A 115,343-nucleotide genomic window follows, 5' to 3' on the forward strand; every position below is an offset into this window, starting at 1 on the left:
GAGGACGCCGACCTCTCCGCCCTCGTGGCGGAACGGCTCAGCTCCGGGAAGGACCGGCACCGGGGGTCTCCTGTTCATGAGGATCGAATCCCGCGGACGGAATTCTGCGGACGGAATACTTCTGACGAAATGCCTGGCTCAAAGGGTGTACCTCACCGTACGCGACCGGACTGACACCGACCAGGGCCGTCCGCGCTCCCGGTGGGCGGGGCCGCCGCGGGGAAGGCGCGCCCGCCACGGGTTAAGGTCTGTTCGAGAGCACACAGGAGGCACACGAGTTGATCTACGGCGCAATGAAGTTCTCCCTCGGCAGCTCACTGAAGCTTGCCTTCCGGCCCTGGGTGGAGGGTCTGGAGAACGTACCCGCGGAGGGGCCGGCGATCCTCGCGAGCAACCACCTCTCCTTCTCGGACTCGTTCTTCCTGCCTGCCGTCCTGGACCGCAAGGTCACCTTTATCGCCAAGGCTGAGTACTTCACCACGCCCGGCGTCAAGGGCAGGCTCACCGCGGCCTTCTTCAAGGGCGTGGGCCAGCTCCCGGTGGACCGTTCCGGCGCGCGCGGCGCGGGTGAGGCGGCCATCAAGGCGGGTGTCGAGGTGATCGAGGAGGGCGGCCTGTTCGGTATCTACCCCGAGGGCACCCGCTCCCCGGACGGCCGCCTTTACCGGGGCAAGCCCGGCGGCCTCGCGCGCGTGGCGCTGGCCACGGGCGCGCCCGTCATCCCCGTCGCGATGATCGACACCGAGAAGATCCAGCCGCCGGGGAAGGTGCTGCCCAAGCTGATGCGGCCGGGCATCAGAATCGGCAAGCCGCTGGACTTCAGCCGCTACCGCGGCATGGAGGGCGACCGCTTCATCCTGCGCTCGGTGACCGACGAGGTCATGTACGAGATCATGAAGCTGTCCGGGCAGGAGTACGTCGACATCTACGCCACGGCGGCCAAGCGCCAGATCGCGGAGGCCGAGAAGGCCGCGAAGGCACAGGCCAAGGAGCAGGCGAAGGCCGAGTCCGCGACGCACGGGAAGACGCAGGAGAAGAAGGGCCGGCGACGCAAGGGCGACGGGCAGCAGGACAGGACCGCGGCCTAGGCCGTGTCGCCGAGGTTCTGTCCGTACAGTGCGTCCCGGGGTGGGGAAGATGGCCAAGCGCGAGCGCGTCGTGCGGATGTCGGTCGAACAGCCGCTGTGGCGGGCGCTCACCGCGTACCGCGTGCTGACCATGGTCTACGCGGTGCTGCTGGCCTTCTTCACCCGGGAGAAGTTCGAGCGGCCCCTCGTGGCCGCCGCCTTCCTGGCCTTCCTGGCCGTGTGGACGCTGGCCACGCTGCCCAAGGTGGCGGGTGCCGCGCACTGCACCAAGCGCTTCCTGGCCGCCGACCTGACCGTCGCCGTCACCGGCCTTCTGCTGACCCCGCTGGCCGACGCGCAGGCGCAGCAGATCGACGGGCCCACGCTGCCGACCATCTGGACCGCGGGTTCGGTGCTCGCCTACGCGATCAAGGGCGGCTGGCGCTGGGCGGCCGGCGCGTCGTCCGTCGTCGCCGTCGCCAATGTCGTCGAGCGGGGCGAGCCGAGCAGCGACACGTACCACAACGTCCTGCTGGTGTGGGTGGCGTCCATCGCCATCGGATACGTCGTCGAGGTCGCCCGGGCCTCCGAGCGCACCCTCGCCCGCGCCCTGGAGATCGAGGCCGCGACCCGGGAGCGGGAGCGGCTCGCCCGGGACATCCATGACAGCGTGCTGCAGGTGCTGGCGATGGTGCAGCGGCGCGGCACGGCCCTCGGCGGCGAGGCGGCCGAGCTGGGCCGGCTTGCGGGGGAACAGGAGATCGCCCTGCGGACCCTGGTCGCCGGCGGCATGGTGCCCCCGTCCCGGGTCTCGGAGGACGCCTCGCAGGGCGCGGTCGTGCGACTCGTCGAAGAGCCCGCAGAGCCCGGCCCGGAGCCCACGGAGACGTCTGGCCCATCGCCCTGCGATCTGCGGACCCTGCTGGGCCCGTACGCGGGCACGCGGGTGACGATCTCGGAACCGGGCGCGCCGGTGCTGCTGCCCGCGCCCGCCGCACGGGAGTTGACGGCGGCTGTCAGTGCCGCCCTGGACAATGTCCGCAGACACGCGGGGGAGCAGGCGCGCGCCTGGATTCTGGTCGAGGACTGGCCGGACGAGGTGGTCGTGACCGTGCGGGACGACGGCCCCGGCATCCCGGAAGGGCGGCTGGAGCAGGCCGAAGGCGAGGGGCGGATGGGCGTCGCCCTGTCCATCCGCGGGCGGCTGCGGGATCTGGGCGGCAGCGCCGAGGTGATCTCGGCGCCGGGGCAGGGCACGGAAGTTGAATTGAAGGTTCCACGGGGGAAGGCGGGACAGGACGGATGACGGACCGGCGACAGCGTTCGGACGAGCAGGAGACCGGGCAGGAGACGGGGCAGCAGACCGGGCAGGAGACCGGGCGGGCGATCAGGGTCATGGTGGTCGACGACCACCCCATGTGGCGTGACGCGGTCGCCCGCGATCTCGAAGCCGCGGGCTTCGAGGTGGTCGCCACGGCAGGCGACGGCGAGCAGGCGGTGCGCCGCGCGCGTGCGGCGAGCCCGGACGTCCTCGTCCTCGATCTCAATCTGCCCGCCAAGCCGGGCGTCCAGGTGTGCAAGGAGCTCGTCGGCTCCCTGGAAGGGCTGCGCGTGCTGGTGCTCTCCGCGAGCGGTGAGCACGCTGACGTGCTGGAGGCGGTCAAGTCCGGAGCCACCGGCTATCTGCTCAAGTCGGCCAGCGCCGGGGAGCTGACCGACGCGGTGCGCCGCACGGCCGCCGGGGACCCGGTCTTCACACCGGGCCTCGCGGGCCTGGTCCTGGGCGAGTACCGCAGGCTGGCCGCCGAGCCCGCCCCCGCCCCAGACGCCGGGGAGCCCCATGCGCCCCGGCTCACCGAGCGGGAGACGGAGGTGCTGCGGCTGGTCGCCAAGGGGCTGTCGTACAAGCAGATAGCCGAGCGTCTGGTCATCTCCCACCGCACCGTGCAGAACCACGTCCAGAACACCCTCGGCAAGCTCCAGCTGCACAACAGGGTCGAGCTGGTGCGGTACGCGATAGAGCGCGGCCTCGACGACGCCTGACGCCCCTACTCGTACGGGTGAAAGCCATGGGCCCAACCGCCCCGGCCTGTAACGGAATTGACGATCCTTCCCATCTCTGAGTGAGCTGGCTCACCATTAGCGTGGCGGTCATAAGGCTCACCATGCGAAGGAGAGATTCCATGCGCGTCGGAGTACTGACCGGGGGCGGCGACTGCCCCGGGCTCAATGCGGTCATCCGTGGCATCGTCCGCAAGGGCGTGCAGGAGTACGGATACGAGTTCCTCGGCTACCGCGACGGCTGGCGCGGACCGCTTGAGGGCGACACGATGCCCCTCGACATCCCCGCCGTACGCGGCATCCTGCCCCGTGGCGGCACCATCCTCGGCTCGTCGCGCACCAACCCCTTCCGGGAAGAGGACGGCGTCCGCCGCATCAAGGAGAGCCTCGCCAAGAACGAGGTCGAGGCGCTCATCGCGATCGGCGGCGAGGACACGCTGGGCGTCGCCGCCCGGCTGTCCAACGAGTACGGCGTCAAGTGCGTCGGCGTCCCCAAGACCATCGACAACGACCTCTCCGCCACCGACTACACCTTCGGCTTCGACACCGCGGTCGGCATCGCCACCGAGGCGATCGACCGCCTCCACACCACGGCCGAGTCCCATATGAGGGTCCTCGTCGTGGAGGTGATGGGGCGTCACGCCGGCTGGATCGCGCTCCACTCCGGCCTCGCCGGCGGGGCGAACGTCATCCTCATCCCCGAGCAGCGCTTCGACCTCGACCAGGTCTGCGCCTGGGTGACATCCCGGTTCAGGGCGAGCTACGCCCCGATCGTGGTCGTCGCCGAGGGCGCCATGCCCACGGGCGGCGACGCGGTCCTCAAGGACGGCTCCGTGGACTCCTTCGGCCATGTCCGCCTCTCCGGAGTGGGGGAGTGGCTGGCCAAGGAAATCGAGCGGCGCACCGGCAAGGAGGCCCGCACCACGGTGCTCGGCCATGTCCAGCGCGGCGGCACGCCCAGCGCCTTCGACCGCTGGCTGGCCACCCGCTTCGGCCTGCACGCCATCGAGGCCGTGCGGGACGGCGACTTCGGCTCGATGGTCGCGCTGCGCGGCACGGACATCGTGCGCGTCCCGATCGCCGAGGCGACAGCGAAGCTGAAGACGGTCGACCCGAAGCTGTACGAGGAGGTCGGCGTCTTCTTCGGCTGAGGGCGAGGGCCGTTCGGCCCCGGGCGCAGGCGGGGCGTGGGCCGTATATTCACGGTACGGACACATACCGGCAAAGGCGGTATCCGGCCCATTGCCCGCCTTCGAGAGGTGCGTCGTGGAAGTCCTGGCATTCGGTGTGCAGGCGGACGAGAAGCCGCTGATCGAGAGGGCCTTCGCGGACGGCCATGACATCCGCTGCCTGGGCGTCTTCCTCAGCGAGGACACCGCGCCGCTGGCCGCCGGCCATGAGGCGGTCTCCACCAGCGTCAACGCCGATCTGGGCGCACGGGTGCTGCGGATCCTGGCCGGCGGCGGCACCCGGATGATCGCCCAGCGTTCCACGGGCTTCAACAACATCGACCTGCCCGTCGCCGAGCGGCTCGGCCTGACCGTCGCCCGGGTCTCGTACTACTCCCCGTACTCCGTCGCCGAATTCGCCTGGACCCTGGCGATGGCGGTCAACCGCCATGTCGTCCGCGCCGCGAGCCGCACCCGGGACTTCGACTTCCGCCTCGACGGGCTCATGGGCCGCGATCTGCGCGGCCGCACGGTCGGCGTGCTCGGCACCGGGAAGATCGGTGAGGCATTCACCCGGATCGCCCACGGCTTCGGCGTCCAGCTGCTCGGCTGGGACATCGTGCACAACCCCGCGTGCGTGGAGCTCGGCATGGAGTACGTCGAGAAGGAGGAGCTGCTCGCCTCCAGCGACCTGGTCAGCCTGCATGTCCCCCTGCTGCCCGCCACCCACCACCTCCTGGACGCCGAGGCCCTGCGCATGATGAAGGACGACGCGATCCTGGTGAACACCAGCCGCGGCGGCCTCATCGACACGGATGCGCTGGTCGCCGCGTTGCGCCGGGGCCGTTTCACCGGTGTGGGCCTGGATGTGTACGAGGCGGAGGCCGGGCTGTTCTTCCTCGACAAGTCCCTCGAACCGATCGAGGACGACACCCTGGCCAGGCTGATGACCCTCCCGAACGTGCTGGTCACCTCGCATCAGGCGTACTACACGCGGGACGCGGTGACACAGATCGTCGAGACGACGCGGCGCAACGTCGACGACTATGCGGCGGGGCGGCGCAGCGGCAATACGCTGACCCCCCGCGCCTAGGGGCCCCGGGGGGTCTTTCCCCACCCCTCCCCCCTCACGCCCTGGGGGCAAGCCCCAGACCCCGTTTTGCGGGGGCTCCGCCCCCGTACCCCCGCGCCTCAAACTCCCTCAGCTGCCTCCCCCAGACGGCGTCTGGGGGAGGCAGCTGAGGGAGGAGTCCGGGGGAGTTTGAGGACATGGCCGAAGGCCGTACAGGGGTCTGGGGGCTTGCCCCCAGTTTCGGGAAGGGGTGGGGTGGGGGAAAGCCCCCCGAGGCCCGCCCCCCGGCTTCAGGACACCAGCACCCCCGCCAGCAGCGACGCCGTCAGCTCCGCGCCCGACGTGGTCAGGACGGACTCCGGGTGGAACTGGACGCCCGCGAAGCCCGGCCCGCGCAGGGCGTGGACATCACCCGTCGCGGCGTCGCGGCTCAGTTCGATGCGGTGCATCGCCAGCTCGGCCGCCGTCGCCTCGTCGCAGCGGGCGGTGAAGCTGTTGTAGAAGCCCACCGTCTCGGGCCGGCCGAAGAAGTCGATCCGCTCCTGTGCCCCCTGATAGGGGGCGTCCTTGCGGACGATGTCCAGGCCGAGCTCCGCCGCGAGCAGCTCATGGCCGAGGCAGACGCCCAGCAGTCCCTGGCGGTGGCCGTGCAGCAGCTCCCCGGCGAGCAGGCGCAGCAGCCGCATCTTGGGATCGGCGGGGTCCGTCGGATCCCCCGGGCCGGGGCCCAGCACCACAGGGCCCCGATGGGAGAGGACGTCCGCCCGCAGGCCCGGCTCGTCGAAGCGGCGGACCGCCACCTCAAGGCCGGTGGCTCGCAGCAGATGCGCCAGCATCGAGGTGAAGGTGTCCTCTCCGTCCACCACCAGCGCCCGCCCGGTCAGCCGCGCGGACCGGGCCTGCATCCGCAGCCAGAAGGGCGCCAGCTGGGCCCGCCGGCCGTCCAGCGCCGCCCGCACCCGCGGATCGTCGGCCAGCCGGGGCCGTACGGACTCCTCCCGCGGCCGCTCCGGCCGCACCCCGAGCGCCGCCAGCACCCCGGCCGCCTTGGCGTGCGTCTCGGCGACCTCGCCCGCCGGGTCCGAGTGCCTCACCAGCGTCGCGCCCACCGGCACCCGCACCCCGCCCTGCGCGTCGATGTCCGCCGTGCGGATCAGGATCGGCGAGTCCAGCCGCTGCGCTCCTCCGGCGTCCCTGCCGAGGAGGGCCAGCGCGCCCGCGTAGTAGCCGCGGCCCCCGGTCTCGTGCCGGGCGATCACCCGGCAGGCGTTCTGCACCGGCGACCCGGTGACCGTCGCCGCGAACATGGTCTCCTTCAGCACCTGGCGCACATCGAGCGACGAGCGCCCCCGCAGCTCGTACTCGGTGTGCGCGAGGTGCGACATCTCCTTCAGCCGGGGCCCGATCACCACCCCGCCCATGTCGCCGACGGTGCACATCATCTTCAGCTCCTCGTCGACGACCATGGAGAGCTCCTCGCGCTCCTTGCGGTCGCCGAGGAAGGCCAGCAGACCCTCCGCCGTCGCCCCGCCCTCCGGGTAGCGGTAGGTGCCGCTGATCGGGTTCATCACGACCGTGCCCCCGGCCATCCGCACATGCACCTCGGGGCTGGCGCCGATCAGCGTCCGCTCCCCGGTGTGCACGGCGAACGTCCAGTAGGCGCCCCGCTCGCTCTGAAGCAGCCGCCGCAGCAGGGCGAGCGCGTCGGCGCGGCCGAAGCCGGGGATGCGCCCCGTGTAGGTCCGCCGTACGACGAAGTTCGCGCCCTCGCCGCTGCCGATCTCGTCCCGGACGACCCGGCGGACCACCTCCGCGTACGCCGCGTCGTCGGTGTCAAAACCACCGTCCCGCACCCGCACCTCATGGGCGGGCAGGTCGGCGAGCACCTCGGCCAGCGGCAGCTCATGCACCTCGTCGGCGACGAGCACGGCCAGCGGCGTGCCGTCGTCGGTGACTTCGAAGCCGCGCTCCCGGATCTGCCGGAAGGGCACGAGCGCCAGGGACGGCAGCTCGCCCACCGGGATGTCCGCGAGGCGCTCGGCCTCGTGCACGGAGCCGATCAGCAGCTCCACCGTGTCATGGTCACGGCCGGGGGTGCGGCGGCGCAGCAGGGCGAACGGAGGACAGTCGTCCGCGAGCAGCCTTTCGAGGATCATGCGGAAGTTCCTTCCGGGAGAGAGGAACGGCCGCTTCTCTCCCAGAAACCCCGGGAAACAGTGAAGGCCGCCCCTCGGGCGGCCTTGGCGAGAATGTCGCGCGCTCAGTCAGTGGGCCGCCGGGTCTGCGGTCCACCACCAGTTCTGATTGAGATACGTCAGCGGCGCGAACATGCCGCCGACCCTAGCGCATCCGCCGCCGCGCCCCGTGGGCCGTCCCGGAGAGTGGGACGGCCCACGGGGCATCGGACGGAAGCCCAGGGACATCGGATGGAAGACCGGAGGCGTCGGACGGAAGAAGCGACCGGTGGGCAGCGACCGGTCAGATCAGCAGATCGAACATGTTCCAGCCGCTGCCGATCCTGGTTCTCGCCTCATAGGGGGCGGAGGGGTTTCCGGTGCCCCGGTAGAGCCAGAGGACGCCGGACTTGTCCCGGCCCACGAAGTCGGCCTCGCCGTCCCGGTCGTAGTCCCCGTTGCCCTGGATGGCGTCGTAGATGTGCCAGCCAGTGCCGATCTTGCGCATCGGTGTGAACGGCCTGGCGGCGTCTCCCGTGCCCTGGTAGAGCCAGAGGGCGCCGTCGGGCTGGCGGGCGAGCATATCGCCCAGACCGTCGCCGTCGAGGTCGGTCACGCCGGACAGCAGGTCGAACATGTTCCAGCCGCCGCCGATCCTTGTTCTCGCCTCATAGGGGGCGGAGGGGTTTCCGGTGCCCCGGTAGAGCCAGAGGACGCCGGACTTGTCCCGGCCCACGAAGTCGGCCTCGCCGTCCCCGGTCACATCAAAGACGCCGATCAGCCGGTCGTAGATCTGGAAGCCGTACCCGACCTTGATGCGCGGCCTGAACGGGTGATCCGGATCGCCGCTCGCCGCGTAGTAGTACAGATCGCCGTCCGGCTCGCGGGCCATCATGTCGCCCACGGCGTCGGCGCGCAGCGTGTCCATGGCCGTCACCGTGTCGTACGTCTGCCAGCCGCCGCCGATGCGGTAGCGGTGGAAGAACGGCGCGGACGCGCTGCCGGTGCCCTGGTACTGCCACAGCCCGCCGTATGCGTCCCTGCCGAGCAGGTTGAAGCGGTCGTCGCCCTGGTCGGGCAGGGTGCTGGGGACCTGCTGGACATCGCTCGCCCGGACCCAGGCGATGCGGTGGTTGTAGCGGATCGGGTAGAAGACGTTGCTGCCCTCGACCCGGGTGCGGGAGCCGGCGCCGGTGCCGTCGAAGGTGCCGCCGTAGTAGTAGTCGCCCTTCACCGCCCCGCCGGCCCGGGTGTACTTCTGCCCGGCCGGAACGCTGTACTCGGTCAGCGATGCGGAGTTGTCGTCCTGGACCGGCACGCCGGTGCCCGCGTACGCCGCCTCGTCGGGGTAGGCGCGTCCGTACACCGGGATCGAGGAGAGTCCGTCTCTGGGGGTCAGCAGGGGCTGGGCGGTCGTACCGGCGGGCGCGGTGTACTGGCCGCCGGGGTTGTGGAACCAGGCCTTCTTCCCGCCGTACCAGATCGCCGTCCAGTTGTGGGTGGCATCGGCCACCACGTACTCGCCGCCGGCCCGGACCTTGTTGGACCAGTTGGAGCCCTCGCTCCACAGCACGGTCGGGAAGTACGGGTCGGTGATCTTCGGCGCACCCGTCGACGGCGAGGTGTAGAGGTAGCCGAAGTTCGACGGGCGCGGCTTGACCGAAGTGCCGCCCTTGGTCAGCGGCGGCTGGTTCGCCGTGCTGAACGGGGGCACGATCCGCACCAGCTGGCCCGCCTTGACCGGGCCGCCCGCCCCGCTGTCCCCGGTGGGCGCACCCAGCAGGGACATGTAGTGGTTCCAGTCCCAGTAGGGGCCCGGGTCCCAGTGCTGCGCGCGGACCTTGTGGTCCAGCACGCCCGGGATCTCGTCATGGCCGATGATGTGCTCGCGGTCCAGCGGGATGTCGTACTTCGCGGCGAGATGCTTCACCAGGGCGGCGGAGGACTCGTACTGGGGCTCGGTGTACCAGCTGCCCTCCTTCATGGCGTAACCCTCGTGCTCGATCCCGATCGAGTGCATGTTGAGGGTCTTGTTGCCCGCGTGCCACGCCTCGTTCTTGTTCTCCACCATCTGGGTGACCAGGCCGTCGGAGGCGCGGATCAGATAGTGGGCGCTGGCGTACATCCTGGAGTTCTGGAAGACGTTCAGCGCCGAGGCGTAGTCGCCCTCCGTGTCGTGGAGGGCGATATAGCGGATGTCGTAGCCCGCCTCGGGGCGATTGGCGACGTTGTAATTGCCCCAGTCGGTCTCGTCGCTGTTCTGCTGGTACGCGGCCGGGCGGAAGTCGCAGTTCAGGCTGGACGGGCAGTCGGGCGCCGGGGCCGCGCGGGTGTCCGCGGGCGTGGCGGCCAGCGGCGGCTTCGCCGGCTTGTCGGGTGTGACCGAGGGGTCGGGGGGCAGGGTGACCTGCTGCCCTTCCGCCGTGATCCGCCGCTCGCCCGTCCTGATCGACTCATAGACGCGCTCCGCGAACTGCTCGGCGCCCTCGACATCGGGTGACTGGCTGTAGCGGGCGACCGCCGGATACCAGTCGCCCGGGTCGTCGGAGAGCTCCCCCGTGGCCTGGCGCTGGTACTCGGCGAGCAGCGCCGCGCCGGCGCGGACGCTGTCGCCGGTGTCTTCCTTGAGCGACTCGGCGGACTCGTCGATCAGCTCGGCGGCCTCGTCCAGCGTGTGCAGCCGGGGGTCGTCGGTGTCGACTGTCTCCTCGGGCAGCTCCGCGAGGGCCTCCCCGGCGTCGAAGTGCTTCTCGACACTCGGATCGCCGCTGCGGTTGACGTGCTCGAGCCGGGGATCGTCCGCCGTGCCGTGGCCGCCGCCGTTGGAGTGGTCGGCGTGGTCCTCTTCGAGGTCGTCGGGGTTCACCTGAGTGAGCCCCATGACGTTGTACGCGCCGGTGGTGCTCGGCTCCCCGTTGTGGCTCTCCCAGCGCGTCTGCCGGTACGCCACGGCCATCAGCACGTTCTTGGGGACGTCGAACTCCTTCGCGGCCTTGTCGAACTGGCTCTGGAGTACGGCGCCGGCCGGAACCGGCCTGTCGCCGTTCCGGCCTGCCAGGAGTCCGGGGGTCGCCACGGCCATCGTGCCGATCGTGGCGCTGGCGACCACACCCGCCGCGACACCGTAGACAAGACGTTTCTTCTTGCGGTCTTTGCGATGTCTTCGGCTCACGTCCACCCCTGTTTTGAATTTGACCGAAAGTGGCCTGAGGTTAGCAGGTGCAAGATCCAGAGCGTGGGGCAGACGGCCGGAGCCTCAGATTCCGGGGCGACGGCGCGGACCGGCGGCGCGGACCCGCGGCCGGGACTCGCGGCCCGGACCGGCGGTGAGGAGAGGAGCGGCGATGGACTTCTCGTCTCATTTGCTGGGCGTTCGACGGGACCTCGTCCAGGACCCCGTAATCTTGACGTCGTGACCGTGAACGCTAAGACCACCGCTGCCGGTGGCAACACCTGGCGAGACCTGCCCGCGGCGCAGCAGCCCGACTACCCGGACGCCGAGGCTCTGCGCGATGTGATCGCGGACCTCGAGTCGTATCCGCCGCTCGTCTTCGCCGGCGAGTGCGACCAGCTGCGCGCCCGGATGGGAGCCGTCGCCAAGGGCGAGGCGTTCCTGCTCCAGGGCGGCGACTGCGCCGAGGCCTTCGACGCCGTCTCCGCGGACCACATCCGCAACAAGCTCAAGACCCTCCTCCAGATGGGCGCGGTGCTCACCTACGCCGCCTCCGTGCCGGTGGTCAAGGTCGGCCGGATCGCAGGGCAGTATTCCAAGCCCCGCTCCAAGCCGACCGAGACCCGCGACGGTGTGACGCTGCCCACCTACCGGGGCGACTCCGTCAACGGCTTCGAATTCACCGAGGCGGCCCGCGTCCCGGACCCCGAGCGGCTCAAGCGGATGTACAACGCGTCCGCCTCCACGCTGAACCTGGTGCGCGCCTTCACCACCGGCGGCTACGCCGACCTGCGGCAGGTGCACGCCTGGAACCAGGACTTCGTGAAGTCGTCTCCCTCGGGCCAGCGCTATGAGCAGCTCGCCCGCGAGATCGACAACGCGCTGAACTTTATGAAGGCATGCGGCACCGACCCCGCCGAGTTCCGCACGGTGGAGTTCTACGCCTCGCATGAGGCGCTGCTGCTGGACTACGAGTCGGCGCTGACCCGGGTGGACTCCCGCACCGGCCAGCTGTACGACGTCTCCGGCCATATGCTCTGGATCGGTGAGCGCACCCGGCAGCTCGACGGGGCGCACATCGAGTTCGCGTCCCGCGTCCGCAATCCGATCGGCGTCAAGCTGGGCCCGACGACGACGGTCGACGAGGCGCTGACGTACATCGACAGGCTGGACCCCGAGCGTGAGCCCGGCCGGCTGACCTTCATCGTCCGCATGGGCGCCGACAAGGTCCGCGACAAGCTCCCCGAGCTGGTCGAGAAGGTCACCGCCTCCGGCGCCACCGTGGCCTGGGTGACCGACCCGATGCACGGCAACACCTTCGAGGCCGCCTCCGGCCACAAGACGCGCCGCTTCGACGACGTCCTGGACGAGGTCAAGGGCTTCTTCGAGGTCCACAAGGCGCTGGGCACCCACCCCGGCGGCATCCATGTGGAGCTGACCGGCGACGATGTCACGGAGTGCGTGGGCGGCGGCGACGAGATCTTCGTCGACGATCTGCACCAGCGCTATGAGACGGCCTGCGACCCGCGGCTCAACCGCAGCCAGTCGCTCGACCTGGCGTTCCTGGTGGCGGAGATGTACCGCGACCAGTGAGTCTATGAGCGCGCGCACTGTCGTCTGTGGGGCGTGGATCCATGTGATCCACGCCCCACAGGCATATCCCGGGCTTTTGCGGGCTGCCCCCGGCGGGTAAGGTTAGGTTAGCCTTATTGATCAGCGGCCCGGCCGGTTCAGCGGCCGGACCAGTCGCATCGGCCCATCGGACGGGAGGTGGACCCGCGTGTACGTCTGCTCGTGCTTCGGCATCACCGAGAAGCAGGTCAAGGAGCACGCCGACGCGGGCGCATGCACCCCCCGGCAGATCGCCTCCGCCTGCAAGGCGGGCACCGACTGCGGCTCATGCGTCCGCAAGATCCAGTCCCTGCTCGGCCGCGGCAGCTGCCCGCGCCGTGAGCTGCTCGACCAGGGCATGCCCGCGCTCACCGCCGGCGCAGACGCCGGATCGCGGGACGAGGCCCCGCTGCTCGAAGAAGCGGCCTGACAGCGAAGGCCGGGGTCTAGCTGTCCGGCTGCTCGATCAGCTGGGCGATGTACAGCGGCTCGCCGAGCTTCTCGACCAGCTCCAGCTGGGTGTCGAGATAGTCGATGTGATGCTCCTCGTCCGCCAGGATCGACTCGAAGATATTCGCCGAGGTGATGTCGCCCTTGCTGCGCATCAGCTCGATGCCGCGCTTGAGCCGGTCGATCGCCTCCACCTCGATCTGCCGGTCGGCCTGGAACATCTCGGTGACCGTCTGGCCGACGCGGACATGGAAGAGGCGCTGATAGTTCGGCAGGGCGTCGAGGAAGAGAATGCGGTCGGTGAGCACCTCCGCATGCTTCATCTCGTCGAACGACTCCGCGCGCGTGTATTTGGCGAGCTTCGTCCAGCCGAGGTTCTCCTGCATCTTCGCATGCAGGAAGTACTGGTTGATCGCGGTCAATTCGGCAGTCAGCTGCTCGTTGAGGAACTCGATGACCTCGGGGTCGCCCTGCATCGCAGAGGCTCCTTCCACGTGTGACTGGCAGGTGCGCGCATCCTTGCACCGCGAACGGGGGCCGTCCAGTAAGTGCATGCTTAGTAGGAGTTGCCCGAATCGGCGCAGACCCGGTCATGACCACCCCTCCCTGTCTGTCACCATTGAGGACATGGGTCAGCCGGAGAGCCGGGAATACCGCGCACCAGAGGAGTCCGTGCTTCCGCCGGGGCAGCGGCTGCAGCGGGGCTGGCCGGTCACTCACTACGGCCCCGTCCCCAAGTTCAGGCCGGACCGCTGGGAGTTCCGTGTCTTCGGCGTCACGGCGGACGGCGACAAGCGCTGCTGGAACCACGAGGAGTTCTCGGCGCTGCCCTTCTCCACCGTCGTCGCCGATCTCCACTGCGTGACGAAGTTCAGCATGCTGGGGGCCGAATGGGGCGGGGTGCCCGCCCGTACCATCGTGGAACTCGCCCCTCCCGCGGACGACGTCACCCATGTGATGGTGTGGGCGGAGTACGGCTTCAGCGCCAATATGCGGCTGTCGGACTTCACCTCCGAACGCACGATTTTCGCCACCCACAAGGACGGCGAACTGCTCACCGCCGAGCATGGCTTCCCACTGCGGCTGATCGTCCCGCATCTGTACGCCTGGAAGGGCCCCAAATGGGTCCGGGGCGTCGAGTACATGACCGCCGACCGGCGGGGCTTCTGGGAGGAACGGGGCTATCACAACCTCGGCGACCCCTGGCGGGAGCAGCGCTACTCCTACCAGGAGGAGCCCGGAGACGGCCCCGAGCTGTAGGACCACTCCGCGGCTCCCGGCGCCTTTCCGCAGGTCAGCGAAGGTTCAGCGGGACAGCCTCAGCGGAGTTTCTTCAGCAGCGCCACATCCGCCGCATGGCCCTCCTTGCGGCCCGGCGTCTCGATGATCAGCGGCACGCCCTCGGTCGCCGGGCAGCGCATCAGTTCCCGGTACGGCTCCTCGCCGATATGGCCCGCGCCGATGTTCGCATGCCGGTCCTTGTGGGCCCCGACGACATCCTGGGAGTCATTGGCGTGGATGAGTTTCAGCCGCCCCTCGCCGACGGTCGCCACCAGCAGATCCAGGGCCAGCGCCATCCCCTGCGGGGCGGCGAGATCGTGACCCGCCGCGAAGGCGTGGCAGGTGTCCAGACACACGCCGAGCTTCGGATGGAAGTCCAGCGCCTCGAAGTACGGACCCAAGTCCTCCATCCGGGAGCAGAGCGAGAAGCCCTGGCCCGCCGTCGACTCCAGCAGCAGAAAGGGGTCGCCGTCATCCGTCAGCTCGTCCAGCAGCGGCAGCATCCGCTCCCGGACCTGCGCCAGGGCCTCGCCATGCGGCCGGCCCCCGGTCGCGGAGCCGGTGTGCACCACCACCCCCAGCGCCCCGATCTCCCGGCCCCGGCGCAGTGAGTGCCGCAGCGACTCGACCGACCGCTCCACGGTGGCCTCCGTGTGCGAGCCGAAGTTGATCAGATACGGGGCGTGCACCCAGGCCGATATCCCCTCGGCCGCACACTCCGCACGGAACTGCTCGTCCTGCGCGGGGCTCCCCGCGGGCGTCGCCCAGCCCCGCGGATTGGCGACGAACACCTGGACGGCCTCCGCGCCCAGCTCACGGGCGTAGCTCAGACCGGTCCTGGCCAGGCCGCCGGCCACGGGGACATGGCTGCCCACAGGGTTGCGCATAGCTTCCACGGGTTCCACGGTTCCTTGCTCGCTGCTGCGGGTCCCTGCTGGCACAGGCCGCTACAGGCCCTTGATCCGGATGGTGACGGTGCTGCCCTCGGGGGCCTGCTCGCCGCCGTCGACGGACTGGCTCTCCACCTCGTCGCCGAGGAAGGGGAAGTTCTTCTCCACCTTCACCTTGAAGCCTCCCTGCTTCAGCTTCCGCTCGGCGTCGTCGGCCTTGTCGCCCACCACATCCGGGACCTCGATCATCCGCGGGCCCTTGGAGAGCGTCAGCGTCACCGTGTCGCCGCGCGCCGCCTCCGTGCCCTTGCCGGGCGACTGCCGGGCGACCGCTCCGGCCTCCTCGGCCGAGTTGATCCGCTCCGGGGCCACCTTCACCTCAAGGCCGGCGTCCTCCAGCTCACGGGTCGCGTCCTGTGCCGACTCGCCGACCACGTCCGGGACGTCGACCGGTGCGCCCTTGCTGACTCTCAGCGCGATGGCCGTGTCGGGGCTGCGCTTGGCGCCCGCACCCGGCTCCGTGCCGATCACCGAACCCCGCTCGACGTCCTCGCTGAACTCCTCGGTGACGACCCCCGGCGCGAGACCGGTCTTCTTGAGCTCCCGCTCGGCCTCGGCGAGCGGCTTGCCCCTGAGGTCCGGGACCTTCACGATCTCCGGGCCGCGCGAGACGACGATGGTCACCGAGCCATTGCCCCGGATGCGCTCACCGGTGCCCGGTTCGCTGCTGATGACCGTGCCCCGCTCAACCGTCTCGCTGAAGTCCCGGCGCACCTCCTTGACGCCGAGACCGGCGTCTTCAAGCCGCTGCCGCGCCTCCTGCTCGGTCTTGCCGATCAGCGCGGGGACCCGCGTGAACTGCCCGGAGCCGATGTACCAGACGCCCGCGCCGACCCCCAGGACCGCCAGCACCCCGATCAGCGCGGCGAGCACCCCGCGCCGGGGCACGGGGACCCGGCCGCGCTGCCGGGGCCGGCCCGGAGGGTGCGGGGGAGGCGGCAGGGGCACGTCGAGTCTGCTGGTGTGGCCGGATTCCGCGGCGGACGCCCCCGCCGACGGCTTCTCGGGCGGCGTACGGGGGATCACACTGGTCCTGGCCTCGGGGGAGACGGAGTCCGCTTCCCCCGCCCTGTCCCTGTCCCGTCCCTGGTCCCGGGCCTGCGGCGGCACGGCGTCCAGCTGCTCGTCGCCGAGCGCCGCACGGGCCTCGCGCACCCGGGAGAGCAGTGCCACGGCGTCATCCGGACGGACGTCGGCGCGCCGGGCGGTCGCGCTCGCCACCAGCTCGTCCAGCTCGACCGCCAGCCCGGGGACGAGGGCGGACGGAGCCGGCACATCCTCGTTCAGATGCCGGTAGAGCACCTGGGCCGGGGTGTCCCCGGCGTATGGCTTGGCCCCGGTCAGCATCTCGTACAGCACGACCCCGCACGCGTACACATCGGCGCGGGTGTCCGCGGTGCCGTACTCGATCTGCTCCGGCGCGAGATACGACACGGTGCCGAGCACCGCCCCGGTGGTGCTGGTCACCGACCCCACGGCCCGCACCAGACCGAAGTCGGCGACCTTGACCCGGCCGTCGTTCCCTATCAGGACGTTCTCCGGCTTCATGTCCCGGTGGACGAACCCCGCCCGGTGCGCGGCCCCCAGCGCGGCCAGCACCGGCTCCAGAATGTCGAGCGCCGCCCGCGGCTGGAGCGCCCCGCGCTCGCGCAGCACATCGCGCAGCGTGCAGCCGGCCACGTACTCCATGGCGAGATAGACATACGCACCCTCGGCGCCCTGGTCGAAGACCCCCACCACATTCGGGTGGTCGAGCCGCGCCGCGGACTTGGCCTCGCGGATGAACCGCTCCACGAAGGAGGCGTCGGCGGCGAGGGCGGGATGCATGACCTTGAGAGCCAGCACCCGGTCCAGCCGGGTGTCGACGGCCCGGTAGACCGTGGCCATGCCGCCGACGGCGATCCGCTCGTCGACTCGGTAGCGGCCGTCGAGCAACTGCCCGACGAGCGGGTCCTGAAGGGTCGTATCCACGCCGTTGAGTGTACGAGCCGGGCTTACGCCTCCCGAACGCCTCCGGTGGCACAGACCCCGCACTGCGACCAACCTGTGGCCTATGGCCTCACATCCACGCCGCCGCAGCCGAGCGTCCGCCCGCACCCGTGCCTCCTGCCGCGCCCTCGCGGCCGTCGCCGTCACCGGCGTCCTGCTGACCGCGGCCGGCTGCGATGCGGCGACCGGCGCCCGGCCGGCCCGGGCCGACGCCACGGCCTCACCCACCCTCTCCGAGGCGCCGCCGCCGCAGCCGCCCCCGCTGATGACGCGGCAGCAGGTCGAGGACGCGGCCGGCCGGCTGGACCCGATGGTCGAGGACCTGATGCGCCGCACGGGGGTGCCCGGCGTAGCCGTCGCCGTCGTCCACGACGGCAAGGTGATCCATGAGAAGGGCTACGGCGTCCGGCGCGCGGGCGACCCCGAGAAGGTCGACCCCGGCACCGTCTTCCAGCTCGCCTCGGTCTCCAAGCCGCTGGCGTCCACGGTCGTCGCGGGCGCCGTCGGCGGGGCCGGCGGCGCCGCGGAGGTGGCCTGGGACGACCCGGTCGCCGAGCACGACCCTGGCTTCGCGCTGCGCGACCCGTGGGTGAGCGAGCACGTCACGATCGCCGACCTCTTCTCCCACCGCAGCGGGCTGCCCGACCACGCAGGCGATCTGCTGGAGGACCTCGGCTACGACCAGGAGTACATCCTCGGCCATCTGCGCGACCAGCCGCTGTCGCCGTTCCGGGCCAGCTACGCCTACACGAACATGGGGCTGACCGAGGCCGCCGTCGCCGTGGCCGAGGCGAAGGGCGCCACATGGGAGGAGCTGTCCGAGGAGGTGCTGTACGAGCCGCTCGGCATGGACTCCACCAGCTCCCGCTTCGCCGACTACGAACAGGCCGCCAACAAGGCCGCGGCCCATGTCCGGGTGGACGGCGAGTGGCGGGCGGACCATACCCGCAACGCGGACGCCCAGTCGCCCGCGGGGGGAGCCAGCTCGAACCTCCGCGACCTGACGAAGTGGACCAGGCTGCAGCTCGCAGGCGGCAAGGACGGGGACGAGCAGCTCATCGACGCCGCCGCCCTCGACGAGACCTGGCTCCCGCACAGCGTCTCCCGCCCGGCCGCCGCCCCGGCCGGCCGTGCCGGCTTCTACGGGCTCGGCTGGAACGTCGACTACGACGAGCACGGCAGACTCCGGCTCAGCCACTCCGGCGCCTTCAACCTCGGGGCTGCCACGGCCGTGGCGCTTCTGCCGTCCGAGCGGCTCGGCATCGTCGTCCTGACGAACGGTCAGCCGATCGGCGTGCCCGAGACGGTGACCTCGGCCTTTCTGGACATCGCGCAGAACGGCCGGCAGACGGTCGACTGGTGGCAGCTCGCCAGCAGCTCCTTCGCCGCGCTGGAGGAGAGCGAGCGCTCCGACACCGACTACGGCAAGCCGCCGGAGGACCCCGCCGAGGCGAGGTCCGACGACGCGTACACGGGGACGTACGCCAACGGCTACTACGGACCGCTGACCGTACGGGCCGAGAGCGGCGGCCTGGTGATGGAACTCGGCCCGCGCACTATGCGCTTCCCCCTCACGCACTACGACGGCGACACCTTCAGCTACGAGTCGACGGGCGAGAACGCGGCGGGCCGCTTCGGAGTCACCTTCACCGTCGGCGAGGGGGCGGGGGCGCGGGCGTCGAAGGCAGTGGTGGAGAACCTCGACGCCACCGGTCTTGGCACCTTTACCCGCAGCTGACCGGGCCGTGGGCGGACCGTGCTCGGAGCGGGCTCAGAACGGGCTCAGAACGCGGGCCGCTCCGGGTCGAGCGCCGCGCGGCCCTCCGCCGGGGACGACGCCTCCGCGAAGTGGCGGCGCGGAATGCGGCCCGCCCGGTACGCCAGCCGCCCGGCCTCCACCGCGTGCCGCATCGCCTCCGCCATCAGCGTCGGCTCCTGTGCCCGCGTCACCGCCGATGCCAGCATCACCGCCGAACAGCCCAGCTCCATCGCCAGCGCCGCGTCGGACGCCGTGCCCGCGCCCGCGTCGAGCACCACCGGCACCCCGGCCTGCTCGGTGATCAGCTGGAAGTTGTGCGGATTGCGGATGCCGAGGCCCGAGCCGATGGGCGAGCCCAGCGGCATGACCGCCGCACAGCCCACGTCCTCCAGCTTCCGCGCGAGCACCGGATCGTCATTGGTGTACGGCAGGACGGTGAAGCCGTCGTCGACGAGGGTCTCGGCGGCGTCCAGCAGCTCGACCGGGTCCGGCAGCAGCGTCCGCTCGTCCGCCACCACCTCCAGCTTCACCCAGTCGGCGCCGAGGGCCTCGCGCGCCAGACGTGCCGTCAGCACCGCCTCGCCCGCAGTGAAGCAGCCCGCCGTGTTCGGCAGCACCCGGATGCCCAGCTTGTCCAGCACGGACAGCACGGACCCCTGGACGGTGGGATCGAGGCGGCGCATCGCCACCGTCGTCAGCTCCGTGCCGCTTGCGACGAGGGAGCGCTCCAGCACATCGAGGCTCGGCGCCCCGCCCGTACCCATGATCAGCCGGGAGGAGAACTCCACACCGCCCAGCAGGAAACGGTCGTCGGACATGGCCGCTCAGCCTCCCTGCACCGCGGTGAGGACCTCGACCCGGTCGCCCTCGGCGAGCACCGTGGCGGGCCACGCGCTGCGCGGCACGACGGTCTCGTTCACGGCGGCTGCCACTCCGGAAGGGGCCGTCGTCAGGGTGGCCACCAGGGCGTCCAGGGTGGTGGGCCGGTCGAGCCGGCGCGGCTCGCCGTTCACGGAGACGGACAGGGCGACGGATTCGGAGGCGGATTCGGAGGCGGTCATGCGGGCTGCTCCTGACGTACGGAGGACTGGAGGAGGGCGTGCGGGGGAGAGAACCGGCTCGGGGCGAAGTCACGGGCCATGGCGGGAAGTTCGCCCGAGACGAGGACCTCGGCCATGACATCGCCGGTGACCGGGGTCAGCAACACCCCGTTGCGGTAGTGGCCGGTGGCCAGCGACAGGCCGTCAAGGGCCGTCGGGCCGAGCAGCGGAGCGTTGTCCGGGGAGCAGGGCCGCAGCCCGGCGCATGTCTCCGTCAGCGGCAGCTCCGTGATGCCTGGCACCAGCTCATGGGCGTCCCGCAGCAGTTCGTACACCCCGCCCGCGGTGACCGTGGTGTCCCAGCCGAGCTCCTCGCTCGTCGCGCCCACCACCAGCTCCCCGCCGGCGCGCGGCACCAGATACACCTGGCTGCCGCGCACCACGGCGCGCACGGTCCGGGAGAGAAACGGCGCATAAGAGGGGGGCACGGTCAGCCGGAGCACCTGCCCCTTCACCGGCCGCACCGGAGGCAGCACCTCGTCCGGCACCCCCGCGAGCCTGCCGCTCAGGGAGCCGCCCGCCAGCACCACCTGGCCCGCGGCCAGCGTCACGCCGTCCGTCAGCACGGCCCCGGCCGCCCGGTCCCGTACGACCGTCAGCCGCTCCGCCCAGCCGCGGCGCAGATCCACCCCGGCCCGCTCGCAGGCCGTCACCAGGGCGGCCGCGAGCCGTCGCGGATCGATCTGGTGATCGCCGTCGACCCGCAGCCCGCCGCGCACCCCCGGCGCGAGCATCGGCTCCAGCCGGCGGCACTCGCGTCCCGTGAGCCACACCGACTCAAGCCCGGACCGCTGCTGCAGCGTATGCAGCTCCCGCAGATGGGCCCGGTCGTCGGCGTCGAGCGCCACGGCGAGCGTGCCGCAGGCCCGGTAGTCCACGGTCTGCCCGCTCGCCTCCTCCAGCTCCCCGACGAACGCCGGATAGCGGCGCGCGGACTCCAGATTGAGCCCGAGCAGCTTCTGCTCTCCGTAGTGCAGCTCGGTGACGGCGGCCAGCATGCCTGCCGCGACCTGCGCGGCGCCACCGCCCGGGTGCGGATCGACGACCCGCACCCGCAGGCCCCGCTGTGCGGCCCGCCACGCGGTGACCAGGCCGATGATCCCGCCCCCGATGACCAGAACGTCCGAGACGTCCTTCGGCATACGCGACACATACGACACATGCGACATGGGCGTTCAGCCCCTCCCTTCGCCGGCATGACCCGGATCAGGTTCGTACGGTCGGAGGCCGCCCAGCCTCCCTCTCAGCCCGGTGCGTCCGGGCTCCCGCGAGTGCTTTACGGTGGCCACCCTAACCCCAGCTCGCGACGCGCTGTAAGGCGCAGCAAGGGAGCAGCCGCTGTGGCACGCTCGCTCGACGGTCTGGTCCTCGCCCCCGTGGCCGACCAGGCCCCAGGTCAGGTGGGGACCGGCACCCGGTTCACCTATCACGAGCAGGACGGTCGGATCTGGGCCGAATACGCGGGCGGCGACGTGATCCGCGGGCATCTGGTGGGGACCAGGGAGGGCGACCGGCTGGACTTCCGTTACGTCCAGCTCAGAACGGACGGCAGCACGGCCTCCGGGCGCTGCGCCTCGACGGTCGTGGAACTCGCCGACGGCCGGGTGCGGCTGGAGGAGACCTGGGAGTGGGAGTCGCAGCCGGGCCGCGGGACCAGCGTGGTGGAGCAGCTTTCCGAGGCGTCTTCCTGACGTCTTGTCAGCTGCGTAAGGTGATCGGGTGAGCGAGCAGAGACAGCGGCCGGAGCGGAGCCCGGAGGGGGCGGCGCGGCGGGTCGTCGTGGCCGGGGCGGGCATGGCGGGGGTGCAGACCGCGGTCGCCCTGCGGGAGCGGGGGTTCACCGGACCGGTCACGCTGATCGGCGCGGAACCCCACCAGCCGTACGACAGGCCCCCGCTGTCCAAGGCCATTCTCCTCGGCAAAGCCGAAGGCTCCGCCTTTGACGTGGACTTCGAGGCGCTCGGCATCGAGCTGCGGCTCGGCTGCGAGGTGACCGGGGTGCGCCCCGGCGCGCATGAGCTGGACACCGAGGCCGGGCCCGTCCCGTACGACGTCCTGGTCATCGCCACCGGCGCGGAGCCGGTCACCCTGCCCGGCGCCGAGGGCGTGCCCGGCGTGCATCTGCTGCGCACCCTCGACGACGCGGCGCGGCTGCGGCCCGTGCTCGAACAGCGGCATGACATCGTGGTGGTCGGCGCGGGCTGGATCGGCGCGGAGTTCACCACGGCCGCCCGCGAGGCGGGCTGCGCCGTCACCGTCGTGGAAGCCGCGGACCGGCCCCTGGCCGGCGCCCTCCCCGCGGAGGTCACCGCACCCATGGCCGCCTGGTACGCCGAGTACGGGGCGGAGCTGATCACCGGCGCACGGGTGGCGTCCGTGGAACCGGGCGCGGTCCTCCTCGCCGCGGACGGCCCCGGCGCGGGGCGCAGGATCGCCGCCGACGCCGTGGTCGTCGGGATCGGGGCGCGGCCCGCCACGTCCTGGCTGGCGGGGTCCGGCATCGCACGCGACCCGGACGGCGCGATCACCGCCGACGACCGGCTGCGCACCTCGGCGCCCGATGTGTACGCCGTCGGGGACTGCGCCTCCTTCCCCTCCGCCCGCTACGGGGCGCGGCTGCTCGTCCACCACTGGGACAACGCCCTCCAGGGGCCGCGCACCGTCGCCGCCGCCATCGTGGGCGGCGGCGACGGCGCGCCCGGCGAGGTGTACGACCCGGTGCCCTACTTCTGGTCCGAGCAGTTCGGGCGGTTCGTCCAGTACGCGGGGCATCACGCGGCCGCCGACACACTGCTGTGGCGCGGCGACCCGGCCGAGGCGGGGGACGCGGGCTGGACCGTGCTCTGGCTGCGGGACGGCGTACTCGTCGCGCTGCTCGCCGTCGGCCGCCCCCGCGATCTCGCGCAGGGCCGCAAGCTCATCCAGTCCGGCGCCCGGCTCGCCCCGGACCGGGCCGCGGACCCGTCCGTCCCCCTGAAGGCGGCCGTCGCGTAGGGGTGTGCGGGGGCCTTTCCCTTGCCCCTCCCCCTACGCCCTGGGGGCGTGGGGCACCCCCCCACTTCCCGCAACTGGGGGCAAGCCCCAGCCCCTCTCGGGGCCCTTCCCCGGAGGCCCCCTCCAGGGCCCGCTCCGGCCCCGCCCGCCCTGCTCCGGGCCCGTCGCCCCCGTGCTCCGGGCCCGTCCGGGGAAGGGGCCGTGGGGTGGCAGCTTCGCGCAGCCCGCTCCCGGGTACGGCCTTCGGCCGTGTCCAGGCTCCTCCCCCAGCTACCTCCCCCAGACTCCGTCCGGGGGTACCCCCACGGAGGTGCCCCCCAACGGGCTGAATTTGACTGCGCCAGTCAAGCCCCGCCGGCGACTGAGGCGCAGGGGCGCCGCACATGGTGCTCGGCCGGCCCGTCCGAAGCTCCGCGCCACCGCGCGAGCCGGTCGGGGCGGCGGAGGCCGCCCAGGCTTCCGGCCGAACCTGCCGCCACCTGCGAAGCCGCCAGGGCCGACCGGCTACACCACTTGGCGGAACACCACCGCAGGGACCGAACTCCACCCCGCGGCGACTGAAGCGCGAGGGTCAGCACAATCAAGCCCCGCCGGCGATTGAGGCGGGAGGGGCTGCGCAATCAAGCCCCGTCGGCGTTTGAGGCGCGGGGGTTCGGGGGCGGAGCCCCCGCACGGGGGCTGGGGCGGAGCCCCAGTTGCTGAGGCCCGGCTACCGACTGTCAGTCCCAGATGGCACGCTTGTGATGTGACCGAGATTGACGCGAAGACCGATGCTCTCGTCCCCGCCTGGCTCCACCTGCCCGACATCGCGGAAATGCTGGACGTCGAGGTGACGCGCGTGCGGCAGCTGGTGAAGGAGGGCCAGCTGATCGCCGTGCGCCGAGGTGAGAACCGCACACTGCAGGTGCCGGCCGCCTTCATTGACGGCGACCGGGTGGTCAAGGGCCTCTCCGGCACCCTGACCCTGCTGAGGGACGACGGCTTCACCGACGAAGAGATGCTGGAGTGGCTCTTCACCCCCGACCCGACCCTGCCCGGCACCCCCGCGCAGGCGCTCAGGGAGAATCGCGGCACGGAGGTGAAGCGCCGGGCCCAGGCGCTCGCCGTCTGACGTCCGGCACACTCCGGCGTCATCCTGCCGCTCGCATGCGCGTGCGGTGACCGTACAACCTGCCAACCAGTCGCGGTGTGCGGGCCCTGAGCCTTGTGCTCCGGGCCCGCGCGCCGCCCGCCCTACGGGGGATCGTGCCCATGTCCACGGCCCATGCGCTGCTGTCCGACGCCCGGCTCTATCTGTGCACGGACGCGCGCAAGGAGCGCGGCGACCTCGCCCCGTTCCTTGATGAGGTGCTGTCCTCCGGCGTCGACATCGTGCAGCTGCGCGACAAGGGGATGGAGGCGGCCGAGGAGCTCGACCATCTCCAGGTCGTCGCCGACGCCTGCCGCCGCCACGGCAAGCTGCTCGCGGTGAACGACCGCGCGGACGTCGCCCATGCGATCGGCGCCGATGTGCTGCATCTGGGTCAGGGGGATCTGCCGGTGCCCGCGGCCCGCGCGATCCTCGGCGACGAGGTCCTGATAGGCCGCTCCACCCACGCCGGCTCCGAGGCCGACGCGGCCGCGGCGCAGCCGGGCGTGGACTACTACTGCACCGGCCCCTGCTGGCCGACCCCCACCAAGCCGGGGCGGCATGCGCCGGGCCTGGATCTGGTGCGCCATGCCGCGGCCCGGGGCGGCGGCCGGCCCTGGTTCGCCATCGGCGGCATCGACGCCGGCAATCTCGACCAGGTGCTGGACGCCGGGGCGCGCCGGATCGTCGTCGTACGGGCGATCACCGAGGCGGACGACCCGGGTGCCGCGGCCGCCGATCTCGCGAAGAGGGTCCGTGAGCGCCTCGCCTCGTAGCCCTCGGGACGGCGCTCGGGACCGTCATCGGCCCGCAGCCCGAAGCGAGCGTCTCGTATGGTGGGCATCTGACGGCCCGTAGACCTGAAATGGCCCGCCAGCAGGGGCTTGGTGGCGAAAAAGTGTCCGATGGGTGGACAGAGGTCGGACAAAAGCCGCATTTTTCCATGGTCCGGTTGGGGGACCGCCGCGGCCTGGATAACCTGCGGGTATGGCCCTCGGCACAGCTTCGACCAGGACGGATCGCGCACGCACCGTGCGTGAGCTGCTCGCGCCCGGAAAACCCTCGTACTCGTTCGAGTTCTGGGCGCCCAAAACCGAGAAGGGCGAGCGGAACCTCTGGAACGCGCTGCGCAGAGTCGAAGCGGTGGCCCCGAACTTCGTCTCCGTGACCTATGGAGCCGGCGGTTCGACCAGGGCCGGCACCGTCAAGGCGACCCAGCAGATCGCCGCCGACACCACCCTCACCCCCGTCGCGCACCTCACCGCGGTGAACCACTCCATCGCCGAGCTGCGCAATATGATCGGACAGTACGCCGACGCCGGGATCCGCAACATCCTCGCCGTGCGGGGCGATCCGCCCGGCGACCCGATGGGGGAGTGGATCAAGCACCCCGACGGAGTGCGATACGCGGCGGAACTCGTCCGGCTGATCAAGGAGTCGGGGGACTTCTGCGTCGGCGTCGCCGCCTTCCCCGAAATGCATCCGCGCTCCACGGACTGGGACACGGACATCCGGCACTTTGTGGATAAGTGCCGGGCGGGCGCGGACTATGCGATCACACAGATGTTCTTCCGGCCCGAGGACTATCTGCGGCTGCGGGACCGGGTGGCGGCCGCGGGTTGTGAAACGCCCATCATCCCCGAGATCATGCCGGTCACCAGCGTCAGACAGCTTGAGAGATTTCCGGAGCTGAGCAACGCCACCTTCCCCGACGGTCTGAAAGAGCGGATCCTCGCGTCCAAGGACGATCCCGCCGCTGTACGCTCCATCGGTATCGAGTTCGCGACGGAGTTCTGCGAGCGTCTGCTGTCCGAGGGCGTCCCCGGACTGCACTTCATCACGCTGAACAATTCCACGGCGACACTCGAGATCTACGAGAATCTCGGACTGCACGAGCAGTCTTGACCGGCCGCACCCACCCCGACCCGGGACTGCGGCCGCAGGAGAGGGGCGGGGATGGGCTGGACGGTCCTGTACATCGCGTTCGGCATCGTCGCGCTGTGGCTGCTCGGTGAGGTGCTGCTGCAGTACAAAGCCCGGCTGCGATGGCGTGTTCTCGCCTTCGTCGGCTTCCTGGTCGTGGTCTTCGGCGTGCTCACGGCCAACCGCCTGGTGATCGTGGCCGGCGCCCTCGCCTTCGCCGCCGGCCAGACCTGTGTCACGCTCTCCTTCCGCCGCGGCTTCTCCACGGGGTGGGCGCTCGGCGGCAGTCCGGGCGTCAGCCGTCGGCGCAAGGTCGGCCCGGGCGGCGCGGCCAGGCGTGAGCCCACGCTGGAGGTATCGGATCTGGCGTGTGAAGAGGCCCGTGCAGATGCCTCTGACGACACCCGCCGGGACCCGGACCACGACCATACGGACGGCCCCGCGGGAGCCTCCGACAGCGACAGCCCGCGCAGCGCCGCCCCTGACCCGGCCCATGACCCCTACGGCTCCGGTTCCGTGACCACCCTGAACGCCTCCGGTGAGGGGGCGTCCTCCGTCTACGAACCGCAGCCGCTGCCGGAGGACACCGGCCGGTACGGCATCTACACCGCCAATCCGGCCTATGCGGCGGAGCCGGACCACAGCCACAGTTATGCGGCCTACGAGGGCGGATACGGCTTCCCCGACTACGGCCAGCAGCACACCGGCCAGTCGGGGCAGACCGGTCAGGACTCCTATGCCGACGCATACGACTACGACGCCGGGCGGCAGCAGTACCCCGCGTACTCCGACCCCTATGTGGGCGGTCAGCATGTGGGCGGCCAGCAGTTCCAGACCTACGACCACTACGACAGCTTCGGCGGTCAGCAGCAGTTCGCGGCGGACGCCTACGCCCAGCAGCCGTACAGCGAGACCCCGCCGGGCGGGGTCTGGGTCCCGCTCCAGCGCGACGACGAGCAGCAGACCCCGCCCATGCCGTCGAACCCGCCCGAGTCCCCCTCCCCCTACGGCTACGACCCCGGGCACAACGAGCAGCAGTACCGCTACTGATACTGAGCCATTGGCCGGCGGATCCGCCGGCCCCGGGCCCTCACTGGGACCCGCGGCGTGTCAGGGCCCCGCGGCGTGTCACTGGGACCCGCGGAAGTCCGGGCCCTCCACGATCAGCCCCGCGACCAGCGCGCCGGACATCCCCGCATGTGGCAGCCCGCCGCCCGGATGGGACCAGCCGCCCGCGAGATACAGCCCCGGCAGCCGGGTCGCGTTCCCCTGGTGCAGCCAGCGGCAGCCGCCCCCGGCGAGGGCGGGAGCGGGCACCGCCCCCGTCTCCGCGGGCGTCAGGATCTCGTGCCACAGCAGCCGCTCAGATATCTCCGGCACCGCCGCGGCCGCGGCGTCGATCAGCGTCCGGGCACAGCTCTCCCGCAGTGCCGGATCCGTCCAGTCGACCCCTTCCCCGCCCATGGCGTCGTGAGCCGCCACGGTGGCGGTGAGGGTGACCGCCTCATGTGCGTCGTCCGGGCGGCACCGCGGGTCGTCCGGCCGCAGCACCGTGACCGTGGGCCGCTCCGCCGTCCGCCCGCCGAAGACGGCCGACGCCTCGGCGTGGGCATCAGGGGAGTGGATCACCGTGCGGTGCGGGGCGGACCCGGACCGCGCCCCGCGCAGCGCGGCCAGCACGGTGAACCGTCCGGTCGCGGGGCGCTGCGGCGGCACATCGCCGTCCTGCCACGGGCGCCCGTCCAGCAGCCCGGGCACCGGGGCCCCGGCCACCACATGCGCGGCCTCGGCGAACGAGCCGTCAGCCAGCTCCACCCCTGCCGCCCTGCCGTCCTTCTCGACGACGCGGGTCACCTCCGCGCCGAAGACGAACTCCACCCTTCTGGCCAGACACCGCTCATACACGGCCCGCGCCAGCTCCCGCAGGCCGCCCTCGACATACCAGCTGCCGAAGGTCTGCTCCATATACGGCAGCAGCGCGGCGCTGGCCGGGGCATGCCGCGGATCGAGGCCGTAGGACAGCACACATCCGTCGAGCAGCGCGGCCAGCCGCGGGTCCGCCAGCTCCCACCGGCCGATCTCCCGGACCGTCGCGGCCTGCCGGGTCCGCAGCAGTCTGCGCTGCCGCAGGGACGGATAGGGGTTGCGGCCCAGCACCTCCCAGTTGGGCCACAGCGGCTCCTCCAGCAATGGGCGGCGGGAACGGTCCCAGGCGTCCCTGGCCCGCACGAGGAACGCTCCCCAGCGCTCCCCGGCCCCCGCACTCAGCGCCTCCTCCAGGGCGGACACGACCCCGGCGCGTGTGGCGTTCGGCAGGGTGGCCGCGGTGCCGTCGGCGAACAGATGGCGGCTCGCCGGATCGACCTGGACCAGCCCGACGCGGCTCTCCAGCGGCTCCTTGCCGGTCTTGAGGAACAGATCGCGCCAGACGGCCGGCAGATGCAGCAGACCGGGACCGGTGTCAAACGCGAAACCGTCGCGCTCGAACCGGCCCACCGACCCGCCGTAGGTCGCCGAGCGCTCGTACACCGTCACCCGGTGGCCTGCCACGGCCAGCCGGGCGGCCGCCGCCATGGCGCCCGCTCCGGCGCCGATCACCGCAATCCGTGCCATGTCCGCGACTTTATCGACCGCCACTGACAGCTCCGCCGCGCGCACCCGTGACGTACGGATTCTCCGCACTGAGCCGCTCATGCGGCAGGTGAGCGCACCAGGCTTGAGTATCCGTACCTAGTCGCCGAGATGAGTACGGATGCGGATGGGAGCCGACCGGGGCAGACGGAAGAGTGGGAGGCACGGAAGGGGCGCGACGCCGGCACCGCCGACACGGGGCGGCGGAACGGCGCAGCTCCCCGGACGCAACGGGGGGACACGGGGGATACGCCGGTCCGGCGGGGCTCGGGGGGATCGAGCCTCGCCGGACCTGCGCTTGTGTGCCCGGCGCTTGTCCCGTGTGACCTGCGCTTGTGTGCGCCGTCCCCTCAGCGCCGCCCGCTGACACGTCCGTGCAGCAGCAGCGAGAGCGCCGAGTGCACATCGTCGAGCGAGCGCTCCCGCTGGAACGCCTGCCAGTCCAGCGCCGCCACCAGCACCATCCCGACCAGCGCGGCGGCCGTGAGCGGAATGTCGATGTCCTGGCTCAGCTCGCCGCTCTCCACGCCCTCCCGCAGCACCGTCTCCACCACGGCCACGGCCTGCTGCCGTACCACCAGCAGCGTCGACTGCCACGCCCGGTTGGTGCGCCACAGCTCGGCGACGTACAGCTGGGTGAACGCCGGATAGCGGTCGATGAAGCCCAGACCGGCCCGGATCATGGCGTCCAGCGCCTCGACGCGCGTCCCGCCGCGTTCTGCCGTCTCGTCCGCGGCGGCCTGGAGCGAGGCGGTCAGCAGGCCCACGCCGTACCGCAGCAGCTCTTCGAACAGCTCGGTCTTGCTCTTGAAGTTGTAGTAGACGGTGCCTTTCGCGACTCCGGCCCGTTCGGCGATCTCGTCCACCGTCGTGGCGGAGAAGCCCTGCTCCGCTATGAGGGTGACGGCCGCCTCGTAGAGCTTGGCCCGGGTCGCCCGCCGTCTGGTGCTGCTGCCGTCCATGGCGTCGATTCTCACAGGTCCGGCCCGCATCACAGGCTCAGTTCTGGATGCAGTCGGTCCAGCGTCCACACCTGCTTGCGCCGTGCCGTGACCGCGGTGAGCGCCACCGCTCCGGCGGTGAAGGCGGCGAGCACCGCGCACGCCTGCCACACCGGGCCGAGCCCGCCGCCCGTGATCAGCCTGCGCAGCGCCTCGACGACATACGTCATCGGCAGATACGGGTGGATCGCGTTGAAGAATCCAGGGCTGGTCTGCACGGGGTAGGTGCCGCCGGCCGAGGTGAGCTGGAGCATCAGCACCGCGAGGACGAGGATCCGGCCCGCCGCGCCGAAGCGGGCGTTCAGCCACTGGATGATCGAGGCGAAACAGCAGGTCGTCAGGGCGAGGAAGGCGAGCGTCCCGGCCGTGTGCGCGGGCTGCAGATCGAGCCCGAAGCGCAGCACCGACATCAGGGCCGCCACCTGGAGCAGGCCGATCGCGGCCACCGGAAGCAAGCCGGCCAGCGCGATCCGCCAGGCGGACGCCCCGACGGCGAGCGCGCGCCGGTTCATCGGCTGGATGATCATGTATGCCACCATCGAGCCCACCCAGAGGGAGAGCGGGATGAAGTAGGGGGCGAAGCCGGTGCCGTAGTTGGGCGCCTTGTGCAGGGACTGGCTGGCCAGCTGCACGGGGTCGGCCATCACCTCGGTACGGCGGTCACGGTCCTTCTCGTCGTAGTCGGGGATCTTCTCCACGCCCTCGTTCAGCCCGCCCGCCAGCTGGATCGAGCCGTCCTTGAGGCTGATCAGACCGCCGTCCAGCTCCTTGGCGCCCTTCTTCAGCCTGCCGACGCCGCTGTCCAGCTCGGCGGACCCGGACTGCGCGCCGGCGATCCCGGTGTGCAGCTCGTCGGCGCCCTTGGCGACCTTCTTGGCGCCTTCGTTGAGCCGCTTGATGTCGGCGATGGACGACTCCAGGTCCTCGTCCAGACGGGGGGCGCGCTTGGCGAGGGCGTTCGCCCGCTGCTGGACCTTGGCGAGTTCGGCGTCCAGCTCCTCGAACTGGCCGCTGTTGCTCTGCACGAGCTGCTGTACGCCATCGGCGGTCTTGGCCACACCGGCCGCCGCCGTCTTCGCCCCTTCCAGCGTGGTGCAGAGCGCGGGGTCGGCCGGCGGCTTGTCCGCGCCGCACTGCTCCTGGTGCAGGGCCGTCAGCTTGCCGGCCTCTTCATGGGCCTTCGCGCGGGCGTCCGGCGCCTCCTGCTGAATGGTCTTGAGGCCCTCGCGGATCGCCCCCGAGCCGGCTGCGACGGCCCGCGCGGAGAGCTCGATCACTTTGCCGTTGTCCTTGAGGTACGGGCGTACGTCCTTGGCGAGCCCGTCGACCTTGTCCGCGAGCTCCTGGGTGCCGGCGGCGACCTGGCCTGTGCCGGTCTCCACCTTCCCGGCGCCCTTGTTGAGCTCGACCATGCCCCCGGCCAGCTTGCCGCTGCCGTCCTTGGCGTCCTTCAGCCCGTCGGCGAGCTTCTTGGAGCCCTCCTTGGCCTTGCCGACGCCGTCCTTGAGCTGGTCGGCGCCCTTCGCGGCCTCCTCGGTGCGGTCATGGATGTCGGAGAAGGAGATGAAGATCTTGTCGAGGAAGGAGCGGGAGGCGTCGGTCGAGGCGGCGGTGCGGACCTCCGCGAAGACCGTCCGGGAGATCGACCCGACGATGTAGTTGTTGGCGTCGTTCGTGTGGACCTGCAGCGCTCCGGTCTCCGGGGAGTCGCCGGAGCTGGAGGCGATGCGCTCGCTGAAGTCCGCCGGCATGGTCAGCGACAGATAGTACGTGCCGTCCTCCACGCCCTTGCGGGCGTCGGCCGCGCTCACCTCGTGCCACTCGAAGATCCGGCTGTCGAGCAGGTTCTCGGTGATCTCGTCGCCCGCCGAGATCTTCTTGCCGTCTGCGGTCGCCCCCTTGTCGTCGTTGACGAGCGCCACGGGCAGCCGGTCGAGCTTGCCGTAGGGGTCCCAGAAGGACCACAGGTAGAGCGCGCCGTACAGCAGCGGCAGCAGCAGGATCGCGACGAGCGCGGCGCGCGGCAGCTTCCCCCTGCCGAAACGCTTCAGCTCAAGCGCGGCCAGTTTCGGCGAGCGCATCGGCCGCCCCCTCCTTGTTCTTGTCGTCCTTCTCGGCGTGGGCGTCGGCGGCGTCGGCGTCGGCGTCGGGGCGCTCGTCGGCTCGCTCGCTCTCGTGGGGCTGCTCGGGCTGCTCGGTCTCCGCCGGGGCGTCCGTGCGCACGACCGTCGCTTCCTCGGGCGGCTGGCTGCACACGGCGAGCACGGTCGTGCCGCTCTCGGCGACCGAGGACAGCAGCCGCCAGGCCGCTGCCCGGTCCGCGTCGGAGAGTTTGAGGTCGGCGTCGTCGACGGCCAGCAGACGGGGGCGGCCCATCAGCGCGAGGGCCGCCGAAAGCCGCAGCTCCTCCAGCCGCTCCAGATCGCGCACGGCGGTGCGCTCTCCTTTGGGGAGCGCGGAGAGGTCGAGCTCCACGGCCTTGAGCGCCTCGTCGACGAGGTGCTGTGCGGTGCCGGCCCGCTCGGCGCGGGGGCGCAGCAGGGCGCGCAGAGAGCCGTCGAAGCGGCGCTGCAGCAGCGCCCGCTCGCGCAGATGCTCGGCGACGGTCAGCGCGGGATCGAGGTCGCTGACGCCCGGCACCGGGCCCAGAGCGGTGAATCCGCGTACGGCGGCCATCCTGCGCGGCAGCTGCTCCCCGCCGACCTCGGCGCGGCCCTCAGTGGGCCGCATCCGGCCGGTGAGCGCGAGCAGCAGGCATGTGCGCCCGGAGCCCGAAGGGCCCGTCAGCGCGATGAGTGAGCCGGGTGCGGCGTCGATGTCCACCGAGCGGAACGCCCAGCCGCGCGGGCCCTTGAGCCCGAAGTCCTCGGCGACGACCGCCGCCCCGTGCGGGCTGTCCACGTGGCCCCTCCCTTTTAAACTGACCAGTCAGTGCAAAAGCTACCCCGAACCAGTGAGCGAAGCAAAAACGCAGGTCAGGGCGGATTGTCAGTGGCAGCCACCACGATGGACACATACGGCCACAGCGCCGTCACACGACGACAGGAGGTTCGTCATGGCCAGCCATCACGCAGCAGCCGCACACCGGCGCCGCGGCACCGGCCCTGCCCCCTCACTGACCGGACCGGCGCACGACGTCCATCCCGTGCTGCGGCGGTCCGCCGCGCCGCCCGCGGCCCTCGATCTGCTCGCCCAGGCCCGCAGCGGGCTGGACGAGGCCGCCGCCCTCGAAACGTCCAACGAGCGGTACGCCACCGCGCATCTCGCCGCCCTGCGCACCGCGGCGGCCGTCCTCGCCGCCCGCGGCCGGCCGGAGGCCGACCCCAGGAAGCGCCGGCGCATACGCAGCGCGTGGGAGGTGCTGCCGGAGGTCGCGCCCGAGCTGACCGAGTGGAGCGCGCTGTTCGCCTCCGGCGCGCAGCGGCGGGCCCGGGCCGAGGCCGGCATCCGCGGTGCGGCGAGCAGCCGGGACGCCGACGATCTGCTGCGGGACACGGCCATGTTCCTGCGGCTGGTCGAGCGGATGCTGGTGCTCCAGCCGGTGCTGCCCCAGCCCAGGCCGGAGCAGCTCATGCCGCCGGGGCGGGACCGGGAGCCCGGGGCGGGGGACGCCGCAGGCTGAGCCGGTCTGGCGGCACGGTCCGGGGGCCCGAGGCAATAGGGTGGGCTGCAGCTGCACCCGTCCATGCCGAGGAGTCATCGCCGTGCCGGACCCGTCCCCTGTCACCGGTGGGGAGAACCCATCGCGCCCTTCACGCGCCTCCGTTCGCATGGCCGTGGTCTGGGATGTGCTCAAGGACGCCCTCGACAGCCGGGCCAAGGCCAAGGGCACGGACACCCTCGACGTCCTCGACACCGGCGGCGGCAGCGGAAACTTCGCCGTGCTCGTGGCCGGGCTCGGTCACCGCGTCACCGTCGTCGACCCCAGCCCGAACGCCCTCTTCGCGCTGGAGCGCCGGGTGGCCGAGGCGGGCGTGGCCGACCGGGTCCACGGTGTCCAGGGCGATGTGCACGGCCTGTTCGACGTGGTCGAGCGCGGCGGCTATGACGCGGTGCTGTGCCATGGCGTCCTGGAGTATGTGGACGACCCCGCGGAGGGCGTGCGCAACGCGGCCGAGGCGCTGCGGCCGTCCGGCGCGCTCAGCCTGCTCGCCGCGGGCCTCGGCGGGGCGGTCCTCGCCAGGGCGCTGGCCGGGCACTTCAGCGAGGCCCGGCAGGCGCTGAGCGACCCCGCGGGCCGCTGGGGCGAGGGGGACCCCGTGCCCCGCCGCTTCACCGCGGAGCAGCTCACCGATCTCGTCTCCGCGGCCGGGGTCGAGGTGGGCGCGGTCCACGGCGTGCGGGTCTTCGCGGACCTGGTCCCCGGAGCCCTGGTCGACGCCGAGCCGGGCGCCCTGGACGCACTCCTCCAGCTGGAGGCCGCCGCCGCCGAGCTTCCCGCCTTCCAGTCGGTGGCCACCCAGCTCCACGTACTGGGCGAGAAGCGGCGCTGATCAGCGGCGCAGCCGCAGATGGAGTACGCCACAGGACCCCCGCGCCACGGCGCGGCCCCGTATGATCGGGGGACATCATCCGGCATGACGGATCGGAGGTTGGGGAATCAACGCCTCAGCAGCCGTGCCGGCATAGCGGCCCGGACGGCGAATTGGCATCAAGGGCGGGTTTCACGGGGGCGAAACCCTGCCTATCCTGAAAGGGCCGCATACCGGTCGCCCCCGCGACCGACAACGAGGAGGACTCCGTGCCGCTCTCGGAGCACGAGCAGCGAATGCTCGAGCAGATGGAGCGAGCGCTGTACGCTGAAGATCCCAAGTTCGCTACAGCGCTTGAGGGAAGCGGGCTGCGTACGTACACCCGGCGACGGGTATACCAGGCAGTCGCGGGCTTCCTGGTGGGTATCGCGCTCCTCATGGCCGGAATGGTCGCGCAGCAGATCTGGATCAGCGTGGTGGGATTCCTCGTCATGCTCGGCTGCGCGGTTCTCGCGGTCACCGGTTGGCGCAAAGCGCCCAAGCCGGGTGAGCAGGCCCCTGGGGACTCGGCCGGGCGCCGACAGCCCCGTCAGCGTAAGTCGATGATGAACAGAATCGAAGAGCGGTGGCAGCGCCGCCGCGACGAACAGGGCGGCCACGGCCACTGACCGGGGCTCCGCCCCGGGACCCGGGGGCGAGTGAGGCTTGCGGCTGCCTCCAAGCCGCGGCACACAATCCAAGATGGCACGGCGGGCGATGCGGACGGCGTCGCCCGCCGTCGCATGGCCGCACCTGTCTCCGCTCGGGTCCCAGCCCGGCGCCGTACCCGACCCCGCATACGGCCCGTGACCGCCCGCACCCAGGTGGCGGCGGTGCGGGTGCTGGCCGACCGCCTGCGGTCCGTGTGGCTGGCAGCCGTTCCGTGCTTGGGCCGGCCCGCGCCCTGGGCAAGGCGGCGGGCCGCCGCTTGGCCGCCTTGGTGTGTGTGGCGGTGCTGGAGCCGAACCTGGGCCCGGCGGGGTGCTGCGGCGCGAAGCTGCCGCCTTCGGGGGTGCGGGGCGGCAGCCCCGCAGCCGCCTCCCCCCCGAAGGGGGGCTGGGGGCTTGCCCCCAGTTTCGGGAAGGGGAGGGGCAGGGGAAAGACCCCTCCGGCCCCCCGGTCAGCCCCGCTGGCGGGACGGGCGGCGCAGGGCCGTGGCCCAGCGGTGCGGGCGCAGCCGGTGCAGGCGCAGGTCCCAGCGGTCCGTGAGCGCCCGCCAGCGGTCCAGGAGGGACCACAGCGCGCGGACGGACGAGCGCGGCAGCAGCAGGGCCCGCAGCCGGGTCCAGCGGTCCGCGTTCTCCAGCAGTCCGGCGCGGACGCGGTGCGCGTCCTCGGCCAGGCCCGCGCCCGGCCGGGGCTCGGGAGCGTAGAGCACCTGCTCCACCGCGCTCGCCACCCGGTGCACCGCCTCCGCGGACTCCTGCTCCAGCTTGCCCATCCGGACGATGCGGGCCGCGGCCTTCCGGGGCGTCTGTGACTCATCGGGCGGAATGCCCAGGTCCCATGCGGAGTCGGTGATCTCCTGCCAGGCCGCAAGCGTGCCAGCCTTTGTCCGGGCGGTTTCGACGCCGCCGGCGTCGAGCAGCCGGCCGTCCGCGCCGTCACCCGGCCCCGAAGCGCCAAGAGGACCCAAAGCGCCTGGAACATCCGAAGCGCCCGGGGAGCCGGGACCGCCCGGTGCGGCCAGCCGCCGCGCACGGGTCCTGACCCGCCACAGCAGCGGGAGCAGCGGCAGCAGCACCGCGGCCGCGACCGCAGGCACGGCCCACAGCACAGTCCCCAGCGGGAACCCCCCGTCCGACGGCGGTGCGATCTCGGCTGGCGCGGCCGCGCCGCACTCACCGAGCCGCCGCTCGTACTCCGGGCACCGGTCGCTCTCCGTCGGCGCCGCGGAGGGCGCTGCGGAGGTGTCGGGGGCGGGCTGCGCCGGGGTGGACGGCCCGCCGGAGGGGGCCTGCTCCCGGGTGTACTCCGGGACATTGCCCCGGTCCGGAGTCGGCTCGAACCGCGTCCACCCCACACCCTCGAAGTACAGCTCGGGCCAGGCGTGCGCATCGCGCAGCCCGACCGACATCGTGCCGTCGGACTGCAGGGACCCCGGGGTGAAGCCCACCGCGACCCGCGCCGGAATCCCCAGCGTCCTCGCCATGGCCGCCATCGAGAACGAGAAGTGAACGCAGAAGCCTTCCTTCTGCTTCAGAAAGCGGCTGATCGCCGTGACGCCGGTGCCGGAGTCCACGTCGGTGTCATAGGTGAAGCCGCCGTCGGCGGCGAACCACCGCTGGAGCTTGACCGCCCGCTCATAGTCGTTCGCCGCGCCCTGTGTGACCTCCCGCGCCGTCTGCGCGACCACGTCGGGCAGCACATCGGGCACCTTCGTGTACTCGCGCTGCACCCCGGCCGGCGGCCTGGGCGCGCGTATCAGCTGCTCACGGGTCGGCTCGACGATCAGGCTGCTCACCGAGTACTGCGCGCCCTTGGTGGTCTGCCCGCGGTCGCCGACCAGCGTCCGTCCCTCGGGCTCGAACCGCCAGCGCCCGTCGATCTTCACTGACATCGCCGGATAGGGCAGCGGCAGCCAGTTCTGCCGGTAGGAGTCCGCCGCCGAGAGGTTGGTGATGACCTCGGTGACCCGTACGTCCGGGCTCAGCCCGTCCGGCTGGGGCAGCCGCCCTGGCACATCCGTGACCTTGCGCTCCGACGACTTCCAGGCCGTGCCGTCGAACTGGTCGAGGGCCACGATCCGCAGATACAGGTTCCGGGTGTTCTCCGCGTTGGTGCGATAGCGGAGGACCTCGCGGTCCTCGGGCTGATTGAGGCTGTCCTGGAGCGAGACCAGCGGATTGACCGCCGAGATGGTGCCGCCCCCGCCGATTCCGGACCCCGAGCCGCCGCCCGTGCCGAGGAGCAGCCCGCCGTCCAGCGCGGGCAGCGCCGCGGGGACGGCCAGCGCCACGCCCAGCGCGAGCGCCCCGATCCGGCGGCCGGTGCGCACCGGCGCCAGCGCACGGCCGCCGGCCGCGTCCAGCCCGGACGACATGCGCCCGCGTGCCGGGGGCGCCCCGCCGAAGACCCGGCCCCACTGGGACAGCCGCTCACGGCCCTCCGCCAGCAGCAGCACCAGGTAGCCCGCGCCTGCCAGCAGGAAGTACAGCCAGCCCGCGCTGCCGCCGGCCAGGCTCGCGGCCACCGAGTAGAGCGCGAGCAGCGGCAGCCCCGCCGGCGCCGCACTGCGAAACGTCACTGCAAGGGCGTCCACCGTGAGGCCGATCAGCAGCACTCCGCCGATCACCATCAGTCTGATGCCGTCGGTCGCCGGGGCCGGGGACGCATACCGCGCCACGTCTTCCGCGCCCGACGTCAGCAGCTCGCCGAACCTTGCCAGGGACGCGGGCGTGGGAACCAGCGCGCCGAACGCCTCCCGTCTGGTGAAGACGGCGGTCAGCAGCACCAGCGCGAGAAGCGCCTGCACCGCGATGGTCAGCGTGCGGGCCAGCGGCACGCGCCGCGCGAGCGCCCCCGCCCCGGTCACCAGCGCCAGCAGAAAGGCCGCCTGCACGATCCAGGTGGCCGGATCGACCAGCGGCAGCAGCGCGGACGCCGCCAGCAGCGTCGCCGCGTAGGCGCACAGGGCGATCCGTTCGCGACCGCTCATGACCACACCCCGCTCATGACCAACCCCCAGAGAATGCGTTCGACGGCCCGCCGGACTCGGCGCGCTGCCGCCCCGCCAGCTGCCACAGCTCGGCGAGCGAGGCCCCGGCCGGCACGGCCAGCGCGGTCCAGCCCGACTCGCGCAGCAGCCGCAGCCGCTCCTCGACCGCCCCGGCCACCGCGCCGCCGGTCAGCCATGACCCGCTGTCCAGCACAAAGGCTATGGCCGCGGCGGAACGCTGCCGCATCCGGGCGGCCAGCGCGGCCTGTTCCTCGTCCAGATCGCCGAAGAAGGCGATCAGCAGTCCTTCCCGGCCCCCGCGCAGCGCCTCGTGCGCGCGGGACAGCCCGGCCCCGTCCGAGTGGTCGGCCACCGCGAGCGTGTCCATCATCAGCCCCGCCGCGTCCGCCGACTCCTGGGACGACCCCGCGAAGCCGTCGCCGCTCTCGCCCGGCGCCGTGCTCCCGGTGTCCGTCAGCAGCCGGACGGCGAATCCGCGCCCCAGCATGTGCATCAGCGTCGAGGCTGCCCCCGACACGGCCCATTCGAACGCCGAGTCCGGGCCTGCGCCCTCATAGGCGATCCGCCGGGTGTCGAGCAGGACCGTGCACCGGGCCCGCTGCGGCTGCTCCTCGCGGCGCACCATCAGCTCCCCGTAGCGGGCGGTGGAGCGCCAGTGCACCCGGCGCAGATCGTCTCCGTGCCGGTAGGCGCGCGGAATGATGTCGTCGTCGCCCGCCAGGGCGAGGGAGCGCTGCCGCCCGTCCCCGTGCCCCGAGGCCTCGCCCGCGAGGCGCACCGGCGGCAGCGTCTCGGTCCGCGGTATCACCGTGAGCGTGTCGTACGCGCTGAAGGAGCGGGTCAGCTCGCACATCCCGAACGGGTCGCTCAGCCGCAGCTGCAGCGGCCCGAGCGGATAGCGCCCGCGCAGATCGGAGCGCACCCGGTAGGACACCTCGCGGCGGCCGCCCGCCTCCACACGGTCGAGCACGAAGCGCGGCCGGGGGCCCAGCACATACGGCACATGGTCCTGGAGCATCAGCAGCCCGGTCGGCAGCCGGGAGACATTGTCCAGCCGCAGATGCACACGCGCCTCGGAGCCCGCCGCCACCCGCGAGGGGGAGAGCCGTCTGCTGCCCGCGACCCGGTAGCGGGTGCGGTAGAGCACGGTGACGCACACGAGCGGGAGCACGGCGAGCAGCAGCCCCACCCGTACGAGATAGTCCTGGCCCAGGATGTAGGCGCACCCCGCGGCGGCCAGCCCGGCCGCCAGGAACGACCGGCCGCGGGTGGTCAGCCCGCTCAGCGCGGCCCGCACCCCGCCTGCCTCCCCGCCTCCGGCGCCGGGCCCCTCGCCCCGCGCGCCGCCCGGCACGGAGGGCATCACAGCCGCCGGCTGCCGGGCTGCTGGCCGTAGAACGACGGCTGGGCGGCCCTGGTCTGGGCGTAGGCGCCGTCCGCGCTCCCGGTCGTGGGCACGGGGACGCGCTGCAGTATCTCCAGCACGACCTGCTCGGCCGTGCGCCGGTTCAGCTGGGCCTGTGCCGTCGGCAGCAGCCGGTGGGCGAGCACCGGGGAGGCGAGCGACTGCACATCGTCCGGCAGCGCGTAGTCCCGTCCGGCGAGCGCGGCCGACGCCTTCGCCGCCCGCAGCAGATGCAGCGTCGCGCGCGGCGAGGCGCCCAGTCTGAGGTCCGGGTGACTGCGGGTGGCCGAGACCAGCTCCACCGCGTATCTGCGCACGGAGTCGGCGACATGGACCGACCGCACCGCGTCGATCAGCTTGACGATGTCATGCGCGTGCGCCACCGGCTGGAGGTCGTCCAGCGGGGAGACCGAACCATGGACGTCAAGCATCTGGAACTCGGCCTCCGCGCTCGGATAGCCGATGGAGACCCGCGCCATGAAGCGGTCGCGCTGGGCCTCGGGCAGCGGATAGGTGCCCTCCATCTCGACCGGGTTCTGCGTGGCCACCACCATGAAGGGACTGGGCAGTTCATAGGTCTGCCCGTCCACGGTGACCTGGCGCTCCTCCATCGACTCCAGCAGCGCGGACTGCGTCTTGGGCGAGGCGCGGTTGATCTCGTCGCCGATCACGATCTGGGCGAAGATCGCACCCGGCTTGAACTCGAAGTCGCCCCGCTGCTGGTCGTAGATCGACACGCCTGTGACATCGGACGGCAGCAGATCCGGAGTGAACTGGATCCGCCGCACCGAACAGTCGATGGACCGCGCCAGCGCCTTGGCCAGCATCGTCTTGCCCACGCCCGGAACGTCTTCGATGAGCAGATGCCCCTCGGCGAGGAGCACGGTCAGCGAAAGCCGTACGACCTCAGGCTTGCCCTCGATCACATCCTCGACCGACCTGCGGATCTGCTCCGCTGTGGACGTCAGATCTGTGAGGCTCGCTCGATCGTCATAGGTCGTCACCCGGCCCTCCTCGGCCCATCCCCACGCTCCTGACGAGCAGGGGCCCTTACCGGGCCGAGACGCGTCCTGCCGCCCGGCCCACCCCGACACACGGACACCCGCCCCGGAAGGTTCCCGAAGGGCATCCGCGGGGTGTCACACATGCATTCTTGTTGCCGGTAGTCCGCGCTGTCACTCGCCTGTGGATAACTCCGGGCGATTTGTCGGCGTTGCCGTGAATTCCCGCCCGCTGAGCTGGCCATTTCGCCTCGCCATGACGGCCGGGCCGGGTCACTGGGCGGGGTCGATCTCCCGCAGTGCGCCCTTGGTGACGTCGAAGACAAAGCCGCGCACATCGTCCGTGTGCAGCAGGAAGGGCGAGGTGCGCACCCGCTGCATCGACTGCCGCACATCCTGGTCGACGTCCCGGAACGACTCGACCGCCCATGTGGGCCGCTGGCCGACCTCTTCCTCCAGCTCGCTGCGGAAGTCCTCCGTGAGGGACTCCAGGCCGCAGCCGGTGTGGTGGATGAGGATGACGCTGCGCGTGCCCAGCGCCCGCTGGCTGATGGTGAGCGAGCGGATCACATCGTCCGTGACCACCCCGCCCGCGTTGCGGATGGTGTGGCAGTCGCCCAGCTCCAGGCCGAGCGCCGCGTGCAGGTCGAGCCGGGCGTCCATGCACGCGACCACGGCGACCTTCAGCACCGGCCGGGCGTCCATCCCGGGGTCCTGGAAGCCGTCGGCGTAGCGCCGGTTCGCCTCGACCAGCCGGTCGATGACCGCGGCGGAGCCCCGGCCGGCCGTGGCCTCGGAGCCGCCGGAACCCACGGGGCGGGCGGCGTCATCGGTGTGCTGCGCGGAAGCGGAAGCGGAAGCGGAAGTCGACATGGGAATGACGTTAGCGGGCACACCCCTTTAAAGCTCGCTGTGAGAGCGGACAAAGAACGTCAATGACGCTTGTTGTGAGACAGCCCACAGACGGCCGCGGACGGCCCGCAGGGGTGTACGGGGCGGGATGCGGACGGACATGGGGGGACCCTCGCGACGCGCCGCCCGATGCCCGGCCGGTTGATTGACCGCAAAGAACCGTGGACTAAAGTGACGCGCAGTTCACGGACACAACCTGCGCATCCCGCAGATTTTCCACGATTTTCCGCGAGTGCGCATGTCCGCGCCGTTCATGGAGAGGGCGCATGAGCCAGACCCGACACGTCCCGGTGATGCTCCAGCGGTGCCTGGACCTGTTGGCCCCGGCGCTGCGGCAGCCGGGCGCGGTCGTCGTCGACTGCACCCTCGGCCTCGGCGGGCACAGCGAGGCCCTGCTCAAGGCGTTCCCCGAGGCCCGGCTGATCGCCCTCGACCGGGACAAGGAGGCACTGCGGCTCTCCGGCGAGCGACTGGCCCCCTACGGCGAGCGCGCCACCCTGGTGCACGCCGTCTACGACGAGCTGCCCGAGGTGCTCGACCGGCTCGGCGTTCCGCGCGTCCAGGGCGTCCTGTTCGACCTCGGCGTCTCCTCCATGCAGCTCGACGAGGCCGACCGCGGCTTCGCCTACGCCCAGGACGCGCCGCTGGACATGCGCATGGACCAGACGGCAGGCATCAGCGCCGCCGAGGTCCTCAACACCTACCCGCCTGGCGAGCTGGTGCGGATCCTGCGCACCTACGGCGAGGAGAAGCAGGCCAAGCGCATCGTCTCCGCCGTCGTACGCGAGCGGGAGAAGGAGCCCTTCACCACCAGCGCCCGTCTGGTCCAGCTGATCCGCGATGCGCTGCCGCAGGCCGCCAAGCGCACCGGGGGCAACCCCGCCAAGCGGACCTTCCAGGCGCTGCGCATCGAGGTCAACGGCGAGCTGTCGGTGCTGGAGCGTGCCGTGCCGGGTGCCGTGGCGGCCCTGGCCGTCGGCGGGCGCATCGCCGTCCTGTCGTACCACTCGCTTGAGGACCGGCTGGTCAAGCAGGTCTTCGCGGCCGGCGCCGCCAGCACCGCGCCCGCCGGCCTGCCCGTCGTCCCGGAGCAGTACCAGCCGCGGCTGAAGCTGCTGACGCGCGGCGCGGAACTCCCCACGGAGGAGGAGGTCGCCGCCAACCGCCGCGCCGCGCCCGCCCGGCTCAGGGCGGCGCAGCGCATCCGGGAGGACATGTGAGCGGAGCGGGCAGGCAGCTGCGGGGGCGGGCCGTCCGGCTCGCCCGGCTGCTGCCGTCGGGGCCGAACACCGCGGCCCGCACCCCCTTCGTGCTGCTGGTCGTCCTTCTCCTGGGCGGCGGGCTGATCACCCTGCTGCTGCTGAACTCCGCCCTCAATCAGGGCTCGTTCGAGCTGAGCGAGCTGAAGAAGAAGACCACCGAGCTGACCGACGAACAGCAGGCCCTCCAGCGGGACGTGGACAGCCGCTCCGCGCCTGACGCGCTGGAGCGCCGGGCCCGTGAGCTGGGCATGGTGCCCGGCGGCAACCCGGCCTTCCTCGACCCGGACGGCAAGGTCAGGGGCGTCCCCCGCAAGGCTGCCGCCCCGCCCCCGGAGCCCACGCCGACGCCCAGCGCCAGCCCCGCGCCGGACCCGACGCCCGCAGCGGAGGCCACGCCCGGCGCGGAGCCGCAGCAGACCGTTCCGCCGTCCGGCGCCGCCCCGCCGTCCGGCGCCGGCCAGCAGCAGGCGAGCCCCGGCGGGCAGGCGGCCGCACCGGAGACCCCTGACACCCCCGGCACCCCCGACGCCGCCGCCGTACCGACGACCGCAAACGCCGCGACAGCCTCCGCGGCGACGTCCGCGACAAACCCCGCAACCCCCGGCAGGTGATTGTGCCGCCCCAGCAACCGCCCCGCCGCCGGGTGCCCGGCCCCACCCGCCGCCCCGCCCAGCGCCCCGCGGCCCGCAAGCCCCGCCCGGCCGCCCGCTCCGCCGCCCGCCCGCCGCGCACCATCCGCCTCGGCCGCCCGCGCCCCCGGCTGCGGCTGGTCAGCCTCGGACTGACGCTCGTCATGCTGGCGTTCACGGTGCGGCTGCTCCAGGTACAGGCCGTCGACGCCAGCGCCTACGCCGCCAGGGCCGAGAAGAATCGCTACCTCAGCCACACCCTCGCCGCCGAGCGCGGAGAGATCACCGACAGGTCCGGCATCTCGCTCGCCACCAGCGTCGACGCGCACGACATCACCGCCGACCCGAAGATGTTCACCCCCGAGGAGTCCAAGGCCCAGGACGCCCCCGAGCAGGCGGCGGCGCTCCTCGCCCCGATCCTCGACGAGGACGCGAACGTCCTCGCCAAGAAGCTCAGGACGCCCAAGTCCCGCTACACCGTGCTGGCACGCCGCCAGACCCCCCAGGTGTGGAACCAGATCAAGGACCTCAAGAGCGTCTACGCGGAGAAGGCCAGGGCCGACAAGCGCAACGGCGGCCCCGGGGCCAACGTCCTGGCGGGCGTCTTCCAGGAGGCGAGCAGCAAACGCGTCTACCCCAACGGCGACCTCGCCGCCGGGATACTGGGCTTCGTCAAGGCCGACGGCCACGGCGGCGGAGGCATCGAGTCCATGCTCGACAAGACCCTCGCCGGCCAGGACGGAAAGATCACCTACGCCCAGTCAGGCGGCCGCCGCGTCCCCACGGCCACCTCCAGCGAGACCCCCGCCGTCCCCGGCTCCGACGTCGAGCTGACCATCGACCGCGACATCCAGTGGGCCGCCCAGAAGGCCATCAGCGACCAGGTGGCCAAGTCCCGGGCCGACCGCGGCTATGTGATCGTGCAGAACACCCGTACCGGCGAGATCCTCGCCATGGCCAATGCCCCCGGGTTTGACCCCAACGACCTCTCCCGGGCCAATGCCGCCGCCCTCGGCAACGCCGCGCTCCAGGACGCGTACGAACCCGGCTCCACCGCCAAGGTGATGTCCATCGCCGCGGTCCTGGAGGAGGGCGCGGCCGCCCCGGACACCCATGTCGTCGTCCCCAACCGGCTGCACCGCGGCGACCGGCTCTTCAAGGACGACGTCGACCACCCCACCTGGTATCTCACCCTCAACGGCGTCCTGGCCAAATCCAGCAACATCGGCACCATCCTGGCCACCGGACAGCTCGGCAAGACCCAGCGGGAGGCCAACCAGGTCCTCTACTCGTATCTGCGTAAATTCGGCATCGGCTCGCCGACGGGGGTCGGCTACCCCGGAGAGACCCCGGGCATCCTCGCCAAGCCGCAGGACTGGTCCACCTCGAAGCAGTTCACCGTCCCCTTCGGCCAGGGCTTCTCCATCAACGCCCTGCAGGCCGCCTCCGTCTACTCCACCATCGCCAACGGCGGAGAGCGCATCGAGCCGACGCTCGTACGCGGGACCAAGGGGCCCGACGGGCGCTTCACCCCCGCACCCGCCCCCGAGAAGACGCGGGTGGTCAGCGAGAAGACCGCCCGCACCCTGGCGGCCATGCTGGAGTCGGTGGTGGACGACGAGGAGGGCACCGGCAACAAGGCGCAGATCCCCGGCTACCGCGTGGCCGGAAAGACCGGCACCGCCAACCGCGTCGACCCGGAACTGGGCCGGTACAAGGGCTACACCGCCTCCTTCGCCGGCTTCGCCCCCGCCGACGACCCGCGGATCACCGTCTACTGCGCCATCCAGAACCCCACCAAGGGAAGCTACTTCGGCGGTCAGATCTGCGGGCCGATCTATCAGAAGGTCATGGAGTTCGCCCTCAAGACACTCAAGGTCGCACCCACGGGCAAGGAACCCGCCCGGCTCCCGGTCACTTTCGAGCCAAGGGAAGAGCCCGGGAAAAAGCCGGAGAAAACCGCCAAGCCAGGCACGTGACTCGAAAGCGCCCCCAGTGACAACGATCACCAACGATTCCGGGAACCAATCGCACCCCCCGGTCGCCGCCGCCCCCTCTTTTTCGCCCGGACAGGGTGCGCCCGGTACGCTCACCGCCGTGCCCCACCCTGATCAGTACCGAACCGCCCCGCCCCGCCCCGCCGAGGTCAGCCCCACGCCTCTCGGCGTCCTGGCCGAGCAGCTGGGCGTCGAGTCCCCCGGCCCCGGTGAGGTCACCGGCATCACCCATGACTCACGGGCGGTACGGCCCAACGACGTGTACGCCGCGCTCCCCGGCGCCCGGTTCCACGGCGCGGACTTCGCCCCCCAGGCCGCCGACCTCGGAGCCGCGGCCATCCTGACCGACCAGGCGGGCGCCGCCCGCGCCGCCGCGACCGGCCTGCCGGTCCTGGTCGTCGGCAACCCCCGCGGGCGCATGGGCGAGCTGGCCGCCCTGATCTACGGACGCCCCGGCGACGGACTCCTCAAGATCGGCATCACCGGCACCTCGGGCAAGACCACCACCGCCTATCTCGTCGAAGGCGGCCTCAAGGCCGCGGGCCGCTCGACCGGGCTGATCGGCACGGTCGAGATGCGCATCGGCGAGGAGCGCGTCAAGTCCGAGCGAACCACCCCCGAAGCCACCGACCTGCAGGCGCTGTTCGCCGTGATGCGCGAGCGCGGCGCCGACTCGGTGGCCATGGAGGTCTCCAGCCACGCCCTGGTGCTCGGCCGGGTCGACGGCTGCGTCTTCGACGTCGCCGTCTTCAACAACCTCAGCCCCGAGCACATGGAATTCCACTCCGACATGGAGGACTACTTCCAGGCGAAGGCGCAGCTGTTCACCCCGCAGCGCAGCAAGGCGGGCGTGGTCAATTTTGACGACGAGTACGGCCGCCGGCTGATCAAGGAGGCCACCGTGCCGGTCGTCTCCTTCTCGACCGAGGGCCACCCGGACGCCGACTGGCGCGCCGAGGACGTACAGGTCGGCTCCGTCGGGTCGCGCTTCACCGCGGTCGGCCCCGGCGGCGAGCGCATCCGCGCCGAGGCCCCGCTGCCCGGCCCGTTCAATGTGGCCAACGCCCTGGCCGCCGTGGTCACCCTGGCCGTCGCGGGCATCGACCCGCAGGCCGCCGCCGACGGAGTCGCCGCGGTGCCCGGCGTCCCCGGCCGGCTGGAGCGCATCGACGAGGGGCAGCCCTACCTCGCCGTCGTCGACTACGCCCACAAGACCGACGCCGTCGAATCGGTGCTGCGCGCCCTGCGCAAGGTCACCGAGGGCAGACTGCACATCGTGCTCGGCTGCGGCGGCGACCGCGACCAGACCAAGCGCGGCCCCATGGGCGCCGCCGCCGCACGCCTCGCCGACACCGCCGTGCTCACCTCGGACAACCCCCGCTCCGAGGACCCCCTCGCGATCCTCGCGACCATGCTCGCGGGCGCCGCCGAGGTGCCGGTCCATGAACGCGGAGACGTCCTGGTCGAGGCAGACCGGGCCGCCGCCGTCGCCGCCGCCGTGGCCCGCGCCGAGCCCGGCGACACGGTGCTGGTCGCCGGCAAGGGCCATGAGCAGGGCCAGGACGTCCACGGAGTGATCAGGCCGTTCGACGACCGTCAGGTACTGCGCGAAGCCATCCGCGCCACCCTCCACCGGAAACCTCAGGGATGACCCAGTGATCGCCCTCTCCCTCGCCGAGATCGCCGAAATCGTCGGCGGGCAGCCGCATGACATACCGGACCCGGAGCCACGGATCACCGGGCCCGTCGTGATCGACTCCCGCGCCGTGGAAGCAGGCGCGCTGTTCGCCGCCTTCCAGGGCGAGCGGGTCGACGGCCACGACTACGCCGAACGCGCCGTCGCGGCCGGCGCCGCGGCCGTGCTGGCCAACCGCCCCGTCGGCGTACCCGCGATCGTCGTCGACGACGTCCAGAGAGCCCTCGGCGCACTCGCCCGCGCCGTGGTCACCCGGCTCGGCGTCGACGTCGTCGCCCTTACCGGCTCGGCCGGCAAGACCTCCACCAAGGACCTGATCGCCCAGGTCCTTCAGCGGCATGCGCCCACGGTCTTCACACCGGGCTCCCTCAACAACGAGATCGGACTGCCGCTCACCGCGCTGCGCGCCGACGAGGACACCCGGCACCTCGTGCTGGAGATGGGCGCCCGCCGCATCGGCCACATCCGCTATCTCACTTCACTGACCCCGCCGCGCATCGGCCTCGTGCTGAACGTCGGCACCGCCCACATCGGCGAGTTCGGCGGCCGCGAGCAGATCGCCCGGGCCAAGGGCGAACTCGTCGAGGCCCTGCCCGCCGCCGACGCGGGCGGCGTCGCCGTGCTCAACGCCGACGACCCGCTCGTCCGCGCCATGGCCGCCCGCACCAGCGCCCGCACCGTGCTGTTCGGAGAGGCCGACGACGCACACGTACGCGCCGAGAATGTCCGGCTCACCGAGCACGGTCAGCCCGCCTTCACGCTTCACACACCCACCGGGTGCAGTGACGTGACCATGCGGCTGTACGGTGAGCACCACGTGTCGAACGCGCTCGCCGCGGCCGCCGTCGCCCATGAGCTGGGCATGTCCGTCGACGAGATCGCGCTCGCGCTCTCCGAGGCGGGCGCCCTGTCCCGCTGGCGTATGGAGGTCACCGAGCGTCCGGACGGCGTGACGGTCGTCAACGACGCCTACAACGCGAACCCCGAGTCCATGCGTGCCGCGCTGCGTGCACTGGCCGCGATGGGCGAAGCCGCGCGGGCACGGGGAGGGCGGACGTGGGCGGTGCTCGGCCAGATGGCCGAGCTGGGCGGCGCAGCGCTCGCCGAGCACGACGCGGTCGGACGGCTCGCCGTCCGGCTCAACGTCAGCAAGCTCGTCGCGGTCGGGGGCAGGGAAGCGTCCTGGCTGCAACTGGGCGCCTATAACGAGGGTTCGTGGGGTGAGGAGTCGGTGCACGTGTCCGACGCACAGGCGGCGGTCGACCTGTTGCGCAGTGAGCTGCGGCCAGGCGACGTCGTACTGGTGAAGGCTTCCAGGTCGGCCGGGCTGGAGCGGGTCGCAGCGGCCCTGCTTGAGAACCCGGCGGCGGCCTCGGAAGGTGAGGTCGCCGGCCGATGAGGCAGATCCTCTTCTCCGGAGCCATCGGGCTCTTTCTGACACTGATCGGCACCCCGCTGCTGATCAAGCTGCTGGCGCGCAAGGGATACGGGCAGTTCATCCGGGACGACGGCCCGCGCACCCACGGCAGCAAGAAGGGCACGCCCACCATGGGCGGCATCTCCTTCATCCTGGCCACGCTCATCGCCTATGCGCTGGCCAAGGTCATCACCGGCGAGGACCCCTCGTACTCGGGTCTGCTGGTGCTGTTCCTGATGGCCGGCATGGGCCTCGTCGGCTTCCTCGACGACTACATCAAGATCGTCAAGCAGCGTTCGCTCGGCCTGCGGGCCAAGGCCAAGATGGCGGGCCAGCTGATCGTCGGCATCGCCTTCGCCGTGCTGGCGCTGCAGTTCTCGGACAAGCGGGGGCTGACGCCCGCGTCCACCAAGCTGTCGTTCATCACCGACTTCGGCTGGACCATCGGCCCGGTGCTGTTCGTGGTCTGGGCGCTGTTCATGATCCTGGCCATGTCGAACGGCGTAAACCTGACGGACGGTCTGGACGGCCTCGCGACCGGCGCGTCCGTGATGGTCTTCGGCGCGTACACCTTCATCGGGCTCTGGCAGTTCCAGGAGTCGTGCGCCAACGCCGAGACCCTGACCAACCCCAACGCCTGCTTTGAGGTGCGCGACCCGCTCGACCTCGCGGTCGTCGCCTCCGCGCTGATGGGCGCCTGCTTCGGCTTCCTGTGGTGGAACACCTCGCCCGCGAAGATCTTCATGGGCGACACCGGCTCGCTGGCCCTCGGCGGCGCGCTCGCGGGTCTGGCGATCACCTCCCGCACCGAGCTGCTGCTCGCGCTCCTCGGCGGGCTCTTCGTACTGATCACCATGTCGGTCGTCATCCAGGTCGGCTCCTTCCGGATGACCGGGAAGCGGGTCTTCCGGATGGCCCCGCTGCAGCACCACTTCGAACTCAAGGGGTGGTCGGAGGTCCTGGTCGTGGTCCGGTTCTGGATCATTCAGGGCATGTGCGTCATCGTGGGTCTGGGACTCTTCTACGCAGGCTGGGCGGCCGACAAGTGAGGGCCGAGAGGTGAGTGGGCACCACTGGCAGGGCAAGCGCGTCACCGTCGCGGGGCTCGGGGTCTCCGGGATCCCGGCGGCGAAGGTGCTGCACGGCCTGGGCGCGGTCGTCACGGTCGTCAACGACGGCGACGACGAGCGGGCCCGCGCCCAGGCCGCGGAGCTCCAGGCGGAAGGGATCTCCGTCCGCCTCGGCGACGGAGCGACCCTGCCCAAGGGCACGGAGCTGGTCGTCACCGCACCCGGCTGGAAGCCCGACAAACCGCTGTTCGCCGCGGCCGCAGAGGCGGGCGTCGAAGTGTGGGGCGATGTCGAGCTGGCGTGGCGGCTGCGCGGCCTGGACGGCAAAGAGGCAGCGCCGTGGCTCGCGGTCACCGGCACCAACGGCAAGACCACGACCGTGCGGATGCTCGCGTCGATCCTCGAAGCCGCGGGCCTGAAGACCGCGGCTGTCGGCAACATCGGCGTCTCACTGCTGGACGCGGTGCTGGGCGACGAGAAGTACGACGTACTCGCCGTGGAGCTGTCCAGCTACCAGCTCCACTGGGCGCCGTCGCTGCGCGCACACTCCGCCGCGGTGCTCAACCTCGCGCCGGACCACCTCGACTGGCACGGCTCCATGGAGGCGTACGCCGCCGACAAGGGCCGCATCTACGAGGGCAACCGGGTCGCCTGCGTCTACAACGCCGCCGACCCCGCGACCGAGGACCTGGTGCGCGCGGCCGACGTCGAGGAGGGCTGCCGGGCGATCGGCTTCACCCTCTCCGCGCCCGGGCCCTCCCAGCTCGGCGTCGTCGAAGGGCTCCTCGTCGACCGCGCCTTCGTCCCGGACCGGCAGCGGCAGGCGCAGGAGCTCGCCGAGGTCGCCGACGTCCAGCCGCCCGCCCCGCACAACATCGCCAACGCCCTGGCGGCGGCCGCCCTCGCCCGCGCCTACGGCGTCGAGCCCTCGGCCGTACGGGACGGACTGCGGGCCTTCCGCCCCGACGCGCACCGCATCGAGCATGTCGCCGAGGTCGACGGCGTCGCCTATGTCGACGACTCCAAGGCCACCAACACACACGCCGCCGAGGCGTCGCTCGCGGCGTACGAGCCGATCGTCTGGATCGCGGGCGGCCTGGCCAAGGGCGCGACCTTCGACGAACTCGTCCGGAAGTCTGCGAAGCGGCTGCGCGGCGTCGTCCTCATCGGCGCGGACCGGGAGCTGATCAGGGACGCCCTGGCGCGACACGCCCCCGAGGTCCCGGTCGTCGACCTCGACCGGACCGACACTGGGGCGATGCCGGCGGCGGTCCGCGAAGCGGCGGGGCTCGCCCGGCCGGGCGACACGGTGCTGCTGGCCCCGGCCTGTGCCTCGATGGACATGTTCGTCAACTACAACAAGCGAGGCGAGGCGTTCGCGGACGCGGTCCGCGAACTCGCCGCCGAGCGCGCCTGACGGCCCGTCCCGCACGGGCCGCCGGCCTGAGGCCGCCCGCGCGAGCACGACTGGAGGGGACAGCGACCATGCCGCCCGACGACATCGTGCGCCCCCGCCCACCCGGGGGCGCTGCCCCCGCACCCCCACAGGCTGCCCCGCAGGGCCGCGCAAAGGCCGCCGCCTTGCGTCCCCCGACCACCGGAGCGCCCACCCCCACAGCGACCGCGTCGCAGGGTGCCCCCCGTCGTGCCCTCGAAGCCCAGGCGGCCGCCGACGGCGCTGGTCCGGCTGCCTGCGCCTCGCCTCCGTCCTGGGGCGATGCCCCCGGTGCTCTGCGTGCCGGGGCTACCCGGGCGGTGTCGCCGTCGTCCGGCGAGGCAGTGCCCCCGCGCCCGTGGAGGCCCACTGCGACCGGCCGGCCCGGCGGGTCCGTGTCACCTGGCCCGTCGGGGGGCGGCGCGCCGCCCGTACCGGCGGGGGCCGTGGCGCGGGGTGGCGTCCACTGTGTGCTCGAAGTCCGGGACGGCGGCAGTCATCCGGTCCCCGGCACCGAGCCTGCCGCCCCGGCTGCGGGGTGCTCGTGTCCGTCGGCAGGACTTCCGGCCGCCGAGGTTCATCCCGCCCCGGGGGGCGGTGCGGCCCGCGGCGGCCCGGTGGCGCCGACGGGTGTCGAGCACCGCACCGAAGCCGTACGGGGTGCGGGAGCCGGGGGCGACACGGTGCGCGGCCGGGAGACGCGGCTCGGTTCCGGTCACCCGGCGACCGCGAGCCGGGAGACCGCCGGCGGTCCCGTCCCGGACGCCGGAACGGCCGCCCCCGCACCTCGTCCGCCGGGGGGCGGTCCCGGTGTCCGCCGCGCCCCAGGGCACACCGCGTGGACCGCACCGCCGGACTCCGTCCAGGGCGGTGCCGGCGCCAGGCCGGGGGACCCCGGGCCGCCGGGAGCCGGGGGCGACACGGCTGCGACTGCGATGGCCCAGGGCGTCGCCGAGGTCCGGGCCGCGGGCCGGGGCCTGTGGGAGCAGCTCGCGGCGTCGGCGCAGCGCGTGCTGCCCGTACTCGCACCCGTACCTGTACCCGTACCCGCCCTCGCCGGAGGCGGGCTCGTGCTGCGCAGCAGGACCCCGGCGGCGGCGCGGCGGCCCTCCGCACCCCGCGCCGGCGGGCGCGGACGCACCCCGGGCGGCCGCGGCCCCGTCGGGCTCGGGCGGGTGCGGAAGCTGTATGAGCAGGCCAGACGGGCCTGGGACCGGCCGCTGACCGCGTACTATCTGATCCTCGGCAGCTCCCTGCTGCTCACTGTGCTCGGCCTGGTCATGGTCTACTCCGCATCGATGATCCAGGCGCTGAATCTGTCGCTTCCGGCCTCGTACTTCTTCCGCAAGCAGTTCCTCGCCGCCGTCCTGGGCGCGGGGCTGCTCTTCCTGGCCTCCCGGATGCCGGTCAGACTCCACCGGGCGCTGTCCTACCCCCTCCTCATGGGCGCGGTCTTCCTGATGGTGCTCGTCCAGATCCCGGGGATAGGGCACGCCGTCAACGGCAATCAGAACTGGATCCACCTCGGCGGCCCCTTCCAGCTTCAGCCCAGCGAGTTCGGCAAGCTGGCGCTGATCCTGTGGGGCGCGGATCTGCTCGCCCGCAAGAGCGACAGACGGCTGCTGACCCAGTGGAAGCATCTGCTGGTGCCGCTCGTCCCCGTGGCCTTTATGCTCCTCGGCCTGATCATGCTCGGCGGGGACATGGGCACGGCCATGATCCTCACCGCCATCCTCTTCGGGCTGCTCTGGCTTGCCGGGGCCCCCACCAGGCTCTTCGTCGGCGTGCTCGCCATCGCGGGGGCCGTCGGCGCGCTGCTGATCGGCACCAGTGAGAACCGGATGGACCGGCTCTCCTGCGTCGGCGCGATCGAGCTGGGCCCCAAAGGCGAGTGCTGGCAGGCCGTGCACGGCCTCTATGCTCTTGCCTCCGGCGGATGGTTCGGTTCCGGTCTCGGTGCGAGTGTGGAAAAATGGGGCCAACTCCCCGAACCGCACACCGACTTCATCTTCGCCATCGCCGGGGAGGAACTGGGCCTGGCGGGGACGCTGTCGGTGCTCGTTCTGTTCGCGGCTCTAGGCTATGCGGGTATCCGCGTGGCCGGACGCACGGAGGACTCCTTCGTACGGTACGCGGCGGGAGGAGTGACCACCTGGATCACGGCCCAGGCCGTGGTCAACATCGGTGCGGTGCTCGGTCTGCTGCCGATCGCCGGTGTCCCGCTCCCGCTGTTCTCCTACGGAGGGTCGGCGCTGCTGCCGACGATGTTCGCCGTCGGGCTGCTGATCGCCTTCGCGCGTCAGGATCCCGCCGCGAAAGCGGCCCTGGCCATGCGGAGGCCCGGGGTGAGATGGAAGACGATGAGACGGCGCGTCAAGCAGCGTCCGTCCGGAGAGCGGTGAATTTCGGTGCATGTCGTACTCGCCGGCGGGGGGACCGCCGGCCACATCGAGCCCGCGCTCGCCCTCGCGGACGCCCTGCGCAGGCAGGACCCGACCGTGGGGATCACGGCACTCGGCACGGAGCGCGGCCTGGAGACCAGGCTCGTGCCGGAGCGGGGCTATGAGCTGGCCCTCATCCCCGCCGTGCCGCTGCCGCGCAAGCCCACACCCGAGCTGATCACCGTGCCCGGGCGGCTGCGCGGCACCATCAAGGCGGCCGAGCAGGTCCTGGAGCGCACCAAGGCCGACTGCGTCGTCGGCTTCGGCGGCTATGTGGCGCTGCCCGGCTATCTGGCCGCCAAGCGCCTCGGCGTGCCCATCGTGATCCACGAGGCCAATGCCCGGCCGGGGCTCGCCAACAAGATCGGCTCCCGGTACGCGAGCCGGGTCGCGGTCTCCACCCCCGACAGCAAGCTGCGCGACGCCCGCTATATCGGCATCCCGCTGCGCCGCTCCATCGCCACCCTCGACCGCGCACAGGTGCGCCCGGAGGCGCGCGCCGCCTTCGGGCTCGACCCCCATCTCCCCACGCTTCTGGTCTCCGGCGGCTCCCAGGGCGCGCGCCGCCTCAACGAGGTCGTCCAGCAGATCGCCCCGGTGCTCCAGCGCTCCGGCATCCAGATCCTGCACGCGGTCGGCCCCAAGAACGAAGTGCCACACGTGGACAACATGCCCGGGATGCCGCCGTATATCCCGGTACCGTACGTGGACCGGATGGATCTCGCCTACGCCGCGGCCGACATGATGCTCTGCCGCGCGGGAGCGATGACCGTCGCCGAACTCTCCGCCGTCGGGCTTCCCGCCGCCTATGTCCCGCTGCCGATCGGCAACGGCGAACAGCGGCTCAACGCCCAGCCGGTGGTCAAGGCCGGCGGCGGGCTGCTGGTCGACGACGCCGAGCTGACCCCCGAGTGGGTGCAGAGCAATGTGCTCCCGGTGCTCGCCGATCCGCACCGGCTGTACGAGATGTCCCGCGCGGCCTCGGAGTTCGGCCGCAGGGACGCCGACGAGCTGCTCGTCGGCATGGTGTACGAGGCGATCTCCGCACGCTGAGGCGCGCGGGCGCTTCCCCGGGAGGCACCCCGGGGAAGCCGGGCCGGAAGGAGACCGGAGCGTGGCCGGACGGACTGCTGCCGCACAGCGCGGCGAACGGGCACGCTCCGACGAGCGGTCAGGTTCCGGCTCTGGTTCCGGCTCCGGCTCCGGCTCTGGTTCCGGCCCGGTCCGCCCGCCGCGTCCTGCGTACCCCGCCCGCCGCCGGCTGCCCGGCCCCCGCGCCCTGCTCATCGCCGTCGCCGTGCTGGCCCTGACCGCCGGCGCGGTCTGGGCGCTGTACGGCTCGCAGTGGCTGCGGGTGGAGCGGGTGCGCACCGACGGCGTCCAGGTGCTCACCCCGGGGGAGGTGCGGGCGGCCGCCGAGGTTCCCATGGGCGCACCGCTGGCCTCGGTGGACACGGACGCCGTCGAGGAGCGGCTGCGCAAGCGGCTCCCGCGCATCGACTCGGTGGACGTGGTGCGGTCGTGGCCGCACACCGTCGTTCTCGAGGTGAGCGAGCGCCGGCCCGTCCTGCTGCTGGAGAAGGGCGGCGCATTCGTGGAAGTGGACGCCAAGGGCGTCCGGTTCGCGACGGTGGCCAAGGCCCCCCGGGGTGTGCCGCTCCTGGAACTCGAAGCGGACTCCTCGCCGAGTCTGCGGCGCTTCGGCGTCGAACGGCTCGTCATGGAAGCCGTACGGGTCCGGGGCGAGCTGCCCGCCGATGTCGCCGAGGAGACCCGCAGCATCGCGGTGCGCTCATACGACCATATTTCAGTCGAGTTGACCGGCGGCCGTACCGTGGTGTGGGGGAGCGGTGAGCAGGGAACCGCGAAGGCACGGGCGCTCACCGCGCTGATGAAAGCACAGCCAGGTGCGCGGCACTTCGATGTGAGCGCTCCTACCGCCCCTGCGGCAACGGGGAGTTGACGCGCATACGTGCTGGCCAGCACCCTGGTTGGTCAGCGCAAGCGCTGATCACATAGGGTGAAAAGAAAAACGGGAGGTTCGGCGTGTTCGTTGAACGTGCGCCGCTTGTCGACTTAGTGTCCTGTTCGGAAGAGTCCAGCGAACGGACACACTGGTAACCCTAAACTTCAACGTTAGGGTTTGGGTCGGCATTTCGGACCGTCCCCATCGGCATCCGTCGTCGCGGCGCGGGCAACCGCGAAGCGGCGACACGTAACTCGAGGCGAGAGGCCTTCGACGTGGCAGCACCGCAGAACTACCTCGCAGTCATCAAGGTCATCGGTGTCGGCGGCGGTGGTGTCAATGCCATCAACCGAATGATCGAGGTCGGTCTCAAGGGCGTCGAGTTCATCGCGATCAACACAGACGCACAAGCCCTGTTGATGAGCGACGCCGACGTCAAGCTCGACGTCGGCCGCGAACTCACCCGCGGCCTGGGGGCCGGGGCCAACCCGGACGTCGGCCGGAAGGCGGCAGAGGACCACCGAGAGGAGATCGAGGAGGTCCTCAAGGGGGCCGACATGGTCTTCGTCACCGCGGGAGAGGGCGGCGGCACCGGCACCGGCGGCGCACCGGTCGTGGCCAACATCGCGCGCTCGCTGGGCGCGCTGACCATCGGCGTGGTCACCCGCCCCTTCACCTTCGAGGGCCGCCGCCGCGCCAACCAGGCAGAGGACGGCATCGCGGCCCTCCGCGACGAGGTCGACACCCTTATCGTCATCCCCAACGACCGGCTGCTGTCGATCTCGGACCGCCAGGTCAGCGTGCTGGACGCGTTCAAGTCCGCGGACCAGGTGCTCCTCTCCGGCGTCCAGGGCATCACCGATCTCATCACCACGCCCGGCCTGATCAACCTGGACTTCGCCGACGTCAAGTCGGTCATGTCCGAGGCGGGTTCGGCGCTGATGGGCATCGGCTCCGCGCGCGGCGACGACCGTGCCGTGGCCGCGGCCGAGATGGCGATCTCCTCGCCGCTGCTGGAGGCGTCCATCGACGGCGCGCGCGGTGTGCTGCTGTCCATCTCCGGCGGCTCCGACCTCGGACTCTTCGAGATCAACGAAGCGGCCCAGCTGGTGAGCGAGGCCGCCCACCCCGAGGCCAACATCATCTTCGGCGCGGTCATCGACGACGCGCTGGGCGACGAGGTGCGGGTCACCGTGATCGCCGCGGGCTTCGACGGGGGCCAGCCCCCCGCCCGCCGGGAGAATGTGATCGGCTCCTCCTCCACCAAGCGGGAGGAGCAGCCGGCGCCCGCTCCGGCGCGGACCCCCGCCGAGCCGCCGCGCACCTCCAGCGGTCTGGGCGCCGTGCCGCTGCGCGAGGAGCCGCCCGCCGCCCCGGCCGAGCCCGTCCCGGCGGCGAACGACCTCTCCGCCCCGGCCGCGTCCCCGCAGGTCCCGCCGGCCCGTCCGTACCAGGACAGCCCGGCGGAGGAGCTGGATGTCCCGGACTTTCTGAAGTGACCGTGCGGCCCGACGCGATACACGAGAGCGGCGCGCACTTCGCCTTCACCGACAGGTGGGGCGGGGTGAGCGCCGCTCCGTACGAGGAGCTCAACCTCGGCGGCGCCGTGGGCGACGACCCCGGAGCCGTACGGACCAACCGCGAGCTGGCGGCCAAGGCGCTCGGCCTTGACCCGGACGCGGTGGTCTGGATGAACCAGGTGCACGGCAAGGACGTCGCCGTCGTCACCGGACCCTGGCCCGCCGGACCGGCCACACCGGTCGACGCCGTGGTCACCGCGCGCAGAGGGCTCGCCCTCGCCGTGCTCACCGCCGACTGCACCCCCGTACTGCTGGCCGACCCGGTCGCGGGAGTGGTCGCGGCCGCCCACGCCGGCCGGCCGGGAATGGCCAAGGGCGTGGTGCCCGCCGCGGTCGAGGCGATGAGATCGCTGGGCGCGGAGCCCGGCCGCATCATCGCCCGCACCGGACCGGCCGTCTGCGGACGCTGCTATGAAGTTCCCGGACAGATGCGGGCTGATGTGGCCGCGGCAGAACCGGCCGCCTGGTCCGAGACAAGCTGGGGCACTCCCGCCGTCGACGTCACCGCCGGGGTGCACGCCCAGCTCGAAGCGCTGGGTGTGCGGCGGCGCCACCGCTCGGGGATCTGCACCCTGGAGTCCAGGGACCACTACTCCTACCGACGCGACCGCACGACCGGGCGGCTCGCCGGATATGTCTGGCTGGATGAGGCATGACGGACCGCAAGACCGAACTCGCCCGGAATCTGACCGCGGTGGAGGAACGTATCGCCTCCGCTTGCACGGCCGCGGGCCGGAAGCGGGAAGAAGTGACGCTCATCGTGGTCACCAAGACCTACCCGGCCGACGATGTACGGCTGCTCCATGAGCTCGGTGTGCGGCATGTCGCGGAGAACCGCGACCAGGACGCGGCGCCAAAGGCCGCCGCCTGTTCGGATCTGGATCTCACTTGGCACTTCGTCGGACAGCTGCAGACCAATAAGGTGCGCTCTGTGGCGGGCTATGCCGATGTCGTGCAGTCGGTCGACCGGCTGAAGCTGGTGAACTCGCTCTCCGCGGCCGCGGTGCGCACCGGGCGTGAGCTGGGGTGTCTCATCCAGGTGGCGCTGGACGCCGAGTCCGGCCACAGGGGTGAGAGAGGGGGCGTGGCGCCGGACGGCATCGAGGAGTTGGCGACGGCCGTGGCGGACGCGCCCGCACTGCGGCTCGACGGACTGATGACCGTCGCGCCGCTCGCCGGACCCTACGCCGGAAGACAACGGGCGGCGTTCGAGCGGCTGATGGAATTCTCATCCCGCCTGCGCGCAGGCCATCCTGCTGCAAACATGGTGTCAGCAGGGATGAGTGCGGACCTCGAAGACGCCGTGGCCGCTGGAGCGACACATGTGCGCATCGGCACCGCGGTACTCGGAGTCCGCCCCCGGCTCGGGTAACGTCGCGAAGCAAGTCGGACCACAGCAGAAAATATGGTCATTCCCGCCGAAAGCGGGACGGCCGAGTGGATCGCGGGCACTTGGTGACGCTGCGATGTCTGTGACAAGGGCGATCCACCACAGAGCGGAGGACTCAGAGAATGGCCGGCGCGATGCGCAAGATGGCGGTCTACCTCGGCCTCGTGGAGGACGATGGGTACGACGGCCGGGGCTTTGACCCCGACGACGACTTCGAACCCGAGCCGGAGCTCGAGCGGGACCACCGCAGGCACCAGCCCCCGCACCAGGTGGAGCGGGAGGAGCCGGTGCGCGCGGTGCAGCCGCCCGCGCCGCGTGACCCGGCGCCGCTTCCCATGGAAAGCGGGCATTCGGCGCGAATCGCCCCAGTGGCATCTATCACACCTGAACGTCCGAGCCTGGAGAAGAACGCCCCTGTGATCATGCCCAAAGTCGTGTCCGAGCGGGAGCCTTACCGCATCACCACACTGCACCCCCGGACCTACAACGAGGCCCGTACCATCGGGGAACACTTCCGTGAGGGCACTCCGGTGATCATGAACCTCACGGAGATGGACGACACGGACGCAAAGCGACTTGTCGACTTTGCTGCCGGTCTGGTGTTCGGTCTGCATGGCAGCATTGAGCGGGTGACGCAGAAGGTGTTCCTGTTGTCGCCTGCTAACGTCGATGTCACGGCGGAGGACAAGGCCCGCATCGCAGAGGGCGGATTCTTCAACCAGAGCTGAGAACACGACACCGGGAACGACCCGGCCGACCGGCCGGAATCGACAGAGCCAGGGGAGAGGGAAGCGCGGGATGGGCGTGGCACTGGATGTGGTTTACATCGCGCTGGTGTGCTTCCTGGTCGTGCTGATTTTCCGGCTGGTCATGGACTATGTCTTCCAGTTCGCACGTTCATGGCAACCCGGCAAGGCGATGGTGGTCCTCTTGGAGGCCACCTACACTGTCACCGATCCACCGCTCAAGCTTCTGCGGCGGTTCATCCCGCCGCTGCGTCTCGGGGGCGTGGCACTCGACCTGTCCTTCTTCGTTCTGATGATCATCGTCTACATCCTCATCTCCATCGTGGGCAACGTGGGGTGATGGTTGTGAGCGATACGGTCTTGCCGACTGCCGACGACTACGTAGAGGTGAAGAAGAGATGCCGCTGACCCCCGAGGACGTGCGGAACAAGCAGTTCACTACCGTCCGTCTCCGAGAAGGCTATGACGAGGACGAGGTCGATGCTTTCCTCGACGAGGTCGAGGCCGAACTGACCCGCCTGCTCCGCGAGAACGAGGACCTGCGCGCCAAGCTGGCCGCCGCCACCCGCGCCGCCGCGCAGAACCAGCAACAGCAGGGGATGCGCAAACAGCAGGAGGCGCCGCAGGACCGCCAGGGCGGCGGTCCGGTGCCCGCCGCCATATCCGGACCCCCGGTCCAGCAGCAGCCCCCGCAGATGGGCCCGCCCCAGCTGCCCGGCGGGGCTCCGCAGCTGCCGGCCGGTCCCAGCCACGGCGGACCCCAGGGTCCGCAGGGTCCCCAGGGCCCGCACGGCCCCATGCAGGGCGGCCCCATGGGCGGACCGATGGGCGGCCCCATGGGCGGTCACGGCCCGCAGATGCCGCAGCCGGGCCAGGGTCCCGGCGGCGACAGCGCCGCCCGTGTGCTCTCGCTCGCCCAGCAGACCGCCGACCAGGCGATCGCGGAGGCCCGTTCCGAGGCCAACAAGATCGTCGGCGAGGCGCGCAGCCGCGCCGAGGGCCTGGAGCGCGACGCCCGCGCCAAGGCGGACGCGCTGGAGCGGGACGCCCAGGAGAAGCACCGTGTCGCCATGGGCTCCCTGGAGTCGGCGCGTGCCACCCTGGAGCGGAAGGTCGAGGACCTGCGCGGGTTCGAGCGGGAGTACCGCACGCGCCTGAAGTCCTACCTGGAGAGCCAGCTGCGTCAGCTGGAAACCCAGGCGGACGACTCGCTGGCCCCGCCGCGCACCCCCGCGACGGCGTCGCTCCCCGCCTCCCCGTCGATGGCCCCGGCCGGCGCCCCCTCGTACGGCGGCAACCAGTCCATGGGCTCCGGCCCCTCGATGGGCGGCCACAGCGGCGGCTCCTCCAACGGCCCGTCGTACGGCGGTCAGCAGCAGATGTCCCCGGCGATGACCCAGCCGATGGCGCCGGTGCGGCCGCAGGCGCCGCAGCCGATGCAGCAGGCGCCGTCGCCGATGCGGGGCTTCCTCATCGACGAGGACGACAACTGAGGGCGGGTGCGGGCGCGCTGAACGCGTAGCCGTCGGCAGGCATCAGGCCCGGGCCCGGTACGTCACGTACCGGGCCCGGGCCTTGTCTTGCCCGCTCGCCTCCCCTACGCCCTGGGATTGCGGGCCCCACTTCCCGAACCTGGGGCTGAAGCCCCAGCCCCCGTTTCCTGGGGCTCCGCCCCCGGACCCCCGCGCCTCAATCCCCCCCAGCTACCTCCCCCAGACTCCGTCCGGGGGGACCCCCACGGAGGTGCCCCCAGGGGTACCCCCACGCGGCTTGGTTTCTGGGTCTTGCGCCTCAAGCGCCGGCGGGGCTGATTGTGCTGGCTCCTGCGCTTCAAAGGGGGGGCTCGGTTTCTGGTTCCCGTGCCCCAAGCGCTGGCGGGGCTGGGTTTCTGGTTCCTGCGCCTCAAACTCCCCCGGCCACGCCCCCGGACTCCGTCCGGGGGGCCCCACGGAGGTGCCCCTACGCGGGACTGGTGTGCGCCTCAGTTGCCGACGGGGCTGACATTGGGCGCAGGCGTGTGGAGGTCATGCCGGGGGCGGCGCGAAGCTGCCGCCTCTGGGGCGCGGGGCGGCAGCCCCGCAGCCCTCCTCTCCCCGAAGGGGGGTCTGGGGGCGGAGCCCCCAGTTTCGGGAAGGGGGGCCCACGCCCCAGGGGGAACAGAACAGGCCCGGCCACCCCAGGTGGCCGGGCCTGTCGGAGCGCGGCGCGTGGTTACGCCTTGCGGAGGCGGAAGGTCAGGGACAGGGACTCGTCCGTGAAGGGCGCACCGTACGCATCGTCGGCATCCCCCTCCGCGAAGTCCGTCGCAAGCACCTCATCCGCGATCAGCCCCGCATGCTCGGCCAGCGCCGCCCCCACCTCCGCATCCGCGGAGCGCCACCGCAGCGCGATCCGGTCGGCGACATCGAGGCCGCTGTTCTTGCGGGCTTCCTGGATCAGCCGGATCGCGTCCCGCGCGAGCCCCGCGCGCCGCAGTTCCGGGGTGACCTCCAGGTCGAGGGCGACCGTGGCGCCGGAGTCGGAGGCGACGGACCAGCCCTCGCGCGGCGTCTCGGTGATGATGACCTCCTCGGGGGAGAGGACGACCGTTTCGCCGTCGACCTCGACCGTGGCCTCACCGGACCGCAGCGCCAGCGACAGCGCCGCCGCGTCCGCCTCGGCGATCACCTTGGCCACCGCCTGCACCCGCTTGCCGAAGCGCTTGCCGAGCGCGCGGAAGTTCGCCTTGGCCGTGGTGTCGACCAGCGACCCGCCGACCTCGGAGAGGGAGGCGAGGGAGGTGACGTTCAGCTCTTCGGTGATCTGCGCCCGCAGCCCGTCGGACAGGGATTCGAAGCCGGACGCCGCGACCAGCGCACGCGACAGCGGCTGACGGGTCTTGACCCCGGACTCCGCACGTGTGGCCCGGCCCAGTTCGACCAGCCGCCGCACCAGGAGCATCTGCTGCGACAGCGTCGGGTCGACGGCCGTGAGGTCGGCCTCGGGCCAGTCGGCGAGGTGCACCGACTCCGGGGCGCCCGGGGTGACCGGTACGACCAGGTCCTGCCAGACCCGTTCGGTGATGAACGGCACCAGCGGGGCCATCAGCCGGGTGACGGTCTCGATCACATCGTGCAGCGTGCGCAGGGCCGCCGCGTCGCCCTGCCAGAAGCGGCGGCGCGACCTGCGCACATACCAGTTCGACAGATCGTCGACGAACGCGGACAGCAGCTTGCCCGCGCGCTGGGTGTCGTATGCCTCCATCGCCTGGGTGACCTGGTCGGTCAGCGCATGCAGCTCGGACAGCAGCCAGCGGTCGAGCACCGTCCGCTCGGCCGGGGCCGGGTCCGCCTCCGACGGCGCCCAGCCGGACGTGCGCGCGTACAGGGCCTGGAAGGCGACCGTGTTCCAGTAGGTCAGCAGTGTCTTGCGGACGACCTCCTGGATCGTGCCGTGGCCCACGCGCCGTGCCGCCCACGGTGAGCCGCCCGCGGCCATGAACCAGCGCACCGCGTCCGCGCCGTGCTGGTCCATGAGCGGGATGGGCTGCAGGATGTTGCCCAGGTGCTTGGACATCTTGCGGCCGTCCTCGGCGAGGATATGGCCCAGGCAGACGACGTTCTCGTACGACGACTTGTCGAAGACGAGGGTGCCGACCGCCATCAGCGTGTAGAACCAGCCGCGGGTCTGGTCGATGGCCTCCGAGATGAACTGCGCCGGGTAGCGCTTTTCGAAGACGTCCTTGTTGCGGTAGGGGTAGCCCCACTGGGCGAAGGGCATCGACCCCGAGTCGTACCAGGCGTCGATGACCTCCGGGACGCGGGTCGCGGTCTGCCGGCACTGCGGGCAGGGGAAGGTGACCTCGTCGATGAACGGGCGGTGCGGGTCGAGGTCCGAACGGTCTTCGCCGGTCAGCTCGGTCAGCTCCGCGCGCGACCCCACGCAGGTCAGATGGCCGTCCTCACAGCGCCAGATCGGCAGCGGCGTGCCCCAGTAGCGGTTGCGGGACAGCGCCCAGTCGATGTTGTTGTTCAGCCAGTCGCCGAAGCGGCCCTGCTTGACCGACTCGGGGAACCAGTTCGTACGCTCGTTCTCCGCCAGCAGCCGGTCCTTGATCGCGGTGGTGCGGATGTACCAGGACGGCTGGGCGTAATACAGCAGCGCGGTGTGGCAGCGCCAGCAGTGCGGATAGCTGTGCTCGTACGGGATATGCCGGAACAGCAGGCCGCGGGCGTCCAGGTCCGCGGTGAGGGCCTCGTCCGCCTTTTTGAAGAACACGCCGCCCACCAGCGGGATGTCCTCCTCGAAGGTGCCGTCGGGACGGACCGGGTTCACCACGGGCAGGCCGTAGTCGCGGCACACCTTGAGGTCGTCCTCACCGAAGGCGGGGGACTGGTGGACCAGACCCGTGCCGTCCTCGGTCGTCACATACTCGGCGTTGACGACGAACTGCGCGGGCTCGTCGAAGGCGACCAGCTCGAAGGGGCGCTGATACGTCCAGCGCTCCATCTCCGCGCCGGTGAAGGTGCGGCCGACAGCCTCCCAGCCCTCGCCCAGGGCCTTCTCCAGCAGCGGCTCCGCGACGACCAGCTTCTCCTCGCCGTCCGTGGCCACGACATAGGTGACGTCGGGGTGCGCCGCCACGGCCGTGTTGGACACCAGGGTCCATGGGGTGGTCGTCCACACCAGGAGGGCCGCTTCGCCCGCCAGCGGACCGGAGGTGAGCGGGAAGCGGACGTACACGGAGGGGTCGACGACGGTCTCGTACCCCTGAGCCAGCTCGTGGTCCGACAGGCCCGTGCCGCAGCGGGGGCACCAGGGGGCGACCCGGTGGTCCTGGACCAGCAGGCCCTTGTTGAAGATCTCCTTCAGGGACCACCACACCGACTCGATGTACGAGGGGTCCATCGTGCGGTACGCGTCGTCAAGGTCGGTCCAGTACCCCATGCGCGTCGTCAGCTCGGCGAACGCGTCCGTGTGGCGGGTCACCGACTCCCGGCACCTGGCGTTGAACTCCGCGATGCCGTACGCCTCGATGTCCTTCTTGCCGGAGAAGCCGAGCTCCTTCTCGACGGCGAGCTCCACCGGCAGGCCATGGCAGTCCCAGCCGGCCTTGCGGGCGACGTGGTAGCCGCGCATCGTGCGGAAGCGGGGGAAGACGTCCTTGAAGACACGCGCTTCGATGTGGTGCGCGCCGGGCATGCCGTTGGCGGTCGGCGGGCCCTCGTAGAACACCCACTCGGGGCGGCCCTCGGACTGCTCCAGGCTCTTGGCGAAGATCTTGGCCTCGCGCCAGAAGTCGAGCACGGCGTGCTCAAGCGCGGGCAGGTCGACCTGGGCGGGCACCTGGCGGTACTGGGGTGGTGTCATCGACGAGCTCCTCCAACGGACATTCGCTGTTCCGCCGGAGGGACGAGAGCGCCTGCTGCGTGCTCCCGCGGTACCACCCTCCTTGGCTCGCCGGCCAGGCCGGTGAGCCCCCTCATTGAGGCCGCGATGCCGGTTCTACTCGCCTCGGGACGTCTGGGACGGGTCCGGGGCTTTCTTCCGGCGGCTCAGGGGTGATGGTTCACATCGCGCTCGCCCCCGGGCTCGCACCGTCCCCGGGTCGCTCATGGCTGCGTACGACGCTACTCGTCCCCATCGTCGCCTTTCGCACCGCCCAGTGTACGGGCCCGTCGGGTTCCCGGCGGACCGGTTTTCGCGACGGCCGCGGCGCGGCATCCGGACGGGGCGCGGTTGACCCGAATGGTCATATGACGTCCCGCGGGGTCCGGTGTCGCCCGAGTGGCGGATTACGCGGCGGGGAGCTGGGCACAACGGATGCAGGCTCGACTCATCGCGGTCAGGGGGCGGGCTGAATCGGCGGCGTGCCCCGTTGCCGCAGGGCTGGGGTCGATTTATCGTCCCAGAACGATTCGCGAGCAAGATCACAATATGTGAAGGGGCCGCGGCCATGGTGGCGAAGAAGACCGCCGAGAGGAAAGCGGCGGCTGCGAAGGGCTCGGGCGGCACGAAGGGCGCCGCCGCGAAGAAGGCCGCGGCGAAGCAGACGACGGCGAAGGCGGCGGCCGCGAAGAAGGCGGTCGCGAAGAAGGCGGTCGCGAAAACCGCTGCGAAGAAGGCGACGGCCGCCAAGAAGACTGCCGCAGGGAAGACGGCTCCGGCCAAGAAGACCGTGGCCAAGAAGACGGCTGCCAAGAAGACGGCCGCCGCGAAGCCCGCGACCGCCGCCAAGAAGACAGCTGCGAAGACCACGGCCAAGAAGGCGGCTGCCACGAAGGCGGCGGCCAAGAAGGCGGCCCCGACCAAGCCGGTCGCGAAGAAGACCGCTGCGAAGAAGACCGCCGTGAAGAAGGCCGCTGCCGCGAAGACGGCGGCGCAGAAGACGCCGACCGCCAAGGCCGGCGCGAAGAAGGCCGCAGCCGCGGCCCAGGGGGCGGCCCAGGCCGCACAGCAGACAGGAGCCAGGACGGTGGCAGCCAAGAAGACCGCAGCAGCGAGCACCGCCGTGCCCACGGCCCGTACCTCCGCCGGGACGCCGCCCGGGGAGCTCGCGGTGCGCCCCGGCGAGGAGCCGTGGACGCCCGCGGAGATCGCCGAGGCCCGCGCGGGGTTGCAGAGCGAGTACGACCGGCTGACGGCGGAGATCACCGCGGCGGAGGAGGCGCTGGAAGGCCTGATGCGGGACTCCGGCGAGGGCGCGGGCCACGACGACGCCGACACCGGGGCCAAGAACATCACACGGGAGCACGAGCTGGCCCTCGCCGCCAACGCCCGGGAGATGCTGGAGCAGACCGAGCATGCGCTGGAGCGGCTCGACGCGGGTACCTACGGCCTCTGTGAGAACTGCGGCAAGCCGATCGGCAAGCACAGGATGCAGGCGTTCCCCCGCGCCACGCTCTGCGTCGAATGCAAGCAGAAGCAGGAACGCCGAGGCTGACTCCGCAGGTGTGTGCCGTACCCTCGACGTCAGTCAGGCACCTAGGTTGAGGGACTCACGTGGCAGAGGCGGAGCGCATCATCGGTACCCCAGATCTGGACGACGAGGCTGCGGCCCCGGCAGAGCAGCCCAAGGGCAAGCGCAAGATCGCCGTGCTGCTCGGGGTGGCGGTCTTCGCATACCTCCTCGACCTCGTCAGCAAGACGATCGTGGTGGCCAAGCTGGAGAACCATGAGCCGATCGAGATCATCGGCGATCTGCTGAAGTTCGAGGCGGTCCGCAACCCCGGCGCCGCCTTCGGCATCGGCGAGGCATTCACGGTGATCTTCACGCTGATCGCGGCGGTGGTGATCGTCGTGATCGTCCGGCTGGCGCGCAAGCTCTACAGCATGCCCTGGGCGGTCGCGCTCGGTCTGCTGCTGGGCGGTGCGCTGGGCAATCTCACCGACCGGATCTTCCGCTCGCCCGGCGTCTTCGAGGGCGCGGTCGTCGACTTCATCGCCCCCGCGCACTTCGCCGTCTTCAATCTCGCCGACTCCGCGATCGTCTGCGGCGGCTTTCTGATCGTGATCCTCTCCTTCAAGGGTCTCGACCCCGACGGGACCGTGCACAAGGACTGACAAGGCATACTCGTCGGGTGAGCACGATTCCCGAGATCCGCACCCTGCCCGTACCCGACGGCCTGGAAGGCGAGCGTGTCGACGCCGCCATCTCCCGGATGTTCGGGTTTTCCCGTACGAAGGCGGCCGAGCTGGCCGCGGCCGGGAAGGTACAGGTCGACGGCTCGGTTGTGGGCAAGTCCGAGCGGGTGCGCGGCGGCGCGTGGCTTGAGGTGGAGATGCCGCAGGCGCCCGCGCCGGTGCAGATCGTGGCGGAGCCCGTCGAGGGCATGGAGATCGTCCATGACGACGACGACATTGTCGTGATCGTCAAGCCGGTGGGGGTGGCCGCGCACCCGAGCCCCGGCTGGAGCGGGCCCACGGTGATCGGCGGTCTCGCGGCCGCCGGGTACCGGATCTCGACGTCCGGCGCCGCGGAGCGGCAGGGCATTGTGCACCGGCTGGACGTGGGCACCTCGGGGCTGATGGCGGTCGCCAAGTCGGAGCGTGCGTACACGCTGCTCAAGCAGCAGTTCCGCGACCGCACCGTCGACAAGCGCTATCACGCGCTGGTGCAGGGACACCCGGACCCGCTGAGCGGAACGATCGACGCCCCAATCGGCCGCCATCCCAGCCATGACTACAAGTGGGCGGTGACGGCGGACGGCAAGCCGTCCGTGACGCACTATGACCTCATCGAGGCGTACCGCGCCGCGTCCCTGCTGGACATCAAGCTGGAGACCGGCCGTACGCACCAGATCCGGGTGCACATGGCCGCGCACCGGCACCCGTGCGTGGGCGATCTGACCTATGGCGCCGACCCGACCATGGCCAAGCGTCTCGGGCTGACCCGGCAGTGGCTGCACGCGGTGCGGCTGGGCTTCGAGCACCCGGCGGACGGCCGGTGGGTCGAGTATGCGAGCGACTATCCCGACGATCTCCAGTCGGCCCTGGACAAGATCGTCGCGGAGAGCGCATAGGCGCATGACCGCGGAAAGCGCATGACCGCGGAGAGCGTATGACTGCGCAGACCGCCGGCGCGGCGTCCCGCCTCCCGTACGCGGTGCGGGTAGCCGACGGCGTCGCGGACCGCGCCATGCGCAAGCCGCTGTAACGTCCCGCCGGACACCTCCCGTGGCAGTCTTGAAGCCTTGGCGGCCTTGATCGCGTAGGGCTTCGAACCGCCGGAGGGCGCACCGTGGACCAACTGGCCCTGCTGTTCACACTGTTGCTGGGCGCGGTGGTGACGGTGCCGCTGGGGGAGCGCCTTGGGCTGCCCGCGCCGGTGCTGATGACGCTCGTCGGGATCGTGCTGGCCTATCTGCCGTTCGTGCCGACCGTGGAACTGCCGCCCGAGTACATCCTGCCGCTGGTGCTGCCTCCCCTCCTCTACGCCGCGGCGCAGCGCACCTCCTGGCGGCAGTTCACCGCCCATGTGCGGCCCATTCTGCTGCTCGCGGTGGCGCTGGTGTTCGTGACGACCGCGGCGGTCGCAGCCGTGGCCAACGCGGTCGTGCCGGGGCTGCCCCTCGCCGCGGCGGTGGCGCTCGGCGCGCTCGTCGCACCGCCGGACCCGGTCGCCGCGACCGCCGTCGCCGGATCGCTCGGGCTGCCCCGCCGGCTGGTCTCCCTCCTGGAGGGCGAGGGGCTCTTCAACGACGTGACGGCGATCGTGCTCTACCACGTCGCGATCGCCGCCGCCGTGACCGGGACGTTCTCCTGGCCGGAGGCGGCCGGGGAACTGGTGCTGTCGGCGGTCGTGGCCGCGGCCGTCGGACTGGCGCTCGGCTGGCTCGCCAACCGGCTGATGGGGTGGCTGGGCGACGCCACCCTGCAGACCGGGCTGTCGCTGATGGTGCCGTTCGCCGCCTATGTGCTGGCGGAGGAGCTGCACGGCTCCGGAGTTCTCGCCGTGCTCACCGTGGCACTCTTCCTCGCCGAATACGCCGCCGACGCCGACGATGTGATGGGCCGGCTGACCGGCAACGCCTTCTGGCAGATCGTCGACACCCTGGTGACCGGGGTGGCGTTCGGGCTCGTCGGACTGGAACTGCGGGGCGTCTTCGGCACGGCCGACGGTCGGGAGCTGACGATGCTGGGCTGGGCCGCGGCCGTCATCGGCGTCGTGGTCGGCGTACGGCTGATGTGGCTGCTGCCGGCGACCCGGCTCGCCCAGCGGATGCGCGGCGGGCGCGACGTCACCGAGGACATCCCGGTGAGCTGGCGCGAGACCGTCGTCATGTGGTGGTCGGGGATGCGGGGCGTGGCCTCCGTTGCCCTGGCGCTGGCGATTCCGCTGCGTACGGACACGGGGGAGCCGTTCCCCGCCCGAGACGAGATCATCTTCATTGCGTTCGCGGTCATCCTGGTCACCCTTGTCTGCCAGGGGCTGACCCTGCCGTGGCTGGTCAAACGCCTCGGAGTACGCGCGGACGCCGACGCCGAGCGCGACTTCGAGCGCAGCCTGGCCCTGCGCGCCGCGAAGGCCGCGAAGCGGCGGCTGAAAGAGATCGAGACGGTGGAGGACCTGCCGGAGGAGATCGGTGAGCGGCTGCTGCGGGGTGCGTACGACATCGGTGCGCGGATCAGCCCCGACATCCTCGACGAGGAACGCCGCGAGTGGTTCGCACAACGGGCGGACCGGGCGAAGACGGTGCACCGGATCCAGCGGGAGATGCTGTCCGCCGCGCGCCACGAGGTGCTTGCGGCGCGCAGCGAGGCGGGGGCGGATCCGGGGGTTGTGGACCGGGTGCTGAGGCATTTGGATGTGCGCAGCATGCGGTGAGGGTCTTGCGGGGTTTTCCCCTCTCCTCCCCTGCACCCTGGGGGCGTGGGCCCCCTTCCCGTAACTGGGGGCTCCGCCCCCAGACCCCCCTTCGGGGGGAGGGGCTGCCGGGCTGCCGCCCCGCGCCCCATGGGCGGCAGCTTCGCGCCGCCCCCTCGGTATGTCCTCCGGACGGGCTGGAATTGACCTGCGCCCAGTTCCAGCCCCGTCGGCAACTCAGGCGCACACCCAAGCCCCGCCTGAGGGAGTCTGGGGCGCGGGAGCCAGAAACCCAGTCTCGCTGGCGTTTGAGGCGTGAGGCTGCGCTTCCCAGCCTCGCCGTTTGAGGGCGCGGGGCCGGAAACCCAGCCTTGCCGGGGCCTGAGGCGCGGGATCCGGAAACCCAGCCTCGCCGGCGATTGAGGCGCGGGGGTTCGGGGGCGGAGCCCCCGTACGGGGGCTGGGGCGGAGCCCCAGTTACGGGAAGGGGCGGGGTGGGGGGATCACCCCCCGCCGCAGGCGGGCTCAGTCGCGGCTCGGGACCGGCGGCGGCCCGCCCGACGCGCCCAAGCCCCCGGGGCCCCCGGGAGGCTCCACGGCGAGCGCCGTGGCAATGCGCGGCAGCGCGTAAGGATGCTCCTCGGCAAGCCACGTGATCATCCGCTCCCGCACCTCACACCGCGCTGTCCAGATGTCGCTCCCGTCCTTCGCCGTCATCATCGCCCGCACCTGCATCGTGTGCGGCGTCGTGTCCGTGACGAGCAGGCTCCACCCGCGGCCGTCCCAGGCCGCGCACTCGCCGAGGATCTCGCGCAGCTTCTCGCGCATCAGCGCCACCGGCGCACGGTGGTCGAGGTGGAAGAAGACGGTGCCGGTCATCTCGGGGCTGACGCGCGACCAGTTCTCGAACGGCTTGCTGGTGAAGTAGGACACGGGCATCGTGATGCGCCGCTCGTCCCAGGTCCGTACGGACAGGAACGTCAGCGTCACCTCCTCGATGACGCCCCACTCCCCGTCCACCACCACCGTGTCCCCGATGCGCACCATGTCGCCGAAGGCGATCTGGAAGCCGGAGAAGAGATTCCCCAGCGTGGACTGGGCCGCGACGCCCGCGATGATGCCGATGATGCCCGCGGACGCCAGCACGGACGCCCCGAACTTCTCCATGCCGGGGAAGGTCAGCAGCATCGCCGCGATCGCCACCACCACGATCAGCGCGGTGACGACCCGCATCAGCAGGGTGACCTGGGTGCGCACCCGCCGCAGCCGGGCCGCGTCGCGCGTCGTGGCGGCATAGCGGGCGTACGCCGACTCCACGGCCGCCGAAATGATCCGCACCACCAGCCAGGCCCCGGCCGCGATCAGCACCAGGGTCAGGGCGTGGCCGATGCCCGCGCGGTGGTCTCCGATCCACTTCCAGTGGATCTGCAGATAGGACCCGCGCAGCAGACCGGTCAGCACGACCACCTGGAGGGGCAGCCGGCAGCGGCGCAGCAGATCCCACAGCGGGGTCTCGGGGTGGCGGGCGTCGGCACGGCGCAGCAGCCGGTCCACGGCCCAGCCGAGCAGCAGGGTGAGGACGACCGAGCCGCCGACGACGCCCAGAGGGCGCAGGACGTTCTCCATGGCTCCGAAACTAACTGGCAGGATGGCCGAATGAACATCGTGCTTTTCCATTCGGTCTACGGTCTGCGCCCGGCCGTGCACGCAGCGGCTGACCGGCTGCGCGCCGCCGGGCACCAGGTGCGCGTGCCCGACCTGTACGAAGGCCAAACCGCCGAATCCGTCGAGGCGGGCCAGGCTATCAAGGACCGGATCGGCACGGAGGAGCTGCTGCACCGGGCGATCGCGGCGGCCGCCCCGCACTCGGACGAGGGGCTGGTGTACGCCGGGTTCTCGCTCGGCGCGGCGATCGCGCAGAATCTCGCCCTGGGCGACGAGAAGGCACGAGGGCTGCTGCTTCTGCACGGCACCTCGGACCTGGCGGAGGGGGCGACGGTCGACGAGCTGCCCGTACAGCTCCATGTCGCGTCCCCGGACCCGTTCGAGCCGGACGACTGGCTGAGCGCGTGGTATCTGCGGATGCAGCGGACCGGCGCGGATGTGGAGATCTACCGCTATCAGGGGGCGGGGCACCTCTACACCGACCCCGATCTCCCGGACTACGACGCGGGCGCCGCCGATCTGACGTGGCGTACGGCGCTGGGCTTCCTCGCCACCCTCTAGCGGCCGTCTCTCAGGGATAGCTGCAGCGGCCGCTGACCCCGCCTCCCGTCGCCGGGGCGCAGAGGTACTGACGGTCGGACTCACGGTGGCTCAGAAACCGGCCCACGCACTCGTTCCGTGTGGCCAGCCCTTTGCCCTGGCACCAGGAGACCGCCTGTGCGCCGTCGTCGAAGCCGGGGACGTAGAACATCCAGTACCCCGCGCGCAGCGAGGCGTACGCGCCGCTGTCGAGGTAGCGGGCGTTGTCGACGCCCTTGTCGCGCAGGGCCCTGGCCTGGCGCTCGCGGGCGGCCGTGCCCGACGACTTGGGGACGGAGGCGAGCTGGGCGACCCAGCTGTCGGCCAGTCCGTCGCCGCCGTCCTCGCCCGGCGTCGACGGACGCTCTGCCGGATCCTCGCTCGGCGTCGGCGTCGGCGTCGGCGTCGGTGTGGGCGTGGGTGTCGGGGACGGCGGTGTGGTGGCAGGCGTCGGCAGCGGTGAGCTGAGGGGCGACGAGGTGGCCGTCCCGCCGCCGTTCCCGTTCGCCCCGTTCGACCCGGCCTCCGGGCCGCCGCCCGGCTCCCGCAGCGCGAACACCAGCGCCGTCGCCGCCACGACGGCCACGGCGACCGCCGCGGCCGCGGCGATGAACGGGGTACGGCTCCGGGGCCGAGGGTACGGCTCCGCGGCCGTCGTCGGTGTGGGCGTGGGCGCGGGTGCGGGCGGCGGTGTGGGTGCGGGGCCGGGCGTGGGCGGCCCGGGCGGCGGCCCCGGCGGTCGTACGAGCGAGGTCCGCGTCGGCTGTGCCCACGGCGGCGGCGCCGGGTGCGGGGACACCCCGGACTCCGCCTGCGCCAGCATCGCGTCGAGCCGTGCCCCGTCCGGCCGGGCCGCCGGATCGCGTACCAGCAGGGCCTGGAGCACCGGCGCGAGCGGACCGGAGCGCACCGGCGGCGGAACCGGGTCGTCCAGCACGGCGGCCAGCGTGGCCAGCGTTGTGTCCCGGCGCAGCGGACTGACGCCCTCCACGCACACATAGAGCAGCAGCCCCAGCGACCACAGATCGGAGGCGGGGGCGTCGTCGCCCCGGCCGCGGATGCGCTCCGGGGCGATGTACTCGGGAGAGCCGATGAGCTCGCCCGTCGCCGTGAGCGAGGAAGAGCCCTGCAGCGCCGCGATGCCGAAGTCCGTCAGCACGGCGGAACCGTCGGCGCGCAGCAGCACATTGGCGGGTTTGACGTCCCGGTGCGCGATCCCCGCCGTGTGCGCGGCGCGCAGCGCGGACAGCACCTGGCGTCCGATGCGCGCCGCCTCCTGCGGGGCGATCGGGCCGGAGGCGATCCGGTCCTGGAGGGTGTCGCCGGGCAGCAGCTCCATGACCAGCCAGGGGTGGCCGGACGGGCCGTCGCCCTCGACGATGTGATGGATGGTCACCACATGCGGATGGCTGAGGCGGGCCAGGGCGCGCGCCTCGCGCAGCACCCGCTCCCGGAGCACGACGGCCTGTTCCGCCGTGGTGGCGGTCGGGTCCGGGGGACGCACCTCCTTGAGAGCCACCTCGCGGTGCAGGGCGGTGTCCCAGGCCCGCCACACGGTGCCCATCCCGCCGCTGCCGAGCCGCTCCCGCAGCTCGAACCTCTCGTCGATCACGTCCCCCGGCGCACTCATGGCGTCAGGCTAGAGGATCCTCCAGCCGCCTGCTGCCCGGTCAGCTCGACCGGTACGCGGCCCAGTGCTCCTGCATCCGCTGCACCTGGCCGGAGGTGAACTGGTACATGCAGGAGTCGTAGGTGTAGTCCATGAAGTTGTGGATCGGGTCCACACCGGGCTTGCGGGGGCAGGAGTCGCGGCCGACCGGGCACTCGAACGCGGGGCTCTCCTCGGGCGCGGTGTCGTCGACGTAGTCGCCCCTGCCATTGCAGCCGCCCTGGAAGGTGTGGTAGAGCCCCATCCAGTGGCCGACTTCATGGGTGCCGGTGTCACCCTCGTTGTAGTTTTCGGCCGAGCCGCCGGGGAGCGACTCGTCGAGGACGACCACTCCGTCGTCCTTCGGGTGGGACCGGTAGTCGGTCGGGAAGGTGGCCCAGCCGAGGAGCCCGTCGCTGAGGTTGGCGGTGTAGAAGTTCAGCGTGCCCGCGCCGCCCTTGCGCAGCGAGGACTTCATGGCCGCCTCCTCGTCGGAGCCGGGCGCCAGGTCGTTGTACCAGGACGCGTTGTCCGTGTAGTCCGTGCTCTCCAGCATGAACTCGAAGCGCGAGTCGGCGTTGCCTTCGCCCTCGCCGCCGAAGGCCGAGTTGAGCACCTGCATCTGCTTGCCGATGTCGGCGGCGGTCAGCTTGCCGGTCGCGCCGTCGTGGATGACGTGGAAGTAGACGGGGACGGTGGTCACACCGGCCGGTGCGGTCAGCCCGCGGGCATTGGTCCGTATCGCGTCGAGCTTCTTTCTGAGGTCCGCCTCCATCGCCTTGGCCTTGGCCGCGCTGACCTCGTTGGGCTCATGGGCGTGCGCGCTGCCGGGCCGTGACTCGCGGGCCGCGGAGGCGGCTGCGCCGCCGTGCTCGTCCGCACCCTCGACGCACTCCTCCGCGGCCGTCGCCGGCGGCTGGGCGGCGGCGATTCCGGACGGGGCCGACAGGGGGACGAGCGCCAGGGTTCCGGCCATGACGGCGGTGCCGAGCGCCCTGCGGCGCAGACGGGGGGATATTCGGGCAAGCACACGCATGCTGGCTCCTCGCGGGGGGTTGGGACGAGGGTTTTCCTCGCCGTGGCGGGGAGATTACGTGGCCATGCCAGGTGTCGATGAGAAGTGATCTGGCCCAATCAATCGTGTGGTGAAACGGGCCATTCGGGAGAAAACTTTTGGGTGCTCCAAGGTTTGAGGCAAGGACGTAACAAAGGCGGAAACAGCGGCGGGTGGTGTGTCCGCATTCGGGACGCGGAACACGCCACCCGCCGTAGCGATGTGATCGCCCGTTAACAAGCCGTGGTGTGGCCGAAAGTGAACTCTCAGCGAACCGGGTGGTACGCGCGCTCGACGCGCTGGGTGCCGGAGCGCGTTTGGTAGGACCGGGTCCACTCGGCGGTCGCGTCCGGGTCGGTGCGGTCGGACAGGACGTAGTAGTCCATCTGCGAGCGCTCGGCGGTGACGTCGAGCACGCCGTAGCCGTGGTGGTCCATGTCGATCCACTTCACATGGCGGTTGGCGGCCTTGACGGCGGCTGAGGCGATCAGGGAGACGGTGTTCTCCGGAACCCCCAGGAGGTCGTCCAGATTGTCGGACGTCACCGAGGTGACGACGAACTCGGCGGCCGCGGACTCGGACCACGGGTAGGTCGCGGCCCTGACCGGGACGTCGTTCGCCCACGCCATATGGATGTCGCCGGTCAGGAAGACGGTGTTCTGGATGCCGCGCTGCGTCAGATGCGTCAGCAGCTCCCTGCGGTCGGCCGTGTAGCCGTCCCACTGGTCGACATTGAGGGCCAGCCCCTCCTTGGGCAGGCCCAGCAGCTCGGCGATCGGCTCCAGCAGATAGGCGGGGACCGAGCCGAAGGCGACCGGCGAGATCATCACCGAGGTGCCCACCAGCTTCCACGAGGCGTCGGAGGACGCGAGGCCCGCCTTCAGCCAGTCGAGCTGGGCGCGGCCCGTGATGGTGCGGTCCGGGTCGTCGACGTCGCCGTTGCCGAACGACGACTGCTGCGACCGGAAGGAGCGCAGATCGAGCAGATGCAGATCGGCGAGCTTGCCGAAGCGCAGCCGGCGGTAGACGGTGCCCTCGGTGGAGGCGCGCACCGGCATCCACTCGAAGTACGCCTGGCGCGCGGCCGCGGCGCGCTCCGCCCAGTCGCCCTCCGTGCCCGGGGTGTGGTTCTCCGCACCGCCCGACCAGGCGTCGTTGGCTATCTCATGGTCGTCCCAGATGGCGATCAGCGGATGCGCGGCGTGCACGGCCTGCAGATCCGGGTCGGTCTTGTACGTGCCGTGGCGCAGCCGGTAGTCGGCCAGCGTGAGGATCTCGTGCTTCGGCTCGTGCTGCCGGACGACCTTGTCCTCGGCGGGGAAGCCCCCGGTGGCGTACTCGTAGATGTAGTCGCCGAGGTGGAGCACGGCGTCCAGGTCGGAGCGGGCGGCGAGTTGGCGGTACGCGGAGAAGTACCCGGCTTCCCAGTTGGCGCAGGAGACCACGCCGAAACGCACCCCGGGGGCCGCGGCGTCCGCGGCGGGGGCGGTACGGGTCCGGCCGACGGTGGAGACGGCACTCCCCGCGAGGAAGCGAAAGTAATAGTCGCTCGCCTGGCGCAAACCCCTTACGTCCACCTTGACAGTGTGGTCGGCGCCGGCCCGGGAGACGGCCGTGCCCCGGGCGACCACCCGGGTGAAGCCCTTGTCCTCCGCGACCTCCCAACGGACCTCGGTGTCCGGCCCCTTGCCCGAGCCCGGCACGGCGTCGGGGGTGGGGGTGACACGGGTCCACAGCAGTACGCCGTCGGGAAGCGGGTCGCCGGAGGCGACGCCATGACGGAACGAGGGGCCCTGGTCCACGGCGTGTGCGGCCGTGGACGACGCGGCGGCCGCAAGAGCGGGGGCGGCGACGACAGCGGTGGCGGCAGCGGCCTTGACGACCGTGCGGCGGCTCGGAGTTGACTCAATCCTGTGGGTCACGGCCGGAAAGACTACTGACCAGTACGTCGAATAGGCGAGGGACCGGACAGAATTCGCAGAGCCGTAAGTCGCCGTACAGCTTGCCGCTTGAAGCATCCGGAACACGCGAGCAGCCCCCGGAGGGCCGGGGGCTGCTCGCTGCGAATTGCTAAGCGGAGGCCGGTTACGCGACTACTCGACGCCGAGCTTCTTCAGCTCCGCGGGGAGGTCCTTCTGCTCGACGTCCTTGCCGTCGATGCGGATCGTGGGGGTGCCGCGGATCTCGGAGTTCTTGAAGTCCTCGATCATCTCCAGCGCCCACTTGTCGTAGGTGCCCTTCTCCAGGGCGTCCTTGAAGGAGGCGTTGTCCTTCAGCGCCTCGACGTCCTTCGCGACGTCGAGGAGATAGGAGTCCTTGGCGAACTCGTCCTTCGACTCCTCCGGGTGGTGCTTCGCGGAGTACAGCTGTGCGAGGTAGTCGGAGAACGCGTCCTTGCTCACATTGAGCGCGGCGCCCAGCGCGCTGATGGCGTTCTTGGAGCCGGTGCCGCCGAAGTTGCCGTCGATGATGTCGCCGAGGTGGACCTTGAGCGTGATCTTGTCCTGCTCGGCCGCCTTCTTGATGGTCTCGCCGGTGCTCTGCTCGAAGGCCGCACAGGCGGGGCAGCGCAGGTCTTCATAGATGTCGACGACGGACTTGCCGCTGCCGATCTTGATGGTGGTGCCCTTGTCGCCCTCGGAGTTGGCGGGCTTGACCAGCTCCTTGTCCTTGGCGGCCTCCCAGGCGCCCGGCTGGTTGGCCTGCACCACCGCGTAGCCGATGCCGCCGGCCAGCGCGAGGACCGCGACGGTCGAGCCGGCGACGATCAGCTGACGGCGGACCTTGTCCCGCTTGGCCTGGCGCTCGCGCTCCTGGCGCATCCGCTCGCGGGCCGCCGCCTTGTTGGCGTGACTGTTGCGTGCACTCATGATCGATTCACTCCGTGTGGGGTGTGGAAGAAGACAGACGGGAGAGAGGGGGGGAAGGGGCCGGACGCCGGGGCGTCAGCCGCCGACCGCGACGACGGCGCGCGGCGGTCCCCTCCGTCCCACGGAGTGCACCAGGGCGCGAGCACGGCACACCGGCGGCTCGCCCCGGTGCGTAGGGACCGCCCGGCGTACGGACGCCAGCAGCGAGGCGGCGCCCATCGCGGCGACCGCGCACAGCAGCGGGCGGAACGCGAGCACGCCCGCCGCCCGGACCAGCGCGGCCAGCGCCGCCTCGCCGCGCCGCAGCCAGGCCGCCGCCAGCAGCCCGACCGAGACATGGGCGGCGAGCAGCAGCCAGGGCAGCGCGGGGTCAGCGGAGTGCAGCAGTTCGGCCGCGCGCCGGTCGGCGGCCGCCACCGCGGGCAGCGCTGTGCCCATGTCCCCGCCGCCGCACAGCACATCGAAGCCGACCGCGCGCAGCGAACCGGCGACGGGCCCGCCGGCCGGGCCGTAGCAGACATGCTGGCCGGCGGTGAACACCGTGTCCGCCGCCAGCTCCAGCGGCACCAGCAGCCCCGCGATCCGCCAGAAGCCGCGCTCCCGGCCGAAGAGCGCGAAGGCCGCCAGGAACACACAGGCCGAGACGAGGGCGAGCGTCCCGAGCGGCAGCGGAACACCGGAGAGCAGCACATGGGAGGCCGCGGACAGCGTCACGGTCACCGCCGTGAAAACCGCTGCCCGCACCCCTCTGAGCTGCGCCCCTGCTATGTCCATCGCCGGTGAGTCTGCCATGCCCGCGGATAAGCGGTCTCTAAGGATCCGGCCTTACTGCAGACCCGGAATCCTTCCGTTACGGAACAGGTCCACAAAGATCTGGTGGTCCGCACGTGCCCGTGCGCCGTAGCCATGGGCGAAGTCGACCAGCAGCTCGCCGAAGCCGTCCTCGTCGGCCGCGACCGCCGCGTCGATCGCGCGCTCCGTGGAGAACGGCACCAGCGAGTGCCCGCTCTCGTCGTCCGCCGCCGCGTGCATGGCCGCCGCGGCCCGGCCGAGGTCGGCCACGGTCGCGGCGATCTCGGCCGGGTCGTCGATGTCCGACCAGTCCAGATCCACGGCGTACGGAGAGACCTCGGCGACCAGCTGGCCGCAGCCGTCCAGCTCCGTCCAGCCCAGCCATGGGTCGGCGTGTGCCTGGAGCGCCCGCTGCGAGATCACCGTGCGATGGCCCTCGTGCTGGAAGTACTCGCGCACCGCGGGATCGCCGACATGGCGGGAGACCGCGGGGGTCTGCGCCCGCTTCATATAGATCACCACATCGTTCTCCAGGGCGTCGCTGTTGCCCTCAAGCAGGATGTTGTACGACGGCAGGCCCGCGGACCCTATGCCCACCCCGCGCCGCCCCACCACGTCCTTGACCCGGTAGGAGTCGGGGCGGGCGAGACTGGACTCCGGAAGCGTCTCCAGATAGCCGTCGAAGGCCGCCAGCACCTTGTAGCGCGTGGCCGCGTCCAGCTCGACCGCCGAGCCGCCCGGCGCGAAACGCCGCTCGAACTCGCGGATCTCGGTCATCGAGTCGAGCAGGGAGAACCGGGTCAGCGAGCGGGCCTCGCGCAGCGCCTTCAGCAGCGGGCCGTCGGCGTTGTCCAGGGTGAAGGGCGCCAGCTCGGCGTCCTTGGTCCCGTAGGCCAGCGCATGGATGCGCTCCCGGTAGGCGGCGGCGCAGATCCGCACCAGCTCCGTGATCGTCTCGTCGCTGAGCGCCTTGGTGTAGCCGATCAGCGCCAGCGAGGCGGCGAGGCGCTGCAGATCCCAGGTGAAGGGGCCCACATAGGCCTCGTCGAAGTCATTGACGTTGAAGACCAGCCGGCCGCCCGCGTCCATATAAGTGCCGAAGTTCTCCGCGTGCAGATCGCCGTGGATCCACACCCGCGAGGTGCGGTCGTCCAGATACGGTCCGCTGTCCCGCCCCTCCCGCTGGAGGTCCGTGTAGAAGAGACAGGCGGCGCCCCGGTAGAAGGCGAAGGCCGAGGCCGCCATCTTCCGGAACTTGACGCGGAAGGCGGCCGGGTCGGCGGCGAGCAGCTCGCCGAAGGCGGTGTCGAAGACGGCGAGTATCTCCTCGCCGCGTGCTTCGGCCGGGGTTTGGTGGACCGACATCGCTGGGTGCCTCCCGGAGGGTGACATAGAGGGGTGACATAGGGGACAGCTGTTCCGCCCTCCCCAACGCCCGAGCGCCATCCGGAGTGCCCGCCCGCCGCACGGCCGCCACCCCTCGTCGGGACGCCTCGCGTCGTCGTATTGCCTTCGGATGTCAGTGGTGCGACGTAGACTTCAGCGCTGTCCCCCGTTGAGTGACAGCAGCCCGCCATCGACCGTTTTGCTGGAGGCCCCCGCCGTGGCAGCACCGTCCGACAAGCCCCCGTTCACGCACCTCCATGTGCACACCCAGTACTCGCTGCTGGACGGTGCGGCGCGGCTCAAGGACATGTTCAATGCCTGCAATGAAATGGGCATGACGCATATCGCCATGACCGACCATGGCAACCTCCACGGCGCGTACGACTTCTTCCACCAGGCCCAGAAGGCCGGTGTGACGCCGATCATCGGCATCGAGGCCTATGTCGCCCCCGAGTCCCGGCGCACCAAGCGCAAGATCCAGTGGGGCCAGCCGCACCAGAAGCGGGACGACGTCTCCGGTTCCGGCGGCTACACCCACAAGACGATCTGGGCGGCGAACAAGACCGGGCTGCACAATCTCTTCCGGCTCTCCTCCGACGCCTATGCGGAGGGCTGGCTGCAGAAGTGGCCGCGCATGGACAAGGAGACCATCGCCCAGTGGTCGGAGGGGCTGATCGCCTCCACCGGCTGCCCCTCGGGAGAGCTGCAGACCAGGCTGCGCCTCGGCCAGTTCGACGAAGCTCTCAAGGCCGCCTCCGAGTACCAGGACATCTTCGGCAAGGACCGGTACTTCCTGGAGCTGATGGACCACGGCATCGAGATCGAGCGCCGCGTCCGCGACGGGCTGCTGGAGGTCGGCAAGAAGCTCGGCATCCCGCCCCTCGTCACCAATGACTCGCACTACACCTATGCGCACGAGGCGTCCGCGCACGACGCGCTGCTGTGCATCCAGACGGGGAAGAACCTCTCCGACCCCGACCGCTTCAGGTTCGACGGCACCGGCTACTACCTGAAGTCCACCGACGAGATGTACGCCGTCGACTCCTCCGACGCCTGGCAGGAGGGCTGCCGCAACACCCTGCTCGTCGCCGAGCAGATCGACACCACGGGCTGGTTCGAGAAGCGGGACCTGATGCCCAAGTTCGATGTGCCCGAGGGCTACACCGAGGTCACCTGGTTCCAGGAGGAGGTCCGCCGCGGCATGGCCCGCCGCTTCCCCGGCGGCATCCCCGAGGACCGGCAGAAGCAGGCCGACTACGAGATGGACGTCATCATCCAGATGGGGTTCCCGGGCTACTTCCTCGTCGTCGCGGACTTCATCATGTGGGCCAAGCGCAACGGCATCGCGGTGGGCCCCGGCCGGGGCTCCGCGGCGGGCTCGATCGTCGCCTACGCCATGGGCATCACCGACCTCGACCCGATCGAACACGGGCTGATCTTCGAGCGGTTCCTCAACCCCGAGCGCATCTCGATGCCCGATGTCGACATCGACTTCGACGAGCGCCGGCGCGTCGAGGTGATCAGGTATGTGACGGAGAAATACGGCGCCGACAAGGTCGCCATGATCGGCACCTACGGCACCATCAAGGCGAAGAACGCCATCAAGGACTCCGCCCGTGTCCTGGGCTATCCGTACGCCATGGGCGACCGCATCACCAAGGCCATGCCCGCCGACGTCCTCGGCAAGGGCATCGACCTCAACGGCATCACCGACCCCTCCCACCCCCGTTACTCGGAGGCCGGAGAGGTCCGGGGGATGTATGAGAACGAGCCGGATGTGAAGAAGGTCATCGACACCGCCAAGGGCGTCGAGGGCCTGGTGCGGCAGATGGGCGTGCACGCAGCCGGCGTGATCATGTCCAGCGAGACGATCACCGACCATGTCCCGGTCTGGGTCAGGCACACCGACCAGGTCACCATCACCCAGTGGGACTACCCCAGCTGTGAGTCGCTGGGCCTGCTGAAGATGGACTTCCTGGGCCTGCGCAACCTCACCATCATGGACGACGCCGTCAAGATGGTGGAGGCCAACAAGGGCATCAAGCTGGAGCTCCTCGAAGTACCGCTGGACGACCCCAAGACCTATGAGCTGCTGTGCCGCGGCGACACGCTCGGCGTCTTCCAGTTCGACGGCGGGCCGATGCGCTCGCTGCTGCGGCTGATGAAGCCCGACAACTTCGAGGACATCTCCGCCGTCTCGGCCCTGTATCGCCCCGGCCCGATGGGAATGAACTCCCATACGAACTACGCCCTGCGCAAGAACGGCCAGCAGGAGATCACCCCGATCCACCCGGAGCTGGAGGAGCCTCTCAAGGAGGTCCTCGGCCTGACCTACGGCCTGATCGTCTACCAGGAGCAGGTGCAGAAGGCCGCCCAGATCATCGCCGGGTACTCGCTCGGCGAAGCCGACATCCTCCGCCGGGTGATGGGCAAGAAGAAGCCCGAGGAGCTGGCGAAGAACTTCTCCATCTTCCAGGCCGGCGCCCGCAAGAACGGCTACAGCGACGAGGCCATCCAGGCGCTGTGGGATGTGCTGGTCCCCTTCGCCGGATACGCGTTCAACAAGGCCCACTCCTCCGCGTACGGACTGGTCACCTACTGGACCGCCTATCTCAAGGCGAACCACCCCGCCGAATACATGGCGGCGCTGCTCACCTCGGTCAAGGACGACAAGGACAAGTCGGCGGTCTACCTCAACGAGTGCCGCCGCATGGGCATCAAGGTGCTCCCGCCCAATGTCAACGAGTCCGAGTCGAACTTCGCCGCCCAGGGCGACGACGTCATCCTCTTCGGCCTCTCCGCCGTGCGGAACGTCGGCGCCAACGTGGTGGAATCGATCATCCGCTGCCGCAAGTCCAAGGGGAAGTACGCCTCCTTCCCGGACTTCCTCGACAAGGTCGAGGCGGTGGTGTGCAACAAGCGGACCATCGAGTCGCTGATCAAGGCTGGCGCGTTCGACGAGATGGGCCACACCCGCAAGGGGCTCGTCGCCCACCATGAGCCGATGATCGACAATGTCGTCGCGGTCAAGCGCAAGGAGGCCGAGGGCCAGTTCGACCTCTTCGGCGGCATGGGCGACGAGGACAGCAAGGAGCCCGGCTTCGGCCTTGACGTGGAGTTCTCCGACGTCGAGTGGGACAAGTCGTATCTCCTCGCCCAGGAGCGGGAGATGCTCGGACTCTATGTCTCCGACCATCCGCTCTTCGGCATCGAACATGTCCTCGCCGACAAGACGGACGCCGCGATCTCCCAGCTGACCGGCGGAGAGCATGCCGACGGCGCGGTCGTCACCATCGGCGGCATCATCTCCGGCCTCCAGCGCAAGATGACCAAGCAGGGCAACGCCTGGGCGATCGCCACCGTCGAGGATCTGGCGGGCTCCATCGAGTGCATGTTCTTCCCCGCCACCTACCAGCTGGTGTCCACCCAGCTCGTCGAGGACACGGTCGTCTTCGTCAAGGGCCGGCTCGACAAGCGCGAGGACGTGCCGCGGCTGGTGGCGATGGAGCTGATGGTCCCTGATCTGTCCCAGGCGGGGAGCAACGCCCCCGTCGTGGTGACCATCCCCACCGTGAAGGTCACCCCGCCGATGGTCAGCCGCCTCGGTGAGATCCTCAGCCACCACAAGGGCAACACCGAGGTGCGGATCAAGCTCCAGGGGCCGCGCAAGACCACCGTGCTCCGGCTCGACCGGCACCGGGTGCAGCCGGATCCGGCCCTCTTCGGCGATCTCAAGGTGCTGCTCGGCCCCTCCTGTCTGGCCGGGTAGCGGCAGCTGACAGCCGCGTACGCAAGGGGCGCGCCCATCATCATGGGCGCGCCCCTTGCGCATGCGGCCGTCAGTTGTGGCCGAAGCGCTTCTCCCGGTGCTTCCGGGCGACGTCTGAGGGGTTCGCCTCGACGGCCGACTTGGCCTGGGCCTCCATCGACGACTGCTGCGCCTGCTGCTGACCTCGCTCCGCCTGCGACGCCTGAGTCGAACGCTGGGGCTGTTTCTTGTTCTTGTTCTTGGCCATGGTGCTGCCTCCTGGGAGTTTTCGGGGCCAGGGCCGCGACCAGATTCACATACGTACTGAACCACTGCATTTTGGATCATTACTGGCTGTAACGGACGGGCAGAGAGGGCTGGAATCCCTCGATCCGCCACGCCGATGATCGAGTTCCGGCCGTTAACCCTCCCGAGGTCGGGCAGACTCGAAGGAAACCCGGAACAATCCCCGGTCCGGACCTTCATCCGGAACCTCTCCGCTCCCTTAAGTCCCCGAAAGAGTTCCCGAAAGAGGGTGGATCGCGTGGACCGCTGCGTCGTCCTGGTGGACGCCGGATATCTGCTGGGCGCCGCCGCGAGCCTGCTCGCCGGGGAACCGGCGCGTTCCCGGATCACCGTCGACCACACCGCCCTCATCCAGGGTCTGCGCGATCTCGCCGAAACCGATACGGAACGCCCGTTGCTGCGCATCTACTGGTTCGACGGCGCGCCCGACCGGGTGCCGCAGCCCGAACACCGCAGGCTGCGCGTGATGCCGAGGGTCACCGTCCGGCTCGGCGCCCTCACCCGCAGCGACGGCCGCTGGGCGCAGAAGGGCGTGGACGCCGCCATGCACGCGGAACTCACCGAGCTGGCCCGCAACCGCGCCTGCTCGGACGTAGTGCTGGTGACCGGGGACGGCGATCTGCTGCCCGGCCTGATGTCCGCCAAGGAACACGGCGTCGCCGTCCACCTGTGGGCCGTGCAGGCGGCCGACGGCGACTACAACCAGTCCGAGGACCTGGTCGCCGAGGCCGATGAGCGGCGGGTGCTGGACCGCGCGTGGATCACCCGCGCCGTACGGGCCAAGGAGCTCACCGGAGTCTGCGCGCCCCCGCCCGCCACCCGCCCCGAGATCGCCGCCATCCTCTCCGCCCCCCTTCCCGAATCCGCCCTCGCCGCCTCGCAGGAACGGGCCTCCGACGCCGCGCGCAACGGCTCGCACGCCGACCGCGCACCGGCCGACGGCGGCGCGCCCGCGTCCGCTCCCACGACGCCCGCCGCCTCCAAGGGCGTCCCCACCCCCAAGGACCTGGCCGGGCTGCGCGGCCCCGGACAGCAGCCCGCCGCCGCGAGCGCGACCGGCGCCACCCTGCGCTGGTCCTCCGACAAGGGCTGGGTCGAACGGCCCGGCGGCGGCGCCCTCGGCGAACCCCCGGAGTCCGCCTCGCTGCCCACCCTCGCCCAGCTCACCAGCGCCGAGCAGCGCTGGGCCGACCGCGAGGAGGACATCACCACCGTCAGCGGCGACCCCTTCGAGGTCGGGCAGGTCTTCGCCCGGCGCTGGATGGAGCGCCTCCCGGACGCCCCGGAACCCGGCCAGTCCGGGCCCTCCGGACAACACGGCCAGCCGGCCCAGACCGGTCAGTCGAGCCATGTGCAGACCCTCTCCGCGATGTACCCGCGCATCCCGCACCGCATCGACGGCGAACTGCTCCGCTACGCGGCTCGCTTCGGGCTGCTCGCCCACAAGGACGACCAGATCGACGAGCACGACCGCTATGCGATCCGGGCCGGATTCTGGCGCGAGATCGATGTGCGGGCGGCCGCGGAGCACGCCCCGGCGGGGGAGTGACCCCGGTGACCCCTTAGGCTCATCCCTCGTGAGTACGGTGTGCGTGGTGCGGGATCTGGTGAAGACGTACCCCGCCGCGCGCGGCAGAAGGGGCACGCCCGGCACCCCCGAAGTGCGGGCCACCGACGGCATCAGCCTCGATGTGAAGCGCGGGGAGATCTTCGGCCTGCTCGGCCCCAACGGCGCCGGCAAGTCCACCCTCGTACGGCAGCTGACCGGACTGATGCGCCCGGACTCCGGCAGCGTCGAGATCCTCGGCCACGATCTCGTACGCCACCCGGAGCGCGCCGCACGGCTCATCGGCTATCTGGGACAGCAGTCCACGGCGCTCGACGAGCTGACCGTCTCCCTCGCCGCCGAGACCACCGGCCGGCTGCGCGGGCTCGGCGCCCGCGAGGCCCGCGCGGAGCGCGACGCCGTCCTCGGCGAACTGGGCCTGACGGAGCTGGCCGGACGGCCCCTGCGGAAACTGTCCGGCGGACAGCGGAGGCTGGCCTGTGTGGCCGCCGCGCTGGTGGGGGAGCGGCCGCTGCTGGTGCTGGACGAACCCACCACCGGAATGGACCCCGTCGCCCGGCGTGCCGTCTGGGCCGCCGTCGACCGGCGGCGCGCCGAACGCGGCGCGACCGTCCTGCTCGTCACCCACAACGTCATCGAGGCCGAGACCGTGCTCGACCGGGTCGCCGTGCTGGACAGCGGCCGGGTCATCGCCTGCGACACCCCCGCCGGGCTCAAGGAAGAGATCGCGGGCGAGGTACGGGTGGAGCTGGTGTGGCGCGAGCGAGCCCCCCTGGACGTGCCCGAAGTCGCCGCGCTGCACGAGTCGGCCCAGGCATCGGGCCGCCGCTGGGTGCTCAGACTCGCACCCGACGAGGCGCGGGCCGCCGTGGCGGCGGTCACCGGAGGCGCGGCGTTCGCCGCCCTCGACGACTTCACCCTGGCGACGCCCAGCCTGGAAGATGTGTACCTCGCCCTCGGCGGACGTACGGAAGGACTGGTGAAGGCGTGAGCGTCGTACCCGCCGAGGCGGTGACCGGGCGACGGACGGCCGGCGGGCGTGCCGCCGCGCCCGCGGACGCCGCGCCGCTCGCGCCGCGGGCCCGGCTGCTGCCGGCGCTCGGCGCGGTCTACCGGGCCCAGCTCTCGCGGGCGCGCGTCGCCCGGATCCCGCTGCTCTTCGTCGCGACCTTCCAGTCCGTCGGGATCATGGTCCTGATGCGCGGAGTCGTCGACGGGGGCGACGAGGCGCGGGCGGTGGTGGCGGGCTCCAGCGTGCTCGTCGTCGCGTTCGTCGCGCTGAATCTGCTCGCCCAGTACTTCGGCCAGCTGCGGGCCAGCGGCGGCCTCGACCACTACGCCACCCTCCCGGTGCCGCCGGCGGCCGTGGTGCTCGGCGCGGCCGGGGCGTACGCCTCCTTCACCGTGCCCGGCACCGTCGTCACGGCAGTGGCGGGCAGCGTGCTGTTCCAGCTGCCGCTGACCCATCTGTGGGTGCTCGCCGCGGTGATCCCGCTCGCGGGCGCGGCGCTCGCCGGTCTGGGCGCGGCGCTCGGGCTGCTCGCGCCACGGCAGGAACTCGCCACGCTCCTCGGCCAGCTGGGCATGTCCGCGGCGCTGCTGCTGGGCGTGCTGCCGGCGGACCGGCTGCCCGGACCGATCTCGTACGCACGCGATCTGCTGCCCTCGACCTACGGGGTGGAGGCGCTCGCCAGGACCTTCGACGCACGGCCCGACTGGGGCAGCGTGGCGGTGGATCTCACCGTGTGCGCGGTGGTGGGCATGGTGTCGCTGACCGTGGCGACCTGGGCGTACCGGCGGGCGGCGGTGCGGTGAGGCCGCGCGGTCGGCCGGTGAGGCGCGGCCGGGTGGTGGGGGGCCGTGCGGACGCAGGCCCGTGCGGCGCGGTCGGCCGGTGCGGCGGGGTCGGCCGGTGAGGCGCGTCACCGCCTCGTTTGGCACGATGGCCAGGTGACTGCACCGCTGACACCTCCTCACCGGCCGACCCCCGACGACGCCGACCCCTGGCCTGCGCCGCCGGAGCCGTCCGCTGCCCTGATCATGGCCGATATGGACAAGGACGACGAGGACACGGATGTGCGGGCCGACCTGCGGGACGCGGGGATCGTGCTGGCGGCGGTGACGCTCGCGGGTGTGGGCCTGGGGTTGCTGTGGCTCTGGCTGGCGCCGAGGGTGCAACTGGTCGCGCGCGACGGAAGCGTCTTCCTCGTCGATACGGAGGGCGAGGCCGCGGTGGGCGCGGACGGCGCCTTCGTGCTCCTGGCGCTGGGCTTCGGCGCGGTGAGCGCGGCCGGCGTCTTCTGGTTCCGCAGACGCGGCGGCGTGCTGCTGGTCGCCGCGCTGGCACTGGGCGGCGTCTTCGCGTCGCTGCTGGCGTGGGGCGTGGGCACCTGGCTCGGCCCGTCGCGCGATGTGGCCGAGCGGGCGCGGGAGGTCGGGGACGGCGTCCCCTTCGACGCGTTTCTGGAGCTTCACGCGTGGGGGGCGCTGCTGGCGTGGCCGGTCGCCGCGATGGTCGTCCACCTGGCCCTCACGGCGCTCTTCGGGCCGCGTGACCCGGAGCCGGAGTGGCCTCCGTACCACCCTTCCGAGCCGCGGGACGGGGACGACGAGGGGCGGGCGTGAGGCCTTTGGGCCGGCGGGTGTGCCCTTCCCCCACCCCTCCCCTTCCCGTAACTGGGGGCTCCGCCCCCAGACCCCTTCGCGCCGCCCCTTGTACGGCCTGGTGCGCGACCGGCGATGTTCGCCCGTCAAGGAGCGTCGTCCGGCGCTGGGGGCGCCCCCGCGCCCGAAGGGCTGCCGGGGGAGACCACAAGGCGGCCGGAAGCCCTCGAAGCGGAGCTGCTCGGGCTCTTGGCCAACGCACCGTGGCAGGGCCTGGGGGAGTGCGTGCAGGGGGGCGTGACAGGGCAAAGCCTGCCGGGAGGGGGCGCTAGGGCCGGGGTCCGTTCCCAGCCGCCCGGCGGCCAGCTGCCAGCACTGCTGGGGCACCTCTGGGGGTACCTCCGGACAGAGTCCGGGGAAGGCAGCTGGGCGCGAGGGCTGCACATCCCAGCCGCGCTGGTGTTTGGGGTGCGGGGGCCGGAAATCCAGCCGTGCTGGTGTTTGGGGGCGCAAGGGGCCGGAAGTCCAGCCGTGCTGGTGTTTGGGGCGTGGGGGTGGGATCTCAGGCCGCGCTGGTGTTTGGGGCGTGGGGGCCGGAAGTCCAGCCGCGCTGGTGTTTGGGGCGCAAGGGGCCGGAAATCCAGCCGCGCCGGCGATTGAGGCGCAAGGGCCAGAAATCAAGCCCCTCCGGCGATTGAGGAGCGGGGGTCCGGGGGCGGAGCCCCCGCACGGGGTCCGGGGCGGAGCCCCGGGGGGTGGCGGGACCGCTGCCGCGCAGGGGGTTCACGCGGGGGCCATCCTCGGCTAAGCCCATAGGGACGCTGCTCCAGGACGGGAGGTCCGCCCCATGTCCAAACGCACCCGCAAGCGCAAATGGCGCACCCGCCGGCACCGCGCCAACCACGGCCGCCGCCCGGCATAGCATCCGGTCACCCGCCCCCGGCGGGGCCGGGCCTCGCACAGCCGGGTCCCGGCCCCCTCGGGGGCGGCCGGTTCAGAGGCGGTGGCCGCGGGCGATGGGCGCCAGCACCGCTTTCGTCAACGTCGCCAGATCCCCCGGCGCCAGCTCTGCCTCCAGGCCCCTGCGGCCCGCCGAGACGCAGATCGTGGGGTGGGCGGAGGCCGAGGAGTCCAGGACCGTGGGGAGGCTCTTCCGCTGGCCCAGGGGGGAGATGCCGCCGCGTACATAGCCCGTGGTGCGCTCCGCCGCCGCGGGGTCCGCCATGGTCGCCCGCTTGCCGCCCGCCGCCGCGGCCAGCGCTTTGAGGTCCAGCTGTCCGGCCACCGGCACCACCGCCACGGTCAGCTCGCCGTCGACGTCCGCCACCAGGGTCTTGAACACCCGCTCCGGCGGGACGCCGAGCGCCTCGGCGGCCTCCTCGCCGTACGAGGCCGTCGCCGGGTCGTGGTCGTACGCGTGCAGCGTGAAGTCGACGCCCGCCGCCGCCAGCGCGACCGTCGCGGGCGTTCCTCCGCCGCTCTTGACGCCGCCGCCCTTGCCTCCGCCCCGGCCGGACTTCTTCTTGCTCATGAACGCACGGTCTCCCGTCAGTTGGGGCTGGTCGGCGCCCTGGTCAGTTCCACTGCCGGCAGTGAGGGCAGATGCCGGATCACCGCGGTCTCCGACCGCAGCAGCTTCAGCTCCTCCCGCAGCCGGGTCGCCGTGTCCGGCGCCTGGAGCAGCCGCTGCTTCGACGGGGTGTCCAGCACCGCGGCCGCCGCCACCAGATAGGAGACGACCGACGGCTCGTCGGGCAGTTCGCCCGTCGACAGCGACCGCTCCCGCGCCCCCGCCAGCCGCTTCTGATAGCTGCGGAAGGCGCGCAGCACGCCTTCGGCGAGCGTGCCCGCGCCGTCTCCCGGCTCTTCCGGCAGCTCTTCGAGCTCCGCGGTCAGGAACGGCCCGGAGGCGTCCACCGACAGCAGCTTGACCCGTGTCGTCCCCGTGGCCAGCACTTCGAAGGTGCCGTCGGGGCGCTCGCGGATCGTCGCCGCGTCGGCGATGCACCCGACCCGGTGGAAGGCCTGGATGGGATCCGGGCCGAAGCCCGCCGCAGGGCCCCGCTCGGGCAGCGCGGTCTGGTCGGGCAGTCCGGGCGCCGTCGGCGCGACCTCGCGGCCGTCGCGGATGGCGACCACGGCGAAGCGCCTCGGCTCGGACTCGTCCGTCTTCAGCAGCTCGCGCATCATGGCGCGATACCGCTCCTCGAAGACGTTCAACGGCAGGACGAGTCCCGGGAACAGCACCGTGTTCAGCGGGAACAGGGGCAGACGTGCGACAGTCACAACGGCGTAGCCTAATGGGCGGCCGGGCATGTCCGTCCGGCTATTGCCGCAGCTCGGCCTTCTGCCGCGCCCGCCCGGCGCCGCGCGGCACGGGAGGTACGCCCGCCGGGACGCGTCCTGCCCGGCCCGCACGCGTCCTGCCCGGCCCGGCCCGCACGCCCCGCCCCGCCACGCGTCCCGCACGCCCCGCTCCGCCACGCGTCCCGCCCCGCCCCGACCCAGCCCCGCGCGCGGCTCCTCAGCCGCGGCGCAGCAGCCGGGAGGCCCCCGCCGCCACCGTCGTCGCCAGGATCCAGCCGACCAGGATCAGCGCGGTGGAGGCCCACTGCCAGTGGGTGTCGAGCTGCCAGTACCCCTCCTGGCCGAGATTGATCACCGGGAGGAGCAGATCAAGCGCGTACAGCGCGGCGTTCCACCGCGGGTGCTCATCCAGCTGGATCGGCGCGGGGTCCAGCCGGGAGAAGGCCATCGCGCCCGCCGCCCACAGCACCGCCATCCACAGCGCCGCCCGGCCCGGCCGGTAGCCGTACGCCACCGTCCAGTCCTGCAGATATCCCCAGAGCTTCGCGGCGAGCGGCAGCGTCTCCCGGCGGCGGCGCTGCTTGGCCAGCAGCACCTCCCGCGCATCGGCGTCCTCGCCGCTGTTGCGCAGCACCGTCGCCAGCCGCTCATACGGCTCGGGGGAGTACTCGGGAGTCGCGGAGGCCACCCACTCCAGACGGCGGCTGAGCGGGAACTCCTCGTACGGGACGAGGTTCTCGTAGACGAAGCCGCCCATCGCCAGCCCGCCGGGGCCCGGCCAGCTCGCCGCCAGGTCGATCAGGGTCACCACCTTGGCGCCGTTGAGCACCACCCGCCCCTCCTCCGGCCGCTGCGCATTGAACCGCAGCTCGGGGGTGACGATCCGGCGCAGCGACAGCTCCTCGCGGGGGCTGAGCGCGAATCTCGCCCGGTACAGATCCACCGCGTCGCCGAACCGGCCGTCGTCGAGCCGCACCCCGCCGTGGCACTCGAAGGGCTGGAGCCGGGTGCCCCGCGAGGCGCGGCCGAGGCCGAACGGGGGCGTCGCGCCCTGGTTGCCGGTGACCTCGCTGACCCAGGCGGCCGTCAGATACAGGGTGCGCCCCACCGACAGCTGCGGCGCGTTCAGCGCGCGCCGCTCCGCCGCCGCGCGCAGCCGGCTGCCGCGCAGGCTCAGCGACACGCCGATCGTCGCGCCGCGCAGGCTGACCTCCCCGTATGTCTCGATCAGCTCGGCCTGTAAGTCCTGTGCGACCGACAGGCCGTCCGCGGCGATCGCCCGGCCCCTGCGGTCCGGCCGCACCTGGATCTGGTTGAGCAGCAGATCGGTGCCTATCTGGGCGTCGGTGAGCCGGATGCCGTGCTCGACACGGCAGCGCGGCAGATGCAGATCGCCCTCCGTGCGCAGCCGGGCGCCCTCCAGACGGGGAATCGCACAGCCGACCATGCGCACCGTCGTGAAATGCGCCTCCGGCATGAGCAGCTCGCTCTCGAAGCGGCAGCCGGTCAGCTCGACATACGGGGTGACGTTGCCGCCGGCGAGCTTGAGCGTGCCGGAGATGTTCGCCCCCCGGAGCTTGAGGGCGGCGACCCGGCCGGGCTTCGCCGACGGGCCGCTGAGCAGCAGCCGGGCCACGACGGAGGCGCGGACGCTTCGGTCGGCCCCCCACGGCCAGGGGGAGAAGGGGTCGTTGCGCACCGGATCGGATTCGCTCAGATCGCAGGTGCTACCGCTTCTGAAGGCTTCCCACATCCGCAGCTCGGTCGGGCTCAGCCCCTCCGGCGGCCCGTCGTCCAGCGGCTCGGTCACTGCCGCCCCTCCGCTTCCGTGAAGTTCGTACAGCTGTTCTTCCCGCTGAGTGACGGACTGAACGCTAGTGGTCATGGTCACGTCGTGGGGTGGGTGGGCGTGTATCAGCCAGTGATACGGGGGACCGATGGCCTGATGGGGTCTGAGAGAATTGGTGCCGTGATCTCTCGAATCGATCTGCGCGGCGACGCCCTCCCCGAGGGCGCTGCCCTGCGTGCCCTGCTGCCCCGTGCCGAGTTCGACGTGGAAGCCGCCCTTGCGAAGGTGCGGCCGATCTGCGAGGACGTGCATCATCGCGGCACCGCGGCGCTGATCGAGTACACCGAGAAGTTCGACGGGGTCACCCTTGACCAGGTGCGGGTGCCCGCCGCAGCGCTCACCCACGCGCTGGAGCAGCTCGACCCGCAGGTCAGGGCCGCTCTGGAGGAGTCGATCCGGCGCGCCAGGACCGTCCACCGCGCCCAGCGCCGCAGCCAGCACACCACACAGGTCGTCCCCGGCGGCACGGTGACCGAGAAGTGGGTGCCGGTCGAGCGCGTCGGCCTGTACGCGCCGGGCGGGCGCTCCGTCTACCCCTCCTCCGTGATCATGAACGCGGTGCCGGCCCAGGAGGCGGGCGTCGAGTCCATCGCCCTGGCCTCACCCGCCCAGAAAGAACACGGCGGCCTGCCGCACCCGACGATCCTCGCCGCCTGCGCCCTCCTCGGCGTGGACGAGGTGTACGCGGTCGGCGGCGCGACGGCCGTTGCGATGTTCGCGTACGGGACCGAGGACTGCGCACCCGCGAACATGGTCACTGGACCCGGCAACATCTGGGTCGCCGCCGCCAAGCGCTACTTCACCGGAAAGATCGGCATCGACACAGAGGCGGGCCCCACCGAGATCGCGATCCTCGCGGACTCCACCGCGGACCCGGTGCACATCGCCGCCGACCTGATCAGCCAGGCCGAGCACGACCCGCTCGCCGCCGCCGTCCTGGTCACCGACTCCGTCGAGCTCGCCGACGCCGTCGAGCGCGAGCTGGAGCCCCAGATCGCCGCCACCAAGCATGTCGAGGACCGGATCGTGCCCGCCCTCAGCGGCCGCCAGTCCGCCGTCGTCCTCGTCGACACAGTGGAGCAGGGCCTGAAGGTCGTCGACGCGTACGGCGCCGAGCACCTGGAGATCCAGACCGCCGACGCCGCCGCCGTCGCCGCACGGGTGCGCAACGCGGGCGCGATCTTCGTCGGGCCGTGGTCCCCGGTCTCGCTCGGCGACTACTGCGCCGGCTCCAACCACGTCCTGCCGACCGGCGGCTGCGCCTGCCACTCCTCCGGTCTGTCCGTGCAGTCCTTCCTGCGCGGCATCCACGTCGTCGACTACTCACGCGACGCGCTCGCCGAGGTCACCCACCATGTGGTGGCGCTCGCGGAGGCCGAGGACCTGCCGGCGCACGGCGCCGCGATGAAGGCCAGGTTCGAGTGGAAGGTGCCCGGCCAGTGACCTTCGGGATTGACGACCTGCCCATCCGGGACGAGCTGCGCGGCAAGTCCCCCTACGGCGCGCCGCAGCTCGACGTCCCCGTACAGCTGAACACCAACGAGAACCCCTATCCGCTGCCGGAGCCGCTCGTCGAGCGGATCGCCGAGCGGGTGCGGGAGGCCGCGCGCGGGCTCAACCGCTACCCCGACCGGGACGCGGTCGAGCTGCGCTGCGAGCTGGCCCGCTATCTCACCCGCACCGCGGGACACGAGGTGGGCCCGGGACACGTCTGGGCGGCCAACGGCTCCAACGAGGTCCTTCAGCAGCTGCTCCAGACCTTCGGCGGCCCCGGCAGGCTCGCCATCGGCTTCGAGCCCTCGTACTCGATGCACGGCCTGATCTCACGGGGCACGGGGACCGGCTGGATCTCCGGTCCGCGGCGTGACGACTTCACCATCGACGTGGCGGCCGCGTCCGCCGCGATCGCCCGGCACCGGCCCGACGTCGTCTTCATCACCTCGCCCAACAACCCGACCGGCACGGCGGTCGACGCCGAGACCGTTCTCGCGCTGTACGAGGCGGCCCAGGCGGCCAAGCCGTCGCTGGTGGTCGTGGACGAGGCGTACGTCGAGTTCAGCCACCGCCCCTCGCTGCTGCCGCTGATCGAGGGCCGTCCCAGCCTGGTGATCTCCCGGACCATGTCGAAGGCCTTCGGCGCGGCCGGACTGCGCCTGGGCTATCTCGCGGCCCACCCGGCCGTCGTCGACGCCGTCCAGCTGGTGCGCCTGCCGTACCACCTCTCCGCCGTCACCCAGGCCACCGCGCTCGCCGCCCTGGAGCACACCGATACGCTGCTGAAGTACGTCGAGCAGCTCAAGCGGGAGCGGGACCGGCTCGTCGCCGAGCTGCGCGCGACCGGCTACGAGGTGACCGAATCCGACGCCAACTTCGTCCAGTTCGGCCGGTTCGACGGCGAGGGGGCCGCCCACGAGGCATGGCGGCTCCTCCTCGACCGGGGCGTCCTCGTCCGTGACAACGGCGTGCCGGGCTGGCTGCGGGTCACCGCAGGCACGCCCGAAGAGAACGACGCGTTCCTCGATGCGGTTCGCGCACTGAAGAAGGAGCAGGGCTCATGAGCCGCGTAGGAAGAGTCGAGCGCACCACGAAGGAGACCTCGGTCGTCGTCGAGATAGACCTCGACGGCACCGGAAAGGTCGATGTGTCGACCGGGGTCGGCTTCTTCGACCATATGCTCGACCAGCTGGGCCGGCACGGTCTGTTCGACCTCACCGTGAAGACCGACGGCGATCTGCACATCGACAGCCACCACACCATCGAGGACACCGCCCTCGCGCTCGGCGCGGCCTTCAAGCAGGCGCTCGGCGACAAGGTCGGCATCTACCGCTTCGGCAACTGCACCGTCCCGCTGGACGAGTCGCTCGCCCAGGTGACGGTGGACCTCTCCGGCCGCCCTTACCTGGTGCACAGCGAGCCGGAGAACATGGCCCCGATGATCGGCGCCTATGACACGACGATGACCCGCCACATCCTGGAGTCGTTCGTCGCGCAGGCGCAGATCGCCCTGCATGTGCATGTGCCGTACGGGCGCAACGCGCACCACATCGTGGAATGCCAGTTCAAGGCCCTGGCGCGGGCCCTGCGCTACGCCTCGGAGCGCGACCCGCGGGCGGTGGGGATTCTGCCCTCCACGAAGGGCGCGCTATGAGGGGGCTGTCGACCGTTCTGATCGCGGTGGGGCTGTTCCTGGCCGGCGGCGCGTACTCCTTCTCCAGGCAGCAGATGCCCAAGGGCGTGATCATCCTGCTGGCGCTCGCCTCCTCGATGTGCCTGCTCGCCGGCGTCCTGCGGATTCAGGGAATCTGGGAGTAGCAGCATGAGCACACCGAAAAAGGTCGTCGTCTTTGACTACGGCTTCGGCAATGTCCGCTCCGCCGAGCGGGCCCTCGCCCGCGTCGGCGCGGATGTCGAGATCACCCGTGACTACGACGCCGCCATGAACGCGGACGGACTCCTCGTGCCCGGCGTCGGGGCATTCTCCGCCTGTATGGAGGGGCTGAAGCGGGCCCGCGGCGACTGGGTCATCGGCCGCCGGCTCTCCGGCGGCCGCCCGGTCATGGGCATCTGCGTCGGCATGCAGATCCTCTTCGCCCGCGGCATCGAGCACGGCGTGGAGAGCGAGGGGCTCGACGAGTGGCCCGGCACCGTCGGACCGCTGAAGGCCCCCGTCGTCCCCCACATGGGCTGGAACACCGTCGAGGCCCCCGCCGACAGCCGGCTCTTCGCCAGCGTCGGCCCCGACGCCCGCTTCTACTTCGTGCACTCCTACGCCGTGCACGACTGGGAGCTTCAGATCACCAACCCCGCCATGCGGTCCCCGAGCGTCACCTGGGCCACACACGGCGAGCGGTTCGTGGCCGCCGTCGAGAACAACGCCCTGTGGGCCACCCAGTTCCACCCCGAGAAGTCCGGCGACGCCGGCGCCCAGCTCCTCACCAACTGGATCGAGACCCTCTGATCATGGCTCAGCAGCTTGAACTCCTCCCCGCAGTCGACGTCCGCGACGGTCAGGCCGTACGCCTGGTGCACGGCGAGTCCGGCACGGAGACCTCGTACGGCTCCCCGCTGGAAGCGGCCCTGACCTGGCAGCGCGCGGGCGCCGAATGGCTGCACCTGGTGGATCTGGACGCCGCGTTCGGCACGGGTGACAACCGCGAGCTGATCGCGGAGGTCGCCGGGAGCCTCGCGGGACACGGCATCAAGGTGGAGCTGTCCGGCGGCATCCGCGACGACGCCTCCCTGGCCGCGGCGCTGGCCACCGGCTGCACCCGGGTCAATCTGGGCACCGCCGCCCTGGAGACCCCCGAGTGGGTCGCCAAGGTCATCGCCGAGCACGGCGACAAGATCGCGGTCGGCCTGGACGTCCGCGGCACCACGCTGCGCGGCCGCGGCTGGACGCGCGACGGCGGCGATCTGTACGAGACGCTGGCCCGCCTCGACTCCGAGGGCTGCGCCCGCTACGTCGTCACCGACATCGCCAAGGACGGCACGCTGCAGGGCCCCAACCTGGAGCTGCTGCGCAATGTCTGCGCCGCCACCGACAAGCCCGTCGTCGCCTCCGGCGGCGTGTCCTCGCTGGACGACCTGCGGGCGCTGGCCTCCCTGGTGCCGCAGGGCGTCGAGGGCGCCATCGTCGGCAAGGCCCTGTATGCCAAGGCGTTCACCCTGGAAGAAGCGCTCGCGACGGTGAGGCGGGCATGACCGGCGCCGTACGCCGCATCGGCTCCAACGGCCCCTGGGAGGAGGCCTTCGGCTACTCCCGGGCCGTCGAGCTGCCCAACGGGCTGGTCCTCGTCTCCGGCTGCACCTCGGTCGTGAACGGCCACATCGCCGCGGGCGGCCCGTACGACCAGGCCATGACCGCCTTCGGTGTGGCGCTGGACGCGCTGAAGGAGCTCGGCCTGGGGGCGGAGCATGTGGTGCGCACCCGTATGTACATCACCCACGCCCGCGACGTGGACGAGGTGGGCCGGGCACACAAGGAGCTGTTCGGCGGGGTACGCCCGGCCGCGTCGATGCTCATCGTCGACGGCTTCGTCGACCCCAATCTGGTCGTCGAAGTCGAGGTCGAGGCCTACCGAGACCGCGAAGACCGAGACGACCGAGGAGGCGACGGCGCATGACGCTCGCGATCCGAGTCATCCCCTGCCTGGACGTGGACAACGGCCGGGTCGTCAAGGGGGTCAACTTCCAGAACCTGCGCGACGCGGGCGACCCGGTCGAGATGGCCAAGCTGTACGACGCGGAGGGCGCCGACGAGCTGACGTTCCTCGACATCACGGCCTCCTCCGGCAACCGCGAGACGACCTACGACGTGGTGCGCCGCACCGCCGAGCAGGTCTTCATCCCGCTCACGGTCGGCGGCGGCGTCCGCTCCGCCGAGGACGTCGACAAACTGCTGCGGGCCGGCGCGGACAAGGTCGGCGTCAACACCGCGGCCATCGCCCGCCCCGAGCTGATCAAGGAGATCGCCGAGCGCTTCGGCCGCCAGGTCCTGGTGCTGTCCGTGGACGCCCGCCGCACCGAGACGGGATCGTTCGAGGTCACCACGCACGGCGGCCGCCGCGGCACCGGCATCGACGCGGTCGAATGGGCCTGCCGCGCGGCCGAGCTGGGCGCCGGCGAGATCCTGCTCAACTCCATGGACGCCGACGGCACCAAGGACGGCTACGACACCGAAATGATCGCCGCCGTGCGCAAGCACGTCACGGTCCCCGTCATCGCCAGCGGCGGCGCGGGCCGGCTGGCGGACTTCCCCCCGGCGATCGACGCGGGCGCGGACGCGGTGCTCGCGGCCTCGGTCTTCCACTTCGGCGATCTGCGGATCTCCCAGGTCAAGGAGACCCTCCGAAATTCCGGTCACCCGGTGCGCTGACGGCTCTACCATGATCACATGCCTGCGATCATGGTCCGCTTCACAGACGACGGGCCCGCCGGACGGCACGCGACAGCCGGGGAGCCGGGCCGCGACGCCCAGCGACTCGCACACAACGCCCATGGTGTGACGCGCCGACGTCGGCGCCGCTCGATCCAGGCACGGCCGCCGCATGAGCCGTCGGACATGTGAGAACGCCGCCGTGCCCGGCGCGGGCACGGCGGCGTCTCCTCCCGAACGCCCCGCCTACCGCGACGGCAATGTGCTGCGGTGGGCCAGCGCATACACGGCCTCCGCCGTCGGCGACGGCATCTACTACCTGGCACTGTCCTGGGCAGCGGTACGCGGCGGCAGCCCCGCCGAGGCGGGCGTGGTGGTCGCGGTCAGCGCCGTGCCTCGCGCCTTGCTGATGCTCGGCGGCGGCGTGGTCGCCGACCGCGTCGGGCCGCGCCGGGTCGTCATCGGCAGCGATGCGGCACGTGCCGTCGTCGTGCTCGGCCTCGCCGCTCTGCTGCTCGCCGCCGACCCCGGCCTGTGGCTGCTCGCGGCCGTCGCCGTCGTGTTCGGGGTGCTCGACGCTCTGTTCATGCCCGCCGTCGGCGCGCTCCCGCCCCGTATCGCCCCATCCGGGCAACTCGCCAGGATCCAGGGCATGCGCGGCCTCGCCACCCGGCTCGCGACCGTCGTCGGCGCACCGCTGGGCGGGCTCGCCGTCGCCGTCGGCGGCCCGGTCGCCGCCTTCGGCGCCGCCGGTCTGCTGTTCGCGCTCTCGGTGCCGCTGCTGCTGGCTGTACGACTGTCCCCGTTGCCCGCCGACGCGTCGGCAACCGCCCCGGCGCCGCCTACGACCCCGCTGCGGGATCTGGTCGCAGGGCTGCGCTATGTCCGCCGCCACCGGGTGCTGTGCCCGTTGCTGGTGGTCATCGGGCTGAGCGACCTCGGTTTCGTCGGCCCGCTGAACATCGGGCTGGTGCTGCTTGCCGATGAGCGCGGCTGGGGCGCGGCTGGCATGGGCTGGATCCTCGCCGGCTTCGCCGTCGGGTCGGGGGCGGCCTCCCTGCTGCTCACCGTACGGGGCAGGGTGCCGCGCGCCGGACTCGTCCAGGGCGTGGCGATCGTCGTCGGCTCGGCGGCCATCGCGTCGCTCGCCCTGGTGCCGAGCGCCGCCGCCGCGGCGGCCGTCGCAGTCGTCATCGGTCTGTTGACCGGTCTGAACGGGGTCCTGTGCCACGCGCTGCTGCAGACGCAGAGCGACCCGGCCTACCTCGGCCGGGTCACCTCCGTGGCCACACTGCTCAGTCTGGGCCTTGCGCCGCTCAGCTTCCCGGTCACGGGTGCGGCCGTGGCCGTGTGGGGCACGGCGCCCGTCTTCGCCGCCAGCGCGGCGATCTGCGCGGGGGGAGGCGTCTACGGACTGCTCCGCGCCTCCGTGCGGCGGGCGGACCTGCCGCGCTGAAATTCAGCCCCTCCGGGCTTGAGAAGCGGGGGTCCGGGGCGGGGCCCCCGACAACCGGGGTCCGGGGAGCGGTGCCCCGGGAAGGGGGCCTAGAGGCCCAGCTTCGCCTCCCGTACGCGCGCGATCGCCTCCTTGTCGCCCTCCAGGTCCACCCGCGCCACGTCCTGGCGGCCGTACATGAACATGATCAGCTCGCCGGGCTCTCCGGTGACCGTGACCACCGGTGTGCCGCGGTGTGCGACTGCCGTCTGGCCGTTCGGGCGGCGCAGGACGAGGCCGGCCGGGGCGCGGCGGCCCAGGAGCCGGGCCGCCTTCTCCAGGCGGGACCACAGGGCGTTCTCGAAGACCCCGTCCAGCTCGCGCGGGGTCCACTCGGGCTGCGCCCGGCGCACGTCCTCGGCATGGACATAGAACTCGACCGTGTTCGCGGCCTCGTCGATCTGCTTGATCCCGTACGGGGACATCCGCGGCGGCCCCGTGCGGATCAGCTGGATCAGCTCCTCGTACGGCTTCGCGGCGAACTCCGACTGCACCCGGTCCATACGCTCCTTGAGCGCGCCCAGCACGATCCCGGCGGCCGCGTCCGGCCGTCGCTCCCGGAGCACTATGTGAGCGGCGAGATCACGGGTCGTCCAGCCTTCGCACAGGGTGGGGGCCTCGGGTCCCGCCGCCTCCAACAGGTCGGCGAACAGCAGCCGTTCACGCTTCGCATGGGTCGACATGCCCGCCAGGGTACGGCGGCGGACCCCTGTCCGCCCAGTGGGCGCACCGCCGGACGGCCACCTGGGGCGCGGCACAATGTCCCCATGAGCAGCAATCTCGCCCCGGACATCGCCGCCCGCCTCAAGCGCAGCCCCGACGGGCTGATTCCGGCCATCGCCCAGCAGTACGACACCGGCGAGGTGCTGATGCTGGGGTGGATGGACGACGAGGCACTGCACCGCACCCTCACCACCGGCCGCTGCACCTACTACAGCCGCAGCCGCCAGGAGTACTGGGTCAAGGGCGACACCTCCGGCCATGTCCAGCACGTCAAGTCCGTCGCGCTCGACTGCGACGCGGACACGGTTCTGGTCAAGGTCGACCAGGTGGGCGCGGCCTGCCACACCGGGGCGCGCACCTGCTTCGACGCCGATGTGCTCCCCCTGGGCAAGTAGGGTCACACGCCATGGACCTCGAGACCTTCCGCAAGCTCGCCGCCGACCGGCGCGTCATCCCCGTCAGCCGCAGGCTCCTGGCGGACGGCGACACCCCCGTCGCGCTCTACCGGAAACTCGCCGCCGAACGCCCCGGCACCTTCCTGCTGGAATCGGCGGAGAACGGCCGCTCTTGGTCCCGGTACTCCTTCATCGGCGTACGGTCCGCCGCGACCCTCACCGAGCGGGACGGGCAGGCCCGCTGGCTGGGCCGCCCGCCGGTCGGCGTCCCCGCCGACGGCGACCCCCTCACGGCGCTGCGCGCCACGGTCGAGGCCCTGCACACCCCCCGCGACCTGGTCTCCGGCATGCCGCCCTTCACCGGCGGCATGGTCGGCTATCTTGGCTACGACATCGTGCGCCGGCTGGAGAAGATCGGCCCGGGAGAGCGCGACGATCTGAAACTGCCCGAGCTGACCATGCTGCTCACCTCGGACCTGGCCGTCCTCGACCACTGGGACGGCACCGTCCTGCTGATCGCCAACGCCATAAACCACAACGACCTCGACAGCGGAGTCGACGAGGCGTACGCGGACGCGGCGGCCCGCCTCGACGCGATGGAGGCCGACCTCACCCGGCCGCTCGCCTCCCGCCCCGCCGCCCTGCCGCCCTCCGAGCTCCCGCCGTACACCGCCCTGTGGGGCGGTCCCGCCTTCCAGGAGGCCGTCGAGGACGTCAAGGAGCGCATCCGGGCCGGCGAGGCCTTCCAGGTCGTGCCGTCGCAGCGGTTCGAGACCCCGTGCACCGCGAGCGCGCTGGACGTCTACCGGGTGCTGCGGGCGACCAACCCCAGCCCCTATATGTACCTCTTCCGCTTCGAGGGCTTCGACGTCGTCGGCTCCAGCCCGGAGGCGCTGGTCAAGGTCGAGGACGGGCATGCGATGCTCCACCCGATCGCCGGGACCCGCCCGCGCGGCGGCACTCCCCAGGAGGACCACGACCTCGCGGAGGAGCTGCTGGCCGACCCCAAGGAGCGCGCCGAGCATCTGATGCTCGTCGACCTGGGCCGCAACGACCTTGGGCGGGTGTGCGAGCCCGGCACGGTCGAGGTCGTCGACTTCATGTCCATCGAGCGGTACTCGCATGTGATGCACATCGTCTCGACGGTGACCGGCAAGGTCGCCGCGGGCCGCACCGCTTTCGACGTGCTGACCGCGTGCTTCCCGGCGGGCACTCTCTCCGGTGCGCCGAAGCCCCGCGCGATGCAGATCATCGACGAACTGGAGCCGTCCCGGCGCGGCATCTACGGCGGCTGCGTCGGCTATCTCGACTTCGCCGGCGACTCCGACACCGCCATCGCCATCCGCACCGCGCTGCTGCGGGACGGCACGGCGTATGTGCAGGCCGGGGCGGGCATCGTGGCGGACTCCGACCCGGTGGCCGAGGACACGGAGTGCCGCAACAAGGCGGCCGCGGTGCTGCGCGCCGTCCACACCGCGAACCGGCTGAACGCAACCAGCTGAGCGCAGCCGGCTGAACGGGTGATCCGGGGTGTAAGGGATAGTGGGGTATGTGAGCGCAGCGCCTGTACCCCACACCGGCCCCGACCCCGACAGCCCGGACACCGGGCCCGACACCCCGGATACCGACACCCCGGCCCCCCGCACCGCTCCCGCGGGCAGCCGCCGCAGCCTCGCCGCGGCCCTGCTCCTCGGCGCGGTCGGCGCGGCCGTCGTGCTGCTCGCCTCCGGCCAGGTCTGGGCCGAGGGCCAGGCCGCGGTCGGCGGCGGCACCCTGCCCCTCCGCGCCAAGGGCGGCGATGTCACAGGACTGCCCACGGCACTCGCCGTCGTCGGTCTGGCCGCGCTGGTCGCCGTATTCGCGGTGCGCGGCGCGGGCCGGCTGCTGGTCGCCGCCCTGCTCGCCCTCAGCGGCGCGGGAGCGGCCGTCGCCGCCGCCCTGGGGGCCGCCGACCGGGCCGCCCTGGACGAAGCGGCCGCCCGCACCACCGGCGACCTGGCCGCGACGGTGCAGGCGCTCACCCACACCGGCTGGCCGTACGTCACCGTGGCCGGCGGGGTGCTGATCCTGCTCGCGGGCGTCCTCGCCCTGCGGTACGGAACGCGCTGGCCCGCCATGTCCGGCCGGTACGAGCGCGACGGCGGCCCGCGGACCCGCAGCGCGGCGGCGGCCGTCGACCCAGACCGCCCCGAGGACCTGTGGAAGGCCCTGGACCGCGGGGAGGACCCCACCCGGGAGGACGGTGGACAGGCGCGTACTGCGGACCGGTGAGCGCGGCGCTCACGGCCCCGGCTCACGTACCACTCCCGGCGTACGGGACAATGTCTGATGAGCACCCGGCTCAGCTGACGACAGACCTCACAACAGATCTTTAGCCTTTAGCAACGAGGAGCAACTCATGGCGGGCAGCAGCCACGGACACACCCCGGCCGCCTGGACCGGTGTCACCATCGCCTTCATTGGTTTCTGCGTCGCGGGCGTCTTCATGGTCGCGGCCAACCCGCTCGGCTTCTGGGCCGGCATGGGCGTGGTGATCCTCGGCGGCGTCGTCGGCGCCGCGATGAAGGCCGCGGGCCTCGGCATGCCGAAGCAGTCACCGGTCCGCGTCCAGCCCCGTGACACCGCCGCCGCGGTCCCGGCGGAGTCCGCCGCCTCCTGAACGCTTCCTGTCTGACGCATGACGCACACGTAGGGCGCAGCCCCGGCCTGCCGGGCTGCGCCCTCGGTGCATAAACGGGGAGAATCACCGCGTGGACGCCAAGCCTGCACCCCCTGTCCTGCCCGGAGACCGTCCGACCCCCTCCGAGGCCGCCACCGGGCCCTCCGAGTCCGTCGACCGGTCCGCGGCGTCTGCTGCGTCGCCGGACGGGGCTGCGGCTCCAGCAGAGCCCCCCGCCCGGCCGGGCGGCCCCCCGCCCGGTCCCGCGGGGGGAGCGGCAGCGCCCGCGCCGGGCGTGGCTCCGGCCGCGTCCGAGCCTGTCGTACGCCCCTGCGGGCCCGCTCCCGGTCCCACGGCGGGGGCGGCGCCCGCGGCCGCCGTTGGCGGCGTCGCCGCCGATCCGGCGGAGCGCCGGGCGGCGTCCGTGGCAGCTGCCCACCGCAGTCGCCCCACTTCCGTTCCCGCTGCGGGAGCGGGTGCGCCTGCGCCCGTGGAGACAGTCCGCTCGGCTGCTTCACGCAGCCATGCGTCGCCGGGCATGCCCGCGGCGGCGGAAGAAGGCGTGCAGAGGGTGGCCGGCGGCCCGCCGGAACGAGACGTACCGGCCTCCGCCCGGCCGCCCGCGCCTCCTGGCCACAGGGCTGGCTCGTCGGGCGCGGGCGCGGGTACCGGCATGGGCATGGGCGCGGACGCCGACGGTGCCTCGCCGTATGCCGCGTCCGGCCCGTCCGGCCCGTCCGGCCCGTCCAGTCCGTCCAGTCCGGCAGGCCAGCCCGGCCAGTCTGCCGCGTCCGGCCACAGGGCCGGCTCGTCGGGCGCGGGCGCGGGTACGCGTACGGGCATGCGTATGGGTACGGGCGCGGACGCCGACGGCGCCGCGCCGTATGCAGCGTCCAGCCGGCTCGGCCAGTCTGCCGCGTCCGGCCGTGGGGGTGGTTCACCGGGTGTGGGCGCGGGCTCGCATGTCGGCGGTGCCTCGCTGTATGCCGCGTCCGGCCAGTCCGGCCAGCTTGGCCTGTCTGGTTCCCCCGGCCTGTCCGGCCCGGCAGGTCCGCAGGGCGGCGGTCGGACGGGCTGGGGCCCGCGCCAGGGGGACCGGGGGATGCACGTCCCCCGGCCGCCCGCGTCGCTTGCGCGGCGGCTCGCCGCGCCCGCCGCGGCCCTGGCCTCCGTCGCCGCCGCATTCGCCTACGTCGGCTCCGTCGATCCCAACGAACCCGGCCACTACCCGGCCTGCCCGCTGCTGACGTACACCGGTCTGCTGTGCCCCGGCTGCGGCGGGCTGCGCAGCGCCCACGCCTTCATCCACGGCGACCTGCCCACCGCCCTCGGCGCGAACGCGCCCGCGGTCGTCGGCTACGGCGTCTTCGCCGTCGTCTGGACGCTGTGGCTCATCCGGTCCGTGCAGGGCCGTGATCTGCGTGTCTCGCTCGCCGCCGGATGGTGGTGGACACTGGGAGGTGTTCTTCTGGTGTTCAGCGTGGTCCGCAACCTCCCCTTCGGAACCGCTCTCGCACCCTGAAGTCCCAGGTAGTGGGACAGACGTCAACCGGATGCGAACCCTGTGTCCCCGTGCGGATACCATCGACCTGGCTGATCCTGTTCCATCACCACCGTCCCGGAAGGGGGCCGCTCGCGTGAGTGTGCTCGACGAGATCATCGAAGGCGTGCGCGCCGACCTCGCAGAGCGGCAGGCGCGCGTGAGCCTCGACGAGCTCAAGGAGCGCGCCGCCCAGGCGCCCCAGGCGCGGGACGGCGTCGCCGCGCTCCGCGGCGAAGGCGTCCAGGTCATCTGCGAGGTCAAGCGCTCCAGCCCGTCCAAGGGCGCGCTCGCCGCCATCGCCGACCCGGCCGGCCTCGCCGCCGACTACGAGGCGGGCGGCGCGGCCGTCATCTCCGTGCTGACCGAGGAGCGCCGCTTCGGCGGTTCGCTCGCCGACCTGGAGGCGGTCCGCGCCCGGGTCGACATCCCCGTCCTGCGCAAGGACTTCATCGTCACCTCGTACCAGCTCTGGGAGGCCCGGGCCTACGGCGCGGACCTGGCGCTGCTGATCGTGGCCGCCCTGGAGCAGGAGGCCCTGGTCTCGCTGATCGAGCGCGCCGAGTCGATCGGTCTGACCCCGCTCGTCGAGGTGCACGACGAGGAAGAGGCCGAGCGTGCGGTCGACGCCGGAGCGAAGATCATCGGGGTGAACGCCCGCGATCTGAAGACCCTGAAGGTGGACCGCTCCACCTTTGAGCGTGTGGCCCCCGAGATCCCCGCCGGGATCGTCAAGGTCGCCGAGTCGGGCGTCCGCGGCCCGCACGATCTGATCGCCTACGCCAACGCCGGCGCCGACGCGGTGCTTGTCGGGGAGTCCCTGGTCACCGGCCGGGACCCGAAGGCCGCCGTCGCCGATCTGGTCGCCGCAGGGGCTCACCCCGCCCTGCGGCACGGCAGGAGCTGACCGCCCGCCCATGACCGCCGCTGTGACGTCTGCCGCTGTGACGCCCGCCTCCGCGACGACGCCTGCCGTGCCGCCCGCCCCGGTGACGACGCCCGTCGCCGCGGCGGCGGCTGGCATGGCGGCGCTCGTCGCCGCGGCGCCGGTCGGCATGGCGGCGTCCGCCGCCGCGGCATCGGCCGACGTGACGCCCGTCGCCGTCGCCGCGGGCTGTTGCGTCGCGCCGCGTCACATCCGCCCCGGCCTGCGCTCCGCCGGCATGCCGGCGCGGCTGCCGCACGCCCCGCTGGCGCGCGGCTGCCGGCCCAGGGGCTGCCGCGCGCCCGCCCGGCGAGTCCACGGCCGCCGCGTCCGCTATGTCATCGGCGATGAGCCGGGCCAGGTCAACGGCATGCGATGGCGCGCCCGCGCCGCCCTGTGACCTCCGCCGACCCCGCGTAGACAAGTAGACGTAGACAAGGGGCCCGGCGCGCCCTGCCCTACGCGGGGACCATGAGAGCCACAGCGCATACGGTGACATCAGCCCGTAGCTTCTTCAGGAGTACGTCGGATGCCTTCTGACTTCTTCATTCCGGATACCGAGGGCCAAGTGCCCAGCGCCGAGGGGTACTTCGGCGCTTTCGGCGGCAAGTTCATCCCCGAGGCGCTGGTCGCCGCGGTCGACGAGGTCGCCGTCGAGTACGACAAGGCCAAGGCCGACCCCGCCTTCGCCGCCGAACTGGGCGATCTGCTGGCCAACTACACAGGACGCCCGAGCGCGCTCACCGAAGTGCCCCGGTTCGCACAGCACGCGGGCGGGGCGCGGATCTTCCTCAAGCGGGAGGACCTCAACCACACCGGCTCACACAAGATCAACAACGTGCTGGGCCAGGCGCTGCTCACCCGCCGCATGGGCAAGACGCGGGTCATCGCCGAGACCGGCGCGGGCCAGCACGGCGTGGCCACCGCCACCGCCTGCGCTCTGTTCGGCCTGGACTGCACCATCTATATGGGTGAGATCGACACCCAGCGGCAGGCTCTGAACGTGGCCCGGATGCGCATGCTGGGCGCCGAGGTCATCGCGGTGAAGTCCGGCAGCCGCACCCTCAAGGACGCCATCAACGAGGCGTTCCGCGACTGGGTCGCCAATGTCGAGCACACGCACTATCTGTTTGGCACGGTCGCCGGACCGCATCCCTTCCCCGCCATGGTCCGCGACTTCCACCGCGTCATCGGGGCGGAGGCCAAGCGCCAGATCACCGAACGGGCGGGACGGCTCCCGGACGCCGCGATCGCCTGCGTCGGCGGCGGCTCGAACGCCATCGGGCTGTTCCACGCCTTCATCCCGGACGCCGGGGTGCGGCTGATCGGCTGCGAGCCCGCGGGCCACGGCATCGAGTCGGGGGAGCACGCGGCCACGCTCACCGCGGGCGAACCGGGCATCCTGCACGGCTCACGCTCGTACGTCCTCCAGGACGAGGAGGGCCAGATCACCGAGCCGTACTCGATCTCCGCCGGACTCGACTACCCGGGCATCGGGCCGGAGCACTCGTACCTCAAGGACGTCGGGCGCGGCGAGTACATCGCGGTCACCGACGACGACGCGATGCAGGCGCTGCGCCTCCTCTCCCGCACGGAGGGCATCATCCCGGCCATCGAGTCGGCGCACGCCCTGGCAGGGGCGCTTCGGGTCGGCCGGGAGCTGGGCGAGGACGGGCTGCTTCTGGTCAACCTCTCCGGCCGCGGCGACAAGGACATGGACACGGCGGCCCGCTACTTCGGCCTGTACGACTCCCCGGAGGGTGATGCCCAGTGAGCGAGAACACCGGAAGCAGCGGCATCACCCGCAACACAGGAAGTACCGGAAACACAGGAAGCAGCGGCAATGTCGAACTGCTGAACGCCGCCCTCGCCACGGCCAAGGCGGAGAACCGGGCCGCCCTCATCGCCTATCTCCCGGCCGGGTTCCCGACCGTCGAGGGCGGGATCGAGGCCGTCAAGGCCGCCCTGGACGGCGGCGCGGACGTGGTCGAGGTCGGCCTTCCGCACAGCGACCCCGTACTCGACGGGCCGGTCATCCAGACCGCCGACGACATCGCCCTGCGCGGCGGCGTCAGGATCGCCGATGTGCTGCGCACGGTCCGCGAGGCCCATGAGGCCACCGGAAAGCCGGTCCTCGTGATGACGTACTGGAACCCTGTCGACCGCTACGGCGTCGAGCGGTTCGCCGCCGAGCTTGCCGAGGCGGGCGGCGCGGGCTGCATCCTGCCCGACCTGCCGGTCGAGGAGTCCGGACTGTGGCGCGAGCACGCCGAGAAGCACGGCCTCGCCACGGTCTTCGTCGTCGCGCCCAGCAGCCGGGACGCCCGACTGGAGAAGATCACCGCGGCGGGCTCCGGCTTTGTCTACGCGGCCTCGCTCATGGGCGTCACCGGCACGCGTGAGTCGGTCGGCGCACAGGCCCAGGACCTGGTACGGCGCACCCGGGAGACCGCCGCCGCCCGTCGCGGGCTCCCCGTCTGCGTCGGTCTCGGCGTCTCCAACCCCGAGCAGGCTGCCGAGGTCGCCTCCTTCGCCGACGGCGTGATCGTCGGCTCGGCCTTCGTCAAGCGGCTCCTCGACGCGCCGGACCAGACCGCCGGGATCGCCGCGGTACGCGAGCTGGCCGGGGAGCTGGCCAGGGGCGTGCGCTCACGCGCGTAAGCACGGCGCCGCCCATCACTCGCCCGCCCATCACTCGAAGGGGTGGAACTGCGACCGGGGAGGCATGTTCGTGCCTCCCCGGTTCGTTTGCGGGTTGTGAGCGAGAATAATCAAGATCGAAGGCGGTCAGCTCGGGAGCGGCTCCAGCAGGAGCGCGAGCTGGAGAAGCGGCGCGAGAAGCGACGGCGGACGCTGATCGTCGCCTCGGCGGTGGTCGGCGTCCTGGGCCTCGCCGCGGTCGTGGGCCTGATCGCCGCCAATGCCGGAAAGGACGGCGGCGACGGCACGGACGCGGGGCCCGTGGTCGCGCCCGCCGGCGCGGAAGGCGAGGAGCAGCTCGCGATCCCGGTCGGCGCGCCCGACGCGCCCTCCACGCTCACCGTGTGGGAGGACTTCCGCTGCCCCGCCTGCGCCGCGTTCGAAAACGCCCTGCGGGACACGATCCACGACATGACGGAGCAGGGGCAGCTCAAGGCCGAATACCGTCTCGCCACCATCATCGACGGCAATCTGGGCGGCAATGGCTCCAAGCGCGCGGCGAACGCCGCCGCCTGCGCCCAGGACGCCGGGCACTTCGCCGCCTACCACGACGTGCTGTTCGAGAACCAGCCGCCGGAGCCGGACGACGCCTACGCCGACAACGACAAGCTGATCGAGCTCGCGGGCAAGGTCGAGGGCCTGGACACGCCCGCGTTCCGCCAGTGCGTGCAGGACGGCACATACAGCGCCTGGGTGACCGAGTCGAATCGGGCCTTCCAGGAGGGCGGCTTCCGCGGCACCCCGACCGTCCTGCTCAATGGAGAATCGATCTTCCCGCAGAAGGGCGACGAGCAGATCAGCGTCGAGAACTTCAAAAAGTGGGTCGCGGAGGCCAACGAAGGCAAGCAGCCGGGCACCGAGCAGCCCGCGTCCCCGACACGCTCCCCCTCGCCCGCCGGCACGGGATCCCCAGCCCCGGCAGGGTCCTGACGGCCCCCTGCGGCCAGGGCCCGTTACCCATACGTTGCCGGGTGGGTTGCCGCTTGTCCCACCCGGCAAGGTAGCGTCGGTGCTGCCATGGACCTTGCCTACATTCCCAGCCCGTCGACCGGAGTGATCCACCTCGGACCCATTCCGCTGCGCGGCTATGCCTTCTGCATCATCATCGGTGTCTTCGTCGCCGTCTGGTACGGCAACAAGCGCTGGGTCGCTCGGGGCGGCAAAGCCGGCACCGTCGCCGACATCGCCGTCTGGGCGGTGCCCTTCGGCCTGGTCGGCGGTCGGCTCTACCACGTGATCACCGACTATCAGCTGTACTTCAGCGAGGGTGAGAACTGGGTCGACGCGTTCAAGATCTGGGAAGGCGGCCTCGGCATCTGGGGCGCGGTCGCGTTCGGCGCGGTGGGCGCGTGGATCGGCTGCCGCCGCCGTGGCATCCCGCTGCCGGCGTGGGCCGACGCCCTCGCCCCCGCCCTCGCCTTCGCGCAGGCGATCGGCCGCTGGGGCAACTGGTTCAACCAGGAGCTGTACGGCAAGCCCACCGATCTGCCGTGGGCCCTGAGGATCACCGAGGGCGTCAACCGGGAGGCGGGCCTCTACCACCCGACCTTCCTCTACGAGTCCCTGTGGTCCATCGGCGTCGCCCTGCTGGTGATCTGGGCGGACCGCCGCTTCAGGCTGGGGCACGGCCGGGCCTTCGCCCTCTACGTCGCCGCGTACTGCGCCGGCCGCGGCTGGATCGAGTACATGCGGATCGACGAGGCGAACCATGTGCTGGGCCTGCGCCTCAACGTCTGGACCTCGATCATCGTCTTCGTGCTCGCCGTCACCTACATCGTGCTCTCCGCACGGCTGCGCCCCGGCCGCGAGGAGATCGTGGAACCGGCGGCCGTGGACCCGGCCAAGAAGGCGGACGGCGACGACGGCAAGGAGCACGACGCCAAGGCCGACCGCGACGCCAAGGGCGACGTCAAGAGCGACGCCAAGAACGAAGTCAAGAACACGGGAACGGAGTCAGCCCAACCGAGCTGACCCCCCTTGGCCCCCACCCGTCCCGAAGCCGCCGAACCCCTTGGGCCCCGGCGGCTTCACCGTCCGCAGCTGGCTCCACGGCACGCGAGGCGTCTCTGGGGTGTGCTGGGGCGGTGTGTGTAGCGGGCGGGTGTGTCTCTGGGGTGTGCCGCGCCGGCGTCTGCGGCCCGCGGGCGTGACCACGGAGTACGCCTCCGTTGTCCGCCGCGCGTGGCCGTGGCCTCGCAGTGCGCGGTCGCTGTCCGCGGCGCGAAGCTGCCGTTGGCGGGGTGCGGGGCGGCGGCCCTGCGAACCCTCCTCCCGGGAGGGGGCCGGTCCGACAGGCAGCTGTGCCCCTGCGGTGCGCCGCGTCGGCGTCTGCGGCGCGAAGCTGCCGTCGGCGGGGTGCGGGGCGGCAGCCCCGCGAACCCTCCCCCCGGAGGGGGTCTGGGGGCGAAGCCCCCAGTTTCGGGAAGGGGCGGGGCGGGGAAGCCCCCCGGTCACCCCAGGGGCTCCCGCCGCGCCAGCGCCAGCGTCCGCTCCGCCGCCGCGACCACCGCCGCATCCACAAAGCGCCCATCCGCCAGCGCCACCGCCCCCTCGTCCTCCGCCGCCGCCTTCACGATCTCCTCCGCCTCCTCCACCTCCCGCCGTGTCGGGAGATACGCCCGCTCGATGACCGGCAGCTGGCGCGGGTGGACGGCCGCCCGGCCGAGCATGCCCAGATCCCGGCCGTGTGCGCAGGACCCGGCGAGCCCGTCGAGATCGCGTACGTCGGGATAGACGGACTGGGCGGGAGGCGGCAGCCCGGCCGCCCGCGCGGCGAACACGGTGCGTGTGCGCGGCCAGTCGAGGGCCGCGTCGCCGCGCACCCCCAGCTCCGCCCGCAGATCGGCCTCGCCGAGCGCGATGCCGCGCACCGCGTCATGGGCCGTGGCGATGGCGTACGCACGCTCCACGGCCAGCGCCGATTCCAGCAGCGGATACAGCGGGAGGCCCGGCGCCCTCGCCGCGATGCGCCGGATGTCAGTGGCGTGTGCGACCTTGGGAACACGTACGGCGGACAGGCCCGGCAGCTCTGCCAGGGTCTCGACGGCACGGGGGGTGTCGATGCGCACATGCACGGGAAGCGGCTGCGCGGAGGAGAGCAGTTCGACGGTGGCGTCCAGGGCGTACCGCCGTCGGCCGGGGGCGACCGCGTCCTCCAGATCGACGATGACGACGTCGGCGCCGGAGGTGAGCGCCTTGTGTACGACCACGGGCCGGTCGCCGGGCGCGTACAGCCAGGTGAGGGGGAGGGTCATAGCGCTCCTTGGGAGCGGAGTGCGGTGATGTCGGCGGGGGAGAGGCCGAGTTCGGCGAGGACGGCGTCCGTGTCCGCGCCATGGGGCCGTCCGGTCCAGCGGATGGCGCCGGGGGTCTCGGAGAGCCGGAAGAGGACGTTCTGCATACGCAGCGCGCCGAGTTCCGGGTCGGGCACTTCGGTGACGGTGTCCAGCGCGCGGTACTGGGGATCGTCCATGACGTCGCGGATGTCATAGACCGGCGCAATCGCCGCTTCGGCCTTCTCGAACGCCGCCAGCGCTTCGGCCCGGCTGCGGCGGGCGATCCAGCCGCCGACCGCCTCGTCGAGCAGATCGGCGTGGTCGGCGCGCCCGCTGCCGGTGGCGAACCAGGGCTCGTCGATCAGATCGGGGCGGCCGACCAGCCGCATGACGCGTTGCGCGACGGACTGGGCGGAGGTGGACACGGCCACCCAGCAGCCGTCGGCGGTGCGGTAGACGTTGCGGGGCGCGTTGTTGCGGGAGCGGTTGCCGGTGCGGGGCTGGACATAGCCCAGCTGGTCGTACCAGAGGGGCTGCGGGCCGAGCACGGTGAGGATCGGCTCGATGATCGCCATATCGACGACCTGGCCCCGGCCGTTCGCAGCGCGGGCGGCAAGGGCGGTCATCACGGCATAGGCGGTGGCCAGGGCGGCGATGGAGTCGGCGAGGCCGAAAGGAGGGAGCGTGGGCGGGGCGTCGGGTTCGCCGGTGACGGCGGCGAAGCCGCTCATGGCTTCGGCGAGCGTGCCGAAGCCGGGCCGGTGGGCATAGGGGCCGAACTGGCCGAAGCCGGTGACGCGGGTGAGGACGAGCCGGGGGTTGACCGCGCTCAGCTCTTCCCAGCCCAGTCGCCACTTCTCCAGGGTGCCCGGGCGGAAGTTCTCGATGATCACATCGGTGGAGGCGGCCAGCCGCAGCAGTGTCTCGCGGCCCCCCGGAGCCGACAGATCGAGAGTGATGGTGCGCTTGTTGCGGCCGAGCAGCTTCCACCACAGCCCGATCCCGTCTTTGGCCGGGCCATGGGTGCGGGAGGGATCGGGCCTGGTGGGGTGTTCGACCTTGATGACGTCCGCGCCGAAGTCGCCCAGCAGGGTGGCGGCGAGCGGTCCCGCGAAGAGGGTGGCCAGATCGAGGACGCGCAGCCCGTGGAGCGGCGTCGGCGCCGGGGCGGCGGCCGCCGGAGCCGCCGTCATGAGGGACGCCCGGCAGTGTGCGACGCGTACGCGGCGTCGATCTCCGCCCGGTACGGCATGGAGGTGGAGGCGCCCGGGCGCTGGACGCACAGGGCCGCGCCGGCCGACGCCCAGCCGAGCGCCTGCCGCATCGGCCGGCCCTCGCCCAGGGCGACGGCGAGTGCGCCGACGAAGGTGTCCCCCGCGGCGGTGGTGTCCACCGCGGTCACCCGCGGGGCGGGCACCGCGAGGGGAGGTGTGTCACGGGCGGCGTACAGGCAGCCCGCGGAGCCGAGGGTGATCAGCACCTCGGGGACCTGGCGCAGCAGCTCCTGGGCTGCCGCGGGCGGGTCGAAGACCCCGGCGAGGGCAGCGGCCTCGTGCTCATTGGGGATCAGCAGATCAACGGCGGCCAGCAGTTCAGGGGGCAGGGGCTGGGCGGGGGCGGGGGTGAGCACGGTGCGGACGCCATGGCGGCGGGCGGCCTCCGCGCCGTCGAGCACCGCGCTGAGGGGGAGTTCCAGCTGCAGCAGCAGTGTGTCCATGGAGGCGATGAGGGTTTCATCGCCCGGAGCGAGGGAGGTGACATGGCCGTTGGCGCCGGGGATCACGACGATGGAGTTGCCGCCTTCGTCGTCCACGACGATATGCGCGGTGCCGGAGGGGCCTTCCGCCGTGCGCAGCAGATCGGTGTCGACGCCGGAGGAGGCGAGGGTGCGGCGGAGCAGACCGCCGAAGTCGTCCGCTCCGACCGCGCCGATCATGGAGACGTCGCCGCCGGCGCGTGCGGCGGCGACGGCCTGGTTGGCGCCCTTGCCGCCGGGGATCGTGCGGAACTCCCGTCCGGTGACGGTTTCCCCGCGTTTCGGCGCGCGGGCGACATACGCGACGAGGTCCATATTGGTGCTGCCGAGCACCGCGATGCCGGTCATGGGCTGAGTGCCTCCTGGTGGGTGAGCTGACATGTGAGCTGGGCGAGGGTGTCAAAGCCGACCCCGTCGAAACCGGGGACGGACGTGGCCAGACGGTTCTTGAGCGGCGCGGTCCAGCGCTCCGGGAGGGCGTCCGGGCTCCCGGCGAGCAGACCGGCGAGCGACCCGGCGGCCGCGCCGATGGAATCGGTGTCCATGCCCGCGGAGACGGCGCGGCAGATCGAGGCGCTGAAGTCGCCGTCGGCATGGGTGAGAGCGGCGGCCAGCAGGGCGGCGTTGGGGACGACATGCACCCAGTGATACGCGCCGTAGGCGGAGTGCAGCCGGTCGACGGCGGCGTCGAAGTCCCGGTGCGCGCACGCGGTTGTGACACCGGTGCGCACGGCTTCGGCCAGCCGGGACGACGGCGGCACCACCCGCAGCCCGGCAGACAGGCACTGCTGCACATCGGCCGTGCCTGTGCCCGCCTCGGCGAGGGCGGCCGCGAGGAACATCGCGCCGTACACGCCGTTGGCGGTGTGGGTCAGGGCGGCGTCGCGGTACGCCTGTGCGGCGGCGGCCGCGGGGTCGCCGGGGTGCGTCCAGCCGTGCACATCCGCGCGGATCAGAGCCCCGATCCACTCCCGGAAGGGGTTGTGGTGCAGGGCGGTGAGCGGGGGTTCGAGTCCGGAGAGGAGGTTGCGGTAGGCGACACGCTCGGCGGTGAAGGTGCGCCCGGCGGGGAGTTGTTCCAGCCAGAGCCGGCCCACGTCGGCGGTGCGGAAGCCGCTGCCGTGGCGCTGAAGCAGCAGCAGATTGAGGAGGGGGTAGTTGAGGTCGTCGTCCTCGGGCATGCCGTCGATGTTCTCGGCGAGTGAACTGTCCGCGCTGTGCCGGTTCCACGGGTGTGCCGCGGCCAGTTCGGCCGGCACGCCCCGGTTGGTGAACCAGGTGGTCAGGGGCCAGTTGCCGGTGGCGCGGGCGAGGGCGCGGATGCCGTCGAGCGGAAGCTTCTCCACGGGTTTGCCGAGCAGACAGCCGGCCGCCCGGCCGAGCCAGGCGGCGTGCAGGGCGGCCGTGAGGCCGGCGCTGGAGCGCGCGGGGCCGGGCGTCGGCGGCTGGGGCGGTCCGCCGAGGGCGGGGCCGGGCGTGCGGTGCTCGGCGGCGCGGCGTGCGACGCCGGACAGGGAGCCGGTCGCCGCGGAGCCGTCCGTGCCGGAGCCGTCCGTACCGGGGTCGGCTGCGCCGGGCGGGCGCTCCGGGGCGTCGCCGGTACGGGCGTCCGGCCCGGCGCCCTCGCCGTCTGGGCCGGTGATGCCCCGGCCCGGACGGGCCACGGCCGGGGGCTCCGGATGGGCCGTGGAGGCGTCGCCGGGTTCCGGCACGGAAGCGCCGTACGCGCTGTCGGCCGGGCCAGGGCCCGGCGGCGGGGCGGGCCAGTCGGGGCAGGCCGCGATGATCGCGGGGAGGCCGGTCGGTTCGGCCGCGGCCAGCGGGGAGGGAAGCAGGGCGAGTTCGTCGAGCAGTTCGGCGGCGAGTGTGCGCAGCCGCGGGGGCGCGGGGTGCGGGGAGGCTCCCGCGCGCGCCGGGGCCAGGGCGCCGCCCGCGTCGAGCCAGCGGCGGCGCACGGAGCGGGCGTCACGGCCGTCCTCCTGGGCCTGACGCAGTTCATGGCCGAGGAGGTCCTCTGGCTGCACCCAGGTCAGGCGAAGATTCACCGGTCTCATCAGTCCTCCGTCAGCCGGGCGAAGGCGGCCTCATGGGCCCGGCGGCGCCCCGTATCGCGGGCGAAGATCTCACGCGCGACCGCGGTCAGCTCCCGTGCCGGGGCGTGCAGATCGAGCCGGCTGGCCTCGGCGACGGTCTTCGCCCAAGTGTCCGGGACCGCGCCCTCGCCGTGGAGCGCGCCCGCCATCGCCCCCGCCATGGTGGCGATGGAGTCGCAGTCCCGGCCGTAGTTGACCGCGCCCAGCACCGTACGCCGGTAGTCGCCCCCGCCGACGAGCAGCATCCCCAGGGCGATGGGGAGTTCCTCCACCGCGTGCAGCCGGGAGGGGCGGCGGGCGGCCAGGGACGGGGCGCGGTAGTCAGGGCCCACGGTGTCGAAGGGCGCGACGGCCTCGCGGAGCGGGCCCAGCGCGGTCTCCATGTCGCTGTGGAGCGCGGCCGTTTCGCACACCGCCTCGATCGCGGCCCGCGTGCCGTCCTTGGCGAGCGCGAGCGCGGCGTCGACCACCGAGGCGGGGGTGGCGTCCGGGGCACAGGCGGCGGCCACGGCCGCGGCGAGGACGCCTGCCGCCTCACGGCCGTACGAGGACTGGTGCGCGCCCGCGATGTCGAGCG

102 protein-coding genes and 1 riboswitch (2 of these 103 only partly in view) are annotated in these 115,343 nt (G+C 71.8%); of the genes, 65 read left to right on the top strand and 37 right to left on the bottom strand.

What is annotated here, in order from left to right:
* Window positions 1–60: the 5' end (the start) of an alpha/beta hydrolase gene (locus OF819_RS00270; RefSeq protein WP_267241191.1), read on the bottom strand. 720 nt of this gene lie to the left of the window's left edge; 60 of the gene's 780 nt are visible here — the first part of the coding sequence; its start codon is at window positions 58–60; its stop codon lies beyond the left edge, outside the window.
* 233 nt (window positions 61–293) lie between these two features.
* Here OF819_RS00270 and OF819_RS00275 point away from each other — a divergent pair, with 233 nt between their 5' ends.
* From OF819_RS00275 to OF819_RS00295, 5 genes are all read left to right on the top strand, one after another.
* Window positions 294–1,088: a lysophospholipid acyltransferase family protein gene (locus OF819_RS00275; RefSeq protein WP_267241464.1), complete on the top strand. Its 795-nt coding sequence runs from the start codon at window positions 294–296 to the stop codon at window positions 1,086–1,088.
* A gap of 49 nt (window positions 1,089–1,137) precedes the next feature.
* Window positions 1,138–2,373, top strand: a complete 1,236-nt coding sequence (gene macS, locus OF819_RS00280; protein ID WP_267241192.1) for a MacS family sensor histidine kinase — start codon at window positions 1,138–1,140, stop codon at window positions 2,371–2,373.
* Window positions 2,374–2,462: 89 nt separating this feature from the next.
* A complete protein-coding gene (locus OF819_RS00285) occupies window positions 2,463–3,110 on the top strand; it encodes a response regulator (RefSeq protein WP_267241465.1) in 648 nt (215 codons plus the stop codon).
* A 140-nt stretch (window positions 3,111–3,250) separates the two neighbouring features.
* The gene (locus OF819_RS00290; RefSeq protein ID WP_267241193.1) at window positions 3,251–4,279 is read left to right on the top strand and encodes a 6-phosphofructokinase; all 1,029 of its coding nucleotides are present in this window, start codon (window positions 3,251–3,253) and stop codon (window positions 4,277–4,279) included.
* A gap of 115 nt (window positions 4,280–4,394) precedes the next feature.
* Window positions 4,395–5,390: a 2-hydroxyacid dehydrogenase gene (locus OF819_RS00295; protein WP_267241194.1), complete on the top strand. Its 996-nt coding sequence runs from the start codon at window positions 4,395–4,397 to the stop codon at window positions 5,388–5,390.
* A gap of 269 nt (window positions 5,391–5,659) precedes the next feature.
* On the opposite strand, the gene OF819_RS00300 is transcribed toward OF819_RS00295, so the two are convergent.
* From OF819_RS00300 to OF819_RS00305, 3 genes are all read right to left on the bottom strand, one after another.
* Window positions 5,660–7,525 carry an anthranilate synthase family protein gene (locus OF819_RS00300; protein WP_267241195.1) on the bottom strand — a complete coding sequence of 622 codons (1,866 nt, stop codon included), beginning with the start codon at window positions 7,523–7,525 and terminating at the stop codon, window positions 5,660–5,662.
* Window positions 7,526–7,633: 108 nt separating this feature from the next.
* Window positions 7,634–7,792, bottom strand: coding sequence for a trp operon leader peptide (locus OF819_RS29175; RefSeq protein WP_416370437.1), 159 nt, complete (start codon window positions 7,790–7,792; stop codon window positions 7,634–7,636).
* Window positions 7,793–7,847: 55 nt separating this feature from the next.
* A complete protein-coding gene (locus OF819_RS00305; protein WP_267241196.1) occupies window positions 7,848–10,715 on the bottom strand; it encodes an N-acetylmuramoyl-L-alanine amidase in 2,868 nt (955 codons plus the stop codon).
* Between the two features lie 240 nt (window positions 10,716–10,955).
* On the opposite strand from OF819_RS00305, the gene OF819_RS00310 reads away from it, so the two are divergent.
* Together OF819_RS00310 and OF819_RS00315 are read left to right on the top strand one after the other, a co-directional pair.
* Window positions 10,956–12,308 carry a class II 3-deoxy-7-phosphoheptulonate synthase gene (locus OF819_RS00310; protein ID WP_267241197.1) on the top strand — a complete coding sequence of 451 codons (1,353 nt, stop codon included), beginning with the start codon at window positions 10,956–10,958 and terminating at the stop codon, window positions 12,306–12,308.
* A gap of 187 nt (window positions 12,309–12,495) precedes the next feature.
* A complete protein-coding gene (locus OF819_RS00315) occupies window positions 12,496–12,756 on the top strand; it encodes a (2Fe-2S)-binding protein (protein ID WP_267241198.1) in 261 nt (86 codons plus the stop codon).
* A 16-nt stretch (window positions 12,757–12,772) separates the two neighbouring features.
* Here OF819_RS00315 and bfr read toward each other — a convergent pair whose 3' ends face one another.
* On the bottom strand, window positions 12,773–13,252 hold the full coding sequence (gene bfr / locus OF819_RS00320) for a bacterioferritin (RefSeq protein WP_267241199.1): 480 nt from the start codon (window positions 13,250–13,252) through the stop codon (window positions 12,773–12,775).
* Between the two features lie 151 nt (window positions 13,253–13,403).
* Between bfr and OF819_RS00325 the strand changes: the two genes are divergently transcribed.
* Window positions 13,404–14,036, top strand: a complete 633-nt coding sequence (locus OF819_RS00325; protein ID WP_267241200.1) for a sulfite oxidase-like oxidoreductase — start codon at window positions 13,404–13,406, stop codon at window positions 14,034–14,036.
* A 59-nt stretch (window positions 14,037–14,095) separates the two neighbouring features.
* Here OF819_RS00325 and OF819_RS00330 read toward each other — a convergent pair whose 3' ends face one another.
* Window positions 14,096–14,944, bottom strand: coding sequence for a deoxyribonuclease IV (locus OF819_RS00330; RefSeq protein WP_267241201.1), 849 nt, complete (start codon window positions 14,942–14,944; stop codon window positions 14,096–14,098).
* 60 nt (window positions 14,945–15,004) lie between these two features.
* Window positions 15,005–16,978 carry a Stk1 family PASTA domain-containing Ser/Thr kinase gene (gene pknB, locus OF819_RS00335; RefSeq protein WP_267241202.1) on the bottom strand — a complete coding sequence of 658 codons (1,974 nt, stop codon included), beginning with the start codon at window positions 16,976–16,978 and terminating at the stop codon, window positions 15,005–15,007.
* A gap of 82 nt (window positions 16,979–17,060) precedes the next feature.
* Between pknB and OF819_RS00340 the strand changes: the two genes are divergently transcribed.
* Entirely contained in the window at window positions 17,061–18,734 is a 1,674-nt protein-coding gene (locus tag OF819_RS00340; RefSeq protein ID WP_267241203.1) for a serine hydrolase, read from the top strand.
* Between the two features lie 44 nt (window positions 18,735–18,778).
* On the opposite strand, the gene OF819_RS00345 is transcribed toward OF819_RS00340, so the two are convergent.
* From OF819_RS00345 to thiO, 3 genes are all read right to left on the bottom strand, one after another.
* On the bottom strand, window positions 18,779–19,573 hold the full coding sequence (locus tag OF819_RS00345) for a thiazole synthase (RefSeq protein WP_267241204.1): 795 nt from the start codon (window positions 19,571–19,573) through the stop codon (window positions 18,779–18,781).
* Between the two features lie 6 nt (window positions 19,574–19,579).
* Window positions 19,580–19,816: a sulfur carrier protein ThiS gene (gene thiS / locus OF819_RS00350; RefSeq protein WP_267241205.1), complete on the bottom strand. Its 237-nt coding sequence runs from the start codon at window positions 19,814–19,816 to the stop codon at window positions 19,580–19,582.
* On the bottom strand, window positions 19,813–21,024 hold the full coding sequence (gene thiO / locus OF819_RS00355; RefSeq protein WP_267241206.1) for a glycine oxidase ThiO: 1,212 nt from the start codon (window positions 21,022–21,024) through the stop codon (window positions 19,813–19,815). The genes thiS and thiO overlap by 4 nt, the downstream gene beginning before the upstream one ends.
* Window positions 21,022–21,134, bottom strand: a riboswitch (TPP riboswitch). It overlaps the preceding gene by 3 nt.
* A 61-nt stretch (window positions 21,135–21,195) precedes the next feature.
* Here thiO and OF819_RS00360 point away from each other — a divergent pair.
* From OF819_RS00360 to OF819_RS00385, 6 genes are all read left to right on the top strand, one after another.
* Window positions 21,196–21,546 carry a hypothetical protein gene (locus tag OF819_RS00360; RefSeq protein ID WP_267241207.1) on the top strand — a complete coding sequence of 117 codons (351 nt, stop codon included), beginning with the start codon at window positions 21,196–21,198 and terminating at the stop codon, window positions 21,544–21,546.
* Between the two features lie 28 nt (window positions 21,547–21,574).
* Complete coding sequence (locus OF819_RS00365; RefSeq protein ID WP_267241208.1) at window positions 21,575–22,849, top strand: NAD(P)/FAD-dependent oxidoreductase; 1,275 nt, start codon at window positions 21,575–21,577, stop codon at window positions 22,847–22,849.
* A 745-nt stretch (window positions 22,850–23,594) separates the two neighbouring features.
* Window positions 23,595–23,960: an Rv2175c family DNA-binding protein gene (locus OF819_RS00370; RefSeq protein ID WP_267241209.1), complete on the top strand. Its 366-nt coding sequence runs from the start codon at window positions 23,595–23,597 to the stop codon at window positions 23,958–23,960.
* Between the two features lie 140 nt (window positions 23,961–24,100).
* Window positions 24,101–24,754 carry a thiamine phosphate synthase gene (gene thiE, locus OF819_RS00375; protein ID WP_267241210.1) on the top strand — a complete coding sequence of 218 codons (654 nt, stop codon included), beginning with the start codon at window positions 24,101–24,103 and terminating at the stop codon, window positions 24,752–24,754.
* 211 nt (window positions 24,755–24,965) lie between these two features.
* Window positions 24,966–25,883 carry a methylenetetrahydrofolate reductase [NAD(P)H] gene (gene metF, locus OF819_RS00380; protein WP_267241211.1) on the top strand — a complete coding sequence of 306 codons (918 nt, stop codon included), beginning with the start codon at window positions 24,966–24,968 and terminating at the stop codon, window positions 25,881–25,883.
* Between the two features lie 51 nt (window positions 25,884–25,934).
* Window positions 25,935–26,951: a hypothetical protein gene (locus OF819_RS00385; RefSeq protein WP_267241212.1), complete on the top strand. Its 1,017-nt coding sequence runs from the start codon at window positions 25,935–25,937 to the stop codon at window positions 26,949–26,951.
* A 78-nt stretch (window positions 26,952–27,029) separates the two neighbouring features.
* Here OF819_RS00385 and OF819_RS00390 read toward each other — a convergent pair whose 3' ends face one another.
* The 4 genes from OF819_RS00390 to OF819_RS00405 all read right to left on the bottom strand — a co-directional run bounded on the left by OF819_RS00390 (window position 27,030) and on the right by OF819_RS00405 (window position 32,434).
* Window positions 27,030–28,514, bottom strand: coding sequence for a phytoene desaturase family protein (locus OF819_RS00390; protein WP_267241213.1), 1,485 nt, complete (start codon window positions 28,512–28,514; stop codon window positions 27,030–27,032).
* A gap of 368 nt (window positions 28,515–28,882) precedes the next feature.
* A complete protein-coding gene (locus OF819_RS00395; protein ID WP_267241214.1) occupies window positions 28,883–29,494 on the bottom strand; it encodes a TetR/AcrR family transcriptional regulator in 612 nt (203 codons plus the stop codon).
* Between the two features lie 29 nt (window positions 29,495–29,523).
* On the bottom strand, window positions 29,524–31,614 hold the full coding sequence (locus tag OF819_RS00400; protein WP_267241215.1) for a YhgE/Pip domain-containing protein: 2,091 nt from the start codon (window positions 31,612–31,614) through the stop codon (window positions 29,524–29,526).
* The gene (locus OF819_RS00405; RefSeq protein WP_267241216.1) at window positions 31,586–32,434 is read right to left on the bottom strand and encodes an ATP-binding cassette domain-containing protein; all 849 of its coding nucleotides are present in this window, start codon (window positions 32,432–32,434) and stop codon (window positions 31,586–31,588) included. The genes OF819_RS00400 and OF819_RS00405 overlap by 29 nt, the downstream gene beginning before the upstream one ends.
* Before the next feature lie 154 nt (window positions 32,435–32,588).
* Here OF819_RS00405 and OF819_RS00410 point away from each other — a divergent pair, with 154 nt between their 5' ends.
* The 3 genes from OF819_RS00410 to OF819_RS00420 all read left to right on the top strand — a co-directional run bounded on the left by OF819_RS00410 (window position 32,589) and on the right by OF819_RS00420 (window position 34,673).
* Entirely contained in the window at window positions 32,589–33,155 is a 567-nt protein-coding gene (locus OF819_RS00410) for an SAV_6107 family HEPN domain-containing protein (RefSeq protein ID WP_267241217.1), read from the top strand.
* Between the two features lie 148 nt (window positions 33,156–33,303).
* A complete protein-coding gene (locus OF819_RS00415) occupies window positions 33,304–34,026 on the top strand; it encodes a methyltransferase (protein WP_267241218.1) in 723 nt (240 codons plus the stop codon).
* A 248-nt stretch (window positions 34,027–34,274) separates the two neighbouring features.
* Complete coding sequence (locus tag OF819_RS00420) at window positions 34,275–34,673, top strand: DUF3040 domain-containing protein (protein ID WP_267241219.1); 399 nt, start codon at window positions 34,275–34,277, stop codon at window positions 34,671–34,673.
* A gap of 491 nt (window positions 34,674–35,164) precedes the next feature.
* Here OF819_RS00420 and OF819_RS00425 read toward each other — a convergent pair whose 3' ends face one another.
* From OF819_RS00425 to OF819_RS00440, 4 genes are all read right to left on the bottom strand, one after another.
* Window positions 35,165–37,702, bottom strand: a complete 2,538-nt coding sequence (locus tag OF819_RS00425) for a transglutaminase TgpA family protein (RefSeq protein ID WP_267241220.1) — start codon at window positions 37,700–37,702, stop codon at window positions 35,165–35,167.
* A gap of 13 nt (window positions 37,703–37,715) precedes the next feature.
* The gene (locus tag OF819_RS00430) at window positions 37,716–39,086 is read right to left on the bottom strand and encodes a DUF58 domain-containing protein (protein WP_267241221.1); all 1,371 of its coding nucleotides are present in this window, start codon (window positions 39,084–39,086) and stop codon (window positions 37,716–37,718) included.
* Window positions 39,086–40,132, bottom strand: coding sequence for an AAA family ATPase (locus tag OF819_RS00435; protein ID WP_267241222.1), 1,047 nt, complete (start codon window positions 40,130–40,132; stop codon window positions 39,086–39,088). Before OF819_RS00435 ends, OF819_RS00430 begins: the two co-directional genes overlap by 1 nt.
* 270 nt (window positions 40,133–40,402) lie before the next feature.
* On the bottom strand, window positions 40,403–41,002 hold the full coding sequence (locus tag OF819_RS00440) for a beta-class carbonic anhydrase (protein ID WP_267241223.1): 600 nt from the start codon (window positions 41,000–41,002) through the stop codon (window positions 40,403–40,405).
* A gap of 305 nt (window positions 41,003–41,307) precedes the next feature.
* On the opposite strand from OF819_RS00440, the gene rsmH reads away from it, so the two are divergent.
* Genes rsmH through murD form a run of 7 tightly spaced genes read left to right on the top strand, consistent with a single transcriptional unit; the run spans window position 41,308 to window position 50,529 of the window.
* Window positions 41,308–42,261, top strand: coding sequence for a 16S rRNA (cytosine(1402)-N(4))-methyltransferase RsmH (rsmH, locus tag OF819_RS00445; RefSeq protein WP_267241224.1), 954 nt, complete (start codon window positions 41,308–41,310; stop codon window positions 42,259–42,261).
* Window positions 42,258–42,914 carry a septum formation initiator gene (locus OF819_RS00450; protein ID WP_267241225.1) on the top strand — a complete coding sequence of 219 codons (657 nt, stop codon included), beginning with the start codon at window positions 42,258–42,260 and terminating at the stop codon, window positions 42,912–42,914. The genes rsmH and OF819_RS00450 overlap by 4 nt, the downstream gene beginning before the upstream one ends.
* Window positions 42,915–42,916: 2 nt before the next feature.
* Complete coding sequence (locus OF819_RS00455) at window positions 42,917–44,911, top strand: peptidoglycan D,D-transpeptidase FtsI family protein (RefSeq protein WP_267241466.1); 1,995 nt, start codon at window positions 42,917–42,919, stop codon at window positions 44,909–44,911.
* Between the two features lie 16 nt (window positions 44,912–44,927).
* Complete coding sequence (locus OF819_RS00460) at window positions 44,928–46,580, top strand: UDP-N-acetylmuramoyl-L-alanyl-D-glutamate--2,6-diaminopimelate ligase (protein ID WP_267241226.1); 1,653 nt, start codon at window positions 44,928–44,930, stop codon at window positions 46,578–46,580.
* 4 nt (window positions 46,581–46,584) lie between these two features.
* Window positions 46,585–48,024, top strand: a complete 1,440-nt coding sequence (locus OF819_RS00465; RefSeq protein ID WP_267241227.1) for a UDP-N-acetylmuramoyl-tripeptide--D-alanyl-D-alanine ligase — start codon at window positions 46,585–46,587, stop codon at window positions 48,022–48,024.
* Complete coding sequence (gene mraY / locus OF819_RS00470; RefSeq protein ID WP_267241228.1) at window positions 48,021–49,091, top strand: phospho-N-acetylmuramoyl-pentapeptide-transferase; 1,071 nt, start codon at window positions 48,021–48,023, stop codon at window positions 49,089–49,091. Before OF819_RS00465 ends, mraY begins: the two co-directional genes overlap by 4 nt.
* 10 nt (window positions 49,092–49,101) lie before the next feature.
* Window positions 49,102–50,529: a UDP-N-acetylmuramoyl-L-alanine--D-glutamate ligase gene (gene murD, locus OF819_RS00475; protein WP_267241229.1), complete on the top strand. Its 1,428-nt coding sequence runs from the start codon at window positions 49,102–49,104 to the stop codon at window positions 50,527–50,529.
* Window positions 50,530–50,945: 416 nt separating this feature from the next.
* Here murD and OF819_RS00480 read toward each other — a convergent pair whose 3' ends face one another.
* A complete protein-coding gene (locus OF819_RS00480; RefSeq protein WP_267241230.1) occupies window positions 50,946–51,266 on the bottom strand; it encodes a hypothetical protein in 321 nt (106 codons plus the stop codon).
* Between the two features lie 216 nt (window positions 51,267–51,482).
* Between OF819_RS00480 and ftsW the strand changes: the two genes are divergently transcribed.
* The 9 genes from ftsW to OF819_RS00525 all read left to right on the top strand — a co-directional run bounded on the left by ftsW (window position 51,483) and on the right by OF819_RS00525 (window position 60,163).
* Window positions 51,483–52,949 (top strand): putative lipid II flippase FtsW, encoded by a 1,467-nt coding sequence (gene ftsW / locus OF819_RS00485; protein ID WP_267241231.1) that lies wholly within the window; start codon window positions 51,483–51,485, stop codon window positions 52,947–52,949.
* Window positions 52,950–52,955: 6 nt separating this feature from the next.
* Complete coding sequence (gene murG, locus OF819_RS00490; RefSeq protein WP_267241232.1) at window positions 52,956–54,041, top strand: undecaprenyldiphospho-muramoylpentapeptide beta-N-acetylglucosaminyltransferase; 1,086 nt, start codon at window positions 52,956–52,958, stop codon at window positions 54,039–54,041.
* A gap of 61 nt (window positions 54,042–54,102) precedes the next feature.
* Window positions 54,103–54,951, top strand: coding sequence for a cell division protein FtsQ/DivIB (locus OF819_RS00495; protein ID WP_267241233.1), 849 nt, complete (start codon window positions 54,103–54,105; stop codon window positions 54,949–54,951).
* 278 nt (window positions 54,952–55,229) lie between these two features.
* Window positions 55,230–56,453 (top strand): cell division protein FtsZ, encoded by a 1,224-nt coding sequence (ftsZ, locus tag OF819_RS00500; protein ID WP_267241234.1) that lies wholly within the window; start codon window positions 55,230–55,232, stop codon window positions 56,451–56,453.
* Window positions 56,450–57,190: a peptidoglycan editing factor PgeF gene (gene pgeF / locus OF819_RS00505; protein ID WP_267241235.1), complete on the top strand. Its 741-nt coding sequence runs from the start codon at window positions 56,450–56,452 to the stop codon at window positions 57,188–57,190. The genes ftsZ and pgeF overlap by 4 nt, the downstream gene beginning before the upstream one ends.
* Window positions 57,187–57,906, top strand: a complete 720-nt coding sequence (locus OF819_RS00510) for a YggS family pyridoxal phosphate-dependent enzyme (RefSeq protein ID WP_267241236.1) — start codon at window positions 57,187–57,189, stop codon at window positions 57,904–57,906. Before pgeF ends, OF819_RS00510 begins: the two co-directional genes overlap by 4 nt.
* A gap of 140 nt (window positions 57,907–58,046) precedes the next feature.
* Entirely contained in the window at window positions 58,047–58,652 is a 606-nt protein-coding gene (locus tag OF819_RS00515; RefSeq protein WP_267241237.1) for a cell division protein SepF, read from the top strand.
* Window positions 58,653–58,722: 70 nt separating this feature from the next.
* Window positions 58,723–59,010, top strand: coding sequence for a YggT family protein (locus OF819_RS00520; RefSeq protein ID WP_240139787.1), 288 nt, complete (start codon window positions 58,723–58,725; stop codon window positions 59,008–59,010).
* 58 nt (window positions 59,011–59,068) lie between these two features.
* Window positions 59,069–60,163, top strand: a complete 1,095-nt coding sequence (locus OF819_RS00525) for a DivIVA domain-containing protein (RefSeq protein ID WP_267241238.1) — start codon at window positions 59,069–59,071, stop codon at window positions 60,161–60,163.
* Between the two features lie 718 nt (window positions 60,164–60,881).
* Here the strand turns inward: OF819_RS00525 and ileS are convergent.
* Window positions 60,882–64,019 (bottom strand): isoleucine--tRNA ligase, encoded by a 3,138-nt coding sequence (gene ileS / locus OF819_RS00530; RefSeq protein ID WP_267241239.1) that lies wholly within the window; start codon window positions 64,017–64,019, stop codon window positions 60,882–60,884.
* A gap of 586 nt (window positions 64,020–64,605) precedes the next feature.
* On the opposite strand from ileS, the gene OF819_RS00535 reads away from it, so the two are divergent.
* The 4 genes from OF819_RS00535 (at window position 64,606) to OF819_RS00550 (ending at window position 68,976) form a co-directional block, all read left to right on the top strand.
* Window positions 64,606–65,592 carry a TraR/DksA family transcriptional regulator gene (locus OF819_RS00535; protein WP_267241240.1) on the top strand — a complete coding sequence of 329 codons (987 nt, stop codon included), beginning with the start codon at window positions 64,606–64,608 and terminating at the stop codon, window positions 65,590–65,592.
* Window positions 65,593–65,651: 59 nt separating this feature from the next.
* Window positions 65,652–66,212 carry a signal peptidase II gene (gene lspA, locus OF819_RS00540; protein WP_267241241.1) on the top strand — a complete coding sequence of 187 codons (561 nt, stop codon included), beginning with the start codon at window positions 65,652–65,654 and terminating at the stop codon, window positions 66,210–66,212.
* 17 nt (window positions 66,213–66,229) lie between these two features.
* On the top strand, window positions 66,230–67,171 hold the full coding sequence (locus tag OF819_RS00545; RefSeq protein WP_267241242.1) for an RluA family pseudouridine synthase: 942 nt from the start codon (window positions 66,230–66,232) through the stop codon (window positions 67,169–67,171).
* Between the two features lie 218 nt (window positions 67,172–67,389).
* Window positions 67,390–68,976: a Na+/H+ antiporter gene (locus OF819_RS00550; RefSeq protein ID WP_267241243.1), complete on the top strand. Its 1,587-nt coding sequence runs from the start codon at window positions 67,390–67,392 to the stop codon at window positions 68,974–68,976.
* Between the two features lie 504 nt (window positions 68,977–69,480).
* Here the strand turns inward: OF819_RS00550 and OF819_RS00555 are convergent.
* Entirely contained in the window at window positions 69,481–70,581 is a 1,101-nt protein-coding gene (locus OF819_RS00555) for a mechanosensitive ion channel family protein (protein WP_267241244.1), read from the bottom strand.
* Between the two features lie 30 nt (window positions 70,582–70,611).
* On the opposite strand from OF819_RS00555, the gene OF819_RS00560 reads away from it, so the two are divergent.
* The gene (locus OF819_RS00560) at window positions 70,612–71,181 is read left to right on the top strand and encodes a dienelactone hydrolase family protein (RefSeq protein ID WP_267241245.1); all 570 of its coding nucleotides are present in this window, start codon (window positions 70,612–70,614) and stop codon (window positions 71,179–71,181) included.
* Between the two features lie 10 nt (window positions 71,182–71,191).
* Here the strand turns inward: OF819_RS00560 and OF819_RS00565 are convergent, their stop codons facing one another.
* From OF819_RS00565 to OF819_RS00590, 6 genes are all read right to left on the bottom strand, one after another.
* Entirely contained in the window at window positions 71,192–72,829 is a 1,638-nt protein-coding gene (locus OF819_RS00565) for a serine/threonine-protein kinase (RefSeq protein WP_267241246.1), read from the bottom strand.
* A 40-nt stretch (window positions 72,830–72,869) separates the two neighbouring features.
* On the bottom strand, window positions 72,870–73,883 hold the full coding sequence (locus tag OF819_RS00570; protein WP_267241247.1) for a zinc metalloprotease: 1,014 nt from the start codon (window positions 73,881–73,883) through the stop codon (window positions 72,870–72,872).
* Window positions 73,884–74,167: 284 nt separating this feature from the next.
* Complete coding sequence (locus tag OF819_RS00575; RefSeq protein WP_267241248.1) at window positions 74,168–75,823, bottom strand: alkaline phosphatase D family protein; 1,656 nt, start codon at window positions 75,821–75,823, stop codon at window positions 74,168–74,170.
* Window positions 75,824–75,994: 171 nt separating this feature from the next.
* Window positions 75,995–76,771: a thioredoxin domain-containing protein gene (locus OF819_RS00580; RefSeq protein WP_267241249.1), complete on the bottom strand. Its 777-nt coding sequence runs from the start codon at window positions 76,769–76,771 to the stop codon at window positions 75,995–75,997.
* Window positions 76,772–76,846: 75 nt separating this feature from the next.
* Window positions 76,847–77,545: a hypothetical protein gene (locus OF819_RS00585; protein ID WP_267241250.1), complete on the bottom strand. Its 699-nt coding sequence runs from the start codon at window positions 77,543–77,545 to the stop codon at window positions 76,847–76,849.
* A 51-nt stretch (window positions 77,546–77,596) separates the two neighbouring features.
* The gene (locus tag OF819_RS00590) at window positions 77,597–78,928 is read right to left on the bottom strand and encodes a DUF2252 domain-containing protein (RefSeq protein ID WP_267241251.1); all 1,332 of its coding nucleotides are present in this window, start codon (window positions 78,926–78,928) and stop codon (window positions 77,597–77,599) included.
* 223 nt (window positions 78,929–79,151) lie between these two features.
* On the opposite strand from OF819_RS00590, the gene dnaE reads away from it, so the two are divergent.
* A complete protein-coding gene (gene dnaE, locus OF819_RS00595; protein ID WP_267241467.1) occupies window positions 79,152–82,718 on the top strand; it encodes a DNA polymerase III subunit alpha in 3,567 nt (1,188 codons plus the stop codon).
* A gap of 70 nt (window positions 82,719–82,788) precedes the next feature.
* On the opposite strand, the gene OF819_RS00600 is transcribed toward dnaE, so the two are convergent.
* On the bottom strand, window positions 82,789–82,965 hold the full coding sequence (locus OF819_RS00600) for a hypothetical protein (RefSeq protein WP_267241252.1): 177 nt from the start codon (window positions 82,963–82,965) through the stop codon (window positions 82,789–82,791).
* Between the two features lie 267 nt (window positions 82,966–83,232).
* Between OF819_RS00600 and OF819_RS00605 the strand changes: the two genes are divergently transcribed.
* From OF819_RS00605 to OF819_RS00620, 4 genes are all read left to right on the top strand, one after another.
* Complete coding sequence (locus OF819_RS00605) at window positions 83,233–84,552, top strand: NYN domain-containing protein (RefSeq protein WP_267241253.1); 1,320 nt, start codon at window positions 83,233–83,235, stop codon at window positions 84,550–84,552.
* A gap of 37 nt (window positions 84,553–84,589) precedes the next feature.
* Window positions 84,590–85,561 (top strand): ABC transporter ATP-binding protein, encoded by a 972-nt coding sequence (locus OF819_RS00610; protein WP_267241468.1) that lies wholly within the window; start codon window positions 84,590–84,592, stop codon window positions 85,559–85,561.
* The gene (locus tag OF819_RS00615; RefSeq protein ID WP_267241254.1) at window positions 85,558–86,385 is read left to right on the top strand and encodes an ABC transporter permease; all 828 of its coding nucleotides are present in this window, start codon (window positions 85,558–85,560) and stop codon (window positions 86,383–86,385) included. Before OF819_RS00610 ends, OF819_RS00615 begins: the two co-directional genes overlap by 4 nt.
* Before the next feature lie 135 nt (window positions 86,386–86,520).
* A complete protein-coding gene (locus OF819_RS00620) occupies window positions 86,521–87,195 on the top strand; it encodes an ABC transporter permease (protein WP_267241255.1) in 675 nt (224 codons plus the stop codon).
* Between the two features lie 973 nt (window positions 87,196–88,168).
* Here OF819_RS00620 and ybaK read toward each other — a convergent pair.
* The 3 genes from ybaK to OF819_RS00635 form a co-directional block, all read right to left on the bottom strand.
* The gene (gene ybaK / locus OF819_RS00625; protein ID WP_267241256.1) at window positions 88,169–88,705 is read right to left on the bottom strand and encodes a Cys-tRNA(Pro) deacylase; all 537 of its coding nucleotides are present in this window, start codon (window positions 88,703–88,705) and stop codon (window positions 88,169–88,171) included.
* A gap of 17 nt (window positions 88,706–88,722) precedes the next feature.
* The gene (locus OF819_RS00630) at window positions 88,723–89,460 is read right to left on the bottom strand and encodes an LON peptidase substrate-binding domain-containing protein (RefSeq protein WP_267241257.1); all 738 of its coding nucleotides are present in this window, start codon (window positions 89,458–89,460) and stop codon (window positions 88,723–88,725) included.
* Window positions 89,461–89,698: 238 nt separating this feature from the next.
* Entirely contained in the window at window positions 89,699–91,291 is a 1,593-nt protein-coding gene (locus OF819_RS00635; RefSeq protein ID WP_267241469.1) for an oxidoreductase, read from the bottom strand.
* A gap of 159 nt (window positions 91,292–91,450) precedes the next feature.
* Between OF819_RS00635 and hisD the strand changes: the two genes are divergently transcribed.
* Genes hisD through OF819_RS00685 form a run of 10 tightly spaced genes read left to right on the top strand, consistent with a single transcriptional unit; the run spans window position 91,451 to window position 98,661 of the window.
* Complete coding sequence (gene hisD / locus OF819_RS00640) at window positions 91,451–92,773, top strand: histidinol dehydrogenase (protein WP_267241258.1); 1,323 nt, start codon at window positions 91,451–91,453, stop codon at window positions 92,771–92,773.
* Window positions 92,770–93,888, top strand: a complete 1,119-nt coding sequence (locus OF819_RS00645) for a histidinol-phosphate transaminase (protein ID WP_267241259.1) — start codon at window positions 92,770–92,772, stop codon at window positions 93,886–93,888. Before hisD ends, OF819_RS00645 begins: the two co-directional genes overlap by 4 nt.
* Window positions 93,885–94,478, top strand: coding sequence for an imidazoleglycerol-phosphate dehydratase HisB (gene hisB / locus OF819_RS00650; protein ID WP_267241260.1), 594 nt, complete (start codon window positions 93,885–93,887; stop codon window positions 94,476–94,478). Before OF819_RS00645 ends, hisB begins: the two co-directional genes overlap by 4 nt.
* On the top strand, window positions 94,475–94,642 hold the full coding sequence (locus OF819_RS00655) for a hypothetical protein (protein ID WP_267241261.1): 168 nt from the start codon (window positions 94,475–94,477) through the stop codon (window positions 94,640–94,642). The genes hisB and OF819_RS00655 overlap by 4 nt, the downstream gene beginning before the upstream one ends.
* Before the next feature lie 4 nt (window positions 94,643–94,646).
* Window positions 94,647–95,288, top strand: coding sequence for an imidazole glycerol phosphate synthase subunit HisH (gene hisH / locus OF819_RS00660; RefSeq protein WP_267241262.1), 642 nt, complete (start codon window positions 94,647–94,649; stop codon window positions 95,286–95,288).
* A gap of 2 nt (window positions 95,289–95,290) precedes the next feature.
* A complete protein-coding gene (gene priA, locus OF819_RS00665; protein WP_267241263.1) occupies window positions 95,291–96,031 on the top strand; it encodes a bifunctional 1-(5-phosphoribosyl)-5-((5-phosphoribosylamino)methylideneamino)imidazole-4-carboxamide isomerase/phosphoribosylanthranilate isomerase PriA in 741 nt (246 codons plus the stop codon).
* On the top strand, window positions 96,028–96,453 hold the full coding sequence (locus tag OF819_RS00670; RefSeq protein ID WP_267241264.1) for a RidA family protein: 426 nt from the start codon (window positions 96,028–96,030) through the stop codon (window positions 96,451–96,453). Before priA ends, OF819_RS00670 begins: the two co-directional genes overlap by 4 nt.
* Window positions 96,450–97,205: an imidazole glycerol phosphate synthase subunit HisF gene (gene hisF / locus OF819_RS00675; RefSeq protein ID WP_267241265.1), complete on the top strand. Its 756-nt coding sequence runs from the start codon at window positions 96,450–96,452 to the stop codon at window positions 97,203–97,205. The genes OF819_RS00670 and hisF overlap by 4 nt, the downstream gene beginning before the upstream one ends.
* Before the next feature lie 18 nt (window positions 97,206–97,223).
* Window positions 97,224–97,397 (top strand): hypothetical protein, encoded by a 174-nt coding sequence (locus OF819_RS00680; protein WP_267241266.1) that lies wholly within the window; start codon window positions 97,224–97,226, stop codon window positions 97,395–97,397.
* Window positions 97,378–98,661 (top strand): MFS transporter, encoded by a 1,284-nt coding sequence (locus OF819_RS00685; RefSeq protein ID WP_267241267.1) that lies wholly within the window; start codon window positions 97,378–97,380, stop codon window positions 98,659–98,661. Before OF819_RS00680 ends, OF819_RS00685 begins: the two co-directional genes overlap by 20 nt.
* 89 nt (window positions 98,662–98,750) lie before the next feature.
* Here OF819_RS00685 and OF819_RS00690 read toward each other — a convergent pair whose 3' ends face one another.
* Entirely contained in the window at window positions 98,751–99,383 is a 633-nt protein-coding gene (locus tag OF819_RS00690; RefSeq protein ID WP_267241268.1) for a TIGR03085 family metal-binding protein, read from the bottom strand.
* An 84-nt stretch (window positions 99,384–99,467) separates the two neighbouring features.
* Between OF819_RS00690 and hisI the strand changes: the two genes are divergently transcribed.
* The 11 genes from hisI (at window position 99,468) to lgt (ending at window position 109,613) form a co-directional block, all read left to right on the top strand.
* The gene (gene hisI, locus OF819_RS00695; protein WP_267241269.1) at window positions 99,468–99,818 is read left to right on the top strand and encodes a phosphoribosyl-AMP cyclohydrolase; all 351 of its coding nucleotides are present in this window, start codon (window positions 99,468–99,470) and stop codon (window positions 99,816–99,818) included.
* A gap of 11 nt (window positions 99,819–99,829) precedes the next feature.
* Window positions 99,830–101,320, top strand: coding sequence for an anthranilate synthase component I (locus OF819_RS00700; protein WP_267241270.1), 1,491 nt, complete (start codon window positions 99,830–99,832; stop codon window positions 101,318–101,320).
* 40 nt (window positions 101,321–101,360) lie between these two features.
* Entirely contained in the window at window positions 101,361–102,089 is a 729-nt protein-coding gene (locus OF819_RS00705) for a TIGR02234 family membrane protein (RefSeq protein ID WP_416370438.1), read from the top strand.
* 127 nt (window positions 102,090–102,216) lie between these two features.
* Window positions 102,217–102,477 carry an HGxxPAAW family protein gene (locus tag OF819_RS00710; RefSeq protein WP_267241272.1) on the top strand — a complete coding sequence of 87 codons (261 nt, stop codon included), beginning with the start codon at window positions 102,217–102,219 and terminating at the stop codon, window positions 102,475–102,477.
* An 841-nt stretch (window positions 102,478–103,318) separates the two neighbouring features.
* Window positions 103,319–103,999 carry a DUF2752 domain-containing protein gene (locus tag OF819_RS29180; protein WP_416370439.1) on the top strand — a complete coding sequence of 227 codons (681 nt, stop codon included), beginning with the start codon at window positions 103,319–103,321 and terminating at the stop codon, window positions 103,997–103,999.
* A 115-nt stretch (window positions 104,000–104,114) separates the two neighbouring features.
* The gene (trpC, locus tag OF819_RS00720; RefSeq protein ID WP_267241273.1) at window positions 104,115–104,924 is read left to right on the top strand and encodes an indole-3-glycerol phosphate synthase TrpC; all 810 of its coding nucleotides are present in this window, start codon (window positions 104,115–104,117) and stop codon (window positions 104,922–104,924) included.
* A 256-nt stretch (window positions 104,925–105,180) separates the two neighbouring features.
* Complete coding sequence (gene trpM, locus OF819_RS29185; RefSeq protein ID WP_416370452.1) at window positions 105,181–105,342, top strand: tryptophan biosynthesis modulator TrpM; 162 nt, start codon at window positions 105,181–105,183, stop codon at window positions 105,340–105,342.
* Between the two features lie 129 nt (window positions 105,343–105,471).
* Window positions 105,472–106,716, top strand: coding sequence for a tryptophan synthase subunit beta (trpB, locus tag OF819_RS00730; RefSeq protein WP_267241275.1), 1,245 nt, complete (start codon window positions 105,472–105,474; stop codon window positions 106,714–106,716).
* Window positions 106,717–106,739: 23 nt separating this feature from the next.
* Window positions 106,740–107,603 carry a tryptophan synthase subunit alpha gene (gene trpA, locus OF819_RS00735; protein WP_267241471.1) on the top strand — a complete coding sequence of 288 codons (864 nt, stop codon included), beginning with the start codon at window positions 106,740–106,742 and terminating at the stop codon, window positions 107,601–107,603.
* Window positions 107,604–107,699: 96 nt separating this feature from the next.
* On the top strand, window positions 107,700–108,572 hold the full coding sequence (locus OF819_RS00740; protein ID WP_267241276.1) for a DsbA family protein: 873 nt from the start codon (window positions 107,700–107,702) through the stop codon (window positions 108,570–108,572).
* A gap of 87 nt (window positions 108,573–108,659) precedes the next feature.
* Window positions 108,660–109,613: a prolipoprotein diacylglyceryl transferase gene (gene lgt / locus OF819_RS00745; RefSeq protein ID WP_267241277.1), complete on the top strand. Its 954-nt coding sequence runs from the start codon at window positions 108,660–108,662 to the stop codon at window positions 109,611–109,613.
* A 479-nt stretch (window positions 109,614–110,092) separates the two neighbouring features.
* Here lgt and OF819_RS00750 read toward each other — a convergent pair whose 3' ends face one another.
* The 5 genes in view from OF819_RS00750 to OF819_RS00770 are tightly spaced (each overlapping or abutting the next) and all read right to left on the bottom strand, a layout consistent with a single transcriptional unit that may run on beyond the window.
* Entirely contained in the window at window positions 110,093–110,896 is an 804-nt protein-coding gene (locus tag OF819_RS00750) for an HpcH/HpaI aldolase/citrate lyase family protein (RefSeq protein ID WP_267241278.1), read from the bottom strand.
* Window positions 110,893–112,110 (bottom strand): CaiB/BaiF CoA transferase family protein, encoded by a 1,218-nt coding sequence (locus OF819_RS00755; RefSeq protein ID WP_267241279.1) that lies wholly within the window; start codon window positions 112,108–112,110, stop codon window positions 110,893–110,895. The genes OF819_RS00750 and OF819_RS00755 overlap by 4 nt, the downstream gene beginning before the upstream one ends.
* Entirely contained in the window at window positions 112,107–113,021 is a 915-nt protein-coding gene (gene rbsK, locus OF819_RS00760; RefSeq protein ID WP_267241280.1) for a ribokinase, read from the bottom strand. Before rbsK ends, OF819_RS00755 begins: the two co-directional genes overlap by 4 nt.
* Window positions 113,018–114,727, bottom strand: coding sequence for an ADP-ribosylglycohydrolase family protein (locus OF819_RS00765; protein WP_267241281.1), 1,710 nt, complete (start codon window positions 114,725–114,727; stop codon window positions 113,018–113,020). The genes rbsK and OF819_RS00765 overlap by 4 nt, the downstream gene beginning before the upstream one ends.
* Window positions 114,727–115,343, bottom strand: the 3' portion of a protein-coding gene (locus OF819_RS00770; protein ID WP_267241282.1) for an ADP-ribosylglycohydrolase family protein. 526 nt of this gene lie beyond the right edge of the window; 617 of the gene's 1,143 nt are visible here — the last part of the coding sequence; its start codon lies off the right edge, out of view; it ends in the stop codon at window positions 114,727–114,729. The genes OF819_RS00765 and OF819_RS00770 overlap by 1 nt, the downstream gene beginning before the upstream one ends.

It is taken from the genome of Streptomyces sp. PR69 (genome assembly GCF_026420845.1).
GTDB lineage: Bacteria > Actinomycetota > Actinomycetes > Streptomycetales > Streptomycetaceae > Streptomyces.

Bases quoted from the DNA above. Each gene is read 5' to 3' on its own strand.
- priA (WP_267241263.1), top strand. From the start codon at position 95,291: ATGGCTCAGCAGCTTGAACTCCTCCCCGCAGTCGACGTCCGCGACGGT.
- OF819_RS00570 (WP_267241247.1), bottom strand. From the start codon at position 73,883: ATGCGTGTGCTTGCCCGAATATCCCCCCGTCTGCGCCGCAGGGCGCTC.
- OF819_RS00440 (WP_267241223.1), bottom strand. From the start codon at position 41,002: ATGTCGACTTCCGCTTCCGCTTCCGCTTCCGCGCAGCACACCGATGAC.
- OF819_RS00535 (WP_267241240.1), top strand. From the start codon at position 64,606: ATGGTGGCGAAGAAGACCGCCGAGAGGAAAGCGGCGGCTGCGAAGGGC.
- OF819_RS00515 (WP_267241237.1), top strand. From the start codon at position 58,047: ATGGCCGGCGCGATGCGCAAGATGGCGGTCTACCTCGGCCTCGTGGAG.
- lgt (WP_267241277.1), top strand. From the start codon at position 108,660: ATGGACCTTGCCTACATTCCCAGCCCGTCGACCGGAGTGATCCACCTC.
- OF819_RS00565 (WP_267241246.1), bottom strand. From the start codon at position 72,829: ATGAGTGCGCCGGGGGACGTGATCGACGAGAGGTTCGAGCTGCGGGAG.
- OF819_RS00555 (WP_267241244.1), bottom strand. From the start codon at position 70,581: ATGGAGAACGTCCTGCGCCCTCTGGGCGTCGTCGGCGGCTCGGTCGTC.
- ileS (WP_267241239.1), bottom strand. From the start codon at position 64,019: ATGACACCACCCCAGTACCGCCAGGTGCCCGCCCAGGTCGACCTGCCC.
- OF819_RS00275 (WP_267241464.1), top strand. From the start codon at position 294: ATGAAGTTCTCCCTCGGCAGCTCACTGAAGCTTGCCTTCCGGCCCTGG.
- OF819_RS00765 (WP_267241281.1), bottom strand. From the start codon at position 114,727: ATGAGACCGGTGAATCTTCGCCTGACCTGGGTGCAGCCAGAGGACCTC.
- OF819_RS00510 (WP_267241236.1), top strand. From the start codon at position 57,187: ATGACGGACCGCAAGACCGAACTCGCCCGGAATCTGACCGCGGTGGAG.
- OF819_RS00710 (WP_267241272.1), top strand. From the start codon at position 102,217: ATGGCGGGCAGCAGCCACGGACACACCCCGGCCGCCTGGACCGGTGTC.
- hisB (WP_267241260.1), top strand. From the start codon at position 93,885: ATGAGCCGCGTAGGAAGAGTCGAGCGCACCACGAAGGAGACCTCGGTC.
- thiO (WP_267241206.1), bottom strand. From the start codon at position 21,024: ATGTCGCATGTGTCGTATGTGTCGCGTATGCCGAAGGACGTCTCGGAC.
- OF819_RS00680 (WP_267241266.1), top strand. From the start codon at position 97,224: ATGCCTGCGATCATGGTCCGCTTCACAGACGACGGGCCCGCCGGACGG.
- rbsK (WP_267241280.1), bottom strand. From the start codon at position 113,021: ATGACCGGCATCGCGGTGCTCGGCAGCACCAATATGGACCTCGTCGCG.
- bfr (WP_267241199.1), bottom strand. From the start codon at position 13,252: ATGCAGGGCGACCCCGAGGTCATCGAGTTCCTCAACGAGCAGCTGACT.
- OF819_RS00290 (WP_267241193.1), top strand. From the start codon at position 3,251: ATGCGCGTCGGAGTACTGACCGGGGGCGGCGACTGCCCCGGGCTCAAT.
- OF819_RS00685 (WP_267241267.1), top strand. From the start codon at position 97,378: ATGAGCCGTCGGACATGTGAGAACGCCGCCGTGCCCGGCGCGGGCACG.
- trpM (WP_416370452.1), top strand. From the start codon at position 105,181: ATGCCGGCGCGGCTGCCGCACGCCCCGCTGGCGCGCGGCTGCCGGCCC.
- OF819_RS00410 (WP_267241217.1), top strand. From the start codon at position 32,589: ATGGCCAGCCATCACGCAGCAGCCGCACACCGGCGCCGCGGCACCGGC.
- OF819_RS00330 (WP_267241201.1), bottom strand. From the start codon at position 14,944: ATGCGCAACCCTGTGGGCAGCCATGTCCCCGTGGCCGGCGGCCTGGCC.
- hisF (WP_267241265.1), top strand. From the start codon at position 96,450: ATGACGCTCGCGATCCGAGTCATCCCCTGCCTGGACGTGGACAACGGC.
- OF819_RS00585 (WP_267241250.1), bottom strand. From the start codon at position 77,545: ATGGACATAGCAGGGGCGCAGCTCAGAGGGGTGCGGGCAGCGGTTTTC.
- OF819_RS00525 (WP_267241238.1), top strand. From the start codon at position 59,069: ATGCCGCTGACCCCCGAGGACGTGCGGAACAAGCAGTTCACTACCGTC.
- trpB (WP_267241275.1), top strand. From the start codon at position 105,472: ATGCCTTCTGACTTCTTCATTCCGGATACCGAGGGCCAAGTGCCCAGC.
- thiE (WP_267241210.1), top strand. From the start codon at position 24,101: ATGTCCACGGCCCATGCGCTGCTGTCCGACGCCCGGCTCTATCTGTGC.
- OF819_RS29180 (WP_416370439.1), top strand. From the start codon at position 103,319: ATGCGTATGGGTACGGGCGCGGACGCCGACGGCGCCGCGCCGTATGCA.
- metF (WP_267241211.1), top strand. From the start codon at position 24,966: ATGGCCCTCGGCACAGCTTCGACCAGGACGGATCGCGCACGCACCGTG.
- OF819_RS00400 (WP_267241215.1), bottom strand. From the start codon at position 31,614: ATGCGCTCGCCGAAACTGGCCGCGCTTGAGCTGAAGCGTTTCGGCAGG.
- OF819_RS00285 (WP_267241465.1), top strand. From the start codon at position 2,463: ATGGTGGTCGACGACCACCCCATGTGGCGTGACGCGGTCGCCCGCGAT.
- OF819_RS00580 (WP_267241249.1), bottom strand. From the start codon at position 76,771: ATGAGTGCACGCAACAGTCACGCCAACAAGGCGGCGGCCCGCGAGCGG.
- OF819_RS00590 (WP_267241251.1), bottom strand. From the start codon at position 78,928: ATGTCGGTCCACCAAACCCCGGCCGAAGCACGCGGCGAGGAGATACTC.
- OF819_RS00300 (WP_267241195.1), bottom strand. From the start codon at position 7,525: ATGATCCTCGAAAGGCTGCTCGCGGACGACTGTCCTCCGTTCGCCCTG.
- OF819_RS00560 (WP_267241245.1), top strand. From the start codon at position 70,612: ATGAACATCGTGCTTTTCCATTCGGTCTACGGTCTGCGCCCGGCCGTG.
- hisH (WP_267241262.1), top strand. From the start codon at position 94,647: ATGAGCACACCGAAAAAGGTCGTCGTCTTTGACTACGGCTTCGGCAAT.
- OF819_RS00425 (WP_267241220.1), bottom strand. From the start codon at position 37,702: ATGAGCGGTCGCGAACGGATCGCCCTGTGCGCCTACGCGGCGACGCTG.
- OF819_RS00340 (WP_267241203.1), top strand. From the start codon at position 17,061: ATGGCCTCACATCCACGCCGCCGCAGCCGAGCGTCCGCCCGCACCCGT.
- rsmH (WP_267241224.1), top strand. From the start codon at position 41,308: ATGAGCCAGACCCGACACGTCCCGGTGATGCTCCAGCGGTGCCTGGAC.
- mraY (WP_267241228.1), top strand. From the start codon at position 48,021: ATGAGGCAGATCCTCTTCTCCGGAGCCATCGGGCTCTTTCTGACACTG.
- ftsW (WP_267241231.1), top strand. From the start codon at position 51,483: ATGGCCCAGGGCGTCGCCGAGGTCCGGGCCGCGGGCCGGGGCCTGTGG.
- OF819_RS00325 (WP_267241200.1), top strand. From the start codon at position 13,404: ATGGGTCAGCCGGAGAGCCGGGAATACCGCGCACCAGAGGAGTCCGTG.
- OF819_RS00385 (WP_267241212.1), top strand. From the start codon at position 25,935: ATGGGCTGGACGGTCCTGTACATCGCGTTCGGCATCGTCGCGCTGTGG.
- OF819_RS00700 (WP_267241270.1), top strand. From the start codon at position 99,830: ATGGACCTCGAGACCTTCCGCAAGCTCGCCGCCGACCGGCGCGTCATC.
- OF819_RS00690 (WP_267241268.1), bottom strand. From the start codon at position 99,383: ATGTCGACCCATGCGAAGCGTGAACGGCTGCTGTTCGCCGACCTGTTG.
- OF819_RS00430 (WP_267241221.1), bottom strand. From the start codon at position 39,086: ATGCCCTCCGTGCCGGGCGGCGCGCGGGGCGAGGGGCCCGGCGCCGGA.
- OF819_RS00390 (WP_267241213.1), bottom strand. From the start codon at position 28,514: ATGGCACGGATTGCGGTGATCGGCGCCGGAGCGGGCGCCATGGCGGCG.
- OF819_RS00750 (WP_267241278.1), bottom strand. From the start codon at position 110,896: ATGACCCTCCCCCTCACCTGGCTGTACGCGCCCGGCGACCGGCCCGTG.
- OF819_RS00655 (WP_267241261.1), top strand. From the start codon at position 94,475: ATGAGGGGGCTGTCGACCGTTCTGATCGCGGTGGGGCTGTTCCTGGCC.
- OF819_RS00395 (WP_267241214.1), bottom strand. From the start codon at position 29,494: ATGGACGGCAGCAGCACCAGACGGCGGGCGACCCGGGCCAAGCTCTAC.
- OF819_RS00600 (WP_267241252.1), bottom strand. From the start codon at position 82,965: ATGGCCAAGAACAAGAACAAGAAACAGCCCCAGCGTTCGACTCAGGCG.
- OF819_RS00520 (WP_240139787.1), top strand. From the start codon at position 58,723: ATGGGCGTGGCACTGGATGTGGTTTACATCGCGCTGGTGTGCTTCCTG.
- OF819_RS00345 (WP_267241204.1), bottom strand. From the start codon at position 19,573: ATGTCCGACGACCGTTTCCTGCTGGGCGGTGTGGAGTTCTCCTCCCGG.
- OF819_RS00670 (WP_267241264.1), top strand. From the start codon at position 96,028: ATGACCGGCGCCGTACGCCGCATCGGCTCCAACGGCCCCTGGGAGGAG.
- OF819_RS00415 (WP_267241218.1), top strand. From the start codon at position 33,304: ATGGCCGTGGTCTGGGATGTGCTCAAGGACGCCCTCGACAGCCGGGCC.
- hisI (WP_267241269.1), top strand. From the start codon at position 99,468: ATGAGCAGCAATCTCGCCCCGGACATCGCCGCCCGCCTCAAGCGCAGC.
- macS (WP_267241192.1), top strand. From the start codon at position 1,138: ATGGCCAAGCGCGAGCGCGTCGTGCGGATGTCGGTCGAACAGCCGCTG.
- thiS (WP_267241205.1), bottom strand. From the start codon at position 19,816: ATGACCGCCTCCGAATCCGCCTCCGAATCCGTCGCCCTGTCCGTCTCC.
- OF819_RS29175 (WP_416370437.1), bottom strand. From the start codon at position 7,792: ATGTCCCTGGGCTTCCGTCCGATGCCCCGTGGGCCGTCCCACTCTCCG.
- OF819_RS00755 (WP_267241279.1), bottom strand. From the start codon at position 112,110: ATGACGGCGGCTCCGGCGGCCGCCGCCCCGGCGCCGACGCCGCTCCAC.
- ybaK (WP_267241256.1), bottom strand. From the start codon at position 88,705: ATGAGCAAGAAGAAGTCCGGCCGGGGCGGAGGCAAGGGCGGCGGCGTC.